Source organism: Streptomyces sp. NPDC031670 (assembly GCF_055580545.1).
The window spans coordinates 1-115,343 of record NZ_JBVILC010000011.1; the positions used below are offsets into that span (position 1 = coordinate 1).

Below are 115,343 nucleotides of genomic sequence, written 5' to 3' on the forward strand. Positions count from 1 at the left end.
TTTGGCACGCTGTTGAGTTCTCAAGGTACGGACGCTTCCTTCGTTCCCGTTTCCGGGCCCTCCGGGCGCTTCCTTCGTTTCCGACTCTATCAGACCGTTTCCGGCTCGATTTCCTCGGTGCTTTCCAGGTTTTCGCTTTCGCGTTTCCCTTTCCGGCGGTTCCGACTCTATCAGAAGCATTCCAGCCGAACTAATCGACTTCGTGATTCGAATCAATCGGAATGGCTCTTCGGAAATCGCATTTCCGGTGAGAGCGAGAGAGATGTTATCGAGTGCGCCCGAACTTGTCCAGTCCGTCGCAACCGTTTGAATCTACCTCCCCACGCCGACCGTGTCAACGGTTTTTGTGGGCGAAGAGGACAGTACCAGGTCAGAGGGGCCGTACGCACATCAGGCGGCGGTCGGTACGCCCGCGCTGCGGTCCGGTTCCTCGACGTCGCCCGTCTCGCCCGCACGTACGGCTCGGCCGCCCAGGACGAACACGTATAGGAGGAAGGTCAGCTCGGCGGCGACGCCGATGGCGATGCGGGCCCAGGTGGGGAGGCCGGACGGCGTGACGAAGGCTTCGAGCAGGCCGGAGACGAACAGGACCAGGGCCAGGCCCATGGCCATGCCGAGGGCCGCGCGGCCTTCTTCGGCGAGCGCGTCGCGGCGGGTGCGCGGCCCGGGGTCGATGACGGTCCATCCCAGGCGCAGCCCTGTGCCCGCGGCTACGAAGACGGCGGTCAGTTCGAGGAGGCCGTGCGGGAGGATCAGGCCGAGGAAGGTGTCCAGGCGGCCGGCCGAGGACATGAGGCCGATGCCCACGCCCAGGTTCAGCATGTTGGAGAAGAGGACCCACAGGACCGGCAGGCCCAGGAAGGCGCCCAGGACCAGGCACATCGCGGCTGCCTGCGCGTTGTTCGTCCAGACCTGCGCCGCGAAGGAGGCTGCGGGGTGGCTTGAGTAGTACGTCTCGTACTCGCCGCCCGGTCGCGTCATGTCCTTGAGCGTCTCCGGAGCGGCGATCGACGACTGGACCTCGGGGTGGGTGCCGATCCACCAGCCGATGACCGCGGCCAGTGCCGTCGAGATCAGCGCCGCCGGAATCCACCATCTACGCGCGCGATAGACGGCTGCCGGGAACCCAGCCGTCAGGAAGCGTGCGGCGTCCCGCCAGGACGCGCGACGGGTGCCGGTCACCGTGGCGCGGGCTCGGGCGACCAGCTGGGTGAGACGGGCCGTGAGCTGCGGGTCGGGCGTCGAGGACTGTATCTGCGACAGGTGCGTCGAGGTGCGCTGGTAGAGGGCGACGAGTTCATCGGCCTCCGCACCGGTCAGGCGGCGGCCACGGCGCAGCAGGCGTTCGAGTCGGTCCCACTCATGACGGTGGGCGGTGACGAAGACGTCGAGGTCCATGGTCGGCTGCTGCTCCAGGCACTGGGTGCGTACGGTCCGTCCTACTGCGGCGCGCTGCGGGCCAGCTTGGCAGACTGGGGTTTCCGAGGGTCGGGGAAGGTCGCCGCTTCGGCGGCCTGGGCGCAGGTCGTCGTCCCGAAACGACGACGATGAAGGGTGGGTACCGGTGAGTGCGCTGGTCACGGGGGACGCGGTTGTGCTGGGGCTGCGGCCCGCGCGGCTGCCCAGTCGCGCGCTCGCGCTTCTCATCGACATGGCCGTGGCCTGGACCGGGTACTTGATCGTCTCGTTCTCGCTGCTGCTGGCCACCGCTTCCCTCGACGACGCGGCACAGGCGGCGATAGCCGTCGCTCTGTTCGTCCTCGTCCTTGTAGGAGCGCCGATAGCCGTCGAGACGCTGTCGCACGGGCGCTCACTGGGGAAGCTCGCCTGCGGTCTGCGCGTGGTGCGCGACGACGGCGGGCCCATCCGCTTCCGGCACGCGCTCGTGCGCGGGGCCATGGGTGTCGTGGAAATTCTGCTGACCTTGGGGGTCGTCGCCTGCATCGCGTCCCTGGTCTCGGCTCGGGGACGGCGGATCGGGGATGTGTTCGCGGGGACCCTGGTCGTACGCGAGAGGGTGCCCGCCGGGCGGGCCGCCGCCGTACCGCCGCCTCCGCCGTGGTTGAGGGGACGTTTCTCCGGGCTCGATCTGTCGGGGGTGCCGGATGCTCTGTGGCTGGCGGTGCGGCAGTACCTGACGCGGATGGGGCAGCTGGACGCCCAGGTGAGCTGGGGGATGGCGGTCCGGCTGGCCGATGACCTGGTGGCGCGGACAGGGGCGCCGGCACCGGAAGGGGTGCCTCCGGCCGCCTATCTGGCGGCGGCCATGGCCGAGCGGCAGGCGCGGGACGCGAGGCGGGCATTCGGTGCGCCTCACGGCGCGACGCGTTTCCCGCCGCACACCATGACCGGCCTCCCTGTGGCGCCACACACCATGGCCACCCTCCCTGCGGCGCCGGGCGGGATGCCCGCGCCCCCGCGCACGCCGTCCACGACCGCGTCGCCCCCCTTCGTGTCGCCCGCTACCTCGCCGCTCGCGACCACGCCGCTCGCGAGCACGCCACCCGCGACCACGCCGCCAGTCCCCACGGCGCCAGACTCCGCCCCCTCGGCGCCTGTGCAGCGGCCCGGGGCCGAGTCGGGTGGCCGTTCGGGCACCGGCTTCGTACCGCCCGCCTGATCGACCTGCCCGTCTCGCGGGTCCCGGGGGCTCCCGTGTGGCGATCCGCCCGCGAGGACACGCGAGAACCCGAGACCGGCCCTACGGGCCCCAGGCCGACGGCGGGCTTTCGAGGGATTCGAGCTCGATTCCGGGCGCCGCGAGGACCACGTCACCGGCGATGTGGACGGTGTGCTGTTCCCCCGTGTCCAGGGCGCTGACCTGGTACTCGTCCACGGTCAGGGGGCCGTTGTCAGTGGCGTGCGCTTCACTGTTCACCAAGGCCCAGGACTGGTCGAGGGTGCGGGGCGCCAGGACGGGGTCGGTGAAGGCGACGAGGCGTACGCGGGTCGCGGGGGAACCGGGGGTGAGGCGGAGCAGGCGTGATGTGGCGATGAGGAATGCCGGGGACGTGCCGGTGAAGGCGTGGGCGGGGACATTGCCTTCGGTGGCGTGAGTGCCGGTGGGGTCGGTGCGGACCCAGGTGACGCCGTCGAGGGCGGCGCCGCGCACCTGCCAGGCGCCGGCGTGGAGTTCGAGGCGGATGGGGCGGCCGAGGTCGTCGAGGGCGAGGTCGACGGAGCCGGCGGGGTCGCCGGAGGGGGTGGTGATCTGCGAGACGTAACGCCAGCCGGAGGGGCCGGGCGCGCAGTGGAAGTGTTCATCGCCGAGGGGGGTGTGATCGTGCGGATCGTGAAGCGAATACCGGCCGCGGGGCATGGGGTCCTGTGGTCCTCGGGGGCGTAGGGGTGGACCGTTGTACGGAGCGGGGTACGGGGCAGGCCCCCGGCACGGGGGTCCGGGGGCCTGCCTGATACCGCTGCTCTCGGTGCTGCGTGCTGCGTACTACGTACCGCGTCGTCGGTACCGCTTCAGGTTCGCCGGTACCGCGCGGCCGGGTCCGTGGGTCACGGACCCGGCGGCGGGATCAGTAGCGGTAGTGGTCCGACTTGTACGGGCCGTCGACCTCGACACCGATGTACGCGGCCTGCTCGGGGCGGAGCGTCGTGAGCTTCACGCCGAGCGCGTCGAGGTGGAGGCGGGCGACCTTCTCGTCGAGATGCTTGGGCAGCACGTAGACGTCGGTCGGGTACTCCTCGGGCTTGGTGAACAGCTCGATCTGGGCCAGGGTCTGGTCCGCGAACGAGTTGGACATCACGAACGACGGGTGGCCGGTCGCGTTGCCCAGGTTCAGCAGGCGGCCCTCGGAGAGGACGATGAGGACCTTGCCGTCGGGGAACGTCCAGGTGTGGACCTGCGGCTTGACCTCGTCCTTGACGATGCCGGGGATCTTCGCGAGGCCGGCCATGTCGATCTCGTTGTCGAAGTGGCCGATGTTCCCGACGATGGCCTGGTGCTTCATCTTGGCCATGTCGGAGGCCATGATGATGTCCTTGTTGCCCGTCGTGGTGACGAAGATGTCGGCCTTGTCGACGACCTCGTCGAGCGTGGTGACCTGGTAGCCGTCCATCGCCGCCTGCAGGGCGCAGATCGGGTCGATCTCGGTGATGATCACTCGGGCGCCCTGGCCGCGCAGGGACTCCGCGCAGCCCTTGCCCACGTCGCCGTAGCCGCAGACGACGGCGGTCTTGCCGCCGATGAGGACGTCGGTGGCGCGGTTGATGCCGTCGATCAGGGAGTGGCGGCAGCCGTACTTGTTGTCGAACTTGGACTTGGTGACCGCGTCGTTGACGTTGATCGCCGGGAAGAGGAGGGTGCCGTCGCGGTGCATCTCGTAGAGACGGTGGACACCGGTCGTGGTCTCCTCGGTGACACCGCGGATCTCGGACGCCAGCTGGGTCCACTTCTGCGGGTTCTCGGTGAGGGTGCGGTTCAGCAGGGTGAGGATGTGGGCGTACTCCTCGCTGTCCGCGGTGGACGGGTCCGGGGCCGCGCCGGCCTTCTCGAACTCGACACCCTTGTGGACCAGGAGCGTGGCGTCACCGCCGTCGTCCAGGATCATGTTCGGGCCGCCGGTCGGGGAGTTCGGCCAGGTGAGGGCCTGCTCCGTGCACCACCAGTACTCCTCCAGCGTCTCGCCCTTCCAGGCGAAGACCGGGACGCCCTGGGGGTTCTCGGGGGTGCCCTCGGGGCCGACCGCGATGGCGGCGGCGGCGTGGTCCTGGGTGGAGAAGATGTTGCAGGAGGCCCAGCGGACCTCGGCGCCGAGGGCGACGAGGGTCTCGATCAGGACGGCGGTCTGCACCGTCATGTGCAGGGAGCCGGTGACCCGGGCGCCCGCGAGCGGCTGGCTGGCGGCGTACTCCTTGCGGATCGACATCAGGCCGGGCATCTCGTGCTCGGCGAGGGTGATCTCCTTGCGCCCGAAGGCGGCGAGGGAGAGGTCGGCGACCTTGAAGTCCTGGCCGGCGTCGACAGTCGTCATACGAGCTGCTCCTCATGAGTGGGTCGAGGGTGGGTACGGAAGGTCTGCGGGCGCACCTGGGCAGAGCGACGGCCGCGCGCACCGGCGGGTGCCCGGCGGACATCGCGATGTCCGGGTGGACACGGAAGTGTCCATGGGCACCCAGCGGTGCCCGTCGCGCTCACAGCGCAGTCCGTCGGAGGCCCTCTCTCCCTCGGCCGGTGCGCGTGGCGTACCGACCGACCGCCATCAGCAGCGACGTCTGGCTCTGGTCACGAATCTACACCGATCGGCCCAGCCACCCCCAGCCCGTCCCGGATGGCGAGGTGGCGAAATTCAGGGGTGGGAGCCCCCCGGGGGCATGCCTGCTGGCTTCGGGAAAGGGGCGTCGGGCCGGGAAACCGCTTCCCTCCCCGCCGCCCCCGATCGAGCTCGCCCCTTGGGTCTCGGCCGGTCCGCGCCGTGTGCGGCGCGGTGCCGCCCCCTCGGCTCAGTGCCCGGTGCCTCCGGGCGTGGCCGCCGGGTCCGGGCCGGCCGCGGCTTCCGCCGCGCTGTAGATGTCCGGTTCCAGGTAGATGACACGGGCGATCGGCACCGCCGCACGGATGCGGACCTCGGCCTCGTTGATGGCGCGCGCGACCTCGGCCGCCGTGTCGTCGTGCCGGACCGCGATCTTGGCGGCGATCAGCAGCTCCTCCGGGCCCAGGTGCAGGGTCCGCATGTGGATGACGGAGGTGACGGTGTCGCCGTCGACGATCGCGGTACGGATCTTCTGCACCTCCTCGATGCCGGCCGCCTCACCGAGCAGCAGGGACTTCGTCTCCACGGCCAGGATCAGGGCGATCAGGATCAGCAGTACGCCGATGCAGAGGGTGCCGATGCCGTCCCAGACGCCGTCTCCGGTGGCCAGCGCGAGACCGACACCGCCGAGTGCGAGGACGAGTCCGATGAGCGCGCCGAAGTCCTCCAGAAGGACCACCGGGAGCTCGGGGGCCTTCGCCCGGCGCACGAACTGCGACCAGGAGAGCGAGCCGCGCGTCTCGTTCGACTCCTTGATGGCCGTACGGAAGGAGTAGCCCTCGGCGATGATCGCGAAGAGGAGGACGCCTACGGGCCAGTACCAGGCTTCGATGTCGTGCGGGTGCTTGACCTTCTCGTAGCCCTCGTAGACGGCGAACATGCCACCCACCGAGAACAGGACGATGGAGACGAGGAAGGCGTAGATGTAGCGCTCGCGGCCGTAGCCGAAGGGGTGCTGCGGTGTCGCCTCACGCTGGGCCTTCTTGCCGCCGAGCAGCAGCAGGCCCTGGTTGCCGGAGTCGGCCAGCGAGTGGACGCTCTCCGCGAGCATCGACGACGAGCCGCTGAAGAGGAACGCCACGAACTTGGCTGCCGCGATCGCGAGGTTGGCGCCGAGCGCCGCCACGATCGCCTTGGTTCCGCCTGACGCACTCATACGTGCACGTGTTCCCTTCGTCGTTGACGCGGCTGCCCGGGTGCCGCCATACGGCCGCACATTGTTGCATCAGGCCACGACAGTGGCGCGAAAAGCGGTGCCCGCTCCGGACAGTCCGGCCTTTTCACCTGCCCGCACGAAGGCGGCCTGACCGGGGGTGAGGCGCAGGTCACCCAGGTCCACGGCACCGGCGGTGCACAGGACGATCTGCGCGCTCGTGGCCGTCAGGTCCGTCGGAACCGCGCCTTCCGGTCGTACGAAACGGGACAGCCGGAACTCGTCGATCGGGGTCTCGTACACCTCCTCGCCGGTCTCCGACGCCTCGGGCCGCAGCACGCCGGGGTCGCCGGCCTCGAAGCGGACGACCCGGAGGAGTTCGGGGACGTCCACGTGCTTGGGGGTCAGACCGCAGCGCAGCACGTTGTCCGAGTTGGCCATGATCTCCACGCCCATGCCGCTCACATACGCGTGCGGGACGCCGGCGCCGAGGAACAGGGCCTCGCCGGGCTGGAGCCGGACGTGGTTGAGGAGCATGGCCGCGATGACGCCGGGGTCGCCCGGGAAGTGGTGGGCAAGCGTGCCCCAGACCCGGTGGACGTCGTCGTCGAGGCGCTCGCAGGCCGCCGCGGCCTCGGCCACCGTCTCCGCCATCTCCTGCGGATCGGCGGTCAGTACGGCCGTGAGGACCTCGCGCAGCGCCGCCTCCTCGGGGTGGGCGCGCAGGAGATCTACGTACGGCTTGAGGGAATCCACGTCGAGCGCGGCGAGAAGGTCCGCGGATTCCTCCGGAGCCCGGAACCCGCACAGGCCTTCGAACGTTGTCAAGGCACAGATCAGTTCGGGCTTGTGGTTGGCGTCCTTGTAGTTGCGGTGCGGGGCGCCGAGCGGAACGCCCGAGCTCTCCTCGTCCGCGTAACCCCGCTGCGCCTGGGCGAGATCGGGATGCACCTGAAGCGAAAGGGGGGCGCCTGCCGCCAGCACTTTGAGAAGGAAGGGCAGACGGGGACCGAACTTGGCGACGGCCGCGTCACCGAGCTCCGCCGTCGGGTCCGCCGCGATGACGTCGGAGAGCGGAGCCTCGCCCGTACCCCGGTCGACTCGGGACGGGGCACCCGGATGCGCGCCCATCCACATCTCCGCCTGCGGTTCGCCGGTGGGGTCGGTGCCGAGCAGCTCCGGGAGCAGCGTCGTGGACCCCCAGGCGTAGGGGCGCACGGTGTTGGCGAGACGGTCCATGGTTCGCGTGGTCACTTTCGCGTGGTCGTGTACGGAATCGGTCGCCGCGTGCCGTCCGCGTGTCCCGGCAGCCGTCCAGCACCGGTCATCTCGGCGTCGTACCGCACGGCACTGCCCTACGCCGGGGGCGGTGTCGAGGCGAGAGCCAGGTAGGCGGTCGTGAAGTCCGCGAGGGCGAGGAGTTCCGCGAGGCACTCCAGCTCCGTGCCCTCCTCCGGCTCCAGTTCGCTGATCTGCGCCTCGTGGCCCAGGGCGAGTTCGCGTGCCGCCGGGGCGGCGGAGAGGCCGCCGGCCGGGCGGTCGCGCAGCAGGACGACGCGGGCGTGCAGCGTCGCGGGCTCCTCCACACGGTCGCGGAAGAAGTCGTCCGGGTCGGCGCCCTCGCCCAGCGAGCCCGCGAGCAGGATGGAGTGCGAAGCCAGTGCCTCCGGCAGTTCACCGGCGAGCGCGGGGCGGCCCGCGAGCTCGGCCAGTACGGTCGCGAAGCGGCGGCCCACCGGGGCGGCGCCCTCGCCCTCCGTCCAGACCAAGGGGAGGGAGTCGGCGAGCTCCGCCGCGAGGGTCTTCGCCGGATTGCTGTAGGTGGCGATGGCCGGACCGCAGCGTTCCGCGGCGCGGTCGAGCCGGTCGGCGACCTTCTCCAGCGTCTCCGGGGGCGCGGAGACCAGTCCCAGCCGGTCGAGCAGGGCCAGGATGGGGGTGAGCAGGGCCCACAGGGCGCTCGGCGAGGCGGCCGGGGTGCTCCCGTCCTCGTACAGCTCGTGCGGGGCCGTCGCCAGCGGCACCACCAGGCCGTGCACCCCGTCGACGGCCTCGGAGAGCGGGGAGCCCTCGGGGGCCACGGCCACGACCGTGCAGCCCCGGCGGTAGGCCTGCTCGGCGAGGAGCGCGAGGCCGGGCTCGCTGCCGTCCGTGGTGGTGATGAGCAGGAGGTCGACCGAGCCCGCCCAGCCCGGGAGGTTCCAGCGCAGCGCGCCCGCCGCGGCGGCCACCCCGGACGGGACGAGCCGGGCGACCGGTGCGGAGGCGCCGGCCAGCGCCGCGACCAGGTCGCCCACGCCCGCGGCGGCGGTGCCGGGGCCCGCGACGAGCACGGAGCGGGGGCGGCCCTCGGGCCGCAGCTGCGCGATGCCCGCCTCCGCGGCGTACCGGGCGGCGGTGCGGACGCGGGCGCCGGCGTCGGCCGCTCCGCGCAGCAGACCGCGGCGGTCCGCGCGGGCCAGGGCTTCCGGCGCGTCGAGCAGCGACTCATCGAGCATGTGCGGCGGCCTCCGGGGCGATCGGGGTTCCGGGTCACTCGGTCCGGCGGGGGCGCCGGTCGGGGTCCGCGGGACGGGGTCCACGCGGGGCGGGGTCACGCCGGGCGGCGGGCCTCGTCCACGAGAAGTACGGGGATGCCGTCACGGACCGGGTACGCGAGGCCGCAGTCCGCGCCGGTGCAGACCAGCTCGGGCGTCTCCTCGGCCGTGGCGTCCTTGAGCGGGGCGTGGCACGCGGGGCAGGCGAGGATGTCGAGGAGGCCGGCTTCGAGCGGCATGGGGGTCCTTCCGGAACGTCTTCGTCGTCTCGTGTACGGGGATCGGGTGCCCGGATTCAGTTGCCTGGACCGGGCCTTGTCACCCTACCGCCGGGGTGGGGTGCAAGCGCCCCGGGTGGCCGGTCCGCCCGGTGGTGGCGTGCGGCCGGCAACGGACCGCCGGAACCGGGTGGTCCGGCGGTCCGGGGCGGGGTTACGCCCGCACCAGCGCCAGGACCTCGTCCCGCACCTTCGCCATCGTCGGTTCGTCGCGCGCCTCCACGTTCAGCCGCAGGAGGGGCTCGGTGTTGGAGGGGCGCAGGTTGAACCACCAGTCGGCGGTGGAGACCGTCAGGCCGTCGAGCTCGTCCGTGGTGACGCCCTGACGGCCCGCGAAGGCCTCGCGGACGGCTTCCGTGCGGGCCGTCTGGTCGGTCACCGTGGAGTTGATCTCGCCCGAGCCCCTGTAGCGGTCGTACTCCGCCAGCAGCCGCGAGAGCGGGGCCTCCTGGGTGCCGAGGGCGGCCAGCACGTGCAGGGCCGCCAGCATGCCGGTGTCGGCGTTCCAGAAGTCCTTGAAGTAGTAGTGCGCGGAGTGCTCGCCGCCGAAGATCGCGCCCGTACGCGCCATCTCCTGCTTGATGAACGAGTGGCCGACGCGGGTGCGGACCGGGGTGCCGCCGTTCTCCCGGACGACCTCCGGGACGGACCAGGAGGTGATCAGGTTGTGGATGACCGTTCCGCCGGGGTGCTTGGCCAGTTCGCGGGCCGCCACCAGCGCGGTCACCGCGGACGGCGAGACGCCCTCGCCGCGCTCGTCCACCACGAAGCAGCGGTCGGCGTCCCCGTCGAAGGCGATGCCGAGATCGGCGCCCTCGGCGCGGACGCGCTCCTGGAGGTCGACGATGTTGGCGGGGTCGAGGGGGTTGGCCTCGTGGTTGGGGAAGGTGCCGTCGAGCTCGAAGTACATCGGCACCAGCGTCAGCGGCAGACCGGCGAAGACGGTGGGGACGGTGTGGCCGCCCATGCCGTTGCCCGCGTCCACGACGACCTTGAGCGGGCGGATGCCGGAGACGTCGACGAGGGACTTCAGGTGCGCGGCGTAGTCGGCGAGGGTGTCGCGCTCGTCGACCGTGCCGGTGGTCGCGGCCGGTTCCGGAGCGCCCGACTCCGACCAGCTCTCGACGAGGGCGCGGATGTCGGCGAGCCCCGTGTCCTGGCCGACCGGGGCGGCGCCCGCGCGGCAGAGCTTGATGCCGTTGTACTGGGCCGGGTTGTGGGACGCGGTGAACATGGCGCCCGGCAGGTTCAGCCGGCCCGACGCGTAGTACAGCTGGTCCGTGGAGCACAGGCCGATCAGGGTGACGTCCGCGCCCTGGCCGGCCGCGCCGCGCGCGAACGCCGCCGACAGCCCCGGCGACGAGGGGCGCATGTCATGTCCGACCACGATCGCGTCGGCGCCCACCACCCGGACGAAGGCCGCCCCGAACAGCTCGGCCAGGGACTCGTCCCACTGATCCGGCACCACCCCGCGGACGTCGTACGCCTTCACGATCTGCGACAGATCAACAGCCACGGCCCAACCCTTCTGAAAATCACCTGCGGAGACATGCGGCCCCCTGGACCGAGGCTACCGGCTGGGGGTGTCGCGGCTGCGGTGCCTGTGGAGAACTCCGCAGCGGTCGTTCTGCAAGGCGGATGCCCACGGGTGGGGCCGGTGCAACGCGCGCGGGGCGACATTCGCGCGCCGCGGTCCGTCGAGCGTGCCCGCGCCTCAGCGTTCGGGCGAGCGCAGCGCCTCAGTTTTCCGGTGAGCGCAGTACGCGGAGGTGGCCGCGGCGGGCGACCTCCATGGGGTCGGCCGCGCGGGCGCCGCCGGCCTCGGCGGCACGCTCGTGGGGGCGGGCCGCTTCCCGTACCGCGTTGGCAAGCGCTTCCAGGTCGTCGCCGCTGGGGCGGGCCGGGGAGGAGGCGTCGGTGAGGCGGACGACCTCCCAGCCGCGGGGCGCGGTGAGGCGCTCGCTGTGCTCGGCGCACAGGTCGTAGCAGTGGGGCTCGGCGTAGGTGGCGAGCGGTCCGAGGACTGCGGTCGAGTCCGCGTAGACGTACGTCAGTGTCGCGACGGCAGGGCGACCGCACGCGGTGCGCGAACAGCGACGTACAGGGCTCACGACGTTGGACGGTACCGCACTCTTGAGCGGGCCGCGACGACTCTCCACCGGGTCACTCCACCGTGTCGCGGTGTGAGCTCGGGCACAGCGGCCTGCCGAGCAACTGCGCTGACCTGCGCGGGAAGAGGGCCGCACGGTGCGTGACAGGGCCATTTACGTTCCGTACTTGGGAATCTTCCGGTCAAACGATGTGAAATCCACTGTCCCGTATGGGCCGGTAATCGCTCTCAAGCGAGAGGCAAACGGTCAACCCGCGACATGCCGTGGAAGGCACCGCCGCCGCGATCGCGCGGCGCCCCGGAGGGCTACGCTGCGTCAGTGATGGACACTTCCCGTTCCGGCACCGGCACCGGACCCGACTCCGTACCGCCCGGCCCGCGGCCCCGCCGCCGTGACCGGCACGGCAGGGGCATGCGCGGCCCGGTGGCCCCGCCGCAGGTGCCGCTCTCGGCGAGCCGCGCGGAGAGCTTCCGCGATCTGGTGCGGGACTCGGTGGAGCGGCTGGAGCGGCGCTGGCCGCAGCTGGCCGACGTCGACTTCCTGGTCTCCGATGTGCCGCTGCCCGAGTCCGAGGAGGACGGGTGGAGCGACGAGGCCGTGCCGCTGGGGCGCGCGCTGCCCGCCTCCAAGGGATCGCCCGCGCGGATCGTCGTCTACCGGCGGCCCGTCGAGATCCGCACCAAGAGCCGCGACGAGCGGGCCCTGCTCGTCCACGAGGTCGTGGTCGAGCAGGTCGCCGAACTCCTCGGCCTCGCACCGGAGTCGGTCGATCCGCGCTACGGACAGGACTGAACCGGACTGAACCAGACCGAACCGAACCGGATCGGACCGGACCGGACCGCATCGGTCTGCCCGCGCGCGGGACCGGCCCGGTTCAGTCGTCCAGGACCGCCAGATCCTGCTGCGCCGCCGGGACGGCCACCGTTCCCTTGTCGTCGGGGAGCGTCTGGACGGTGAACATCGGGATGCCGTCCTGCGGCAGCGCCAGGGTGCGGGAGGCGTAGACGGGGCCGCTGCCCGGCTGGGTCTCCACCGTGAGCGCGTACGAGCCCTTGAGCCCGGACGGGACGGGCGGCTCCACCGCCAGCGTGGTGCCGGGCTTCACGGTGTACGTCTTGGTCTGCGGCTCGCCGCCCTCGGTGCCGGGGGACGCGGTGACCTTGACCGTGGCCGCGGCGGTCGGCGCGGTGAGGGAGAGCGTGGAGCCCTTGCCCCGGTTGTCGGTGACCGTGGACCGGTCGCCGACCGGCGCGGTGGCCGGAATGTATGCGGTCTCCTGCTTGTCACCCGTGCCGCGCACGACCCGCAGCGCCGCCGCGATGGGCGTTTTCGCGCCATCCGAAGACGGGTTGAGGAACAGGGAACCCACCTCGCCCCTCGTCACGTTCTTCAAATCGAAGGACGCCGTCATCCCCGACTTCACGTGGACGGTGTCCAGACCAGCAGGGGAGAAGCTGCCGCTCGCACCGGCCAGCCGCACCTTGAGATCGGCGTCGTCGGCGCCCTTGGCGTACACCACCAGGCGTACGTCGGTGGCGTCGCCCGGGATGCCCGGGAGGACCTGGCTCGCCGCCGGGTCGGCCGACGCGGGCAGCCAGTCCGCGCCCGCCTTCGCGTCCGATGCCTGCACGACCGCGCCGACCCGCCCGGACCGGGTCGTCACATGCACGGTCAGGTCATCGGCCGCCGCCGAGGTCAATGTTGACAACAGAACAGGGACGCTGGATTTCGCGGGGACCGTGATCCCCTCCCCCACCTCCGACTTGATGGGTCCCTCCTTGCCGAACAGCTCGATGTCGACGACCGCCGCGCCGTCGTCCGGGTTGGTCAGATGGACGTAGTCCTGACGGGTCTTGGCGGTGGAGGCGCCGGGGAACCAGAAGTCGGTGTCGGGCTCGGTGCAGCGGGTGCCGAGCACCGCGCGCGTGTCGCCCGCCGAGACCACCGTGGTCTGCTGCGCCGCCCACCCCGGCGCGAGCGGGCCGTCGGCGGACCCGGCGAGCGCGGGGACGTCGGAGCCGTCCGCCGTGGCCGACGCGGGCCTGCCGGGCTCCTTGAGGGTGACGACCGCCTTGTCGGGGTCGGGCTTCTCGGGGGTCTTCCCCTTCTTGCCCTTCTTGTCCTTGTCCGCCTTGGCGGGGGGCTTGGCGGGCGTGCCGTCGGTGAGCGGGGTGACGGCGGGCTTCAGCACGGCGCCACCGGCCGTGCCCGCCCTGGCGCCCGCGTCGCCGCCCTTGGGGGTGTACGTGGTGTACGTGGTCTCCGCCAGGTCGGAGAGGCTGGGCGCCGGGCAGAGCAGGCTGGAGCGCTCGACGGGCAGCCGTGCCGGGCCCTTCGCGTCCGCCGCCGCCGAGTCGCCGCCCGGGGCGGTGACGGCCGCGAAGCCCGTGACGGCGGCGAGGGCGACGGCCGCCGCGATCAGGGAGAGGGTGCTGCGGTTCACTGGTGGCTCCCGTCGGGGCGGTGCGGCTGCTCGGTGTCGTGGCCCCGGCCGTCAGGGCCCCGGCCGGCGGTGTGGCCGCCGTCGCCCTGCTCCTGGCCCGGGGCCTGCTCCCCGCCGTAGCCATAGCCGTAGGGGTCGTACACGGGCTCCTGCGGCGGGTACTGCTGCTGCTGTTGGTACGGGTCGTACTGCTGGTACTGCTGCTGGTACGGGTCGTACTGCTGCTGCGGGTACTCGGCGTTGGTGTACGCCGGCTCGTCCCACTGCCCGTAGGACTGCTGCTGCGGCACCTCGGCGTACGGGGTGCCGGCGTAAGGGTCGGTCTCCGGGGCCGGGGGCGCGGAGGTGGGCGGCGGCGGGAAGTCCTGACCGGCCGGCCCGTCGGACTCCGCGGCCGGGTCGGCGGACGGGTCGCCGCCGGCCGCCTCGGCCTCCGCCTGGGCGCGCAGTCGGCGGGCGCGGCGGCCCTCCCCGTCGCGGGCGGGGGGCAGCACCGGCTGATCCTCCTCGGGCAGGTCGTCGTCGATCCGGCGGCGCCGGCCCGGCAGGGCCAGTACGACGAGCACCAGGGCGAGGAGGGACTGGGCCCAGATCCACGCGGTGTGGGTGAAGGGGGCGTCGTAGGTGATGTCCAGGCGGCCACCGGCCGCGGGCAGTTGGAAGCCCTGGGCCCAGCCGTCGACGGTGGTCTTCTTCAGCGGCTTGCCGTCGAGGGTCGCGGTCCAGCCGGGTGCGGCCCGGTCGGCGATGCGCAGGACGCGGCCGTCCGCTCCGGCCGGGATTTTGGTGTGGACGTCGACCGGGTCGGCGGCGACGGCCACCGGCTCGGCGGCGCCCGGCTGGGCCGAGCCCGTGCCCGCGGCGGAGGCGGCGGCGGGCGGCATGATGACCGCGCGGGCCACCTGCCGGTCGACCCGCCACAGGGCGCTGCCGTCGAGCTGGCTCAGCCGGCTCAGGCCGGGGGTGGTGTCCAGGACGCGCCCGAAGGCGCGGGGGGCTCCGTCGCGTACCAGCACATAGCGCACGGCGAAGCCGCTGAGCTGGGAGGACTGGTCGGCGCCGGAGCCGGCGACCAGGTTGGCGACGACCTTGTCCAGGCGCGGGTCGCTGCCGCCGGAGGCGGCGAGTTCGGCGTCGCCGAGGCGGCCTCCGGAGCCGCGGACCAGGGTGTAGGAGACCTTGGCGGGCGAGGTGCCGCCCAGGACGAGGGTGCGGGCCTGGTCGCGGGTGCCGCTCTCCTCGGCGACGAAGGCGGGCACCTGCACCGGGTCGCGGCGCTCCAGCGGGCCGTCGGCGCCGCGCAGCATCCAGCCGCCGGCCGCGATCAGCGGGGCGACCGCGGCGGCCAGGGCGATCAGCGCGGCGACCGGCTGACGCCAGCCGAAGCCGTGGGCGGCGACGCGCTCCTTGGCGCCCTCGGCGCCGAGCACGGTGGCGGCGATCAGGGCGAGACCGTAGACGAGGGTGGCGGGGCCCGCCCAGCCGTCGTTGTTGGAGAGGACGGCGAAGAGGAAGCCGGTGAGGGCGACGGCCCAGGCGGTGCGGACCGCGAACTCCCGCTCCCCGCGCAGCAGCGCGGCGAGCGCGGCCAGCACGAAGCCGACGAGGAGCAGTCCGCCGACCGTCTTGGGGCCGCCGGGGCTCGCGCCGAGCAGGTCGAGTGCGGAGGCCGCGCCCTTGCCGTACTCCAGACCGGCCTCGTGGAGGAAGCCGGACGGGCCGGTGAGCAGGGTCAGCGACCAGGGGGCGAGGATCAGCAGGGGGGTGCCGACGGCGGCGAGGAAGCGCGGGCCGTAGGCGGTGAGGTCGTCGCGGCGCAGCGCCAGGACGGCGAGGCCGAGCAGCACGGCGAGCGGCCAGACGACGGGGGTGAACGCCATGGCGGCGGTGAGCAGCAGCGCGTAGGTCCAGGTGGCGCGCCAGGAGCCGCGGCCGTCGCCGCGCAGGCCCGCGGCGGTGACGCCCGCGCGGGCGATGGGCGGCAGGAGGACGGCGAGGACGGCGGTGCCCAGACGGCCGGTGGCGAGGGCGCCGGTGGCGGCGGGCAGGAAGGCGTAGGCGACGGCCGCCCAGGCGCGCAGCAGGCGCGACTCGACGAGCGGGCGGGAGGCGAAGTAGGCGGTGAGACCGGCCAGCGGGACCGAGCAGACCAGCAGCAGGGTCAGGGCGAAGCCGGTGGAGCCGAAGCAGAGGGCGGCCAGCGCGGCGATGGCCGCGAGGTAGGGCGGGGCGGTCTGGGTGCCGCCGGTGCCGACGGGGTGCCAGGCGTCCGCGTAGCGGCCCCACAGGTCGCCGACGCCCGGGGGCGAGGGCAGCAGGGCGCCGCCGGAGAGGGCGCCGCCCCCGAGGAGTTCGCGGCAGGCGGCCAGGGAGATCAGCAGGAGCAGGGCGAACAGGACGGGCGCGGGTTTGCGGGCGATCTTCTTCAGCCGCGCGAACTGCTCGATCTCCAGGAAGTCGGCGTCGTCGCCGCCGGGGCCGGACTCCACGGCGCCGTGCCGGGAGCCGCCGGTGTCGTCGGTGTCCGCGCCGAAGCTGGAGGCGACCTGTTCGACGGTGGCGCGGACGGTGGCGCCGGGGGGCGGGAAGAGCGGGCGCAGTTCGCTCGCCTCCACCGCCGCCTTGCCGCGTCTCTTGCGTCCGGCGAGGATCCGGCCGGGCCGCAGCAGGGTCGCGGACAGGCCCATGATCTCGTCGACGGCCTGGCCCGGTGCCTTGCCCAGCAGATAGGCGAGGGTGCGCAGGACAGTGCCGACGAGGATGCGCAGGAAGACGTAGGGCAGCGCGGCGGGGCGGGAGTTGACGAGCATCGTGTAGACGGCGCCCGCCTTGTCGACGCGGTGCGGGTCGACGGCGGAGCGGCCCGCGCAGTCGACGGTGCGGCGCTCGCGGGCGGCGGCCTCGGCGTGCCGGACGACGGCTTCGGGGGCGACGAGGACGGAGTGGCCGGCGGCGTGGGCGCGCCAGCACAGGTCGACGTCGTCGCGCATCAGCGGCAGCCGGCGGTCGAAGCCGCCGAGCTCCTCCCACACGTCGCGGCGGATCAGCATGCCGGCGGAGGAGACGGACAGCACGGGGCGGACCTGGTCGTGCTGCCCCTGGTCCTGTTCGCGCCGGTCCAGGCCGGTCCAGCGGCGACCGCTGCGGGCGATGGAGACGCCCACTTCGAGCAGTTGCTTGCGGTCGTACCAGCCGCGGAGCTTGGGGCCGACGATCGCGGCGTGGGCGTCGGAGTCGGCGACGCGCAGCAGTTCGGCGAGGGCGTCGGGCGCGGGGGCGCAGTCGTCGTGCAGCAGCCAGAGCCACTGCACGGGCTCGCCGTGCGGCAGTTCGGGCAGGTCGTAGCTGTCGTCGCGCCAGCTGCGCGAGACGGGGTCCCAGCCGCTGGGCCGCTTCAGGTACGGGAGTTCCTCGGGGCCGAGCACCGGCGCGGTGCGGACGGCCTCGTCGACGGCGGCGCCGAAGCCGGTGCGGCGCGCGAGGTGCAGGACGCGCTCGTCGCCGAGGGCCTCGGTGACCAGGCGGGCGGAGTCGTCGGCGCTGCCGGTGTCGGCCGCGTAGGCGCTCTGTACGGGGCGTTCCTGGCCGAGCAGACCGGCGAGGGCGTCGGGGAGCCAGCGCGCGCCGTCGTGCGAGACGAGCACGGCGGTGACGACGTGTCGCGGGAACTCGGGTGCGTGGGCGGAAACGAGCGGTGATGCCGCGGCCTCGGAGTACGGGGCCGTCGACTGGCTGTGCACGGACATCGAGGTACGGGCCCCTCCGGCCGGGGTCCGGGGGTTGGGGGCCCCGGAGGCTGCTGTGCTGACTGGCAGCGCCCCACACTAATGGCTGAGGAACACGGCGGTCCGCCGCCTGCGGAGGCCGGGTGGAGCCGGAGGGGTCCCGGACGGGGACCTCAGGGGGCAAAGGCCCCGAAAAAACTAGACCGCCGCCTTCTTCAGGCGGCGGCGCTCCCGTTCGGACAGTCCGCCCCAGATGCCGAAACGTTCGTCGTTCGCGAGGGCGTATTCAAGGCACTCGGAGCGGACTTCGCAGGCGAGGCAGACCTTCTTGGCCTCTCTGGTGGAGCCGCCCTTCTCCGGAAAAAAGGACTCGGGGTCGGTCTGGGCGCACAGCGCGCGCTCCTGCCAGCCGAGTTCTTCGTCCACATCGTCGACCAGCAGCTCCTGGAACACCTCGGTCATGTGCACCCCTCGTCTGTCTTTGCTGCCCCGTGATGCTGCCGTTACCGATTTCGGCCGAACGACACGAGTGAAATTACAAGTGTGTGGATCCGGGCCAGTCAAGCTGAGATCTGCTATTGGGCCCCGTATTCACTCTGCGGAACCAAGCCTATACGGAAAGTGTTCAAATCGGCAAAAACCATGACACATGCCAATGGCCCAATCGCACCTCCCTCACCTGCCCAGAGAAGACGAATCCAAAATCGATCTTGTTGCGTTCCGACGGCGGAAGCGATTGGGATCACAGTCCGATCACGACGGTGCCGCGGTGTTTGCCGATGCGGTTGCAGCGCCACATCTCCGGCACCGGCCGTGCACAAACCTTTCTCCGGGCCCCGTAACCGGATGAGGTGAAACATTGCACCCAAATCGGGTATTGAGTTGACAGCTCAGCTCTTCTTGGTCACCTTTGAGTCCATGTCCGCCACCGCAGCGCTCTTCGCGACCCACGTCCGTGGGTTCCGCAGCGCTGTCCAGGCGCGCTGTTGCTGTTCCAGCTGTTGATGCCGTAGCGCTCCGGCTCTCCCCGTGTTCTGTCCGGCCCTCCGGGCCCTCGCGCATCCGCGCGCACACGCCTTCGCGACACCCCGCACTCGTCACCGAGTCCCTGCCGAGGAACCACCGCACCCATGAACAGCGACAGCGACCTGCAGATCGCCGGCGACCTCTTCGAGGTCCTGCACCTCCTCCAGCCCGCCCGTGAGCACCCCGCGACCGTCGCCGACTTCGTCGGTCTGGCCCGCTCCATCGCGGCCGACCGCGCGCAGTGGGCCCCGCTCGTCCAGTACGACGCCACCAGCCGCTGGTACCGCCGACTGCGCACCGGGCCCGGCTACGAGGTGTGGCTGCTGTCCTGGGTGCCCGGGCAGCGCAGCGGACTGCACGACCACGGCGCCTCCTCGGGGGTACTGACCGTGCTGGAGGGCGAGTTGAGCGAGCGCACCGAACGCGGCACCCGCGCGCTGGCCGCCGGCGCCCAGCGCGTCTTCGCCCCCGGCTATGTCCACGAGGTCGTCAACGACTCGCTGGAGCCGGCCGTCAGCCTGCACGTGTACTACCCGGGCCTGACCGACATGCCGATGCACGAGAGCCAGTCCGCTCTGTCCACAGCCGCCGCCCACGATGTCGTAACCGCCTGACAGACTGCTGTCCATGCGCATTGTGGTTCTGGCCGGCGGCATCGGCGGTGCCCGTTTCCTGCGCGGCCTCAAGCAGGCCGCGCCGGACGCGGACATCACGGTGGTCGGCAACACCGGTGACGACATCCATCTGTTCGGGCTGAAGGTCTGCCCCGACCTCGACACGGTGATGTACACCCTGGGCGGTGGCATCAACGAGGAGCAGGGCTGGGGCCGGACCGACGAGTCCTTCCACGTCAAGGAGGAGCTCGCGGCGTACGGGGTGGGACCCGAGTGGTTCGGCCTGGGCGACCGCGACTTCGCGACCCACATCGTCCGTACGCAGATGCTCGGCGCGGGTTATCCGCTGAGCGCGGTGACTGAGGCGCTCTGCGCCCGCTGGCAGCCGGGCGTCCGGCTGATCCCGATGTCCGACGACCGTGTCGAGACACATGTGGCCGTCGAGGCCGACGGGGAGCGGAAGGTCATCCACTTCCAGGAGTACTGGGTGAAGCTGCGGGCGTCGCTCGACGCCACCGCGGTGGTGCCGGTCGGCGCGGAGCAGGCCAAGCCCGCGCCGGGCGTCCTGGAGGCCATCGCCGCCGCCGACGTGATCCTCTTCCCGCCGTCCAACCCGGTCGTCAGCGTCGGCACCATCCTGGCGGTGCCCGGCATCCGCGAGGCCGTCGCGGAGGCGGGCGTTCCGGTGGTCGGGCTCTCCCCGATCGTCGGGGGCGCGCCGGTGCGGGGCATGGCGGACAAGGTGCTGGCCGCCGTCGGCGTGGAGTCGACGGCCGCGGCGGTCGCCGAGCACTACGGTTCGGGGCTGCTCGACGGGTGGCTGGTCGACACCGCCGACCGGGCCGCGGTGGAGCGGGTCGAGGCCGCGGGCATCCGCTGCCGCGCGGTGCCGCTGATGATGACGGACCTGGACGCGACGACCGCGATGGCGCGCGAGGCGCTGACGCTGGCGGAGGAGGTGCGCGCATGACGGCCGACGCCACCGCGGGCCCGGGCGCCCCGCCGTCGTACCGGGTCCGGGCCGTGCCCGGGATACCGGAAGTGCGGCCCGGGGACGATCTCGCCAAGCTCATCGCGACCGCCGCGCCCGACCTCGCGGACGGGGACGTCCTGCTGGTCACCTCGAAGATCGTCTCCAAGGCGGAGGGCCGGATCGTCGAGGCGGCGGACCGCGAGGCCGCGATCGACGCCGAGACGGTACGGGTGGTGGCCCGGCGCGGCGCCCTGCGCATCGTGGAGAACCGGCAGGGCCTCGTCATGGCCGCGGCCGGCGTGGACGCCTCCAACACCCCCGCCGGGACCGTGCTGCTGCTCCCCGAGGACCCCGACGCCTCGGCCGAGGCGATCCGGGCCGGGATACGGGCCGCGCTGGGGGTCGAGGTGGGCGTCCTGGTGACGGACACGTTCGGACGGCCGTGGCGCGCGGGGCTCACCGATGTGGCGATCGGCGCCGCGGGCGTGCGCGTCCTCGACGACCTGCGCGGGGGCACGGACACGTACGGCAACCAGCTGAGCGCGACCGTGGTGGCCAGCGCCGACGAGCTGGCCGGCGCGGGCGACCTGGTCAAGGGCAAGGCGGCCGGCTTCCCGGTCGCGGTGGTCAGCGGCCTCGCGCACCTGGTCGCGGCGGACGGGGCGGCCGGGGCGGGCGGTGCCCGGGCGCTGGTGCGGGACGCGGCCGACGACATGTTCCGCCTCGGCACCTCGGAGGCGATCCGGACGGCGGTGACCCAGCGGCGTACGGTCCGGACGTTCACCGACGAGCCCGTGGACCCCGGCGCGGTGCGCCGCGCGGTGGCCGCGGCCGTCACGGCGCCCGCGCCGCACCACACCACGCCCTGGCGGTTCGTGCTGCTGGAGTCCGAGCGGTCGCGCACCCGGCTGCTGGACGCGATGCGGGACGCGTGGATCGCCGATCTGCGGCGCGACGGCAAGTCGGAGGAGTTCATCGCCAAGCGGGTGCGCCGCGGCCAGGTCCTGCGCGACGCGCCGTACCTGGTGGTGCCGTGCCTGGTGATGGACGGCTCGCACACCTACGGCGACGCGCGCCGGGACGCGGCCGAGCGCGAGATGTTCGTGGTCGCCACGGGCGCGGGCGTACAGAACTTCCTGGTGGCGCTGGCGGCCGAGCAGCTCGGCTCGGCGTGGGTGTCGTCCACGATGTTCTGCCGCGAGGTCGTACGGGAGGTCCTGGAGCTGCCCGCGCACTGGGACCCGATGGGCGCGGTGGCGGTCGGACGGGCCGCGGAGGCACCGAGGGAGCGGGGGGAGCGGGGGGCGGAGGAATTTGTCGTGGTGCGGTGAGGGGCCGCTTGGAGCGGCTTCGTGTGGCGGGGGCCTTCGTGTGGCGGGGGCCTTCGGCTGACGGGGGCCTTTGTGTGACGGGGCCGTCGTTGTACCGGGGCCGTCGTTGTACCGGGGCCGTCGTTGTACCGAGGCCGACGTTGTACGAGGCCGACGTTGTACGAGGCCGACGGCGCGGACTTCGGGGCGTCGTGCAAGGTCGGGTTTGGTTGTGCCCGGTCGTACGGTCCTGCTTACAGTGCGCCGATGTTCCCGGGTGTCATCCGAGGCGCGCGGCGGGGCGGGGTCCGGCCGCTGAGGAGGATCAGGCGGGTGGCGCGGTGGCGCTGGCCGGCGTACGGGGCGAGGAGCTCCAGCATCGCGGCGTCGTCGGCGTCGCGGTCACCCGCCAGGGCGTAGCCGACGATGCTCGGCAGGTGGTAGTCCCCGACGCTGACCAGGTCGGTGGCGCCCATCGCGCGCTGCAGGGTCTCGGCGCTGGTCCAGGGGCCGATGCCGGGGACCAGGTGGAGCCTCGCCGCGGCGGCCTCCTGGTCCAGGGCGACGGCCTCCTCCAGCCGGCGGGCCACGCGTACCGCGCGCAGGACCGTCGACGAGCGTTTGGCGTCCACGCCCGCGCGGTGCCACTCCCAGGAGGGGATCAGGGCCCAGGTCCTGGCGTCGGGCATCACGTACATCCGGCCGGGGGCCGGGCCCGGGGCGGGCTCGCCGAACTTGCACACCAGCAGCCGCCAGGCGCGGTAGGCCTCGTCCGTGGTGACCTTCTGCTCCAGGATCGACGGGATCAGCGACTCCAGGACCAGACCGGTCCGGGTCAGGCGCAGGCCCGGGCGGCGGCGGGCGGACTCGGCGAGGAGGCGGTGGCGGGGGGCGAAACCGGTGGGGTCGTCGGCGTCCCCGAGGAGCGCCGGGAGGTGTTCGAGCAGCCACTCGGCGCCGGGGCCCCATGCCTCGGCCTCGGCGCGGCCGGCGCGGAGGGCCACACGGAGGGTGCCGGGGCCGTCCGGGGTGCGGGAGGTGCGCCAGACGGAGCCGTCGGGGGTGGTGCGGAACGTGGGGTCCGCGGGGCCCCTTCGCAGGGGGCCCAGGACCAGGGCCAGGTCGAGGGGGGCGGGTGGGGTGTAGTGGCGGTTGTGGTGGCGGGGGGTTGTGGGGGGCGGCGGGGTGGGGCTGGTGCGGGTGGGCAGGGGGATGTGGCCGCCTCGCACGGTGGTGCGGGTGGGGACGGGGGTGCGGGGGGTGAAGCGGCCTGCCACGCTTCTGAGAATACTGGGTTCCTTTCCCCGCCCCGCCCCTTCCCGTAAGCCCTGGGCGGGCGGCCGGGTGGGGGTGCCCCACGGCGAGGCCCCCGCCCTCCTTCGGGGCTCCGCCCCTGGGCCCCGTTCGTCTGCGGCTGCCGGGTGGCTGGTCGCGCAGTTCCCCGCGCCCCTGTCAGGCCCGGATCTCGTCTGCGGGCCGGAGGTCGGTTGCTCGCGCAGTTCCCCGCGCCCCTTCAGGGCGGACTTCGACTACCGGTCGGGGTCGGCTGCTCGCGCAGTTCCCCGCGCCCCTTCAGGGCCGGACTTCGACTGCCGGTCGGGGTCGGTTGCTCGCGCCGTTCCCCGCGCCCCTTTCAGGCAGCTCCGGGCGCCGCGTTTTTCGTTGCTCGGGGCAGGCCCCCTTAGGGGCGCGGGGAACTGCGCGACCAGCCCCCACCGGGCCGCAGGAAAACTGGATCGCGCCCCCGCCGTCCCCCGCTACTCGTCCGACGAGAACCGCAGTGCCGCCCCGGGGATCTTTGCGCCGCACCACACCCGTACCCCGTCCCGGAGTTCGTTGTCCGGGCCCACCTGCGCGCCGTCGCCGATCACCGCGCCCGACAGCACGCAGCGCTCCCCCACCACCGCTCCCGCCCCGACCAGGGAGTCCGTGAGCACCGCGCCGGGCTCGACCACCGCGTCCGCCAGGATCGTGCTTCCGGTGATCCGGGCGCCCGCGCCGATCACCGCGCGCTCACCGACCACCGTCCCGCCGGTGAGCTTCGCGTCCGGGGCGACCGAGGCGCCGGGCAGGACCAGGCGGTCGCCGCGGCGGCCCGGTACCGCGGGGGACGGGGCCCGGCCCAGGACCAGGTCGGCCGAGCCCCGGACGAAGGCCTGCGGGGTGCCCAGGTCCAGCCAGTAGGTGGAGTCGACCATGCCCTGGAGGTGCGCCCCCGCCGCCAGCAGCCCGGGGAACGTCTCGCGCTCCACCGAGACCGGCCGGTCCGCCGGGATCGAGTCGATCACCGAGCGGCGGAACACGTACGCCCCCGCGTTGATCTGGTCGGTGACGATCTCCTCCGGCGTCTGCGGCTTCTCCAGGAACGCCTGGACCCGCCCGTCCGCGTCCGTGGGGACGAGACCGAACGCCCGCGGGTCGGCCACCCGCGTCAGATGGAGGGAGACGTCCGCCCCGGACGAGGAGTGCGTCTCGACCAGCGCCCCGATGTCCAGCCCGGTGAGGATGTCGCCGTTGAAGATCAGCACCGGCTCGTCCGGGCCCGAGCGCAGCCGCGACGCCACGTTCCTGATGGCGCCGCCGGTGCCCAGTGGCTCCACCTCCGTCACGTACTCCAGGTGCAGCCCCAGCGCGGAGCCGTCGCCGAAGTACGGTTCGAAGACCTCGGCGAGATACGACGTCGCCAGCACGATGTGCTCCACGCCCGCCGCCCGCGCCCGGGCGAGCTGGTGGGTGAGGAACGGGACGCCCGCCGCCGGGATCATCGGCTTGGGCGTGTGCACCGTGAGCGGGCGCAGTCTGGTGCCCTTGCCGCCGACCAGGAGGATCGCTTCAGTCACCTGTCGTCTCTGCTTCCTGCTGGGGCCGGGCGGAATCGTGCGTTCGAACTACGGCCGGCCAGTTTATGCAGACGGATCGCGGCCGGGCGGTACGCCCCCGCCCGGCCGCGCCGTGGTCAGCGCCGGCCCTGGAGCCGGGCCGACGACGAACGGGCCTTGCCGAGCTTCTTGTACAGACGCGCCCCCGGGCACTCGGTGGCGAAGCCGTCCCGGTGCCCGGAGATGGCGTTGAGTCTGACGCTCCGCCCCTTGCGGTAGAGGTTCCCGCCGCCCGAGGTGAGATGCGTGGTGCCGGTCGGGTTCATCCCGTACAGACCGAGCTTCCAGGCCGTCAGACGGGCGATCGCGTCCACGGCCTCGGCGGTGGGGTTGGTGGAGGTGTACGTCCCGATGACCGCGACGCCCATGGAGTTGGTGTTGAAGCCGAGCGTGTGCGCCCCGAGGACCGGCTTGGCCACGCCCCCGGCACGGCCTTCGTAGATGTTCCCGCACTTGTCGACGGCGAAGTTGTAGCCGATGTCGCGCCAGCCGCTGCTGAGCACGTGGTAGCGGTAGATGCTGCGCAGTACGGACGGCGCCTGCGAGCAGCGGTAGTTGTTCCCGGAGGCCGTGTGGTGCACGAAGGCGGCCTTGACCTTGTCGGTGTAGACGTAGCCGCGTTCGCGCAGGCTCTCGTCGGCGCCCCAGCCCCGGCGCGTGATGATGCGCGGACGCGGTCCGATGTACGGGCGGGCCGCCGCGCCTGGCGCTCCCGCCCGCGGGGCCGTCGCCCGCTCGCGTCCCGGCCCGTCCTCCCGCTCCCCCTCCTCGGCCGTGCCCACCCCGTCCGGGTCCGCGCCCGGGTCGACCAGGTCGACGTGGAGGCCGCGGGGCAGCGTGCCCGGGGTGGTGCGGCCCGGCCCGCCCGGCTCCGGGCGTACGCGCACCTGGACACCGTCCGAATGGCCCACCCACAGCGGGGCGGTGGAGCCGTGGACGCGTGCGGCGTCGTCCTCGGGGCTGCCGGGGTCGGGGGCGTGCTCCTGGTTGTGGGTGTCGACGTCCTGCCAGCCCGACCAGGTACGGGAGCCCACGGCCCGGGTGCGTACCTGGACGGTGCCGTGGAGTTCGTCCCGGGCGTCGTCCCACACCACGCCGAGCAGCGAGAAGGGTTCGGTGCCGCGCTCGGGCAGCCCCTGGGCGCGGGCGGCGCCCAGCGTCCGGTCGGTCGCGCCCAGCGGGCCGAGCGGCAGCGACTGGGTGGAGCCTGCCGGTTCGGCGGCGGAGGACGAGGAGGACGTGAGCGGGGACGACGGTGAGGAAGCGGCGGGCGAGGACACGGCGGCGGACATCGGTCGGGGTGCCGCGTCGGCGGATGCGGCGAGCGGCAGGGCGAGCGCGGTGGCGCACGCGACCGAAATCGAGGATGCAAGGAGTGCACGCATGCTGACGATCGTGAACATAAGTGTACAAATCTGTCCAACCCAGAATCGGGCCGGAACTGACGGACCATCGGCCGAACCGGTGTACGCGGACGGCGCTCTGCGAGGCGCGCGCGCCGCTCCCACCCGTACGCTTGCCGCGTGAACGCCAGCGACCGCACCCCCGCCGACCTGCTGCGATCCGCGCTCGCCGCGGACCCGGCCCGCCCTCTGGTCACCTTCTACGACGACGCCACCGGCGAACGCGTGGAACTTTCGGTGGCCACCTTCGCCAATTGGGTGGCGAAGACCGCCAATCTGCTCCAGGGCGACCTGGCCGCCGCGCCCGGCGACCGGCTCGCGCTGCTGCTGCCCGCGCACTGGCAGAGCGCCGTCTGGCTGCTCGCCTGTCACTCGGTCGGCGTGGTCGCCGAGGTCGGTGGCGACCCGGCGGGCGCGGACCTCGTGGTGGCGGGGCCGGACGCGCTGGAGGAGGCCCGCGCCTGCTCCGGTGAGCGGGTGGCGCTCGCGCTGCGCCCGCTCGGCGGCCGTTTCCCGCAGGTGCCCGCCGGGTTCCAGGACTACGCGGTCGAGGTGCCGAGCCAGGGCGACCGGTTCGCGCCGTACGCGCCGGTCGACCCGGCGGGGCCCGCACTCACCGTGGACGGCGCCGACATGAGCGCGGCCGAGCTGGTGGAGCGTGCCCGCGCGGAGGCGGCGGCCCTGGGCCTGGCGCCCGGTTCGCGGCTGCTGTCGACGCTCCCGTACGACGGCTGGGAGGGGCTGGCGCGCGGACTGTACGCGCCGTTGGTCTCGGGCGCCTCGGTGGTCCTCTGCCGCAATGTGGCCCAACTGGCCGACGGCGTGCTGGAGAAGCGGATCGAGAGCGAGCGGGTCACGCACTGGGCGGTGTGACGGGCGCGCGGGCCGCCGGTACGACCGCCGGCGGCCCGTGTCGAGCGCCGGAACGGTACTCGGACATCTGTCGCACCTTCGTCGCGCGCACCCGGTACGACCATCGCCCCGGTGCCACCCTTGTGGCCCACAGCGGGCCGAGTCCCCGGGGTCCCGGACTCGACTCCGGTGGATGATCGGCGGTACGCCACACAACCAAGCGCGCGCGACGACCGTCTACCGGGGTGCCCCGGCGGTTTTTCCGTACGCCGCCGACCCGTGAAGGATGGACGCCGACGTGACCGACAGCCCGCCCCCCGAGCCCGACCACCGGGCCGGGGACGAGCCACGACCGGACACGCCGACGCACCCGGAGCCGGCGGGACCCACCGTGTCCCCGGACGCCCCGGCCGGGCCGCGGGAGCCGGACGCGGCCGGGCCCACCGCACCCACCGGGCCCGGTGAAACCGGCACCCCGGGCCCGCCCGACGACGCCCCCGTGGCCGCCGACGCGCCCGGCACGGCCGAAGCGCCCGCAGCGCCCGGGGCCGCTGAAGCACCCGAAGGACCGGGAGCACCCGAAGGACCGGGAGCACCCGAAGGACCGGGAGCACCCGAAGGACCGGAAGCATCCGAAGCACCCACAGCCCCCAACGCCCGCCACCACTGGCTGCGTTGGACCGCTCTCGGTGTCTCCTTCCTCGTCCTGGCCGCCGCCGGCACCGGCTGGTGGATCTACAAGAAGCTCGACGGCAACATCCGCACGGACACCACGGCCGCCGCCGAGCTGGAGCGCTACGAGAAGGAGCGCCCCCCGGCGGGCACCGGCAACGCGCAGAACCTGCTGCTCATCGGCTCGGACTCGCGCGCGGGCAACAACAGCGCGTACGGCCGTGACGACGGCGGGAGCCAGCGTTCGGACACCACGATCCTGCTGCACCTGGCGGCGGACCGGAAGTCCGCGACGGCCGTCTCGCTGCCGCGCGACCTGATGGCGGACGTGCCCGACTGCCTCAAGCAGGACGGCACCCGCTCCAAGGCCCAACTGGCCCAGTTCAACTGGGCGTTCGAGTTCGGCGGCGCCGCCTGCACCATCCGTACGGTGGAGAAGCTCACCGGGATCCGTATCGACCACCACATGATCGTCGACTTCAGCGGCTTCAAGGACATGGTGGACGCGGTCGACGGCGTCGAGGTCTGCCTCAAGGAGCCGGTGGACGACCGGCAGGCACATCTGCGGCTGCCTGCGGGCCGCCAGACGCTCCACGGTGAGCAGGCGCTGGGCTTCGTCCGCGCCCGGCACGGCTTCGGGGACGGCAGCGACACCGAGCGCATGGACCGCCAGCAGCAGTTCCTCGGCTCGCTGGTGCGCAAGGCGCAGAGCAATGGCGTGCTGCTCAATCCGACCCGGCTCTATCCGGTCCTGGACGCGATGACGAAGTCGCTGACCACCGACCCGGGGCTGAATTCGCTGAGGGACCTGTACGACCTGGTGCGCGGGATGCGCGGAATCCCGACCGACAAGGTGCAGTTCCTCACCGTGCCGCGCCGGCCGTACGTGAACGACAGCAACCGTGACGAGCTGGTCCAGCCGGCCGCACGGTTGCTGTTCCAGCAGCTCAGGGACGACCAGCCGCTCCATGTGACGCCCGCGGGCTCCGCGCAGAAGGAGAAGGGGGACGGGGACGGGCGGACGGGATCGCCCGAGCGGGCGGACGGCCCGGCCTCGGACGACAAGCCCGACGATCCGGCTTCCCCCACTCCGACCCCGACCTACTCGGGTTCGAATGCGGCGGTGGGCATGTGCGAGTAAAGCGTGTGCCAACGGATAAGAAGGCGCGATGCGGATTGGGTGGATTGCCCGGTTGTAAGGGGCGTGGAGTTTGTCACGGCCGTCGCTCTTGGCTCAACTGGACAGATAGTGTGACGCGACCCGGTGCTTGTGGCCCCCGGGGCCGGACACCGCAGGATCGAATGACTGAGCGCTTTGGGGGAAGTGACTCGAGTGGCACCGACGGAGGACTAAGGCAACCGTGGATGCGCAGAGCCGTGGGCGGGCAGAGGAAGTCGACCCGGCAGACCAGTGGGTGCTCAACCCGGAGACGGGCAATTACGAATTGCGACTGACTCCCTCCGGTCCGCAGTCGTCCCCCTCGGCAGGCACTCCTCCGCGCAGAGCCACCGCCCCCGGCAGAGGAGGCCCCCGCCGCCGCGAGGTCCCCGGCCAGCGCGACAACCGCCGCCCCTCGGGCGCCCAGGACGGGTCCTCGGCCGCGGCCGGCCGGCGCAAGCGCAAGCCCAGGGCCTCCCGCAAGAAGAAGGTGCTGATGTGGACGGGCGGTGTGCTGGGGTTCGTCCTCGTCGCAGGCTCGACCGGCGCGTACCTGCTCTACCAGCACTTCAACAACAACCTGAACACCGTGGACGTCGGTGACGCGGGCAGCAAGCACGCCACCTCCGACGGCCCGGTGAACATCCTGATCATCGGTACGGACAAGCGCACCGGCAAGGGCAACGAGGGGTACGGCGACAAGGGCAGCGAGGGCCACGCCGACACCAACATCCTCTTCCACGTCTCCAAGGACCGGACGAACGCGACCGCGCTGTCCATCCCGCGCGACCTGGTCACCAACATCCCCCAGTGCCCGACCAAGCAGAAGGACGGCTCCACCAAGACGGTCCGGGCCGAGTCGATGGTGCGTTTCAACACCAGCCTCGGCCAGGAGGGCCGCGACCCGGGCTGCACCATGCGGACGGTCAAGGAGCTCACGGGGCTGAGCGTCGACCACTTCATGATGGCCGACTTCAACGCGGTCAAGGAGCTGTCGACGGCGGTGGGCGGGGTGAAGGTGTGCCTGACGAAGCCGGTGAACGACCCCAAGTCGCATCTGAAGCTGCCGGCCGGTGTCTCCAAGATCAAGGGCGAGCAGGCCCTGGCGTTCGTCCGGACGCGGCACAGCTTCGGCAACGAGAGCGACCTCGACCGGATCAAGCAGCAGCAGCAGTTCCTCGGTTCGATGATGCGGCAGATGAAGTCCGACTCCACGCTGAGCAGCCCGACCAAGATGTACGGGCTGGCGAACGCGGCGACCAAGGCGCTCACGGTCGACTCCGGAATAGGCTCGATCAAGAAGCTGACCAGCCTTGCGCAGGACCTCAGCAAGGTCGATCTGAAGAACGTCACCTTCACGACCGTTCCAGTCATCGACAATCCGGCTGACGGCAAGGTGCACAAGACGGTGGTCATCGACCCCGTCAAGGCGCCGCAGGTGTTCAGCATGATGCGCTCGGACGTGTCCTTCACCGAGGTGAAGAAGAAGGAGAGCGAGGCCAAGGACGCCCAGGCGGCGCTGCTCAAGGGCGCCCGCGCCCAGCCGTCCGCGGTCCGTGTGCGGGTGCTCAACGGCGGCGCGGTGGCGGGCTCCGCCTCCCAGACGCTGGTGTGGCTCCAGAACAGCAAGGGCGTGCTGAAGTCGGACAACGGCGGCAACGCCCCGGCGAAGCTGGCGACCACCACGCTGACCTACGCGCCCAACCAGGCCGACCAGGCACGTAAGCTCGCTGATCTGATGGGTCTGCCCGCGACCGCGCTCAAGCCCGGGACCCAGGACGCGGTGGGGAAGACGCCGATGGTGCTCACCCTCGGCGCGGACTTCAAGGGCGCCGGCGTTCCGATCGCCGCTCCGGCCAAGGCGCCCGAGGGCATCCAGAAGGTCGAAGCGGACAAGTCAGTGTGCGCGAAGTGACACGTGCGTACGCAACTGATGCGTACGCGATTGACGTGTGTCAAGTAATGAGAGGTTTTCGGCCCCGATCGGGTGCGGAGACCACCTGAGACAGGGGGTATTGGGGTGGGGCAGAACAGCGTGCGCGGGGAGGGAACGCGACCGCGTCGTGTGCGGAACGCCGATCAGCTCGGCTGGGACGAGTCGCTGTACGGCGCGGAGGAGGGCGGCGACCGGCCTCCTGCCCCGCGCTCGTCCGGCGACGGCACGGGCGACGGCGAGGGCGACGGCACGGGCGCACCCGCGAAGGGGACGGCCGCCGACGGCTCCGGCCACCGGCGCGGCGGCCCGCGCAAACGGGTGAAGAAGAAGGGCAAGAGGCGCATACTCCGCTGGGTGGCCTCCACGCTCGCCCTGCTCATACTCGGCACGGCCGGCGCCGGTTACCTGTACTACGAGCACCTCAACGGCAACATCCGCAAGGGCGACCGCAGCGCGGGCGGCTCCAACGCCAAGAAGACCGAGGCCAACGCGGACGGCCAGACCCCGCTGAACGTCCTGCTGATCGGTTCCGACAGCCGCAAGGGCGCCGAGAACGTCAAGCTCGGCGGCGCCAAGGACACCGCCGACAACCCGCCGCTGGCCGATGTGCAGATGCTGATGCACGTCTCCGCGGACCGCAAGAGCGCCTCGGTGGTCTCCATTCCGCGTGACACCCGGGTCGACATCCCGTCGTGTGTGAACCCGGAGACCAAGAAGACGATGGCGGCCACCAACACCCTCATCAACGAGGCGCTGGCCCGGGGCGGCGCGGGCTGTGTCCTGGACACCTGGGAGAAGCTCACCGGTGTCTACATCGACCACTGGATGATGGTCGACTTCGCCGGCGTGGTGGCGATGGCCGACGCGGTCGGCGGCGCCGACGTGTGCGTCAAGCAGAACGTGTACGACGGGCCCAAGCCCAAGGTGCCCGGCGGCTCGCACCTGCGGCTCACCGCGGGCACCCACAAGGTCAAGGGCGAGCAGGCTCTCCAGTGGCTGCGCACCCGGCACGCCTTCGAGAGCGACCTGGGCCGCTCCAAGGCCCAGCACATGTACCTGAACTCGGTGATGCGCGAGCTGAAGAAGCAGAACGCGTTCACCGACACCGGGCGGATCATGAACCTGGCGGAGACGGCCACCAAGTCGCTCCAGGTCTCGCGTGAGCTCGGCACGGTCAAGAAGCTCTACGACCTCGGCATGGAGCTCAAGAGCGTGCCGATGGAGCGGATGAACATGCTGACCATGCCCCGCATCCAGGATCCCAAGAACAAGGAGCACGTGCTGCCGGCGCCCGGCGCGGCCGAGACGCTGTGGTCGATGCTCCGCGAGGACAAGCCGCTCGACAAGAAGGACGACGGCCCGGCCAAGCCGGAGACCAAGGGCCCGGCGGCCACCCCGGCCGGCTCGCTCGCGGTCTCGGTCGTCAACGGCACCGGTGTCAACGGCGCCCCGCCCACCCAGAAGCGGGCGTCCACCGTCGCCGACACCCTGAAGAACAAGGGCTTTTACAAGGCGAAGGCCTCCGACGTCCGCGGATCGGCCGCGACCACCACGCTGACCTACCCCAAGAGCGCGGGCGCCCAGGGCAAGGCCGACGCGCTGTCGGTGGCGACCGCGATGGAGCTGCCGTCCAGCGCGGTGAAGGTGGCCACCGACGTCTCCACGCTGACCCTCACGGTCGGCGCCGACTGGCGCACCGGCGCCACGTACCCGAAGAAGGCCGCCGGGGACAGCGACCCGCTGAAGGGCACCGAGAACGTCAACGGCGCCGACAAGTCGGACTGCATGGACATCTACTGGCCCTACCGCTGGTAGCCGCCGCGTACGCGAAAGGGGGCGCCCGGTGCTTCACGGCACCGGGCGCCCCCTTTTTTCGTACGACCCGTCTTTTCCGTACGGCCCGTCGTCAGACCCGGACCGCCGGGCGGCGGCTCGCGATGACCTTGCGGGCGAGCGCCTTCGGGCTGGTCAGGAAGCCGTAGCCCCAGGACATGTGCATGGTGGCGAGCGCGACGGGGATCTGCAGCCGGGCCTTGGGGGACAGCCCCCTGCCCGCCGGGAGGGAGCCCGCCGCTATCGCCAGGAGGTAGCCGGCCGGGATCACGAAGCCGACCGGGGTGAGCACCGCGCCCACCACGACACCGGCCGCGATCGCGCAGACGGCGGCCGGCGGGGCCAGGTAGCGCAGGTTGATGGAGCCCTCGTGGTAGCGGGCGACGACATGGCGCCAGCGGCCGTAGTCCTTGTACTGCTTGGCCAGGGCGCGCACGCTCGGGCGCGGACGGTACTGCACCTTCAGCTCGGGCGAGAACCAGATGAGGCCGCCCGCCTCGCGGATGCGGAAGTTCAGCTCCCAGTCCTGGGCGCGGATGAACTCCTCGTTGTAGCCGCCCTGCTGCTCAAGGGCCTCACGCCGGAAGACGCCCAGGTAGACCGTCTCGGCCGGGCCCGCGGCGCCACCGGTGTGGAAGGCCGCGTTGCCGACACCGATCTTCGAGGTCATGGCGGCGGCGACCGCGTCCTCCCAGGCGTTCTCGCCCTCGGCGTGCATGATGCCGCCGACGTTCTGCGCGCCGGTCTCCTCCAGGAGGCGGACGGCGGTGGCGATGTAGTTCGGCGAGAGCATGCCGTGGCCGTCGACGCGCACCACGATGGGGTGGCGGGAGGCCTTGATGGCGGCGTTCAGCGCCGCCGGGGTACGCCCGGTGGGGTTGGGGACGGTGTGGACGCGGGGGTCCTCCCGTACCAGCTCGGCGGCGATCTCGTCCGTACGGTCCGTGGACGGGCCGAGCGCGATCACCACCTCCATCTCGCCGTCGTATTCCTGTTCCAGGATGTGGCGGACCGAGTTGCGCAGATGCCGCTCCTCGTTGAGGACCGGCATGATCACGGAGACAGCGGGGTGCGTGGCGTTCATCGTGGTTCACGTTACCGCGAACGGGGGACAGCGTTGCGCGCGGCCGGGGCGGCGCGGGTTGTCGCAGATCGTATGGGCCTACCGTGCCACCTGTCCCCCTTTCGCCCGCGGAGGTCCCCGTGCCCACGCCGCCCCGCTCCCGCTCCCCCCGTACCGACCCGCCCCGCGCCAGACAGCAGGACGAGCGGCCCCGCTGGGGCATGCGGATGGCGACGACCCTCTCGGTCCTCGTGCTGGGCGCGGGCGGGGTGGGCCATGCCGTGGTGACCGGGCTCGACGGCGGGATCGGACGGGTCGACCCGTTCAAGGACATGAAGAACCGGCCGCAGGCGGGGCACGGCACCAACATCCTGCTGGTGGGCACGGACGGCCGGGACAAGGTCACGCCGGAGGAGAAGGAGAAGTACCGCCTCGGCGGGGCGCCCTGCCACTGCACCGACACCATGATGATCGTGCACGTCTCGTCGGACCGGAGCCGGGCGAGCGTGGTGAGCATCCCGCGCGACAGCTACGCGGAGGCCCCCGAGCACACCGACCAGAACACCGGCGAGCACCACGGCCAGCACCCCGTGAAGATCAACGCGGCGTACGCGGAGGGCGGGCCCGCGCTGACGGTGCGCACGGTGGAGCACATGACCGGTCTGAAGATGGACCACTATCTGGAGGTCGACTTCACCAGCTTCATGAAGACGGTGGACGTACTCGGCGGGGTGCGGATCTGCACGGCCCGGCCGATGAAGGACTCCTACTCCGGTCTCGACCTGCCCGCGGGCACGCACCACCTCGACGGCGGCCAGGCGCTCCAGTACGTACGCTCCCGGCACACCGACGGGTCGGCCGACCTGGGCCGGATGCAGCGCCAGCAGAAGTTCATGGCGGCGCTGATCCACGAGGCGACGGGGTCGGGCGTGCTGATGAACCCGGTGCGCTTCCGGGAGGTCGCCTCCACGCTGCTGTCCTCGGTCCGGGCGGACCAGGGCTTCGGCGCGGAGGAGATCCTGTCGCTGGGGCGGACGATGCGGGGCTTCTCCCCGGCGTCGTCGGAGTTCGCGACCGTGCCCATCGGGCAGATGAGCTTTCCCGTGAAGGGGATCGGCTCGACGGTGAAGTGGGACCCGGTGAAGTCCCGCAAGCTCTTCATGGAGCTGCGCGAGGACCGGCCGCTGGCGCGGCCCGCCGTACGCGGCCAGGACGCCAAGGGCCGGCCGCCCGGGGCGACGGTCGAGGTGGCGCCGGACCGGATCCGGGTCCAGGTCTACAACGGCACCCGCACGGACGGCCTCGGCCGCCGGGTGGACGACGCCCTGCGCGCGACGGGCTTCCGTACGACCGGGAAGCCGCTCGCGGGCGGTCCGGGCGACCTCCACCGCACGCTCGTCGAGTACGACCCGCGCTGGGACCGCTCGGCCCGGTCCCTGGCGGCGGCCCTGCCCGGCAGCGAACTGCGCCCGGTCAAGGGCCTGGGCCCCGTCATGAAGGTGACGGCGGGCACGGACTTCACGGCGGTCCGGCCGGTACGGGCGGAGGCGAGGGGCGCGGGAGAGTTCGACACGGTGACGGGCGACCAGGCGGTCTGCCCGTGACGGGGCACGCCCGCGGGGCGGGGGCCACCGCAGCCGGCACTCAGTCGTCCAGGCCCTCCGCGGCCCGCTTCTCCCGGAGCTCCAGGATCGCGCGGCGCCGCGCCAGCCGGTGCGTACGGCGGATCTGCGCCTCCTGGTAGCGGCGCTCGTCCCGCTCCGTCTCCGGCAGGACCGGCGGTACCGTCCGCGGCTTCCCGTCCGAGTCGACCGCGGCGAACACCAGATAGGCCGAGCCGACCTGCTGCGCCGGGGTGGACTCGTTCCACCGCTCGGCCAGCACCCGTACCCCGACCTCCATGGAGGACCGGCCGGTCCAGTTGACCTGGGCCTTCACATGGACCAGGTCCCCGACCCGCACCGGCAGCAGGAACGCCATCTCGTCCATGGACGCCGTGACCGCCGGACCCCCGGAGTGGCGACCGGCCACCGCGCCCGCCGCGTCGTCCACCAGTTTCATGATCACACCGCCGTGGACCGTGCCCAGGAGATTGGTGTCATGGGCGGTCATGATGTGGCTCAGGGTGGTACGGGACGCCGAGGTCGGCTTGCCCGGAAGATCAGTCATACCGCCCAGCTTATGCGCGCTCAGGTGTGCGCTCATCGCGCGGACATTGCATCAGCTGTGCAACAGCCCGGGCCCAGATCCCCACCCGCCCTGTCAGACACGCGGGGGACCCGTGCATGCTTGACGGCATGAACGACGGATGGTCCGACGACGACCGCGGCGAGCGCTACGGCCGCGGCAGCTCCGCCGCGCAGCCGGAGGGCCCGCGCGTGATGCGCCATGTGCAGCGCCCCGCGGGTTCCGCGCCCGCGCGCCCGCAGCGCCCGGTCCCGCCGCAGCAGCCCTCGTACGACGACGGCCAGGGCTACGGACAGCAGCGGTACGGCGACGGTGTGCCCGCACCCGCCTCGTACGACAGCGGCTACAGCGACGGCCAGGTCTACGGCGCCCCCTCCGGACGCGGCCCGGGCGGGCCCGTCGGCCGGGGTCCCGGCGGCCCGGGCGGCGGGCCGGGCGCCGCGAGCTCCCCCGCGCGCCCCCGGCCGAACTGGCGGCGGCGCATCATGATCGGCTCGCTGGTCCTGGTGGTGACCGTGGTCGGCGTCGGCGTCGGCACGTACTTCTGGGCCGACGGCAAGGTGCGCCGTGAGGTGGACCTCTCCAAGGTCATCGAGCGCCCGGGTGACGGCAAGGGCACCAACTACCTCATCGTCGGTTCGGACTCCCGCGACGGACTGTCCAAGGACGAGAAGAAGAAGCTGCACACCGGCTCCGCCGAGGGCAAGCGGACCGACTCGATGATGATCCTGCACACCGGTGACAACGGGAACACCATGATCTCGCTGCCCCGCGACTCCTGGGTGCAGATCCCCAGCTTCAAGGGCTCCCAGTCCGGCAAGCTCTTCCCGGCCAAGGGCCACAACAAGCTGAACGCTGCGTACGCGATGGACGGCCCCGAGCTGCTGGTGCGCACCATCGAGGCCAACACCGGACTGCACATCGACCACTACGCCGAGATCGGCTTCGCGGGCTTCGCGGACATCGTGGACGCGGTCGGCGGCGTGGAGATCGACATCCCGCAGGACATCAAGGACAGGGACTCGGGCGCCGACTTCAAGAAGGGCAAGCAGACCCTCGACGGCCAGCAGGCCCTGGCGTTCGTCCGCAACCGCCACGGCTACGCGGCGGGCGACCTGGAGCGCACCAAGAACCAGCAGCGCTTCCTGTCGGCCCTGGCCAGCCAGACGGCGACCCCCTCGACCGTGCTCAACCCCTTCAAGCTGTACCCGGTGATGGGCGCGGGCCTGGACACCCTGGTGGTCGACAAGGACATGAGCCTGTTCGACCTGGCCGACATGTTCTGGGCGATGAAGGGCGTCACCGGCGGCGGGGGCACGTCGATGAACATGCCGATATCCGGCAACGGCCCGCAGACGTCCCTGGTGTGGGACAGCGGGAAGGTCAAGCAGCTGGTGAACGAGCTGAACAACGACCAGAAGGTCACGGTGACCGCGTCGCGCTGACGTCCCATCAGGTCCCTCGGGAGCCGACGGCGCGACAAGACTCACAGAGAAATCACAGGGCACTGCACAACTGCCCGCCCTTGCCCCGCTTTGCCCGCCCAACTGGCGGGCCGGGCAGGGCTTTTGGCGTGAAGAAACCTCTACTGCGGCGCTTGTTCCGGTCATACGATCACCGGCGTTCGCGCTTTCGCGCGTTCTCCCGTACTCCGAAGGGCTGTAGTGAACATTCGCCGTGCTCTGGCGACGGCCGTCGCCGCCGCTGTGACCGCGCCCGTGGTGATCCTGTCGGCGGGCCCCGCGCTCGCCGACGCCGAGCCGGCCGCGCAGACCCAGCCGCAGCCGCAGCCGCAGAAGAAGCCGACGCTCGCGGAGCTGGAGAAGGCCGCCGCGGCGGCGAAGAAGGTGTACGAGGACGCGGTCGCCGCCGAGGAGGTCGCGCGCAAGGCCGTGGCCGCGGCGACCTCCGACACCGCGCCCCTCCATGTGAAGGCCAGGGCGGCCGAGAAGGAGGCGGGCGCCGCGACCGCCGCCAAGGCCGTCGCCGACAAGGCCGTCTCGGACGCCCAGTTCGTCCTGGACAAGCTCCCCGCCGACGCGACCGCCGGGGACCGGGCCGCCGCCGAGAAGGCGCTGGCGGACGCCAAGAAGGACGCCGAGAAGGCGGCCGGCGTCGAGGCGACCGCGGTGGAGAAGGCCCGGGCGGCGCTCAAGGAGGCGCAGGACGCCGAGGTCGCCGCGTTCCGGGAGCTCCACCGGGCCACCGAGGCCGTCAAGGCCGCGCTCGCGGCGAAGGAGGCGGCGGACAAGGCGCTGGCGGACGCGAAGAAGGAGGCCGAGAACCCGGTCTGCGTGCCCGACGCCCGGCTCACCTCGGTCCTCACCGGCCTGCCGGAGCGGCTCACCGCCGGAACCACCACCGACTTCTCGCTGCGGATCACCAACGGTACGCAGAAGAGCCTGGCCAGGCTGCGGCCGTTCACCTACGTCTGGGCGGCCGACAAGGACCACCACAAGGTCTCGGGCGACCTGCTGCGTCTGAAGTGGTCCACGGCCACGTCCGGCGGCTGGAAGGACGTGGACAGCCTGCACCGCGCGGGCACGGTCGAGAACCTGGCGGCCGGCGCGCACGCCGACCTCAGGCTCCGCCTCACGCTCGACGCCAGGACGCCGGCGGGCCAGGGCTACGCCTTCGCCGCGGCCATCGTCGGGGACGCGTCCTGCGACGGCTCCCAGCCGCCGATGGAGAAGTACCCGTTCGAGATCCTCGCGGCCGGCGCCAAGCCCGGCACGGCCAAGAGCACCTCGGACACCAAGCCGCTGGGCGGCACCTCCACCACCCCGCTGAACACGGCCACCACCGGCCAGCTCGCCGCCACCGGCTCCTCCTCCGCCACCCCGAAGCTCGCGCTCGCGGGCGGGGCGGCGGTGCTGGCCGGGGCGGGCGCGGTCATGGCCACGCGCCGCCGCCGCACCGAGGGCTGAGCACGCTCCTGCGGCACGCTTCGGGCCCGTATCCGTGGTTCATGGGTACGGGCCCGAGGTGCTTGCGGCAGCAGCAGGGCCGAACGGGAGGCTCCGGCACTGACGGTGACGGGAGTGGCGGGCACGGGACGAGTCAGGCGGTTTCCTGTTCCGGCAACCGTGATCGCTTGACCCGCGCACTTCGCCCTCGGGAGCATCGAGCCACACGCGGGGGTACCGGCAGCGGCACGCGAGAGGGGCACCAGGGCCATGAAGGTAACCAAGCTGGTCAGCACGTGCGACATCAAGGACTGCCCGACGATCTACGCGACGGATCGCGGAACCTTCCTGGTGCAGGGCGAGACGCCGACCGATCACGGCCTGCGGATTCCGGCTCACGAGAACGTGGTCGAGATCCCGGTGGAACTGATGCGGAAGGCTGTCCGTGACAACCTCCTCTAGGACCCTCGGCGACCTCTTCGAAGCGTTCGAGCGCGAGGCGTTCCGGCTGGAGACCCTGGACGACTACAGCAAGTCCGGCAATGTCGACGCCTATGGCGCGTTTCTCGCCGGGGAACCGCAGCCGGACGACTACAACGAGGACTGGGTCCAAGAGCTCCGCTCCCACACCAGGGAGGGGAAGCGGATCTACCGCGTGCACATTCTGCGCCGCCCGCTCACGGACTATCTCAGGTTCGAACTCGGGTGGGGGTACCGGAAGAACATGGCCGGAGGTGAGGAGTTCTTCATCCTGGACATCACCCAAGAGCCCGATCCCCTGGAGGATGTTCCTGACTTCTGGCTATTCGACTCCGAGTCCGTGGCTGTCATGAACTACGACGGAACGGGTCGGTACCTGGGGTCGGAAGTGCTTCCGGCAACGCGATCGACGGAATTCGTCCGGTACCGTGACGCGGCGCTCGCGCACGCTCAACCTTTCAGTGAATGGTGGGCCGAGCACTGGGCATGAACAGAGCACAGCTCGGGGCCGCGCTGCGGGCGCTGCGCCGGTCTGCTGCAGACTCCGGAGTACATCCGCGCCGTTCTGCGGCGGCACAACCTGCGTGAGGACGCTGTCACGCGGACGATCAGCGGGAGACTCGAACGCCAGACGGTCCTCTACGACAACGCGAAGCTGCTGCGGTTCATCATCACGGAGCCCGTCCTACGGTGGCGAATCGTCCCGCCGCAGATGAGGGTCAACTCCGCCGCCGAACGGCTCGGTTGGGGCGGGGACGTAGCGCACGGCTGCTACCTCGAACGCCCCTCGTTCCTCTCCCTGGCCCTGGTGACGTGCAGTCCCAACCGCGCCGCCCCGGACCTCGCCTGCCCCGGCCGGGCCCACGCGAACGGCCCCCGGCAATGGCCGGGGGCCGTTCGCGTTCTCGGCCACAGCCCGCGGTCCATGGCCGTCGGCCACTGATCCGCGAGCGCCGGACTACGGCAGGTTCCGCGCCATCACGATCCGCTGAACCTGGTTCGTGCCCTCATAAATCTGCGTGATCTTGGCGTCGCGCATCATGCGCTCCACCGGGTAGTCGCGGGTGTAGCCGTAGCCGCCGAGGAGCTGGACGGCGTCCGTGGTGGCCTCCATGGCGACGTCGGAGGCGAAGCACTTCGCCGCCGCGCCCAGGTACGTCAGATCCGCGTCGCCGCGCTCGGACGCCGCGGCGGCCTGGTAGGTCAGGGCGCGGGCGGCCGAGATCTTCATCGCCATGTCGGCGAGCATGAACTGGATGCCCTGGAACTCCGCGATCGGCTTGCCGAACTGCTTGCGCTCCTGGACGTAACCCTTGGCGTAGTCGAGGGCGCCCTGCGCGATGCCGAGGGCCTGGGCCGCGATGGTGATGCGGGTGTGGTCCAGGGTCTTCATGGCGGTGGCGAAGCCGGTGCCCTCCGCCCCGATTATGCGGTCGGCGGGGATACGGACGTTGTCGAGGTAGACCTCGCGCGTCGGGGAGCCCTTGATGCCGAGCTTCTTCTCCGGGGCGCCGAAGGAGACACCCGGGTCGGACTTCTCGACCACGAACGCGGAGATGCCCTTCGAGCGCTTCTCCGGGTCGGTGACGGCCATCACCGTGTAGTAGTCCGAGACGCCTGCGTTGGTGATCCAGCGCTTGACGCCGTTGAGCACCCAGAAGTCGCCGTCACGGACCGCGCGGGTCTTCATGCCCGCCGCGTCCGAGCCCGCGTCCGGCTCCGAGAGGCAGTACGAGAACATCGCGTCGCCCTTGGCCAGCGGGCCCAGGTACTTCTTCTTCAGCTCCTCGGAGCCGGAGAGGATCACCGGGAGCGAGCCGAGCTTGTTCACGGCCGGGATGAGGGAGGAGGAGGCGCAGACACGGGCCACCTCCTCGATCACGATGACGGTGGCGAGCGCGTCGGCGCCGGCGCCGCCGTACTCCTCGGGGACGTGCACGGCGTGCAGGTCGTTGGCGACCAGGGCGTCCAGCGCCTCCTGCGGGAAGCGGGCCTCCTCGTCGACCTCGGCCGCGAACGGCGCGATCTTCGCCTCGGAGAGCGAGCGGATCGCGTCACGGAGCATGTCGTGTTCTTCGGACGGGCGGTACAGGTCGAAATCAGCCGTTCCGGCCAAGGTGACTCACTCCCCAAGGGCGCTAACTACCGTTAAGTAACCTCAATTTTAGTGGGGTGTACGGCCCACGGCATACGTGAGTTTGACGACAGGCGGACGAAGTCCGTGATCAAGGGGGATCGCAGGCCGCGCAGGGGCCCGACTATGCTCGGGCAGCGCCCTCAAGCCCGTACCTTCCAGGAGTACCGCATGGCCCTCAAGATCACTGTGATCGGCACCGGATACCTCGGGGCCACCCACGCCGCGGCCATGGCGGAGCTGGGGTTCGAGGTGCTGGGCCTCGATGTGGTCCCCGAGAAGATCGAGCTGCTGGCGCAGGGGCGCGTGCCGATGTACGAGCCGGGCCTGGAGGAGCTGCTCGCCCGGCACGTCGCCGGGATCGAGGGCTCCAGCGGCCGGCTGCGCTTCACCACCTCCTGGGAGGAGGTCGGCGCCTTCGGCGATGTGCACTTCGTCTGCGTGAACACCCCGCAGAAGCACGGCGAGTACGCGTGCGACATGTCCTACGTCGACTCCGCCTTCGCCTCCCTCGCCCCGCATCTGCGCGCGGGCGCGCTGGTGGTGGGCAAGTCGACCGTGCCGGTCGGGTCCGCCGCCCGGCTCGCCGCCGCGCTGCCCGAGGGCGTGGAGCTGGCCTGGAACCCCGAGTTCCTGCGCGAGGGCTTCGCCGTGAACGACACCCTGCACCCCGACCGGATCGTGGTCGGGGTGGAGAGCGAGCGCGCGGAGAAGCTGCTGCGCGAGGTGTACGGGACGCCGGTCGCCGAGGGCTCCCCCTTCGTGGTGACCGACTTCCCCACGGCCGAACTGGTGAAGACCTCCGCGAACTCCTTCCTCGCCACCAAGATCTCCTTCATCAACGCCATGGCAGAGGTGTGCGAGGCCGCCGACGGCGACGTGGTGAAGCTGGCCGAGGCCATCGGACACGACGAGCGCATCGGCTCGAAGTTCCTGCGGGCCGGGATCGGCTTCGGCGGCGGCTGCCTGCCCAAGGACATCCGCGCGTTCATGGCCCGGGCCGGTGAGCTCGGCGCCGACCAGGCGCTCACCTTCCTGCGCGAGATCGACTCCATCAACATGCGCCGGCGCGGCCAGATGGTCGAGATGGCGCGCGAGGCGCTCGGCGGCGGGTCCTTCCTGGGCAAGCGGGTCGCCGTGCTGGGCGCGACCTTCAAGCCGGACTCCGACGACGTACGCGACTCGCCGGCCCTGAACGTGGCCGGGCAGATCCACCTCCAGGGCGGCCAGGTCACCGTCTACGACCCCAAGGGCATGGACAACGCCCGCCGCCTCTTCCCCACGCTCGGGTACGCGGACACGGCGCTGGATGCCGTCCGGGGCGCGGACGTGGTGCTCCACCTCACCGAGTGGCGCGAGTTCCGCGAGCTGGACCCCGCGGCACTGGGCGAGGTGGCCGACGCCCGGATCGTGCTGGACGGGCGGAACGCGCTGGACGCGGTGAAGTGGCGCGAGGCGGGCTGGACGTTCCGGGCGATGGGGCGCCCGCGGGCGTAGGGGTGCGAGGCTTGGGGGCGTGCGGGGCTTTGGGGCGTGCGGGCCTCTGGGCCCGCCGGCGCCGGTCCTGCCGGTATCGGTCCGGCCGGTATCGGTCCTGCCCCGCTTCGGCCCTGCCGCTAGCCCTGGCGCGGGGGGTCGAGCTCCTCGATCGTCGCGGTGGAGGGCCCGCGGCGGGGCTGGGCGGCGCGGGCCGCGAAGTCCACGTCGCGGATGACCCGTGCGAAGTTTCCCCAGGTCAGCGCGGCGAGTTCGGTGTCGTCCCAGCCGCGGTCGATCAGCTCGCCGAGTAGTACGGGGTAGCAGGAGGCGTCCTCCAGGCCGACCGTGCGCGGGGCGTCCTCCGGCAGGCCGTACCCGCCCGAGAGACCGATGTGCTCCTGCCCCAGGACCCCGCGCAGATGCTCGATGTGGTCGGCGACGTCCTGGACGGACGCGGGCCGTCCGGCGCGGGCGACCTGCGCCGGGGCGAAGCTCACCAGACACACCCCGCCGTTCTCGGGCAGCTCCGCCACGAGCTCGTCGGTGACGTTGAGCGGGTGGTCGGTGAGGGCGCGGGCGGCCGAACGGGTGAAGATCACCGGGGCCTTCGCCGCGCTGAAGGTGTGGTGGACGGTGTCGGGGGCGGCGCCGGACAGGTCGATGACCATACCGAGCCGGTTGAGCTCCCGTACGACCTCCTGCCCGAAGCGGGTCAGGCCCGCGCGGGCCCAGGCGGCCGTGGCGGTGAGGGTGACCGCGCGGACGCCGAGCGCGTGGTACGCCCGGACCGTGCCCAGCGAGTCCCCCAGCGCGTGGGCGGCCACCGGCCCGAAGACCGAGGCGATACGGCCGTGGTTGCGGGCGTCGGCCAGGTCGCCGACGGCCTGCGCCGTCCGCAGCCCCTCCGGGCAGGCGTCGACGAGCGTACGGATGCGGTCGACGCGCTCCAGGGTGGCGCTGACCGGGTCCGGGCAGTCGGCCGGGACCATCAGCGACCACAGCTGCGCCCCTACGCCGCCGTGCCGCAGCCGGGGGATGTCGGTGTCGAGCGAACTCTCTCCGAGCTCCACGTCGTGCCAGGGGGTGTGCACGAGCACCTGGGCGAGGGTGTTGTACCCGTCGGCCACGGGGTGGGCGCGCAGCAGGGCGTGGATGCGGGCGCGTACGTCCGGGTCGAGGGTGTCGCCGGGGGTCTCGGCCTCCGGGTCGTGTCCCGGGGGCGGGGGCGGGGGCGGGACGGGTTGGTCGGGTGCGCCTATCCCGGCGGTGGGGGTGGCGGCGTCGGTCTCGTCCTGCAGATCTGCCATGACGGCCTCCCGGTTCGACCTCGACGACGGCGGCGGTACGGCCACCCTCACATGGGTGGGGCTTGGGGTCGCGACGACTGTGGCGTTCGGGGGACGCGGGGGGGGTGGCCGGGGGTTCGTCTGCGGGTGAGGTGTGGCTGGTCGCGCAGTTCCCCGCGCCCCCTTTTGGCCGGGGGTTCGTCTGCGGGCCGGTGGTCAGTTGCTCGCGCAGTTCCCCGCGCCCCCAAAAAAACCAGCGGTCGTCTGCGGGCCGTCGTGGGCCGGTCGCGCCGTTCCCCGCGCCCCTAGAAGCCGGCGGTCGTCTGCGGGTCCTGGTGGGTTGCTCGCGCCGTTCCCCGCGCCCCTAGAAACCGGCGGTCGTCTGCGGGTCCTGGTGGGTTGCTCGCGCCGTTCCCCGCGCCCCCAAAAACCGGCGGTCGTCTGCGGGCCGTCGTGGGCCGGTCGCGCAGTTCCCCGCGCCCCTAGATGCCCGTGGCTGAGCTGGGTTCCCCGGCTGCGGCGCAGTACCTGAGGGGCGCGGGGAACTGCGCGACCAGCCCCCACCGGGCCGCAGACGAACCCCCGGCCCAAGAAGCCCGCCGCAGACGAACCCCCGGCCCAGGAACACCCCCCGAAGGGGGCCTACCCGTCCAGGGACTCCCGGGTCGCCAGGGACGGGCCTCTGCGGGTGCGTTCGTCGCGGGACACCGCCTCCGCGTCCCGCAGCACCCGCACCGCGTTCCCCCACGTCAGCTTCGCCACATCCGCCTCCGACCAGCCGCGGCCGAGCAGCTCGGCGATGAGGTTGGGGTAGCCGGCGACGTCGTCCAGGCCGGACGGGGTGAACGCCGTACCGTCGAAGTCCCCGCCGATCCCGACGTGGTCGATCCCGGCCACCGCCCGCATGTGGTCGAGGTGGTCCGCCACCGTCACGACGGTCGCGACCGGGCGCGGGTGCGCCGCCTCGAAGGCGGCGTGCAGCGCCATCGCCTCCGGTGAGGTGTCCAGCGCGTGCAGCCCGTGCGCCCGCAGGTTCTCGTCGGCCGCCGCCGTCCACTCCACCGCCGCCGGCAGGATGAACTTCGGTACGAAGGTCACCATCGCCACCCCGCCGTTGCCGGGGAGCATCCCGAGCACGTCGTCGGGCACGTTGCGCGGATGGTCGCAGACCGCCCGCGCCGAGGAGTGCGAGAAGATCACCGGCGCCGTCGACGTGGACAGCGCGTCCCGCATCGTCGTCGCCGCCACGTGCGAGAGGTCGACCAGCATGCCGAGCCGGTTCATCTCGCGGACCACCTCGTGGCCGAAGGGGGACAGCCCCCCGACCCCCGGCGTGTCCGTCGCCGAGTCCGCCCAGGCGGTGTTGTCGTTGTGCGTGAGCGTCATGTAGCGGACGCCCAGCGCGTACAACGCCCGTAGCGTGGCGAGGGAGTTGTTGATGGAGTGGCCGCCCTCCGCGCCCTTGAGCGAGGCGATACGGCCCGCCGCCCGCGCCTTCTCCATGTCGTCCGCCGTCAGCGCCCCCGCCAGCTCCCCGGGGTAGCGCGCGATGAGCCGGTCCACGCAGTCGATCTGCTCCAGGGTCGCGCTGACCGCCTCGTCGCCCGCCATGTCGGTGCGGACGTAGACCGACCAGAACTGCGCCCCGACACCGCCCGCCCGCAGCCGGGGGATGTCGGTGTGCAGATGCTCGCTCTGGTCCCGGCCCACGTCACGGCGGTCGAGGTCGTAGCGGACCTGGTTGCGCAGCGCCCAGGGCAGGTCGTTGTGGCCGTCGACGACGGGGTGCTGGGCCAGCAGCGTACGGGCCCGGGCGAGGTGGTCCACCGTGCTCACTTTCCGAAACCGAAGGACGCCGAGGTCTCCACCTTCGCGCGCAGGCGCCTGCCCTTCTCGGTCGCCTGGTCGTTCAGCTCCTGCTGGAACTCCCGCATCCGGGCGAGGAGTTCGGGGTCGTGGGCGGCCAGCATACGGGCGGCCAGCAGACCCGCGTTGCGGGCCCCGCCGACCGACACCGTGGCCACCGGCACCCCGGCCGGCATCTGCACGATGGACAGCAGCGAGTCCATGCCGTCCAGGTACTTCAGCGGCACCGGGACACCGATCACCGGGAGCGGGGTGACCGAGGCGAGCATGCCGGGCAGATGGGCGGCGCCGCCCGCGCCCGCGATGACCGCCTTCAGACCGCGGCCGGCCGCCTGCTCGCCGTACGCGATCATCTCGTGCGGCATCCGGTGCGCGGAGACCACGTCGACCTCGTACGGGATCTCGAACTCGTGCAGCGCCTGGGCGGCGGCCTCCATGACCGGCCAGTCGGAGTCGGAACCCATGACGATGCCGATGACGGGAGAGGTGGGGCTCATTCGGTGATCGTTCCTCTGAGGTAGTCCGCCGCGTGACGGGCGCGCTCGCGCACGTCCGCGAGGTCGTCGCCGTAGGTGTTGACGTGGCCGACCTTACGGCCGGGCTTCACGTCCTTGCCGTACATATGGATCTTGAGCTGGGGGTCGCGGGCCATGCAGTGCAGATACGCGTGGTACATGTCCGGGTAGTCGCCGCCGAGCACATTGCACATGACCGTCCACGTCGACCTCGGGCGCGGGTCGCCCAGCGGAAGGTCGAGGACGGCCCGGACGTGGTTGGCGAACTGCGAGGTGATCGCCCCGTCCTGGGTCCAGTGGCCGGAGTTGTGCGGGCGCATCGCCAGCTCGTTGACGAGGATGCGCCCGTCGCGGGTCTCGAAGAGCTCCACCGCGAGGTGGCCGACCACGCCCAGCTCGTCCGCGATGCGCAGGGCCAGCTGCTGGGCCTCGCCCGCCAGCTCCTCGCCGAGGTCCGGGGCGGGCGCGATCACGGTGTCGCAGACGCCGTCGACCTGCACCGACTCCACCACCGGGTAGGCGACGGCCTGGCCGTGCGGGGAGCGGACCACGTTGGCGGCGAGCTCGCGGGTGAAGTCGACCTTCTCCTCGGCGAGCACGTCCACGCCCGCCTTGAAGGCGTCGGCCGCGTCCTCCTCGGCGCGGACGAACCACACGCCCTTGCCGTCGTAGCCGCCGCGCACGGTCTTGAGGATGACGGGGTAGCCGTCGCCCTCCGCCGCGAACCGCGACACATCGGCCGGGTCCGCCACCAGCCGGTGGCGGGGGCAGGGCGCGCCCATCGCGTCGAGCCTGGCGCGCATCACCCCCTTGTCCTGGGCGTGCACCAACGCGTCGGGCCCCGGCCGGACGGGGATGCCGTCCGCCTCCAGGGCCCGCAGGTGCTCGGTGGGTACGTGCTCGTGATCGAAGGTGATCACGTCGCAGCCGCGCGCGAAGGCACGCAGCGTGTCCAGGTCGCGATAGTCGCCGACGACGACCTCGCTCACCACCTGGGCCGCCGAGTCCTGGGGGGTGTCACTGAGCAACTTGAATCTGATGCCGAGGGGGATGCCCGCCTCGTGGGTCATACGGGCGAGCTGACCGCCACCGACCATGCCGACTACCGGGAACGTCACACCCCCAGGGTATCCGCCGTCCCCGGGCGCCCCGGAAGGAGCCGGTCCGGGGGACGGGGAGCGTTCGCCGCGGGCCCGGTGTGGCCGGGATTCGCGGGCGTCCACGAGCAGGGGCCGGAGCCGCTGGTTAGCATGGCCGGGTCGGTGTGCGAGGCATGACACCGATTTCGAGAACCACAACCGATCCGAACGGGGCTGAGCGATCACCATGAGTGAACGGGGCGCATTGCGTACGCGGCTGCAGCTGCTCGCCCGGGAGATCGCGAAGTTCGGCGCGGTGGGCGCCATCGGGTTCGTCGTCAACGCGATCGTCTTCAACCTGTGCATGCACGTGGCCCACCTCGCGGTGGTGCGCTCCGGAGTGATCGCCACCGCCGTCGCCATCGGCACCAACTACGTGGGCAACCGCTACTGGACCTACCGGCACACCGAGGGCGGCCGGCGCAGCCGGGAGCTGATGCTGTTCCTGCTGTTCAGCGGCATCGGCCTGGTGATCGAGAACGGTGTCCTGGCGCTCTCGCACTACGGCTTCGGCTACACCTCGACGGTCGCCGACAACATCGCCAAGAACGTGGTGGGCCTGGGCCTGGGCACGGTCTTCCGGTTCTGGTCGTACCGCACCTGGGTGTTCCGGGCGCTGCCCGCCCGGGAGGCGGTGGAGACCGCCGAGTCCTTTCTCGGCGACGCCCCCCAGCCGTACGCCCGGCACCACTCGGGGTCGTAGACCGCTCATCTGACCGTCTGCTCCGCCTCCGGCTCGCGCGGGCCGCGCGCCACCCGGCTCAGGAACAGGGCGAACACCGCGGGCTGCTGCTGGAGCATCTCCAGGCGCCCGCCGTCCGCCTCGGCGAGGTCACGGGCGACGGCGAGGCCGATGCCGGTGGAGTTGCGGCCGCTGATGGTCCGCTCGAAGATCCGCGCCCCGAGATCGGGCGGCACCCCGGGCCCCTGGTCGGTGACCTCCACCACGGTCTGGTTGCCGGTGACCCGGGTGCGCACCGCGACGGTGCCGCCGCCGTGCATCAGCGAGTTCTCGATCAGCGCCGCGAGCACCTGGGCGACCGCCCCCGGGGTGCCCACCGCCCGCAGCCCCTGCTTGCCGGAGCGGACGATGGCCCGGCCCGCGCTGCGGTAGGCCGGGCGCCACTCCTCCAGCTGCTGCTTGACCACCTCGTCGAGGTCGAAGACGACGGCCGAGCCGGTGCGGGGGTCGCGGGAGTTGGTGAGCAGCCGCTCCACCACGTCGGTGAGCCGCTCGACCTGGGTGAGCGCGATCGTCGCCTCCTCCTTGACCGTGTCCAGGTCGTCGGTGAGCGCGATCTCCTCCAGCCGCATCGAGAGCGCGGTGAGCGGGGTGCGCAGCTGGTGGGAGGCGTCGGCGGCGAGCCGGCGCTCGGCGGTGAGCATGCGCCCGATGCGGTCGGCGGAGGAGTCCAGGACGTCGGCGACCCGGTCCAGCTCGTGCACCCCGTACCGCTTGTGGCGCGGGCGCGGGTCGCCGGAGCCGAGCCGCTCGGCGGTCTCGGCGAGGTCGGTGAGCGGGGAGGCCAGCTTGTTGGCCTGGCGTACGGCCAGGAGCACCGCCGAGACGATGGCGAGCAGCGCCACCGCGCCGATGATCAGCAGGGTGCGTCCGACCTCGCGGGTGACCGTGGAGCGGGACTCCTCGACCAGGACGTTCTCGCCGCGCGCGCCGGTGGCGCTGCCGCGGATGAGCGAGCCGCCGGGCCGGGTGCCGAGCTCGATGGGGGCGCGGCCGGGGATCTCGATCCGGGCGTAGCGGTCGGGGCCGACGCCCGCCAGCGACTGCGGGCTGACCGTCTCGTTGGCGAGCATCCGGCTGTCGATGACGCTGACCAGCCGCAGCGCCTCGGAGTCCACGCTCTCCTGGGCGCTGCTGCTGATCGTCCTGGTCTCGACGATGACGAGGGAGACGCCGAAGACGGCGATCACCACGAGCACCACGGCGAGCGTGGAGTTGATCAGTCGGCGGCGCATGCCTCAGTGTCCCAGGAGGTGACGGAGGGGGTCGGCGTACCCGGCCGTCAGCTCTTCTCGAAGCGGAAGCCGACGCCCCGGACGGTGGCGATGTAGCGCGGGTTGGCGGCGTCGTCGCCGAGCTTCTTGCGCAGCCAGGAGATGTGCATGTCGAGCGTCTTGGTCGAGGACCACCAGGTGGTGTCCCAGACCTCGCGCATCAGCTGGTCGCGGGTGACGACCCGGCCCGCGTCGCGCACCAGGACCCGCAGCAGGTCGAACTCCTTGGCGGTGAGCTGGAGCTCCTCGTCGCCCATCCAGGCGCGGTGCGACTCGACGTCGATCCGCACACCGTGGGTGGCGGGCTGGGGGGCGGGCTCGGTGGCGCCGCGCCGCAGCAGGGCCCGGACCCGGGCCAGCAGCTCGGCCAGCCGGAACGGCTTGGTGACGTAGTCGTCGGCGCCGGCGTCGAGGCCGACCACGGTGTCCACCTCGTCGGCGCGGGCGGTCAGCACCAGGATCGGGACGGTGTGGCCCTCGGAGCGGAGCCTGCGGGCCACCTCCAGCCCGTCCATGCCGGGCAGGCCGAGGTCGAGCACGACCAGGTCGGCGCCTCCCTGGAGTCCGGCGTCGAGGGCGGTCGGGCCGTCCTCGCGGACCTCGACCTCGTAACCCTCCCGACGCAGTGCGCGGGCCAGCGGCTCCGAGATGGACGCGTCGTCCTCGGCGAGCAGTACACGGGTCATGGGGGTGATGGTAGTCCGCGACCGGCAGGGGCTGTCCGTGGAACCCGTGAGGGGTTGCACGGGGTTCGGGGGCGCGCCCGTTCCTGATCGCCGCCCGATCGCTCCTTGATCGTCCGTTGGCCGTTCCTTGATCGTCTCCAGGCCGTCCGCCCCTGCGGCTCTGGGATGAGATCCTGGTATGCACCTTCGAAAGTGTGCTGATGGTTCCAGCGACGCCTGTGATCCATGTCTCAAGTCCTTCCATATGCGGCTGTGTGGTGTCGTATGGTGTCTCAACGCCTTTAGCACTAACTCGGGGACCTTTGGCCTGCTTGGCGCGCCAAAGGTCTCTTTTCTGCGAAGGAACCGGAATTACTGGTTCCGAATACAGTGAATGACCTATGGGCCGGGCCCCGGGCGCGAAGATGCGCCCCGGGCGTGGATCCCGGTGGGTCCGTCCTCTCGACTCCGTCACCACGGATGCGAACCCCTCGGGCGTAGGGGCGGGCGGTCTCCTGCCGGTGCCGGCCACCCCCCACCGGGCGCGATCACCGCTCACGAAGCGCGCGTCCCGAGCAAGCAAGGATCGACCATGGCGTCCAGCCTGACGAAGGACTCGGCCAGCACCACCGGTTCCGAGAAGACCTTCTTCGGCCACCCCCGCGGCCTGGCCACTCTCTTCATGACCGAGATGTGGGAGCGCTTCTCCTACTACGGCATGCGCGCCCTTCTCGTGTACTACCTGGTCTCCGGCGGTGCCGACGCGGCGACCGGCGCCCAGGGCGGCGGCCTCGCCATGCGGGCCACCACGGCCACGGCCATCTACTCCGTCTACGTCTCCATGGTCTACCTCATGGCGATGCCGGGCGGCTGGTTCGGCGACCGCGTCTGGGGTGCCCGCAAGACGGTCACCATCGCCGGTTCCGTGATCATGTGCGGTCACCTTGCCCTGGCCCTGCCCGGCCAGCCCCCGTTCTTCCTCGGCCTGATCCTGGTCGCCGTCGGCTCCGGCCTGCTCAAGGCCAACATCTCGACGATGGTCGGCCACCTGTACAACGGCGCCGACGACCCGCGCCGCGACGGTGGCTTCACCGTCTTCTACATGGGCATCAACCTCGGCGCCTTCGCGGCTCCGCTGGTGATCGGCACGGTCGGCAAGGAGCACAACTGGCACCTGGGCTTCGCCCTCGCCGCGCTCGGCATGGCCCTGGGCCTGGCTCAGTTCCTCCTCGGCACCAAGCACCTGGACCCCCGGAGCAGCCTGGTCCCGAACCCGCTGTCGGCCGCCGAGCGCAAGGGCGTCCTCGTCAAGGCCGCCGCGGCCGTCGTCGCCCTCGCCGTCTTCTACGGCGTCGTGGTGGCCGTGGGTGCCTACACGCTGAACTGGGCGCTGGTCCCGCTCACCCTGGCCGGTCTGATCATCCCGATCGCCGTCCTGGTCCGCATCAAGCGCGACAAGGACCTGTCGACGGCCGAGCAGTCGAAGATGAACGGCTACATCTGGCTCTTCGTCGCCGCCGCCGTCTTCTGGATGATCTACGACCAGGGCGGCTCGACCCTGTCGCTCTTCGCCGACGACAAGACCGTCGACAACGTGGCGGGCCTGCACTTCTCGGCCACCTGGTACCAGTCGCTGAACCCGCTCTTCGTGATGGCGCTGGCCCCGATCTTCGCCTGGCTGTGGCTGTGGCTGGCCCGTAAGAACCAGGAGCCGAACACCATCGTGAAGTTCGCGATGGGCCTGGTCATCATCGGTGCCTCGTTCTTCGTCTTCATCGTCCCGATGAACATGGCGGGTGACAGCGGCAAGGTCTCCCCGTTGTGGCTGGTCTCGATCTACATGATCCAGACCATCGGCGAGCTCTGCCTCTCCCCGGTCGGCCTCTCGGTCACCACGAAGATGGCCCCGCAGAAGTACGCCTCCCAGATGATGGGCGTCTGGTTCCTCGCGGTCACCGCGGGCGACTGCTTCACGGGTCTGCTCTCGCTGGCCGGTGTGAGCCTCGACGGGCTCGGGATCATCGCGATGGAGGCCTCGATGGCCGCCGTCGCGGGCCTCGCGATCTACATGTACCGCAGGAAGGTCCAGGAGCTCATGGGCGGCGTGCACTGAGCCGCCGCACCACCGCCTCATCGCCAAGGGCCGCCGCACCTCTCCGGTGCGGCGGCCCTCGGCCTTTCGTGCGGGCCTTACGGGCCTTCCTCGCGTACGGACGGGTCAGCGCGTGCCGCGCAGCCGCCGCCACGGGGTGAAGGTGAGGACCCCGCCGCCGAGCAGGACGGCCGTCCCGGCGATGAGGCCGAGGGCGCGCAGGGCGCCGTGGTCGTCCGCGCCGGTCTGGGCGAGGCCGCCGGCCGCCGAGGCGCCGCCGCCGGTGGCCCCGGCGGTGGTGGTGCCGGACGTGCCCGTACCGCCCGACGTACCGCCCTGCTGGGCCGTGGTGTCGAGTTCCAGGGAGACGGGTGCCGTGCCCTTGACCGTGCACGGGATGTTGATCTTGGAGCCGCCCAGGGTGACATCGATCGTCAGCGTGCCGGGGCTGAGCGTCGCCCTGCCGCTCGCGCCCGGTTTGTAGCTGCCGGTCATGTCGGAGAGGCTGACCGGGTCACCCGCGTTCAGGGGACCGGAGTTGGGCGCTCCCGTCACCGTCACCGCGCCCTTGTCGGCGCCGCCCACGGTGATCTGCATGGACGGTTTCAGCGCGCCCACCGGGAGCGGGGCCGGGCTGTTCATGACGCCCTTGGCGGTCTTGACCGTGAGGTCGTAACTCCCGCCGTTTTTCTTGGCGTTCACCGTCACCTTGGAGTTGATGCTCGCCGGGCCGGGGGACTTGCAGGCGAAGGTGACCGCGACTTCCTTTCCGGGGAAGTCGCTCTGCCCGCCGGTGCCACCGGTGGCGGTGCCGCCCGTGCTGCCGCCGGTACCGCCTCCTGTCGACGTGGTGGTGCCGCCGGAGGTGGTGGTGCCGCCCGAGGCGGTGGTGCCGCCCGAGGCGGTGGTGCCGCCGGAAGTGGTGGTCCCGCCGGAGGTGGTGGTACCGCCTGAGCCGGTGGTCCCGCCGGAAGCGGTGGTCCCGCCGGAGGCGGTCGTCCCGCCGGAAGTGGTGCCGCCGCTGCCCGTCGTCCCGCCGGAGGCCGTCGTGCCGCCCGTCGTCGTCCCCCCGCCGTCCGTCACCTTGATCGTCACCCCGGCGGTCACGGCCGCCTTCGGGGAGCACTTGGTGTCCGTCGACAGCGGCTTGCTCACGTTGATCGTGTACTTGTCCGGCGTCAGCGTGACCTCGCCCGCCTTGGTCAGCTTCAGCCTGCCTTTCATGTCCGGCAGGACCATCGGGCTGTTCTTGGGTATCGGCGGGTTCTGCCGCGGCCCCTCCACCGCCAGGTCCGCGCTCTGCGCCCCCGCCACCTCGACGGTGCCGGACGGCTTGACGGTGTCCTTCTCCAGGTCGAGCACATCGGGGTTCTTCGACGCGGCCTGGACGGTCTTCCAGACCACCTCGACCTCGTCGCCCACCTTCGCCTCGGCCGGCGCGGTGATCTGCACCTTGGTGGTGCCCTCCACGGGCGGCAGACCGGAGATGGGGGGCGGGATGCACTCGGTGGCGTAGGAGACCTCTGCCGCCCGGGCGGGCCCGGCGGCCAGGACGATCCCCGCGCCGCCGAGCATCAGCGCGACGCCAGCCGCGCTCATCCTCCGTTGCGTGGTCACGTATTTCCCTTCGTCGTGGGGGTGTTGGAACGGTTCTCGGTCGGTGCGGAGTCCGGGGTGAACCACGGCAGGGGCGTCGTCGCCGTACGCGTGGCCGGGGTGCCGTCGCCGGACGGCGGCGGGGACGGCGGGGGCGCTGCGGTGGCGGCCGTCCCCGGCCGCGCGTGCCCCGCCCCGCCCGGGCGGACCCTGTCCACCACCGCCATGCCGATACGGAACACCGCCGCCGGGACGACCAGGCACAGCAGAATCCAGAAGAGCGTCACGCCCCACGGGCGGCCCACGCCCCAGGGCTGGGTGGCGAGCACCTTCGGCCCGTACTTCACCAGGACCTGGTAGTCGCCGTGCGCGCCCGCGGGCAGCTCGAAGCCCAGACGCACCTCGGCCTTGCCGCCGGGCGCGATGGTGCCCTTCCACCGCTGGTCCTCCCACCGCGGCGCGAACACGCCGTGCGAGGTGCCCAGTTGGAAGACCGGGTCCTTGACCGGTGCCGGGCCGAGGTTGCCGACGGTGACGACGAGCGTGCGCGAGGGCGGCGCCCCGAACCAGGTGAGGATCCCGCCGCCGCCCCTGAGCTCCGGCGCGGTCAGGACGCTCAGGCGCCCGGTGCCGGACTGCTCGGGCAGCGGTGCCACCGGATGGCCCGTGATCCGCACCTCGGCATCCACCGCGGCCGGCTCCCCCGTCACCGTGGCCACATGCACCACGCAGGGGCAGGGCTTGGGCGGGGCGGCCACCGGCAGCGGCTTGCTGAAGGTTCCCTTGGCGTCGGTGGTCACCGCGCGCCCGTCGGCGTTGGCGCAGGAGTTGGTGCCGCCGATCACGCCCTGCCCGGGGGTGGACTGGCCGCAGACCAGCAGCATCAGCAGCGCGCCGGGCCGCCAGCCGGTGCCGCTCGCGGTGATCTCGCCGCCCTTGGCCGCCTCCTGTCCGGAGAGGGTCACGACGGGTTTCCCCCCGTCGGCGCGCGCGACCACCGGGGGCACCGCGGACAGGAGCGCCGCCAGCACGACCGCGACCAGCGCCGCCACTGCCGTACGCCCCCTCACGACGCCACTCCCGTCGTCGCCAACTCTCCTGCGGGCCAGCCATCTTGGGGGGCGCCGGCTCCCCGTCGGCGCCTTCGGCGTACCCACAGCGCGGCTCCCGCGCCCGCCGCCGCGCATCCGGCGCCCGCCACCGGCCCCCACGGCACGAACGCCGTCGAGGCCGTCGCCTCGCCGCGGGCGGCGCCGGGCGCCGTCACCGTCAGGCGCACCTCGACGCGGTCGAGGGTCGGCGGGTGCCACGGTTCGGTCAGCTCGGCGCGCCCACCGGGCGGCAGCGCCACCGGCAACGGCCGGGCCGGGCGCCGCAGCCGCCGCCCCCACAGCCCGTCCGCGCGCACGGCCAGGCTCGGGGCGAGCGTGGTGTTGCCCCGGTTGACCAGGGCGTACCGGATGAGGGAGCGGCCCCGGTCGACCCGTGCGTCCTCGACGGTCAGCGCGGCCAGGACCGGTCCCGCCACCCGCACCCGGACCGGGACCCGCGCCTGCCGGCCGCCGCCGGACGCGACCAGCGCCGCCGTGTGGCCGCCGGGCGGCGCGCCCACCGGGACGGTGACGGCGAACGGCACCTCGGCCCGGGTGCGCGGCGGGATCCGCACCTCGGCGGCGGCCGGCGTGATCCAGGCGCCGGTGGCGGTGCCGTCGGCAGCGGTCCCGCGCAGCCGCAGGGTCAGCGGGCGTTCGGTGGGGTTGGTGAGCGAGAGCCGGTCCTCCAGGACGGAGCCGGGCGCGCCCTCCAGGTAGAAGTACGGCCGGCCGTCCCCGGCCGAGACGGGCGCGGCGCTCCACTCCCCCTCGGCGGCGTGTGCGGCGGGAACGGTTGGGGCGGACAGGGCGGACAGGGCCAGGGCCGCGGCGAACACGGCCGGGCGGATCGGGCGCGGCGGCATCAGCGGCTCCCCGTCGGGCGTCGGTAGGGACGGATCAGCCGTGCGCGCGGGCCCCGCGCCGGGTCAGCCACAGCACCCCGGCCGCGCCGGTGAGCAGGACCGTGCCGCCGAGCGTGCCGAGGGCGAGCGCCGAGTCGAGCGGGCCGGTCCTGGGCAGCGACTCGGCGGCCCCGGGGGCGCCGGTGACGTCCAGGGCGAGGGAGGGGCCGGGGCTGTTGCCCGGGGTGCAGGTGGTGGTGGTGCCCAGCGCCTTGATGGTGAGGACCGAGGGGGTGAAGGTGACCTTGCCCGACGCCTTCGGTGTGTACGTACCGCTCAGATCGCTGATCTTGATGGGGCTGTTGGCGGGGATCTCGGCCGTGTTGGCGGGGCCGGACACCGAAACCGTGCCCTTGTCGGGGCCGCCGAGCCGTACGACGGCGCTCGGGTTCATCGCCCCGGGGCCCAGCGCCACGGGGCTGGAGGAGACGCCCTTCTGGAACGACATGGTCAGCTTGTAGGCGCTGCCGCTTCTGACGGCCTTGATGTCGATGGGCGACACCGCGCTCTTGGGCCCGATCGGTGTCTCGCACTTGTAGTTGACGTCCACGACGTCGGCGTGGGCGGCCGGGGCGGCGATCAGCACCACCGGGGCCGCCACCGCAGCCGCAAGGGCGAGTGCTGTCCGTTTCTGGTACGACACCTGCGACACCTCGAATTTCCCTCGGTCCCGAGGCCGTTCACGTTACTGACGGCACATCAGATTGGGCGTCAAGGTACGCCGGGGACCTTGTCGAGGGAAGACACACAACACAGTGGATGACGGGCGCGAGTGACGTGAGTGCCCTGGACGGGCACCACGTGAGGACGTGCGCGGGCGAGGAGGGCGCCCTACGCGGGCGCGGCGAGCTCCGCCCAGACCGTCTTGCCGGCCACTCCGGGGGCCCTCTGGACGCCCCAGTCCAGACAGAGCCGCTGGACGATGAACATGCCGTGGCCGCCGGGCCGTCCCGCGCGGTGCGGGGTGCGGGGCGCGGGCTGGCCGGAGCCGAGGTCGGTGACCTCCAGGCGCAGCACCTTGGAGTTGAGGGCGACGCGCAGCCGCTCGGGGCCCTCGGCGTGCAGACAGGCGTTGGTGACCAGCTCGGAGACCACCAGCAGGACGTCCTCGGCGGCGGCCCGCCGGTCGGCGGTGGCGGCCGGGAGCCAGCCCCACTCGTACAGCGCCTGACGGGTGAAGTCGCGCGCCAGGGGCACGACGCCGCTGGCCCCCTGAAGGGCGAGGACGCGCGAGGCCGTCGCCGGAGCTCCGTCCGGCTCGGGGCCGCGGTCGCCCGGCTGGTGCTGCCGGGTGGTGCTCATCAGCGCTTCACCTCACCGATTCACCGAACGCCTGGTTCGCCAACGTCTTGGGTCTGGTCTCCTGCCCCGCAACAGCGGGGTCAGTCGTCCAGTGCGGCTTCGAGCGAATCATGCACGCTGAAGACCGCTTCCGCTCCCGTGATCTCGAAGACGCGGGCCACCACGGGAAGCATCCCCGCCAGATGGACCCCGCCGCCGGCCGCCTCGGCCTTGAGCCGGGCGCCGAGCAGCACGTTCAGTCCGGTCGAGTCGCAGAACTCCAGCTGCGCGCAGTCGACGACCAGCCGGGTGCGGCCGGCCCCGACCGCACTCTCCAGCGGTTCGCTGAGCAGCTCCGCCGTGTGGTGGTCCAGCTCGCCCACGGGCGTGAAGATCTCACTGCGGCCGTGCGAGCGGACGCCGACCTTGAGACGGCCCCCGTTTGCGCTTCCGACCGTGCCGCGGTCCATGCCCGTCCCTCTTCGCTGTGATCGCCGTGGTTCGCCGTGCCACACCGTAAACGGTGCGGCGGTGGTTCGTGTCGTCCTTCCGAGTGCTTTCCCTGTGCTCCCCGTCACAAGTGACGCACCTCTCCGCATACGTGGCCGAACACGACCCCGTACACGCGGACTCCGCGAGAACACTACGCCTTCCCTACGGCCGCCGGAAGCCGAACACCGCCCCGAACCGGACATATAGTAACAACTCGACCTTGCGGCGGTAGGACCAAAGCGGGTAGGGGTAGGAGAGACAGTTTTTCACCACGACCGGCCATGGAGGCGCCGCAAACCGATCCGCCACGTATGGGCGTCGGCAGCCATATGCCGAGAACGATGGAGGAGACCCATGTCACCCCGGCTCGACGAATCCATGGATACGTCGGCAACGCACGTACCGCACACCATCCACACCACCCTCGAGGGACTTGGCGATCTCCCGGAGATCCCGCCCTACGAACACATCGCGCCGCTGGACGCGCGGGCCCTGTCGAAGACGCTCTTCGCCCGGCTCGACTCCCTCGAAGAGGGCACCCCCGCGTACGCCTACGTACGCAACACGCTCGTCGAACTCAACCTCGCGCTGGTCAAGTTCGCCGCCTCCCGCTTCCGCTCGCGCAGCGAGCCGATGGAGGACATCATCCAGGTCGGCACCATCGGCCTGATCAAGGCGATCGACCGCTTCGAGTACGACAGAGGCGTGGAGTTCCCCACCTTCGCCATGCCGACCATCGTCGGCGAGATCAAGCGCTTCTTCCGGGACACCTCCTGGTCGGTCCGGGTCCCCCGCCGCCTGCAGGAACTCCGTCTCGACCTGGCCAAGGCGGGCGACGAACTCGCCCAGCAGCTGGACCGCTCACCGACGGTGGGCGAGCTCGCCGAGCGCCTGGGCATCAGCAGGGACGAGGTCGTCGAGGGGATGGCGGCGAGCAACGCGTACACCGCCAGCTCGCTGGACGCCCAGCCCGAGGAGGACGACACCGAGGGCGCGCTCGCGGACCGGATCGGCTACGAGGACCACGACCTCGAAGGCGTCGAGTACATCGAGTCCCTCAAGCCGCTGATCGCCGGACTGCCGGCCCGGGACCGCAAGATCCTGTCGCTGCGGTTCGTCGCCAACATGACCCAGTCCGAGATCGGCGAGGAGCTCGGCATCTCCCAGATGCACGTCTCCCGGCTGCTCTCGCGCACCCTGACCCGGCTGCGCAAGGGGCTGACGGTGGAGGAGTGACCTCCGCCGCCCGCGCGAGGGCCCGTTCCCCCCGGGGGACGGGCCCTCGGCTATGGCGCCAGCGCGGCGGTGACCGCCGCCTCGGCGTGCAGCCGCGTGGTGGGGAACACCGGTACCGGGCTGTGCTCCTGACGGATCAGCAGCTCGATCTCGGTACAGCCGAGGACGACGCCCTCGGCGCCGTCGGCGACCAGCCGCGCGATCACGCCCCGGTAGGCGTCGCGGGACTCCTCCCGCACCACGCCGAGGCACAGCTCCTCGTAGATGACCCGGTGGACCAGGGCGCGGTCGTCGGCGCCCGGGGTGAGGACGTCCAGGCCGTGCGCGCGCAGCCGGTCCCGGTAGAAGTCCTGCTCCATGGTGAAGGCGGTGCCGAGCAGCCCGACGCGCCGCACACCCCGGGCCCGTACCGCCTCGGCGGTCGCGTCGCCCAGGTGCAGCAGCGGTACGGAGACGGCGGCGGCGACCTGGTCCGCCACCTTGTGCATGGTGTTGGTGCAGATCAGCACGAGGTCGGCGCCGGCCGCCTCCAGTCCCTTCGCCGCCGCCGCCAGCACCTCGCCCGCCCGCTCCCACTCCCCGGCGCGCTGGAACTCCTCGATCCCGGCGAAGTCGACGGAGTGCAGGACGCAGCGGGCCGAGTGCAGACCGCCGAGCCGTTCGCGTACGAGCTCGTTGAGGAGCCGGTAGTACTCCGCGCTGGACTCCCAGCTCATGCCGCCGATCAACCCGATGGTCCTCATCGCGCCACTCTAGGCTGTGATCATCACTGACAGCTGTGGACGAGGGGCGGGGCCATGGGGAAGCACGAGATGACCGAGGTCGCGGGGATCGCGATACCCGAGGGGCGGGCGGCGCGGGCCGCGCTGCTGGTCTGCGCGGAGTACGCGGACGAGGCGCTGTACCACCACTCGCTGCGGTCGTACTTCTTCGGCGCGGCCTGGGCCCGTGAGCGGGGCCTGGACTACGACCGTGAGCTGTTCTTCGTCTCCGCGCTCCTGCACGACCTGGCGCTCACCCCGCCCTTCGACAGCCACACCCTGCCCTTCGAGGAGGCGGGCGGCCATCTGGCCCGTGTCTTCACGGCCGGCCTGGGCTGGCCGGACGCGCGCCGCGACCGGGCGGCCGAACTGATCGTGCTGCACATGCGCGACGACGTGTCGCCGGAGGCGGACGCGGAGAGCCGGCTGCTCCAGGTGGGCACGAGCGCCGACGTGTCCGGAACGGGCCTGGAGGCCTTCGACGCGGCGTTCCGGGCGGAGCTGGTGGGGGCGTATCCCCGGCTGGGCTTCGCGGAGGCGTTCGTGGGCCTCTTCCACGACCAGGCCCGGCGCAAGCCGGGGTGCGCGGCGGCGGAGCTGGTGGCCGGGGGCTGGGAGAAGCGGGCGCTGGGGAACGGGCTGGATCGCGCGTAGCGGCCGGTTGTGGGCATGCTGGCCGACGAGGGCCGGTATGCGCAGGGCTCCGGCGCCGGGACCGTGGACGCCGGAAGCCCGGAAGCGGCGGGCCCGGGAGCCGCAGAGACCGCCAGGAGGCCCGTATGACCCCGGTGAACCCGGTGAACCCCGTCATCGCCGTGACGGGAGCCAGTGGCGCCATCGGCGGGCGGGTGGCCCGCCGGCTCGCCGAGCGGGGGGTGGCGACCCGGCTGGTGGGCCGCAGCCCGGAGCGGCTGCCGGAGCTGCCCGGCGCGGTGAGGGCGGCGCCCGCCGCGTTCGGGGACGCGACCGCGATGCGGGACGCGCTGGCCGGGGCCGGGACGATGCTGATGGTGTCGGCCCACGAGTCCCCGGACCGGGTGCGCGAGCACACCACCGCCGTGGACGCGGCCGTCGCGGCGGGCGTGCGGCGCGTCGTGTACGTGTCGTTCCTCGGGGCCGCCCCGGACGCCGCGTTCACCTTCGCGCGCGACCACTGGCACACCGAGCAGTACATCCGGGGCACGGGCCTGGCGTACACCTTCCTGCGCGACAGCCTCTATCTGTCCGGGCTGGCCGCGATGGCGGGCCCGGACGGGGTGATCCGGGGCCCCGCCGGGCACGGCCGGGTCTCGGGGGTCGCGCACGAGGACATCGCGGACGTGGCGACGGCCGTGCTCCTGGGCGAGGGCGGCGGCAGGCCCGGAGGCGGGGAGCACGACGGCGCCACCTATGACGTCACCGGCCCCGAGGCGCTGACGCTCACCGAGGTGGCGGCCGAACTGAGCCGGGTGTCGGGCCGGACCGTCACCTATGTGGAGGAGACCCGCGAGGAGGCCTACGCCTCACGCGCCGGGTACGGCGCCGAGGAGTGGGAGGTCACCGGCTGGGTGAGCTCGTACGAGGCGATCGCCGCCGGGGAGATGGCGGCGGTCGGCGACACCGTGCCCCGGCTGACCGGCCGTCGCGCCCAGTCGTTCGCCGAGTACCTGGACGCACATCCGCGCAGCTACCGGCACTTGACGCCCTGACGCCAGACGTCACCGACCAGCGGCACACCGGGCCGGTAGGCGAGGTGGACGTGGCTCGGGGCGTCGAGCAGCGCGAGGTCGGCGCGGGCGCCGGGCGCGATCCGCCCGACATCGGTGCGCCGCAGCGCGGCGGCGCCGCCGGCCGTGGCGGCCCAGACGGCCTCGTCCGGGGTCATCCCCATGTCCCGTACGGCGAGTGCGACGCAGAACGGCATCGAGGACGTGAACGAGGACCCCGGGTTGCAGTCCGTGGACAGCGCGACGGTCACCCCCGCGTCGAGCAGCCGCCTGGCGTCGGGCCACTGGGCGCGGGTGGAGAACTCGGCACCGGGCAGCAGGGTCGCGACCGTGGTGCCGTTCGCCAGCGCGTCGACATCGGCGTCGGTGAGGTGGGTGCAGTGGTCGGCGCTGGCCGCGTCGAGTTCGACGGCGAGCTGGACGCCGGGTCCGTGGGAGAGCTGGTTGGCGTGCACCCGGGGGGTGAGCCCCTTGGCCTTGCCCGCGAGGAGGATCGCCCGGGCCTGGTCGCCGTCGAACGCGCCCTTCTCGCAGAAGACGTCGACCCAGCGGGCGTACGGGGCGCAGGCGTCGAGCATCTCGCCGGTGACGAGCGCGACGTAGGCGGCCGGGTCGTCGGCGTACTCGGGAGCGACGATGTGCGCCCCGAGATACGTCACCTCGTCGGTGTGCTCGGCGGCGATGCGCAGGGCGCGGGCCTCGTCCTCGACGGTGAGGCCGTACCCGGACTTGGTCTCGAAGGTCGTCGTCCCCTGGCGCAGCGCCTCACCGAGGTAGCGGGCGACGTTCGCGCCCAGCTCGGCGTCGGTGGCGGCGCGGGTGGCGGCGACGGTGGTGCGGATACCGCCCGCCTTGTACGCCTGGCCCGACATCCGGGCGTTGAACTCCCGGGTGCGGTCGCCGGCGAAGACGAGGTGCGAGTGGGAGTCGACGAAGCCGGGGATGGCGGCGTGGCCGGTGGCGTCGTGGACCTCGTCGGCGGCCGGGGCGTCCTCGGCGCGGCCGACCCAGGCGATGGTGGCGCCGTCGATGACGACGGCGGCGTTCTCGACGAGGCCGAGGGGGGTGGGGCCGAGGGTGGGGTCGTTGGTGACGAGGGTGGGGATGTTGGTGATGAGGGTGGTGGTCATGGGTCCTCTCCGGTGGGGGCGGTTGTTCGTCTGCGGACCGGCGGGGCTTCTCGCGCAGTTCCCCGCGCCCCTTTTCGGGGCGGTTGGCCGTCTGCGGGCCGGTGGGGGCTTCTCGCGCAGTTCCCCGCGCCCCTGAGGTACTGCGCCGCGGTCGGGGAACTCAGTTCAGCCACAGACTTCCAGGGGCGCGGGGAACTGCGCGAGCAACCCACCACCGGCCCGCGGACGAAGCGCCACCTCTCAGTGGGCTCACTCCCGGAGGGACGCGATGGCCGACGCCAGCGCGGAACCCGCGTCCGGCACCGTCGCGTGCACGCCGTCGCGCACCACCCGGCGCCCCCCCACCACCACCTCCCGCACATCCGCCGCCGACGCCGCGAACACCGCCGTCTCCGCGCCGAGCCGCGGCACCGGGCCCGCCGTGCGGACCGTGTCCAGGGCGATCGTGGCGAAGTCCGCGAGGGCGCCCGGCGCCAGGCGGCCCGCCTCGGGCCAGCCCAGGGCCGCGTGGCCGTCCGGGGACGCCGCGCGCAGCAGCGCCGCCGCCGTCCAGTGCCCCCGGGTCCGCGTACGCAGCCGCTCGTCCAGCTCCATCGCCCGCGCCTCCTCCAGCAGGTCGATCACCGCATGGCTGTCGCTGCCGAGCGACAGCGGCGACCCGGCGCGCTGGAGGGCGACGGCGGGGCCGATGCCGTCGGCGAGGTCGCGCTCGGTCGTCGGGCACATGCACGTACCCGTGCCCGACCCGCCGAGCAGCGCGATGTCCTCATCGGTGAGGTGCGTGTTGTGGACGCCGGTCGTCCGCGGCCCCAGCACCCCGTGGTCCGCCAGCAGCCGCGTCGGTGTGCGCCCGTGCGCGGCCAGACACGCCTCGTTCTCCGCGACCTGCTCGGAGAGATGGACGTGCAGGGGCGCCTCCCGCTCCTCGGCCCACGCCGCCACCTCGCGCAACTGGTCCGCGGGCACCGCCCGTACGGAGTGGATGGCCGCCCCGATCCGTACGCCGTCGCGCGGCTTGAGCAGCGCCGCCCGCTCGGCCCACGCCCGCGCGGTGCCGTCACTGAACCGCAGCTGGTGGGCGTTGGGCGGCTCACCGAAGCCGGCCGAGAGGTACGCCGTGTCGAGCAGCGTGATGCGGATGCCGGCGTCGGCGGCGGCCTCGATCAGCGCCTCGCCCATCGCGTTCGGGTCGGCGTACGGCGTGCCGCCCGGCGCGTGGTGCAGATAGTGGAACTCGCCCACCGCGGTGATCCCGGCGAGCGCCATCTCTGCGTACACGGCCCGCGCCAGCGCGTGGTACGAGTCGGGCGTGAGCCGCGCGGCGACCGCGTACATCGTCTCGCGCCAGGTCCAGAACGTGCCCGAGCCGACCTGGACCGTACCGCGCAGGGCCCGGTGGAAGGCGTGGCTGTGGGCGTTGGCCAGTCCGGGCAGGGTGAGGCCGCGCAGGACGGCGGCGCCGGGCGGCGGCGCGTCGACTCCCTTGCGCAGGGCCGTGATACGCCCGTCCGCCACCTCTACCAGCACGCCCGGTTCGACCTCGGGGTCGAGCCAGGCGTGCTCCAGCCAGTACGACGTCACCTGCACGCCAGCCCCTCCAGAACGTCGGCGAGTGCGAGCACCCCGGCCACGCAGTCGTCCTCACCGGCGAACTCGGCCGGGGAGTGCGAGACGCCCGTGGGGTTGCGTACGAACAGCATGGCGGTCGGGACCGTCCCCGAGAGGATTCCGGCGTCGTGTCCGGCGCCGGTGCCGAGGACCGGGGTGTGCCCGCCGAGGATCTTCGCCAGTTCGTCGCGCAGGGCGTGCTCGAACTCGACGACGGGCGTGAACGACTCCCGGACGACGGTCAGGTCCACACCGTCCCGCTCGGCGCGCTCGCGCGCCGCCCGCTCGATCGCCGTGACCACCGTGTCCAGGGTCGTCTGGTCGGCGGCGCGCGAGTCCAGCCAGCCGCGCACCAGCGACGGGATGGCGTTGACGCCGTTGGGCTCGCAGGAGATCTTGCCGAAGGTGGCGACCGCGCCCGCGAGTTCGGCCTCGCGGCGGGCGGCGAGGACGGTCTCGGCGTACGTGAGCATCGGGTCGCGCCGGTCCACCAGGCGGGTGGTGCCCGCGTGGTTGGCCTCGCCCGCGAAGTCGAACCGCCAGCGGCCGTGCGGCCAGATGGCGGAGGCGATGCCGATGGCGTCGCCGCTGAGGTCCAGGGCGCGGCCCTGCTCCACGTGCAGCTCGACGAACGCGCCGATACGGGCGAGGCGCTCGGGGTCGGGGCCGATGGCGTCCGGGTCGTATCCGGCGCGCTCCATGGCCTGCGGCAGGGTGACCCCGTCGCCGTCGCGCAGCCGGTGCGCGGCCTCGACGGTCAGCTGCCCGGCGGCGAGCCGGGAGCCGACGCAGGCGAGGCCGAAGCGGGCGCCCTCCTCGTCGCCGAAGTTGACGAGGGCGAGCGGGCGGGTGGGCACGGCTCCGCGCCGCCGCAGCTCGTCGAGGGCGGCGAACGACGACACGACGCCGAGGGGGCCGTCGAAGGCGCCGCCGTCCGGGACGGAGTCCAGGTGCGACCCGGTGACGACGGCGTCCCCGGCGGTGGGGTCACCGGCCCAGGCCCACTGGTTGCCGTTGCGGTCGAGCTCGTAGGTGAGCCCGCGGGACTCGGCCTGCGACCGGAACCAGGCGCGGCAGTCGGCGTCGGCCCCGGTCCAGGCGAAGCGGCGGTAGCCGCGGGTGCCGGCGTCCCGCCCGATCGGGGCGAGATCACGCCACATCTCGTGGAACGAGGGGGTCTCCCCCACCCCACCCCTTCCCGAAACGCTCCGCGGGTGGGGGTGGGTGGAGGGGGAGGGATTCCCCGGGGGCTCCGCCCCCGGCCCCCCGAGCGGGGGCTGCGCCCCCTGCACCCCGCCAGGGGGTTGCGCCCCCCGCGGGGCCTGCCGCCCCTGCACCCCGCCGAGGGACGGCGCCCCGGCCCCCCGTGCGTCGCCGGCGGCCCGCACCCCCTCAGGGACGCGACCGCTGTCCGGGGCACCCGCACCCCCCTCAGGGGCGCGGGGAACTGCGCGACCAGCCCCCACCGACGCGGACCCGGCCGACGACCCCGGGGCCGCCCCGGGAACAGGGGCCGACGGGGTACCCCCCGTCACGCTTCACCCTCCCGCATCGGCACCCGCACACCCCGCTCGTCCGCCACCGACTCCGCGATGTCGTACCCGGCGTCGACATGCCGGATGACACCCATCCCGGGGTCGTTGGTCAGGACGCGGCGGATCTTCTCGCCCGCCAGCGCCGTCCCGTCCGCCACCGTCACCTGGCCCGCGTGGATGGAGCGGCCCATGCCGACGCCGCCGCCGTGGTGCAGCGAGACCCAGGACGCGCCGGAGGCGACGTTGACCATCGCGTTCAGGAGCGGCCAGTCCGCGATGGCGTCCGAGCCGTCGAGCATCGCCTCGGTCTCGCGGTACGGAGAGGCCACCGAGCCGCAGTCGAGGTGGTCGCGGCCGATCGCCAGCGGGGCCGCCAGCTCGCCCGACGCCACCATGTCGTTGAAGCGCTCGCCCGCCTTGTCCCGCTCGCCGTAACCGAGCCAGCAGATCCGCGCGGGCAGGCCCTGGAAGTGGACGCGCTCGCCGGCCATCTTGATCCAGCGGTGCAGCGACTCGTTCTCCGGGAACAGGTCCAGGATCGCCTTGTCCGTCTTGTGGATGTCGGACGCCTCGCCCGACAGCGCCGCCCAGCGGAAGGGGCCCTTGCCCTCGCAGAAGAGCGGGCGGATGTACGCGGGGACGAAGCCGGGGAAGGCGAACGCCCGGTCGTAACCCGCCAGTTGCGCCTCGCCGCGGATGGAGTTGCCGTAGTCGAAGACCTCGGCGCCCGCGTCCATGAAGCCGACCATCGCCTCGACGTGCCGGGCCATGGACTCCCGGGCGCGGGTGGTGAAGCCCGCCGGGTCCTTCGCCGCGTACGAGGCCATGTCGTCGAAGTCGACGCCGACCGGCAGATACGCCAGCGGGTCGTGCGCCGACGTCTGGTCGGTCACGATGTCGATGGGCGCGCCCTCGGCCAGCATCTGCGGCAGCAGCTCCGCCGCGTTGCCGAGCAGGCCGATGGAGAGCGGCCGGCGGGCGTCGCGCGCCTCGACGGCGAGCTCCAGCGCGTGCCGCAGGCTGTCGGCCTTCACATCGAGGTAGCGGTGCTCGATACGGCGCTCGATGGCCCGCGGGTCCACGTCGATACAGATCGCGACGCCGTCGTTCATCGTCACGGCGAGCGGCTGGGCGCCGCCCATGCCGCCGAGACCGGCGGTGAGCGTGATGGTCCCGGCCAGCGTGCCGTTGAACTTCTTCGCCGCGACGGCCGAGAACGTCTCGTACGTGCCCTGGAGGATGCCCTGGGTGCCGATGTAGATCCAGGAGCCCGCGGTCATCTGGCCGTACATGGTCAGACCGAGCTGCTCCAGACGGCGGAACTCCTCCCAGTTCGCCCAGTCGCCCACCAGGTTGGAGTTGGCGATCAGGACGCGCGGGGCCCACTCGTGGGTCTGCATCACGCCGACCGGGCGGCCGGACTGGACGAGCATCGTCTCGTCCTGCTTGAGCGTGCGCAGGGTGCGGACCATCGCGTCGAAGGAGCGCCAGTCGCGCGCGGCCTTGCCGGTGCCGCCGTAGACGACGAGCTTGTCGGGGTGCTCCGCGACCTCCGGGTCGAGGTTGTTCTGGAGCATCCTCAGGGCGGCTTCCTGCTGCCATCCCAGGGCGCTCAGTTCCGTACCGCGCGGTGCCCGTACGGGGCGGGGTCCTGACATGGCGAGGCCTCCTCACGACGTGACTCAGATATTCACATCCTGTCTGCCTGAATAGAACTAGTCAATACATCGGTAACGTCTGCGCGTCGGCGCACCCGGTGATTGGCTGGAAGCCATGACCGACACGGAAGCGGCGGCGCGCCGCGACCAGGCGGTGCGGGCCGCCGTGGAGCAGGGCCTCGTGGGCCCCGGGGTCCCGCTGGCCGCGCTGCTGGACGTCACCGGCATCCGGGCCGCCGCCAGGGCGCTGACCAGCGCCTTCGCGGCCGTCACCGACGCACCCGTCCTGCACGCCTTCGCCGTGAAGGCGTGCCCGCTGGTGCCGGTCCTGCGACTGCTCGCGGCCGAGGGGCTCGGCGCGGAGGTCGCCGGCCCGGGCGAACTGGCGCTGGCCCGCGCCGCCGGGGTCGCACCCGGCCGTACGGTCCTGGACTCCCCCGCCAAGACCCCCGCCGAGCTGCGCGAGGCCCTCGCCCTGGGCGTCGCCGTCAACGCGGACAACCCGCAGGAGCTGGCCCGGCTCGACGCGCTGCTCGCCTCCACCACGACCGCCTCACCGCTCGGCCTGCGGGTGAACCCGCAGGTGGGCGCGGGGTCCATCGACGCGCTCTCCACGGCGACGCGGACCTCGAAGTTCGGGGTGGGGCTGCGGGACGAGGGGGCGCGGGAGTGGGTCGTGGCGGCGTACGCGGCCCGCCCCTGGCTCACCCGGCTGCACACCCACACCGGCTCCCAGGGGGTGCCGCCGACGCTGATGGCCGAGGGGGTGCGGGCGGCGTACGAGCTGGCGGAGGAGATCAACGCGCGCGTGGGCCGGCGCCAGGTGGACACGATCGACCTCGGCGGGGGGCTGCCGGTGAACTTCGCCTCGGACGAGGAGAGCCCGACGTACGCGGAGTACGCGCGGCTGCTGCGCGCCGAGGTGCCCGGGCTCCTCGACGGGTCGTACGCGCTGGTGACCGAGTTCGGCCGGTCGCTGCTGGCCAAGCACGGGACGGTGCTGGCGCGGGTGGAGTACGCGAAGACGTCCGGGGGCCGGGCCATCGCGGTCACCCACGCGGGCGTGCAGATCGCGGTCCGTACGGTGTACGCGCCGGAGACCTGGCCGCTGCGGATCGCCGCGTACGGCCCTTCGGGCCGCCCCAAGCCCGGACCGCCCGTCCTCCAGGACGTGGCGGGGCCCGCGTGCTTCGCGGGGGATCTGCTGGCGCGGGGGCGTCCGCTGCCGCGGCTGGAGCAGGGGGACTACGTGGCGGTGCTGGACACCGGGGCGTACTGCTTCGCCCACCACTACGCGTACAACAGCCTTGCCAGGCCGGGCGTCCACGGCTTCACGACGTCCCCGTCGGGCGTCCGCTTCGCGGTGGTCCGGGAGCCGCAGACGGTGGCGTCGATCGTGGCGGAGGCGGGTGGCGCGACCCCGGACGCGCTGCTGTTCTGACGTGGACCAGGGGTTCGTCTGCGGGCCGGTGGGGGCTGGTCGCGCAGTTCCCCGCGCCCCTGAGGGGATCCCGCCCACCCGGCGAACATGGCCCAGCCACAGCCCCCAGGGGCGCGGGGAACTGCGCGAGCAACCCACCACCCACCCGCAGACGAACCCCGGGCCGAAAAGGGGCGCGGGGAACTGCGCGAGCCCGGCCAGAACCACCTACTCCACGAACAGGCCCCGCCCCGCGGCCCCCGCGTCGAACTCCTCCAGCCGCGCCTGCGCGTCCGGCAGCCCGTCGCACATCGCCTCCAGCAGCACCCGCCCCAGCAGCATCGGCGCGCACGCCGTGTCGAAGGCGAGGCCCGTGCCGACCGCGGCCGGGATCAGCAGGTCGCTGTGGCGCGCCACCGGCGCGAACGCGGAGTCGGCGACCGTGACGACCACGAGACCCCGCGTACGCGCGTACGCCAGCGCGTCCACCACCTCCCGCGGATGGCGCGGCAGCGCGAAGCACAGCAGCGCCGACGCCCCGGCCCGCGACGCCGCGTCGATACGGTCGACCAGCATCGACCCGCCCTCGTCGAGCAGCCGCACATCCGGGTGGACCTTCGCCGCGAAGTACGCGAAGCCGCGCGCCTGCGAGGAGGCCGCGCGCAGACCGAGCACGGGCAGGGGCCGCGACGCCGCCAGCAGCCGCCCCGCCTCCTCCACCGGCGCCGGATCCGCCAGCAGCCCGGCCAGATGGCGCAGGTTCTCGATCTCGGCCTGCACCGCCTGCTGGTACTCGTTGTACGCGTCCTCACCCGCCGGGGCCGCGTCCGCGGGCACCACCTCGCGCAGATGGCGCCGGAGCGCCGGGTACCCGTCGAAGCCCAGCGCGACCGCGAAACGCGTCACCGACGGCTGGCTCACCCCGGCCAGCTCCGCCAGCTCCACGCTCGACAGGAACGGCACATCGGCGGCCCTGCGCACCATGGAGTGGGCGATCCGCCGCTGGGTCGGCGTCAGCCGCCGCCCCTCGAAGAGCTGTTGCAGCCGCGCGGCAGGGCCGTCGCTCATGCCGTCCCCCTTCCTCACGCCCGTAACTCCACGATATTCAGTCGCCCAGCACTCTGCATGACCATATGCAGGGGGGCAAGTACGGGGGCTATCCCCACTGTGCCCGCGCCCCCCGCTCCGTACCGTGGTGAGCATGGAAGCCCGCGACGCCGATCTGCGCAAAGAACTGGACGCCACCCTGCAGGCCCGCAGGGAGCTCGGCGAGGAGTACGAGCCCGCGCTCGTCGACTCGTTCCTGGAGAAGGTGGAGCAGCGCCTCGACCCGGCGATCGACCGCCGGGTGCGGCGCCAGCTCGCGGAGCAGCAGATGGTGGTGGCGCGCGGCGGCCGTCCGCCGGGCCCCAACCCCGACCTGGGATTCGCCGAGCGCTTCGGGTTCGGCATGATCTCGCTGGTCCTCGCCATCCCGCTGTCCGCGATCGGCGCCGTGAACGCGGGGCTGAGCGGTCTCTTCGTCACCTGGGCGGGGATCTTCGGCGTCAACGCCGTGCACGCCGCCCGTCCGTGGCCGTGGCCGCGCCGCCGGGGCGACGGCGACACCGACTGAGCCGGGAAGCCCGGGAAGCCCGGGAAAAGCTGAGCGCGGGGACCGCCGCACCCCCGGTCGCCCGGGGGGCGGGACGACGGCGGTCCCCGCGAGGGACACGGTCCCGGGTCAGGGCCGGTCGCCGCGTCCTGGACGCCTGGGAGATCCGGGAGCCGCTCCGGAGGTCCTTGACGCCGCTGGTGGTGCCGGCCGGGTCTCCCCTTCCGACACCGTCCACTGTTCCGCACGTGTGTTAAGCGCGTGCTGCGCGGACATGTCGCGCCCGTACCGGTTCCGCGACGAATGCGACGGCGACGCACGTGACGGCGACGCACGTGACGGCCGCACACGTGACGGGCCGACACATCTCCTGCCCCGTAAGGGGCTCGGCGCCCCGGCGCTCAGGGATGGGCCGGGTGCGCCGGGTGCGCGGTGGACGGCTCGGTCGCGGTCAGCCGCCGCCGGCGCCGGTGCTTGAGCAGTGCCCAGGGCGCGCGGGCCCCGCTCACCTCGGTGCCGGGCTCCGCCGCCGCCTCCGCCGCCGCCTTGGCGACCGGCAGGATGTCCTCGTCGCGGTCCGCGTCGAGCCGGTCGGCGTCCGGCCACAGCCCGAGCGAGGCGCAGAGCGTGGGCAGGACGGCCATCGCGGCCGTCGCGTACCCCTCGGCCGAGGGGTGGTAGTTGTCCGGGCCGAACAGCTCGCGCGGATTCGCCTCGAACTCGGGGCCGAGCAGATGGCCGAGCGACACCGTCCGCCCGCCCTGCTCCACCACCACGATCGTCTGGGCCGCCGCCAGCTGCCGCGAGACGCGCCGGGCCAGGAAGCGCAGCGGCTGGTAGACCGGCTCGACCGAGCCGAGGTCGGGACAGGTGCCCACGACCACCTCGGCGCCCGCCGTACGCAGCCGCCGCACCGCGCCCGCCAGATGCCGCACCGACAGCGTCAGCGGCATCCGGTGGGTGACGTCGTTGGCGCCGATCATGATCACGCAGACGTCCGGGACCCGGGCCCGGTCCGCCAGCAGCAGCGAGACCTGGCGGTCCAGGTCGTCCGACTGGGCGCCCGGCTGCGCCACGTTGCGGAGCGTGACCATCCGTTCCGCCACCGCCGCGAGTCCCGAGGCGAGCAGCGCCCCCGGGGTCTGCCCGGCCCGCCGGACGCCCTGTCCGGCGGCCGTGGAGTCGCCCAGCATGCCGAGCCGCAGCGGGGGCGTGCCGTTGGCGAACGCCACCCCGTACAGCCCGTCGGCGCTCGGCGGGTGCGGGGCGGTGGCGCCGCCCACCGAGCGCCTGGCCAGCGCCGCCTCCGCGAGCAGCACCCCGACGGCGGCCGTGGCGAGCAGTCCGATGCCGCCCCCGCCGAACGCCGCGCCCGCCGCGATGCGGCGCGCCACCCTCGCCCGTGACCCCGCCGACACCCCGGCCGACACGGTCGACACACTCCCAGCCACCGCCACCTCCTTGGAGCCGTACACCACCTACCTGCCCGGTGACGGGTGTCGCTCAATCCCGCTGTGAGGTGAACGGGCGCTCGCTGTGCGCATACGCTGGCGGGACCAACACGGAGACCCCGGAGACAACGGTGCAATTCCACGACTCGATGATCAGCCTCGTCGGCAATACCCCGCTGGTGAAGCTCAACAGTGTGACCGCGGGCATCCAGGCGACCGTCCTGGCCAAGGTCGAGTACTTCAACCCGGGCGGCTCGGTCAAGGACCGGATCGCCGTGCGCATGATCGAAGCGGCCGAGCAGAGCGGCGCGCTCAAGCCGGGCGGCACGATCGTGGAGCCCACCTCGGGCAACACGGGTGTCGGTCTCGCGATCGTGGCCCAGCAGAAGGGCTACAAGTGCATCTTCGTCTGCCCGGACAAGGTGTCGCTCGACAAGATCAACGTCCTGCGGGCGTACGGGGCCGAGGTCGTCGTCTGCCCGACGGCGGTCGACCCGGAGCACCCGGACTCGTACTACAACGTCTCGGACCGCCTGGTCCGCGAGACGCCCGGCGCCTGGAAGCCGGACCAGTACAGCAACCCGAACAACCCGCGCTCGCACTACGAGACCACCGGTCCGGAGCTGTGGGAACAGACCGACGGGAAGATCACGCACTTCGTGGCGGGCGTCGGCACCGGCGGCACCATCACCGGTACCGGCAGGTACCTCAAGGAGGTCTCCGGCGGGGCCGTACGGGTGGTCGGCGCGGACCCCGAGGGCTCGGTCTACAGCGGTGGCTCCGGCCGTCCGTACCTGGTCGAGGGCGTGGGCGAGGACTTCTGGCCGACCGCCTACGACCGTGAGGTCACGGACGAGATCGTCGCGGTCTCCGACAAGGACTCCTTCCAGATGACCCGCCGCCTCGCCAAGGAGGAGGGCCTGCTCGTGGGCGGCTCCTGCGGCATGGCGGTCGTGGCGGCGCTGCGGGTGGCGGAGGGCCTGGGCCCGGACGACGTCGTCGTCGTCCTGCTCCCCGACTCCGGCCGCGGTTACCTCTCCAAGATCTTCTCGGACGAGTGGATGGCCGGGCACGGCTTCCTGGAGGAGGCGGGCCCGTCCGCCCGTATCGGGGACGTCCTCGCCGACAAGGAGGGCGCGATGCCCTCCCTCGTCCACATGCACCCCGAGGAGACGGTCGGGGAGGCGATCGAGGTACTGCGCGAGTACGGCGTGTCGCAGATGCCGATCGTGAAGCCGGGCGCGGGTCACCCGGACGTGATGGCGGCCGAGGTCATCGGCTCGGTGGTGGAGAAGGAGCTGCTCGCGGCCCTCTTCGCGCAGCGCGCCTCGCTCTCGGACCCGCTGGAGAAGCACATGAGCCCGCCGCTGCCGCAGGTCGGCTCGGGCGAGCCGGTGGCCGAGCTGATGTCTGTCCTCGGCGAGGCGGACGCGGCGATCGTCCTGGTCGAGGGCAAGCCCACGGGCGTGGTGAGCCGCCAGGACCTCCTGGCGTTCCTGGCGAAGTAGCCCGCGACGGGGGGCGCCGCACCTTCCGGGGTGGGGCGCCCCCTTTCCACGTCCGGGCTCCGCCCCGGGCCTCAGCGGGTCGCGACTCACCTGCGGGCCGGTGGGAGCTGGTCGCGCAGTTCCCCGCGCCCCTGAGGGGACCCCGCCCACCCGGCGAACATGGCCCAGCCACACCCCCCCAGGGGCGCGGGGAACTGCGCGAGCAACCGGGCGCAGCCCGGGAAGGCAGCCGCCACCCCCCACCCGCGCTGAGCGCCCGCTTAGAAAAGAGGCCCGTGTCACACGCGCCGACCGATGACCAACTCCGTACGTACGGGTAACTTCCGAGGGAGCCCGCCCGCTTAGCCTCTGGAGCCGTGATGCCCGAAGCCGTGATCGTCTCGACCGCTCGTTCCCCCATCGGCCGCGCCTTCAAGGGCTCGCTCAAGGATCTGCGGCCGGACGACCTCACCGCCACCATCATCCAGGCCGCGCTCGCCAAGATCCCCGAGCTCGACCCGCGCGACATCGACGACCTGATGCTCGGCTGCGGCCTGCCCGGCGGCGAGCAGGGCCACAACCTGGGCCGGATCGTGGCCGTGCAGATGGGCATGGACCACCTGCCGGGCTGCACCATCACCCGCTACTGCTCCTCCTCGCTCCAGACCTCCCGGATGGCGCTGCACGCCATCAAGGCGGGCGAGGGCGATGTCTTCATCTCGGCCGGTGTCGAGATGGTGTCGCGGTCGGTGAAGGGCTCCTCCGACGGGATGCCCGACACCCACAACCCGTTCTTCGCCGAGGCCGAGGCCCGTACCGCCGCCGTCGCCGAGTCGGCCGGCGCCTCCTGGCACGACCCCCGCGAGGACGGCCTGGTCCCGGACGCGTACATCGCGATGGGCCAGACCGCCGAGAACCTGGCGCGCGCCAAGGGCGTCACCCGCGCGGACATGGACGAGTTCGGCGTCCGGTCGCAGAACCTCGCCGAGGAAGCCATCAAGAACGGCTTCTGGGAGCGGGAGATCACCCCGGTCACCACCCCGGACGGCACCGTGGTCGGCAAGGACGACGGCCCGCGCGCCGGCGTCACCGTGGAGGGCGTCCAGGGGCTCAAGCCCGTCTTCCGCCCCGACGGCATGGTCACCGCCGGCAACTGCTGCCCGCTCAACGACGGCGCCGCGGCCCTCGTCATCATGAGCGACACCAAGGCCCGCGAGCTCGGCCTGACCCCGCTGGCGCGGATCGTCTCCACCGGCGTGACCGGCCTCTCGCCCGAGATCATGGGCCTCGGCCCGGTCGAGGCCTCCCGGCAGGCCCTCAAGCGCGCCGGCCTCACCGTCGGCGACATCGACCTCTTCGAGATCAACGAGGCCTTCGCCGCCCAGGTCATCCCGTCCTACCGCGACCTGGGCATCCCGCTCGACAAGCTGAACGTCAACGGCGGCGCCATCGCCGTCGGCCACCCCTTCGGCATGACCGGCGCCCGTATCACCGGCACGCTCATCAACTCCCTCCAGTTCCACGACAAGCAGTTCGGCCTGGAGACGATGTGCGTGGGCGGCGGCCAGGGCATGGCCATGGTCATCGAGCGGCTGAGCTGACCGGAAGCCGAAGCGGAACCGGACGCGGAAGCCGACGCGGGAGCGGAACGCGACCGAGTCGGCGCGCGGCCGGGCGGCGGAAGCCCTACGCTGCTGCCCGGGCATCACGGATGCCCGGGCGGCTGCGGCCCCGGGACCCGTTTCGCCCGCCACCGCGGCCGGTTCGTGACCGAATCTCCCCCAGGATGTGACGTACGTCCCGTGGGAGAGGTATTCCCGCAGGTCACCGGGGTCACGGGGGTAAACCCCAGGCACAAAGACCTGTCCAATTCGTGACGTAATGCACTGACACGGGGAGCGGGTACCCGACAAGCTGATGTAGGAAGTCGGGGAATCGTTTGAATCCGGGAGTAAGTCAGTGAGCGCCATGTCTCTTGCCCTGCTGCTGACCACGGCCGCCGCCACGGCCGTGGGCGCCGCTGCCCTGCACGCCGCCCACGGGCTGCGCAGACAGGTCGTGGCGCTGCGCGCCGACCTCGCGGCCACGAACGCCGGTCCGGCCGCCACCGTGCCCCACCAGGCGCGCGGCGGCGAGACCGCCGTCGCCGAGATACGCGCGGCCGTCGTCGAGGCGCTGGCCGAGGAGCGTGAGCGCGAGCTCGCCGAGGCGCGGGCGTTCTGGGCCGCGCAGGAGGCGCGCGACGCGGCGGACGCCCCGTCGCTCCTGGGCGGCCTCGCGGGCCTCGGGGAGGACGCCTCCCTGTTCCTCCCCCGGCAGTCCGACTTCGTCGGTCTGGAGGGCGTGGAGCTGTCCCCGGAGCCGTACGAGGAGTTCCCCGAGGACTCCCCGGAGCTGGCCGCGGCCCGCCGCCGCCACCCCTCGCACCCCGACTTCGTCCCGGTCCAGACGTCGGTCGTGGCCGACCACGAGTCCACGGTCGCGCGCCTGGAGGAGCTGGCGGAGGCCCGCACGGCACTGGCGGACGTGCGCCCGGGCCCGCTGGGCACCCTCGACGTCTACGTCTTCGCCGACGGCACCACGCTGTGCATGACCCCCGGCCACCGCGAGACCTCCGAACGCCTGGCCGAGGCCCTGCGCGAGGGCGAGGCCCCGGTGCTGCTGGGCGGCTCGGGGATCTCGGGGGCGTACGCGCTGACGTTCTCGTGCGGCGAGGAGAGCGTGTACATCCTGGCGGACCGGGTCATCGCGTCGCTGTAGGTCCGGCGCGGCCGGGCTACCCCTTCAGCGCTGCGACCTCGGCGACGCGGGGCGCGAGCTGCCGCACGGCCCGGGCCTTGCGGTACGGCCGCAGCCGCAGCCGCATCGTGTCGAAGTGCTCGTCGGCTTTCATGCTCCGACCGTCCTCCCACGGTACCGCTCTGCGTGCTCGTGCGGTTGCGCAGAGACAGGAGAGGCCGGTCGGGGAACGGAGCTGACGACCATGGCTGATGTCAGTGCGAGGCGCAACACGCCCTAGCCGAACGCCCTCCGCGCCGCCGCCTCCACCAGCCCCACCGCCTCCGCCAGCCCCTCGGCCGGGGCCGCGCCCGTGCGCAGGGCCTCGGCCATGTCGCGGCCCGCCACCGACACCTGGTCGGCGACCGTGAACGCCCCCGCGTCCGGCATCACCCGGGGCTCGGCGCCGGGGGTCTCGGCGCGCTGGGCGCGGGCCGACAACTCCCTGGCCAGGGCGAGTCCCTCGGCCGCGGCGCCACGGCGCAGACGGCTCTCGGGCGCGGCGCGCAGACGGTCGGCGAAGCGGTCCACGGCGGCGAGGAGCGGGGTCACATCAAGCACGCCGCGACCCTACGCGCCGTCCCGGGACTGTTGCCAATACGCCCACGCTCAGGCACGGTGACGGGAAGGACCATCCCCCGCGCTCCGGCCCCGCCCGGACAGGGGACCCCCAGGCAATGCGTCCGGAGGCGCCGATGTCCCAACTCTTCTCCGAAGAAACCCATCGCAACCTGCTCTCCCGCATCCCCCACTGCACCGGTCGTGAAGTCTCCGACTGGCTCCGCACCGTAGACGAAGGCCCCTCCCTCGTGAGGTTCGAGGAGAAGGTCAGCTGGCTCCGCAGCGAGCACGACCTCGCGTACGGACACGCCAAGGCGATCATCCACGAGTACGACCTGAGGCGGGCCGCGCGCCGCCTGACCTAGGAAGGAACCCCCTTGTGCTCCGCCCCGCCGCGACCCCCGGCGGGGCGCAGTGCCGTCCGGGCGCCGCGGGCGAACGCGCGGGGGCCCGCCCGGCTGCTGCCGGACGGGCCCCTGTTCGGTGCGGTGCGGGCGTCAGTCGTCGCCCTGGAGGATCGCCACCAGACGCAGCATCTCCAGGTAGATCCAGACGAGCGACATGGTCAGGCCGAAGGCGGCCAGCCACGACTCCTCGCGCGGGGCGCCGTAGGTGATGCCGTCCTCGATCTGCTTGAAGTCCAGCGTCAGGAAGAAGCAGCCGATCAGGATGGCGAGCACGCCGACCGCGAAGCCGAGCGGGCCGAAGCTGCGCAGGCCACCGCCGTCCGCCCCGCCGAAGGCCACCACCAGCAGGTTCACCATCGTCACGAGGACGAAGGCGATGGCGATGGTCATACCGATGCGCGCGTAGCGCGCGGTGACGCGCACCCAGCGCTGCTTGTACGCGAACAGGGTGGCGCCGGACACCGCGAGCGTGCCCAGGACCGCCTGGAAGGGCGCGCCGGACCAGCGCTCGTTGTACATCTCACTGATCACGCCGAGGAAGACGCCCTCGAACGCCGCGTAACCGATGATCAGCGCGGGGACGGGCTTCGCCTTGAACGACTGGATCATGGCGAGCACGAACGCCACCAGCGCCGAGCCGAACGCCAGGCCGTAGCTGGTCGACGAGACCGGCAGCAGCGTCCAGGCGAGCACCGCGGCGACGGCCACGGTGCCGAGCGTGATCGCGGTGCGCGAGACGACGTCGTCCATCGTCATCACGTTGCCGCGGGCCGGGGCCTGGGGGGCGCCGTACTGCGTGTCCTGCTGGGCGTAGGGATTCGTCGCGTACGGGTTGGTGCCGTGCGGGGTCGTCGGTGCCTGCGCGTACGGGTTGCCCCCGGCCTGCGGCGCGGTGTTGAAGCCGGCGTAGCCGTTGTCGCGGCTGAACCCCCGTCGCGAGAAGACCGGGTTGCTGCTCCTCATCTCACTCCTCCATGGCCGCCGTGTGCGACCTTGTTGTCAAGGGTAATGGGAAAGCAAAACAATCACCCTAGTGCTCTGGGAGGATCTTTCCTCGCCAGGCGGGACGTACACCAGGGGGTCCGCGGTCACAAGAGTGCCACGGGCGGCGCCCGGACGGCGGCGGCCGGACGGCGGGTGTCCCGGCAGCAGGGCGGCAGAAGCCGGGGCGGCGGAGGCGGGCTCGACGGGCCCGAGGGGTGGAGCCGGTGCGGGGGAGCCTGCGGGGTGGAGCCGTGGATCCGGAACTGTGGATCCGGGGCCGGGCGGGAACCGTTCACCCACGCGTCGCTCATTCGTCGGTAATCGGTCGCAGGGCCCGTTCCGCGGTCGTTCCGCCCACCGAATTATCGGTTCTTCACGCTCTTCCCCGAGGGGGCGAGAGGTGCCCGGAGCCGGACTTGAACCGGCACGGCCCTAGGGCCAGCGAGGTTTAAGCTCGCCGTGTCTGCTTTCCACCATCCGGGCTGGTCGCGCGGTTCCTACGTTCCCCCGAAGAGCCTATCGGGACGGCTCCCCCGCCCGGCGGATCGATGGCCGATGTTGTCTTATTTTATTGGCGCTTGAGGGGGCGTCAGTCCGACTGAGAACCCTTCCGGCACATGCCGGAGGCGGTTGGCAGGCATACCGGTCAGCCGGACTGTGCGTAACGGAATGACGCGAATTCGACTCCCGTCCGCGCGGCCCGCGGACGCCCGGCGCGGATACCGGTGCCTAGGGGGCGGTGTCATACCGCAGGAGGAGGCGGGCGGCGTCCGCGTAAGACTCAAGACGGCCCGCGAACGGGCACAGGGATGGACGATCCCGGGGCCTCGCGGCATCGAGGATGGAGGGGTCCCCGCACCACGTCCGACAGGAGCCCTCCGTTGACCACCATCCCCACCGCACACCGCGCCACCGCGGTGGCCGCCCGCGCCACCGAGCTGTCGAAGGTCTACGGCGCGGGCGAGACCCAGGTGGTCGCGCTCGACCGGGTGACGGTCGACTTCCACCAGGGCGAGTTCACCGCGATCATGGGCCCCTCGGGCTCCGGCAAGTCCACGCTGATGCACTGCGTGGCCGGGCTCGACTCGTTCAGCTCCGGGTCGGTCCGCATAGGCGAGACCGAGCTCGGCTCCCTCAAGGACAAGCAGCTAACCCAGCTGCGCCGCGACAAGATCGGCTTCATCTTCCAGGCGTTCAACCTGCTGCCGACGCTGACCGCGGCCGAGAACATCACGCTGCCGATGGACATCGCCGGCCGCAAGCCGGACAAGGAGTGGCTGGCCAAGGTCATCGACATGGTGGGCCTGTCCGGGCGGCTCTCCCACCGGCCCACCCAGCTCTCCGGCGGCCAGCAGCAGCGCGTGGCCGTGGCCCGCGCCCTGGCCTCCCAGCCCGAGATCATCTTCGGTGACGAGCCGACCGGAAACCTGGACTCCCGCGCGGGCGCCGAGGTCCTGGGCTTCCTGCGCAACTCGGTGCGCGAGCTCGGCCAGACCGTGGTCATGGTCACCCACGACCCGGTCGCCGCCTCCTACGCGGACCGCGTGATCTTCCTCGCCGACGGCCGGATCGTCGACGAGATGCTGCACCCGAGCGCCGACGGCGTGCTGGACCGCATGAAGGAGTTCGACGCGCTGGGCCGCACCAGCTGATCCCGGGGCACAGCCCCGCACCGTCCGTCCCTTCGCCCGGCCCCCCACCCCAGGACTGAGAAAAGCCCCATGTTCAAAACCGCCCTGCGCAACGTGCTCGCGCACAAGGCCAGGCTGCTGATGACCGTGCTCGCCGTGATGCTCGGCGTGGCCTTCGTCTCCGGCACCCTGGTCTTCACCGACACCCTCAAGAGTGCCTTCAAGAACCAGTCGGCCAAGAGCTACGACAACGTGGCCGTGGCCATCGAGTCGTACGGCAGCCGGGACGACGACAAGCAGGACCCGGGCGTCGGACGCCGGACCCTGGACAAGATCGCGGCCCTGGACGGAGTCACCTCGGTCAACGGGCGCGTGGACGGGTTCGCCGGGGTGGCCGACAAGAAGGGCAAGCTGATCGGCCAGGGCTGGGCCAACAAGGGCGGGAACTTCTCGCCCAGCCGCGACGGCAAGGACCCCGCCTACACCTTCACCGCCGGCAGCGGGCCGGTCCGGGACGGGCAGATCGCGCTCGACGAGGACACCGCCGACAAGGGCGGGTACAAGGTCGGGGACCGGGTCCGCGTCGCCACCAACGGGCCGGTGAAGACGTACACCCTCGCCGGTGTGTTCACCACCGAGGACGGCTCGGTCAACGCGGGCGGCAGCCTCGTCCTGTTCGACACCGAGGTCGCGCAGCAGCTCTACCTCAAGCCCGGCTTCTTCGAGAAGGTCAACGTCTCCGCGAAGCCCGGCGTCGACGCCCAGAAGCTCCTGGACCAGGTCCTGCCGACGCTGCCCGAGCACGCGACGGCCCGCACCGGACAGGCGCTCGCCGCGCAGGAGGCGGACGACATCGAGAAGGGGCTGAGCGCGCTCAGCCAGACGCTGCTGGCCTTCGCCGCCATCGCGCTCTTCGTCGGCATCTTCCTGATCTCCAACACCTTCACCATGCTGGTCGCCCAGCGCACCAGGGAGCTGGCCCTGATGCGCGCGGTGGGCGCCTCGCGCTCCCAGGTGCGGCGCTCGGTGCTCACCGAGGCGCTGGTCGTCGGCACGGTCGCCTCGGCGGTCGGCTTCGGGCTCGGTCTCGGCCTCGCGGTGGGGCTGCGTTCCGCGATGGACTCCTTCGGCGTGAAGCTGCCGGCCGGGTCACTGATCGTCTCCGCCACCCCGGTGATCGCCGCGCTGGCCGTCGGTGTGATCGTCACCCTGGTCGCCGCCCTGCTGCCCGCCTGGCGGGCCGCGAAGATCCCGCCGGTCGCCGCGATGAACAGCGTGCACGCCGCCGCGACCACCAAGTCGCTGGTCGTGCGGAACACCATCGGCGCGATCATCACCCTGGGCGGCTTCGCCGCGGTCCTGGCCGGCGCGGGCGCCGGGCGGGACGGCAAGACCATGATCGGCCTCGGCGCCTTCCTCTCCCTGGTCGGCATCATCGTGCTGATCCCGCTGCTGTCGCGGCCGGTGATCGCCGTGGTACGTCCGCCGCTGGCCCGGGTGTTCGGCGTCTCGGGCAAGCTGGCCAGCCAGAACGCGGTGCGCAACCCGCGCCGCACCGGCGCCACCGCCTCCGCGCTCGCCATCGGTCTCACCCTGGTCACCGCACTGTCGGTGCTCGGCATCACGGTCGGCAAGGCGATCGACAAGACGACCACGGACAACATCAAGGCCGACTACATGGTCGCGATGGCCAGTGGGGACCGGCTGGACAAGTCGGTCGTGCCGGAGCTGCGCAAGGCCCCGGGCGTCACCGCGGCCTCCCCGAAGCAGTCCTCCTACCTCCAGGTCGGCGGCGACTTCCGCTCGGTCTCCGGGGTGACCCCGGGCGACATCGAGAAGGTGCTGAAGGTCGAGACGGTCTCCGGCTCGCTCGCCACCCTCGGCCAGGGGCAGCTCGCCGTGGACGACGAGACCGCGCGGAAGCGGGACTGGAAGCCGGGCACGCGGCTGCCGGTCGAGTTCGACGACAAGAAGAAGACGACGCTCACCGTCGGCGCGGTCTTCAAGAAGCAGGAGTTCCTCGACCCGGTGCTCGCCGCGACGTCGGTCCTCGACCCGCACGAGACCCGGCCGCACATCGAGTCGGTCTTCGTGAAGATGTCCGGCGGCGCCACCAAGGCCAATGAGCAGGCGCTGGTCAACGCGCTCGGCGACAACCCGGCGATCAGCTTCATGGACCAGCAGGACATCCGCGACACCTTCGGCGGCATGATCAACACGCTGCTGAACATCATGTACGGGCTGCTCGCGATGGCGCTGCTCATCGCGGTCCTGGGTGTCGTCAACACGCTGGCCATGTCGGTCTTCGAGCGCCAGCAGGAGATCGGGATGCTGCGGGCGATCGGTCTGGACCGCGCCCGGGTCAAGCGCATGATCCGTCTGGAGGCCGTCGTCATCGCGGTCTTCGGCGCGCTGATCGGTGTGGGCCTCGGCACCTTCCTGGCCTGGGCCATCGGCGAGACCATCAAGGGCTCGATCCCGGCGTACGCGCTGGTGATCCCGTGGGACCGGATCGCGCTGTTCATGGCGCTCGCGGGTCTGGTGGGCGTGCTGGCCGCGATGTGGCCGGCCCGCAGCGCCGCCCGGCTGAACATGCTGACGGCGATCAAGACGGAGTAGGCACACACACCCGAAGGGCCCGGGACGGCATCCGCCGTCCCGGGCCCTTCGCCTTGTCCGCCTCCGTCAGCTGCCGGCGCAGTACGACATCAGCCGGTCGTGGTTGGCCTTGAACTGGTCGTAGACCGCGTCGTCGTTGATCTTCAGGATGGTCTCGTCGTTGGAGCGCAGCGCCTGCCACGAGTAGTTGTGGCTGCCGGTCCAGACGATCTTCTCGTTGGCGACGCCCTCGTACACGCCGTTCACCAGCAGGTACTTGGAGTGGATGCCGATGTTGGCGCTGTGGCCCGCGGGCGGGGTCTCCCAGCACTCCACCCGCTGGGTGAGCTGCCCGTAGAGGATCGACTCGACGGTCTTGCCCATGGACGGCACGCCCGTGCCACCGCCGTTGGGGTTGCCGTCGGCCGCCAGGTACACCTTGCAGCCCGCGTCCACCATCGAGGCGAGCTTGCTCGCGATCTGGTCGCGGTAGAAGAGGTTGGCCGCCATCCGCACCTCGGAGTGCTGGGTGGCGGAGCAGGTGACCTTGTCGAGGATCAGCTTGACCGTGTCGGTGGCCGGGTCCGTCGAGTAGGTGGTGCCGGACGTCTCCTTACGGGGGAAGAAGTACGTCTTGTAGTTCGGGTTGGTCGAACTGATCGGCGTGGAGTAGTAGTCGTTGTCGCTCGTGCCCGCCGATCCGTTGGCCACCTGGTCGTTGAAGTACGCCTGGTAGTTGGCGTAGAGACCGGCGTCGACCAGCGTCACGGCGTTGTTGAAGAGGTCGGTGCGCTGGGTGCCCGACATGTTGGCCGAGGTCTGCACCACGACGTTGTCCGCGCCTCCCGTGTAGGAGAAGAGGAAGAACTTGTTGTGGTTGATCGAGCCGTCGTCACCGGAGTTGAGCTTGCGGTTGGCGATGCAGGCGCGGCCCTGGGGGCAGGAGAGGATCCAGGAGGCCTTGGTGCGGTCGGTGCCGAGCGCCGCGGCCAGGTTCTCGTACTCGCCGCCCTTGGTCAGCTCGGTGCCGTCGGGCTTGAAGTTGTGCGACTTGTAGTCGACGACGAGCCGCACGGCGACGCCGCGGTCCTTGGCGGCGATCAGCGCGGTGCGCAGCACGTCGTCGGTGAAGGTGTACATCGACATCTGGACGGTGCTGCCCGCGGGGGCGTCGTTCACCAGCGAGACGACGTAGTCGCGGATCCGGTCCTGGTCGGCGGTGGTGCCCGACGGGTCGTTGAAGAGCGCCCCGTCGGTGACCGTGACGGTGTCGGCCGAGGCGGCGCCCGGCCCGGCGAAGACGGACATCACGGCAACGGCCAGGCCGAGGAGCCAGGTTCTGCGGTGGCGGTGCACACCGGCCTCCAGTGCATTGGGCTACGAATAGCACGTACATGACAAATCGGACGGCGAGATTCCGTCCGATCGGTCGAAGGTACCAACGCGGCCCGCCCGTTACCGGTCCGGGCTCCCCCAGCTACGCGCCCGCAGCGGCATCCCGGAGGCGCCCCCCGGCGGGGTCCGCACCGCCAGGACCTGGTTGACGCCGATCCGGTTGCGCTCGAAGGAGAGCGCGCAGGCGGCCATGTAGAGCCGCCAGACCCGGGCCCGGCCGGGGCCGGTCAGCCGTACCGCCCGCGCCCAGCCCGCCTCCAGGCTCGCCACCCAGCGGCGCAGGGTCAGCGCGTAGTGCTCGCGGAGCGCCTCCACGTCCCGCACCTCGAACCCGGCGTCCTCCAGGGTCGCCAGGGTCCGCCCGAGCGGGGCCAGCTCCCCGTCGGGGAAGACGTACGCGTCGATGAACTCGTCCACGCGGTAGCCCGCTTCGTCCCCCTCGGGGCGCCGCGCGATCTGGTGGTTGAGCAACCGGCCGCCGTCCTTCAGCAGGGCGTACAGGTCGTCCGCGTACTCCCGGTAGCGCACCGAGCCCACATGCTCGGCCATCCCGATCGAGGAGATCGCGTCGTACGGCCCGTCCGTCACGTCCCGGTAGTCCTGCACCCGGATCTCCACCCGGTCGGCCAGGCCCTCGTCGGCGACGCGCTTGCGGGCGTAGGCGGCCTGTTCGGCGCTGAGCGTGATGCCGACGGCCCGGGCGCCGTGGTGGCGGGCGGCGTGCAGGGCCATCGAGCCCCAGCCGCAGCCGACGTCGAGCAGCCGGTCGCCCTCGCCGAGGCCGAGCTTGCGGCAGACCAGCTCCAGCTTGTCGTGCTGGGCCTGCTCCAGGGTGGCGTCGGGGTGCTCCCAGTAGGCGCACGAGTACACCATCGAGGGACCGAGGACCAGCTCGTAGAAGGCGTTGCCGACGTCGTAGTGGTGGCTGACGGCCTGCCGGTCGCGGCCCCTGGTGTGCAGCGGGCCGGTGCGCCGGCGCAGCTCCTCGGCGGGCGGGGCGGGCGGCGGCAGGGGCCGGCCGAGCAGCAGGAGCTCCCGGACGGCGGCCCGCAGCCTCGGGTCGCGCAGGGGACGGACGGCGGGTCCGGAGCCCTTGCCGCGCTCCCAGAGCAGCCCGGCCACCAGGTCCAGGGTCCGGTAGAGGTCCCCCTCGATGTCGAGCTCGCCCGCCACCCAGGCGCGTGCCAGGCCCAGTTCGCCCGGCTTCCACAGCAGCCGGCGCAGGGCCCGGCGGTGGCGCAGTACGAGCACCGGGGCACCCGGCGGGCCGGCCTCGCTGCCGTCCCAGGCGCGGATACGGACCGGCAGGTCCTCGCCCAGGAGCTCACCCGCGAGAGCGGTCAGCCGCGTCGCGGCGTCGGCCATGGCGCACACCTTTCGTGAAGTCGGCCCCCACCCGGCACCCTGCCCCGGACAAGATTGCCCCGGGCGCCGGGCATCCCGCTACAGCGCCACGGGCGTACCCCGCGGGCGCGCGGTGGGGTGGCCGGGCCCGGCGCGCACGCCGAAGGGGCCGCCCGCACCACGGATGGCGGACGGCCCCTTCGGGCGTTGCTACGGGAGGCTGACCGAGGTCAGGAGGCCTTCGCCTTCTCCTCGACCTTCGCGGCGGCCGGCGCCGGGGCCGGCTTGGCGGCCTCGTAGAACTCCTCGCGCGGAGTCTCCATGGCGCCGAGCGAGACGACCTCGCGCTTCAGGAACATCGCGAGGGTCCAGTCGGCGAAGACACGGATCTTGCGGTTCCAGGTGGGCACGGCCAGACCGTGGTAGCCACGGTGCATGTACCAGGCGAGACGGCCCTTGAGCTTGATCTTCATCTTGCCCATGACGATCATCGCGACGCCCTTGTGGAGGCCGAGGCCCGCCACCGCGCCCTTGTTGGCGTGGGCGTACTCCTTCTGCGGGAAGCCCCGCATACCGGAGACCACGTTGTCGCCGAGGACCTTGGCCTGGCGCAGCGCGTGCTGGGCGTTCGGCGGGCACCAGGCGTTCTCCACGCCGGCCTTGCGGGCGGCGAGGTCCGGGACCTGGGCGTTGTCGCCCGCGGCCCAGATGTAGTCGGTGCCCTGGACCTGGAGGGTCGGGGCGGTGTCGACGTGGCCGCGCGGGCCGAGCGGCAGACCGAAGCGGGCCAGCGCCGGGTTGGGCTTGACGCCCGCGGTCCACACGATGGTGTTGGAGTCGACCTCCAGGCCGTTCTTCAGCACCACGTGGCCGTCGACGCAGGAGTCCATGGACGTCGAGAGGTAGATCTCGACACCGCGGCCCTCCAGGTGCTCCTTGCCCCACTTGCCGAGCTGCGGCCCGACCTCGGGGAGGATCTTGTCGGCGGCGTCGACCAGGATGAAGCGCATGTCCTCGCGCTTCACGTTGGTGTAGTACTTGGCCGCGTCGCGGGCCATGTCCTCGACCTCGCCGATCGTCTCGGCGCCGGCGAAGCCGCCACCGACGAAGACGAAGGTCAGGGCCTTGCGGCGGACGTCCTCGTCGGTCGTGGAGTCGGCCTTGTCCAGCTGCTCCAGGACGTGGTTGCGCAGCCCGATGGCCTCCTCGACACCCTTCATACCGATGCCCTGCTCGGCGAGGCCGGGGATCGGGAAGGTGCGGGAGACCGCGCCGAGGGCGACGACCAGGTAGTCGAAGGGCAGCTCGTAGGCCTCACCGACGAGCGGCGAGACCGTGGCGACCTTGCGGTCCTGGTCGATGCTGGTGACACGGCCGGTGAGCACCTCGGCTCCGCGCACGACGCGTCGCAGCGGGACGACGACGTGGCGCGGGGAGATGCTGCCTGCGGCGGCTTCGGGGAGGAAGGGCTGGTACGTCATGTACGACCGCGGGTCGACGACCGTGACGGTCGCCTCGGCGTAGCGCATCTTCTTGAGAATGCGCCGTGCCGCGTACAGGCCTACGTACCCACCGCCTACGACGAGGATTCGGGGACGCTCCGTGGTGCTCATGCCATCGAGTATCCACCCCCCTGTGGAGCCTCGCTCGTGCGCCCCTTCACAAGGTCCGACGGGGTCTCTGCTACACTTCGCGGCCCACGTGACCGAGGTCATGGTGGCGAGAGGGAACCACGGGGCCCGGGGGAACGTTGTTCACCCCTCCTGAACTGGCCCTCACAGGCTCACGGGGGCTGGACCACCGGGTCGGGAAACACGTCCGTAACACGGGGTCGACCCCCTGGATCGCGCCCTGTTGAGCCGCTCGGCCTACAGAAGAGAGGCCTACGGCCCCCAATCGGGGCCGACCGGCGGGTTTTCCTTGTGAAGAACTTCACGAACTTTCTCGCGGCGGGTGGTCCGGAGGGCCCCCAACGGGCCCTCCGGAGCCGTTTTCACGCGACCGACCAGGCGATTCCGTCGAGGATGTCGTGCTCGCTCACCACGACCTCCGAGGCTCCCGTGCGCTCCATGACCGCCAGCAGGACCAGCGCGCCCGCCGCGATCACGTCGATCCGGCCCGGGTGCAGTACCGGGATCGCCGTGCGCTCCTCGTGGGTGGAGGACAGGAGGCGCTCGGTGACCCGCCTGACGTCCTCGTAGGGGATACGGGAGTGGTGGATCGCCGCCGAGTCGTACGCGGGCAGGTCCAGCGCGACGGCGGCGACCGTGGTCACCGAGCCCGCGAGACCCACCAGGGTGCGCGGCTCGCGCAGCGGGACCGTCTGCCCGGCCAGGTCGAGCGCGGCCTCGATGTCCGCCCTCATGGCCGCGATCTGCTCGGGCGTGGCGGGGTCGCCGGGGTGGTGGCGCTCGGTCATCCGTACACAGCCCACGTCCACCGAGCGGGCCGCGCGCACCCGGCGCGAGCCGACCACGAACTCGGTGGAGCCGCCGCCGATGTCGACCACCAGGTAGTCGCCGTCGGCGTGCAGCTCCCTGGTGGCGCCGGTGAAGGAGAACTCGGCCTCCTGGTCGCCGGTGATCACCTCGGGCTCGACGCCCAGGATGTCCAGGACGCCCCGGACGAACTCGTCCCGGTTCTCGGCGTCGCGGGAGGCGGAGGTGGCCACGAAGCGCAGCCGCTCCGCGCCGAACTCCTTGATGACCGCCGCGTACTCGCGGCAGGCCGCGAAGGTGCGCTCCAGGGCCTCCGGGGCGAGACGGCCCGTACGGTCCACACCCTGGCCCAGGCGCACGATCGTCATCCTGCGGTCCAGGTCGACGAGTTCACCGGTGTCCGGGTCGGCGTCGCAGACCAGCAGACGGATCGAGTTCGTCCCGCAGTCGATGGCGGCGACCCGGGTCACTTCTCGCCCTCCCCGGGCACGCAGGGGGTGACGCAGGGGCCCTTCGCCCACCACTCGGGGAGCATCGCGATGGCCTCGTCGCCCAGCGGGTTGACCCCGGGGCCGGCCGCCAGCGAGTGACCGACCAGGACGTGCAGGCACTTCACCCGGTCCGGCATGCCGCCCGCGCTCGGGAAGCCCTCCAGGACCTCGATGGCGTCGCGACGGGCGATGTAGTCCTCGTGGGCGGCGCGGTACGCCGCGGCCAGCTCGGGGTCGGTCGCCAGACGCTCCGTCATCTCCTTCATGACGCCGTTGGCCTCAAGGGTGCCGATCGCGGACGCGGCCCGCGGGCAGCTCAGGTAGTACGTCGTCGGGAACGGCGTGCCGTCGGGCAGCCGGGGGGCCGTCTCGACCACGTCCGGGTTGCCGCACGGGCAGCGGTGCGCGATCGCGCGCAGTCCGCGCGGCGGGCGGCCCAGCTGCTCCTGGAAGGCGGCGATGTCCGCGTCGGTCGGCTCGGTGCGGGGCGTCTGGGGCGGGGGCGTTTCCATCGCGGTGTCTGTCTCAGTCTCTGTCTGTCTGGATCTGTCGCTGGCGGTTCACGTCGTCAGTCGCCGGGGCGGTCGGCCTTGTCCACACCGTCCCAGAGGTTCTGGTGCCAGGGGCGGCCGGTGGTCGCCTTGCCGTCGTGGCGGCCCTTGCCGGCCGACGGGTCGGTCACGGTGTAGCCGGTCTCGCCCGGGAACTGCATGTGCAGGTGCTCACGGGCCAGCCGCTTGATGTACGCGTCGTCCTGGAGCCGCGCCTTCTCGTCGCGCAGCCGCTCGACCTGCACCACCGCGTCGTGCTCCTTGCGGCGCTCCTCGGCGATGTCGCCGCGCTGCGACACGTACTGGCGCATCGGGTACGCGAGGGCCACCACCAGCGAGCACATCACCAGGGCGAGCAGCGCGGCCCGCCCGGTGAGCCGGGAGCGGCGTGCCTGGCGCTTCCTCTGCGACCGGTAGACACGGGCCGCGGTCTGCTCGCCGAGCACCTTGAGCCGGGCCGCGGTGGAGAACCGGTCCCGGTTGCCCTTGGCCATGTCGCCCCGCTCCCCTCACGTACGTACAACGTCCCCGGACACGGTACGGGACCGCGGCCGGGGACGTACGGACGACAGGGCGGTGGGCCCTGGCCGGGGCTACTGGTCCGCGGAGCGGAAGCGCGGGAAGGCGCTGCGGCCCGCGTACACCGCGGCGTCGTCGAGGATCTCCTCGATGCGCAGCAGCTGGTTGTACTTGGCGACGCGCTCGGAGCGGGCCGGGGCGCCGGTCTTGATCTGGCCGCAGTTGGTGGCGACGGCGAGGTCGGCGATGGTGACGTCCTCGGTCTCGCCGGAGCGGTGCGACATCATGCACTTGAAGCCGTTGCGCTGGGCGAGCTCGACGGCGTCGAGGGTCTCGGTCAGCGAGCCGATCTGGTTGACCTTGACCAGCAGGGCGTTGGCCGACTTCTCCTCGATGCCGCGGGCGAGGCGCTCGGGGTTGGTGACGAACAGGTCGTCACCAACGAGCTGGACCCGGTCGCCGAGCTTGGCGGTGATGGTGTTCCAGCCGGCCCAGTCGTCCTCGAAGAGCGGGTCCTCGATGGAGACCAGCGGGTACGCGTCGACGAGCTCCGCGTAGTACTCGGTCATCTCGGCGGCCGTGCGGGACTGGCCCTCGAACTCGTACTTGCCGTCCTTGTAGAACTCGGACGCGGCGACGTCGAGGGCGAGCGCGACGTCCTTGCCCGGGGTGTAACCGGCCTCCTTGATGGCCTCCAGGATCAGGTCCAGGGCGGCGCGGTTGGAGTCCAGGTTCGGGGCGAAGCCGCCCTCGTCGCCGAGGCCGGTGGACAGGCCCTTGCGCTTCAGGACGGCCTTGAGGGTGTGGTAGACCTCGGTGCCCCAGCGCAGCGCCTCGGAGAAGGACTCCGCGCCGATCGGCGCAATCATGAACTCCTGGATGTCGACGTTGGAGTCGGCGTGCGACCCACCGTTGAGGATGTTCATCATCGGGACGGGCAGCAGGTGCGCGTTCGGGCCGCCCAGGTAGCGGAAGAGCGGCAGGTCGCTGGCCTCGGAGGCGGCGTGGGCGACGGCGAGCGAGACGCCGAGGATGGCGTTGGCGCCGAGCGAGCCCTTGTTGTCCGTGGCGTCCAGGTCGAACATCGCCTGGTCGATCAGGCGCTGCTCGGTGGCGTCGTAGCCGACGAGCTCCGGGCCGATCTGCTCGATCACCGCGAGGACGGCCTTCTCGACGCCCTTGCCGTGGTAGCGGTTCGGGTCACCGTCGCGGAGCTCGATGGCCTCGAAGGCGCCGGTGGACGCGCCGGACGGAACGGCGGCACGACCCGTGCTGCCGTCGTCGAGGCCGACCTCGACCTCGACCGTGGGGTTGCCTCGGGAGTCCAGGATTTCCCGGGCTACGACGACGTCGATGGACGGCACGAGCATCTCCTTCTGGGATGTGACGCGGAAACGCCGGGCCGCTTGGTCCGGCACCCCTGAGCCTAACCGGCTCCGGGGCATCCACCAGCCGACCGACCGGCCCGTGGGACGAAACGGGGGGCAAAATGTTCCCGAACGAAACAAAGCCCCGCCCCGTGTGTGGTGCGGGGCGGGGTCCTTGCCCGGGGGTTCGCCCCCCCGGGGCCCCGGTTCAGCTGTCAGCTGAGTGGGGGGCCTGCGGGGCTCTGCGGGGTGCGGTGCGGGGCCCTGCGGGGTGCGGTGCGGATCCGTCTGCGGCCCGGTGGGGGCTGGTCGCGCAGTTCCCCGCGCCCCTTTGGGGGGCCGGGGGTGCGCCTTTGTCTGCCGACCGGCCTTGGCTTGGCGCGCAGTTCCCCGCGCCCCTGGGTACTCGGGGGCGCGGGGAACCGCTCGCTCAGCCACCTACGGGCCGCGGGTCGGGCTAGCTCAGGTGCAGCTGCTGGTTCACGTAGATCAGGTTCGCGTCCTTGACGACGTCCTTGTTCAGCTCGAACAGCTTCTCCCAGCCGCCCTTGACGCCGTGCGCCGAGGCGATGGAGCCCAGGGTGTCCCCAGCCTTCACCTTGTACTCGCCGTCGCCGGTCCTGACCGGCGCCGGACGGGACTCGCCGCGCGAGGCGGGGGCCGACTCGCGCTTCGGGGCGGGCGCCGCCTTGGGCGCGGCCTTCTTCGGCGCGGCCTTCGGCGTGGCCGAGGAGCCGGACGTGTCGACGTCGGCGGCCGACCCACCGGCGGTCAGGTTGCCCGCACCGGCGCAGGACCAGGCACCCGGCCCCTGCATGGCGAGCAGCTTCTCGGCCGTGGCGATCTGCTGGCCCTTGCTGGCCAGGTCGGCGCGGGAGGCGTACTGCGTGCCGCCCGCCGCGACCCAGGAGGACTGCGAGAACTGCAGACCGCCGTAGTAGCCGTTGCCGGTGTTGATGGACCAGTTGCCGCCGGACTCGCACTGGGCGACGGCGTCCCAGGTGGAGACGGAGGCGGCGGAGGCGGAGCCGGCGGCCATCAGCGGGGCGGCGACGGCGGCGCCGGTGACACCGGCCAGCGTGACGACTCGGACGGCCTTGGACGGGCGGCGGTGCTTGCCCTTGCCGGAAAGCAGCATGGAGTTCTCCTCACCGACGCCTGCGAGGTGAGCTGTCGGGTTCGGGCGAGTGAGTGGCCCGGCCGCGCCCAGTGGCGCGTCTTCACCCCAAGCCGTTCCCCGCCGCTTCGTACGTCTCGCCGTATGGCGTACGTCCCTCAACGGCCGGGCCCGGCGCTTACCTTGGGTCCCCCGCTCCTGCCTACGGCGCATCGAGCGTCGACTGTTCCCCGCGACCGGCGGCAGGATTCGGCGTTTCCGGTCGAAGGGGCCCGTGGTGACGAGCGCTTCGACCGTAAACACACCAACCCCTGATGTTCAAAGGGGCACATCAGGGAGAAATCGCCCCTCCCGGCTCTTCCGTAACCGCCGTTTCCGCAGGTCGGGGGCGTAACGCCCGTACCGGACGGACGGGACAGGGCAGTTGACGGAAAGAGACCCTTGTCTCACTTGCACAGAAGTGGACATAGGCCCCTGAACTACCCCTTGGCCGGGGCCGGGTTGTCCGTCTTCGCCGGGTTCAGATCAAGGTTCTGGCCAGGCAGGATGAGGTTCGGGTCGGCGCCGATCGTCTTCTCGTTCGCCTTGTAGAGCGCGGACCAGCCGCCCTCGACCTTGTGCGAGCGCGAGATGTCCCACAGGTTGTCGCCGGGGCGGACGGTGTAGTCGCCCTCGGCGGCCAGCACATCGCCCGACTCGCGTGACGCGGCGTCACCTCGCGAGGCGTGACGCCCCGCTTCATGCGTGTTGTCCGTATTGCCCGGCTCGGTGGTCGCGGGGGTGCCGGTCTCGGCCGGGTCCGGGGTGCCGCGGTGCTTGCCGCCAGAGGCGGAACCGGTGCCCGCGCCGGCGGTCCCGGCCGGGACGCCCGCGTCGGCGGAGCCGGGCCGGCCGCTCGCGCCCGTGGACGGCGCCGAGGACGCCGAGGGCGTCGTGGACCGCTTGGGAGCGGTGGAGGTCGACGGGGACGGCGTGGTGGACGCCGGCGGCTTCTTGGCGGGCGCCGACGGCGTGGCCGTGGTGTCCGGGGTCGCGGCCCCCTCCTCGGAGGGGACGTACGGCGAGGGCGAGGCGCCCGGGTCGACGGCCGGCGCGCCGCCGCCCGCGGTGAGCCCGGAGACCCCCGAGCAGCTGGTGAAGGCCTTCGGGCCCTTCGCCGCGAGCACCTTCTCGGCGACCGCTATCTGCTGCGCCCGGCTGGCCAGGTCGGCCCGCTCGGCGTACGCCGTGCCGCCGTAGTTCTGCCAGGTCTCCTGGGAGAACTGGAGCCCGCCGTACAGTCCGTTGCCGAAGTCGGCGCTCCACGCGCCGCCGCTCTCGCACTCCGCCACGCTGTCCCAGGTGGACGCGGTCGCGGCGCTCGCGCCGCTCGCCGCGAAGAGCGGAAGGGCGAGGGCCGAGCCGGTCACCCCCGCCGCGACGACGAGTGCGGGAGCCTGGCGGGGGCGGCGGTGCCGTCCGTTCCCGGAGCGCATGCTGTGGCCTTCCGTGTGACTACGTCTGTGACTGCCGGGCCGGGCGTTGCGCCTGGTTTGGCGAGTCGAGGGGTGAACGTAGCCGTACTCGAACGCTTGTCACAAGTCGATGCACCCGCGATAACGCCAAAGTCACAGTTTTGACGAACCGTCAGTTCTGGTGGGTGTGAACGCGACCGGAAGGGTGCGCAGTCCGCGCATGATCAGCCCGCCCCGCCAGCGCAAATCGGCAGGATCCGCCGCCAGCCGCAGGTCAGGAAGGCGCCGCAGCAAGGTGGCCAGCGCGGTCCTCGCCTCCAGTCTGGCCAGGGGCGCGCCCAGGCAGTAGTGGATGCCGTGGCCGTAGCCGAGGTGCTGGTTGTCGCGCCGGCCCAGGTCGAGCGTGTCCGGGTCGGGGAAGCGGTCGGGATCGCGGTCGGCGGCGGCGAGGACGACCAGCACCGGGTCGCCCGCGGCGATGTCCTGGCCCCCGATCGTCAGCGGCCGGGTGGCGAAGCGCCAGGTGGCCATCTCCACGGGCCCGTCGTAGCGCAGCAGTTCCTCGATGCCGGTGTCCAGCAGCTCCGACTCCCCGGCCGCGAGCGAGCTCTGCAGCCGTTCGCGCTGCCCGGGATCGCGCAGCAGGGCGTACATCCCGTTGCCGATGAGGTTGACGGTCGTCTCGAACCCGGCGAACAGCAGGATGAAGGCCATCGCCGCGGCCTCGTTCTCGGTGAGGTGCTCGCCGTGGTCGCTGGCGCGGATGAGGCCGGAGATGAGGTCCTCGCCCGGGTCCTCCCTCTTGCGGTGGATGAGTTCGAGGAGGTAGCCGCGCATCTTCTTCACCGAGCGGGCCACGCCCCCGCGCGGGCCCTTGCCGTGCCGGATCATCATCCCGGCCCAGTCCCGGAAGTCGTCCTGGTCCTCGCGCGGTACGCCCAGCAGGTCGCAGATGGCGTAGATGGGCAGCGGGAAGGCGAACTCGTGGATGAGGTCGGCCTCGCCGCCGGCCGCGAACCGGTCGATGAGGGTGTCCGTCAACTCCTGCACGCGGGGCGCGAATTCGGCGACCGTACGGGGAGTGAACGCCTTCGAGACCAGCCGCCGCAGCCGGGTGTGGTCCGGCGGGTCGATGTTGAGCAGATGCGTCATCAGCTCGGCCTTGCGCTCGCCCGGGATGCCCGTTCTGCCCCGGGCGTGCGCGGGCTCGTCGTGGTGCGCCGGGTTCTTGGAGAGCCGCTGGTCGGCGAGGGCCTGCCGGGCGTCCGCGTACCGCGTCACCAGCCATGCCTCGACCCCGCTGGGCAGCGTGGTGCGGTGCACGGGCGCGTGCTCCCGCAGCCAGCCGTAGGCGGGGTAGGGGTCGGTGGCGAACTCCCAGGTGAACATCTCGGGGGCGGGGGGTGCCCCCGGCGGGGGCGGGGCCTGGCCCGCGTCCCGGCCCGGTGGGGTCGAAGGGTGTGTCACCGTCAGTCCGTCTCGGCCGTGCGGATCGCGTCCCGGTACGCGCGCGCCGCCGCCCGCAGGGCCGCCTCCGGGTCCGTGCCGTCGGCCTCCGCCGCCACCGCCAGGGCGAGCAGCCGGTAGCCGATGTCCTCGCCGGTGGGCAGGGGGACCTCAAGGCCCGCCGTGCGGACCCGGGACGCCAGTTTCGCGGCGAGGGCGAGGCCGGGCTGACCGAGGGGGACGCCGTCGGTCACCGAGTCGCGCCCCTTCTCCGCGGCCTTCTGGCGCAGCCAGTGCTCCTTGACCTCCTCGGGCGTCTCCGCGTGCGCGTCGCCGAAGATGTGCGGATGGCGGTGGATCAGCTTCTCCACGATCGTGCCGGCCACGTCGTCGATGGAGAAGGGGTCCGACCCGTCCTCCGCGCGGCCCTCCTCCGCGATGCGCGCGTGGAAGACGACCTGGAGGAGCACGTCCCCCAGCTCCTCGCGCAGCTCGTCGCGGTCGCCCTCCTCCACCGCCTCGACCAGCTCGTACGCCTCTTCAAGGGCGTACTTCGCCAGCCCCTTGTGGGTCTGCTGGGACGACCACGGGCACTCGCGGCGGATACGGTCCATGACCTGCACGAGGTCGAGCAGCCGGGCGCCCGGCAGGTCGTACGAGCCGGGCAGCAGCTCCAGGTCGGGCATCGCGACCCGGCCGGAGCCCGCGAGCCGGGCCAGCCCGTCGGTGAGCCGGCGGTCGCCCTCACCGGAGGGGAGGACGACGACCGTACGGCCCCCGGCGCACGCCTCGACCAGCTCCTGGGCGTCCGGCTGCACGATCTCGGCCTCGACGCCCGCCTCTCGCAGATACGGCAGCTGCGGATGGCCGGGGTCGGCGCAGAGCACCCGGTCGGCGGCGCGCAGCGTCTGCCACGCGGGCCAGGACAGCAGTCCGGGCGCCACCCGGTGGCTGGCGGTGAGCAGGACGACGCGGCCGGGTTCTTCGAGAGTCACCTCTCGAACCTACCCCGGCCGCCCGCCGCGCCCGCCCCGGCCCGTCAGCCGGTGATGGGGCTCTCCTGCTCCGGGGCCTTCTTGGTCACCTGGGCGATCCACGGCGTCTTGGTGTCGGCGAGCTGGATCGCCTTGTCGTCCCAGGTCCCGTACCGCGGGTTCACGTCGATCTCCAGCTTCTTCGACGCCACGGTGAGCGTCTTGGTGACGGAGGCCTGCCCGGTGGGCGTCGAGAGGTCGGCGCCGGTCGCGGCGGCCAGCTTGGTGAGCTGCACCTGCTCGCGCACCGCGTCGTCGATCTGGCCGGGCGCCACCCCGCGCTGCTGGAGGAGCATGGCCGCGAACGCCTGCTCGCCGCCCGCCTGCTGGGCCATCGCGGCCCGGGCCTGCTGGAGCTCCTTGCGGCTGACGCTCACCCCGGCGTCGGCGGCGGCCCGGTCCAGCACCTTGTCGAAGATCAGCCCGTGCAGCTTGGCGCGGCTGAGCTGGCCGGTGTTCTTGATGAGCTGGGCGGACTGCGGCGAGGCCTGCTGCGCCGTACGGACGTCCTTGACCTGGGCCTGGAGCGCGGAGACCGGAATGCGGTCGCCCCCCACGACGGCGGCGGCGCCCGGATGGGCCTCGCTGCCGCAGGCGGTCAGGAGTGGCCCCGCGCCGAGGAGCGCGACACAGAGGGCGAGTGCGGTGCGACGGCGGCGGTGCAAAGGAGCCTCCCGGCGGATCGTGCGACAGTGCAGCGACCAGATGACCTATGACCTTGCGGTGATCGATGTTAGGCAGTCTCAGTGGCGCGGGCCACTGATTCGTCCAACGATTCGGGCGCCGCGCGAGTCTCGGGGCTCAGCATGATCGTCCGGGAGAGGACGAAGGTGACCGGGATCGCCGTCGCCGCGGCGATCAGCGGGGCCCAGGTGCTGCTGAGGCCGAGCAGGTCCACCAGCACGTACATCCCGGCCGTGGTGATGACGAAGTTCGCCGCGTTGGTGAGCGGGAAGAGCAGGAACTTCCGCCAGGTGGGCCGGGTGCGGTAGGTGAAGTACGAGGTGAGGAAGAAGGAGCCCACCATGGCGAGCAGGAACGCCATGACATGGGCGGCCACGTACGGCACCCGCGGCAGGAAGAGCAGGTACAGGCCGTAGTAGGTGCCGGTGTTGACCGCCCCCACCAGGGCGAACCGGACGATCTGGGCGGCGGTTCCCGGGCTCATCGGCGGGCGAACTCCCGGCCGGGACGCGGGTGCGGCAGCCGCCCGTCCGCAGCCGGCGCCCCGGTCGTCCCGTCCGTCCCCGTCGTCACGTCCGCCCCGGTCGTCACATTCGTCGCCTGCACCAGGAAGTGCGGACGGCGCTTGACCTCGTAATAGATACGGCCCACGTATTCACCGACCACGCCCACCATCACCATCTGCACGCCCGCGAGCGCGGTGACGACGACGAGCAGGGTCACATATCCGGGGGTGTCCACGCCGTTCACCATGGCGACACCGACGATCCACGCGGAATACGCCGTGGCGATCCCGAGCAGCAGCATGCCGAGATAGACGGCCGCCCGCAGCGGCTTGTTGTTGAACGAGATCATCCCGTCCAGGCCGTAGTTCAGGAGCTTTCCGAACGTCCACGCGGAGCGCCCCTGTTCCCGTACCGCATTCTCGTAACTGAACGTCGTGGTGCGGAATCCGACCCAGGCGAAGAGCCCCTTGGAGAAGCGGTTGTACTCGGTGAGTTCGAGCACCGCGTCGACCGTCCTGCGCGAGAGCATGCGGAAGTCTCCCACGCCGTCGACCAGTTCCACATCGACCAGGCGGTTGATCAGGCGGTAGTACAGGCGCGCGGTGAGCGTACGGGTCACGCGGTCGCCCTTGCGGGTGCGCTGGGCGATCACCTGGTCGTGGCCCTGGGCGTGCAGGTCGAGCATCCGGCCGATCAGCTCCGGGGGGTGCTGGAGGTCGGCGTCCATGATCACTACGGCGTCCCCGGCGGCGTGCCGCAGCCCGGCGAGCATCGCCGCCTCCTTGCCGAAGTTCCGGCTGAAGGAGACATAACGGGCGCGGGGATCGCGGGCGGCCAACTCCTGGAGCAGCGCGAACGTACGGTCCTTGCTGCCGTCGTCCACATAGAGGAGTTCGAATTCCGCGTCGAGCCGGGAGATTTCCCTGGTCACCTGGTCATGGAAGCGGCCGATGATCTCCTCTTCGTTGAAGCAGGGCACGACAATCGAGATGAGCACGGTTCTCCCCCGTCGATACGGAGTCGTGTGGGCAGTCAACGAAGAACAACCGGGTCAGACGTCCGGGGCGGATTCACCGAATGACGGCGGGGCGTCGATTACGTGAACTGAGCCCCCGGGGCGCTGATTTACCCGCACCGGTCCGGCATATTCGACGGCAGCGAACAGCAGAGGATCTCCTTATGCCGACTCTCGAAGCCGTCCGGCTTCCCCCCGCCGCCCCGGCCGCGCCCGCCGGATCCGGACGCCCGCGCGCACGGGCGTCCGCCCTCGCCGCGCTGCTCACCGTGGTCGCGGTGTGCGCGGCCGACGCCGTCGCCCGGACCTTCCCCTTCGGGCGGCACACCCGCGGCGTCAACGACCTGGGCAACCAGTTCGTCCCGTTCCACGCCCATCTGTGGGACCTGCTGCACGGCCGCGCCCACGGCGGCGCGCTGGTCAACTGGCAGTCCGGGTACGGCACGTCGTTCCTGCCCGACATCGGTACGTATCTGGGCAGCCCGTTCGCGCTGCTGGTCGGGGTGTTCCCGCGCGACCGGATCGACCTCGCGGTGTATGTGATCACGGTCCTGAAGATGGCCGCGGCGGCCGTCGCCATGACCGTCCTGCTGCTCGCCCTGCGCCCGGGCGTCGGCCGGCGCTGGATGGCCGGGGTGCTGGGGGCGGCGTACGCGCTGTGCGGCTGGTCGGTGATCGAGGCGACCTACAACACCATGTGGCTGGACGGTCTGATCGCGTTCCCCCTGCTCTGCCTGGTGGGCGAGTGGGCCCGGAAGCGGACGCGCCCGCTGGCCGGCCCGGTGGTGGTGGCGCTGGCCTGGACGGCGAACTTCTACACCGCGTACATGGCGACGATCGGGGCGGCCCTGGTGCTGCTGCTGCGGTTGTTCCTGGAGGAGACGCCCGAGGGGACGGGGGCACGGGTCCGGGTGTGGGCGCTGGCCCGCGCGGGGTGGACGACGGCGCTGGGCATCGCACTGTCCGCCCCCGTCCTCTTCACGGTCTTCCTCGGGACCAAGCACGCGTATCCGGGCTGGAGCAAGGAGTTCGAACCGGTCCCCTGGAGCGACTTCCTGGCGCGCTGGCTCCCGGCGACGTACAGCTTCTCCAGCCCGGCGCTGTTCCTGGGCACGGGGGCACTGCTGCTCGCGGGCGCGCTGGCGTTCAACCGCTTGGTGCCGGACCGCGAGCGGTACGCGTGGACGGGCCTCGCCCTCCTCGTCGCGCTCTCCTTCCAGTGGAAGCCGACGCATCTGGCCTGGCACGCCTTCCAGACGCCCAACGGCAGCCCGTACCGCCAGACGTTCGTCCTGAGCGGCATCCTGGTCATCGCCGCCTGGATCTGCGTGGCGGACGGCCTGCCGGACCGGCGCGCGCTGCTCGGCGGCGGCGGGGTGCTCGCAGTGATCGGCGTCGGAGCGGCCTTCAGCGAACTGGTCTCGCCCTGGTCCTATCCCTTGTACGCCGGTGGGCTCGCGGCGGTGCTCGGCGCGCTGGTGATCGCCCGCCGGACGCGGGGGCGGCGGGCGTTCGCGCTGGCGGCGGTGGCGCTCCTGGCCGGGGCGCAGACCGCGCAGGCGGCGGTGACGGTGGCGTACGGCGACCGGGAGCGGCTGCACCGGCTCGACAGCTACCCGGCGTGGGGCGCGGCGCACGACGCGCGCGAGGAGGCGGTGTCCGCGGCGGACGGCTGGCCCGCGTACCGCACCGAACCGGGCCGCCGCCAGCTGACGGGCAACGATCCGCTGCTGGTCGGCGGTGAGGGCGCGTCCTACTACAGCAGTCTGACGCCGGACGGCCTGACCAGGACCATGACGGCGCTGGGCGGCGGCTGGACCTCACGCGGCCGGTCCGTGCAGAGCCTGGACAACCCGGTGACGGACGCGGTGTTCGCGGTGGGGGCGCGGGTGCGCGCGGACAAGAGCGGCGCCACGACGGTCACCCGCACCCCGGTGCCGCCGCTGGTGACGGTGCGGGGCGGCGGGAGCCCGGCATACGGCGCCTCGCCCTTCCGGAACCAGGAGTCGCTGCTCGGGGCGCGGGTGTACACGCTGCCGCGTACGGTCGCCGAGGGGTGTGCGGCCGGGCAGGAGGCGTTCCTGTGGGCGCCGGAGTACACGGGGTGGGCGCGGCTGGGCACGGCCGGGAAGTGGACCGAGTTCCGGGGCGGCGCCCCGAAGCGGCGGGCGGCGCTGGCGCCGCTGGGCGTTTCGGCGGGCCCGTCGTCGCGGGTGGAGCTGCGCCCCGCGTACAAGAAGGCGCAGCTGGGCTGTCTGGACCGGGGTGCGCTGACGGCGGCGGTGGAGCGGTTGCGGACGACGGGGGCGAGCGAGGTCGAGGTCACCGACAGCGGGGTACGGGCGGTGCTGCCCGCCGGGGCGAAGGGGACGGCGGTGTTCGCGATGCCGCGCATCGCGGGGTGGAGGTGCGCGGTGAACGGGGCGGGGGCCGGGCCGGCGGGGTCGTATCTGGGCCTGGTGTCGGTGGAGTTGAGGGGGTCGGGGTCCCCCGCGGCCGTCTCCTGCACCTTCCGTCCGCCGGGCCTGAAGGCGGGTTCGGCGGTGGGGGTGGCGGGTCTGGTGGGACTGGCCGGTACGGGGGTGTGGGCGGCGGTACGCAAACGGCGGGCCGGGGCGCCGGTGCGCCCCTGACCCGCCGCGGGTGTACGTCCTACTTCGCCACGACGGCGACCGGGGCGTCCCAGGCGTCCCGGTCGATCGTGAGGGTGACGCCGCCGTACGTCTCCTTCTTGTTGATGGCGTACTGGTGGCCCCGGCGGTGGCCCGCCCACTTGGTCCCGAAGGGGTAGCCCGTGGTGGTCGACTCCACGTCGTCGTAGGCCGCGTACCAGATGGCGTCCGGCATGTCGGTGCCGGGCGTCGAGGCGGCGACGGCGACGGCGCTGGAGGAGGCGAAGCCGTAGAAGCCGGTGCGGTAGCCCTTGGCGTGGGTGGCCTTGTTCCAGGCGCGGGTGTAGGCGAGCACGGTGTCCTTGCAGGAGGTGTTCGTGGTGTCGAAGCCCTCCATGTCGAGGTAGACCGGGCTGCCGAGCCGCATCCCGAGGGCGTTGGCCTTGGCCCCGGCGTCGGCGCCGTCCGTGGCCCCCAGGGAGGCGGCGGTGGAGGCGGTCATCTTCTCCGGGTTGCTGCCGGACTTGCAGGGCGGCTGGGCGCCGACGTACAGGGGGATGAGCTTCCACCCGACGGCGCTGACCGCCTTCACCCAGTCCGGGGTGAGCTGGGGCTGGGCGCACCCGCGGTTCTTGCCCCCGATGTAGACGGCGGCGCCGCCGTACGGGGAGGCGGTCTTCCACGCCTTCATCTGGGCGAGGGTGGGGGCGGTGCAGGTGTCGAAGGCGCGGCCGGTGAAGGTGGCGGGCCGGGAGAGCGAGACGGGGCGGGCGGGGCTGCCGCCGGTGGCGGCGCTCCCGCTGCCGCTCCCGGAGGCAGCCTCAGCGGTGAGCGCACCACCCACGAGGAGGACGGCGCCGCCGAGGGTCATGGCTATGGTGCGGTGTTTTTTGGTGGTGCGGTGCTTGGACAACGGATCCCCGGTTCCTGTCTTGGATACGGCAATGCCCGGGCCCGTGCCGGAAGTTCCGGCTGGGGCCCGGGCATCAGGAGGCTACTGCCTCCGGTTCAGCGTCCGGGACGGGGAGGTCCGGAGCACCCTAGAAGGGCGCCCAATCCGAACCGTCCGCAGGTGCGCTTTGCGCTCGGTTCTCCTCCCGCTTTTCCACCGGCCAGCGTTGGTCGATGACGGCAGCGGCTTCCTTGCAAGCCTGACACGCATTCGCCCATGCCGGAGTCCAGGGGTATGGCGAGGGAGTCACGTCGTCCCGCTGAAGGCCACAGAGGGTCGTGCCGAAGTATCCGTACGCATGGGAGATGTCAGCGTCCAGTCCCTCGACGGTCGCCTTCTCCCAACGCAGGTCGACGGGCAGATAGGGCGGCCTCGACTCCTCCTGCGGGCCGGGCCCGAAGATCGTCACCGCATAGCACCAAGAGCACAACCACTTCTCTTTCTGCTGAGGGCCGGGCCCCGCCGGAAGCTGTCGCATCTGGTGTCCGCATACATCACAGGTCACAGTCGAGTCCTTTCACACAGTCGCTCGGGCCAACCTGCCACAGGCGTCACTGGCAGGAAGATCCTGCCAGCACGCAGGGGCAGCCTTCGGAGTCGGATGGGGTAGCTCACGTTCCGTCCCAGAAACGCATGTTGACTGCGGTACGCCATTCCGTGTATTTGGGCAACTCCTCGACCGTCTGGCCGACCTTGGTCTGCACCATTCCAGGGACACCCTTGACTGTTTCGAAACAACTGGGACACATGCGTGTCTTCGAGGCAATACCGAGAAGGTCATGTGTGCCTTCCTTAAGCGCACCCACGATCGTGGCCTCGGCGTGCCCGTCGCCGAATATGTACCGCGCGCCGTTCAGATTGTTCTTGATCGCGGCAGGCATGTCGGGCAGATGAGTCGCCACCCACTCCTCGGTCTCTTGCGTTTCCCGATTCCAGACCCGGGCCACGGCGACGGTGGCGTTTTCCTTGCCGTATGCATCGTGGAGGGAACCCGCCCTGCCAAGCAGGCCCTTTATATCCTGCGAGGAAACGGTCGGGCAATTGTTGTTGTGAACCAGGACCGGAGTCTCGCCGGCCTCCACGAAGTACGTGTGGAGGTCGCCGATCGTCAGGTCGTACGTGACCGTGTTCGCGTGGAACAGGCGGACGCCCGTGACCTCGGCCGTGCCGGTCGGGGTCTGGAGGACGTCGCCCTCGTGGAGGTCCTTCGCCTCCACGAACGCCGACTGCGTGGCGTCGTAGAACGGGTGGTGGAACGTGGTGGTGAGGTGGTCGCCCTTGGCGGTCACCTCCGCCGCCTGCGCCTTCTGCGGGGTCGCCGTCAGCGCGCCCAGGACCGCCGCCGAGGCCGCGAGGCCCAGCGCCGCCCTGCGGACCGCCTTCTTGACCTTCGCGCCGCGCTTCGTCGCCTTGATCGTGACGTCCACGAAGTCGCGGTCCGTCTTGGTGACGATCACCGCCGTGACCTTGTGCGACTCCGTACCCGAGGTTCCCGGGACGGCGTTGGCGATCGTGTCGCCGACCTTCACCTTGTCGATGGCCTTGGTCGAACCATTGGCCATCAGCACCTTGGTGTTGCCGGTGAAGCTGTGCGGAACGCCGACCTTGCAGCCACCGCCCATCTCGCTGCGCCCGCCGGCCCCTTCGGCCTGACCACGGGCCGCAGCCGCCTCGGTGGCATCCTTCGCCGCCGTCTCCTCCGCAGCCGCGCCCTTGCCGAACAGACCGCCCACGGCCTTCATCGCCTTGGGGGCCGCCTTCGCCAGCAGGGAGCCGCCGATCTTGCCGAGGACTCCGCCCAGCGCGCCGGACGCCGCGCCCTCGATCGCCGAGCCCGCGAACGCGCCGACGCTGCATTCGTCGCCGCCCTTCTGGGCGCAGGCGAAGCCCTGGGTGACCAGGGAACCGACCGCTCCGGCGACCGCCGCGCAGCCGATGGAGCCGACGCCCGCGGTGACCGCCTCGCAGCCCATGAACACGGCCGTGGAGACCACGAACGAGGTGATCGCCGCGGCGTGGTGCTTCACGAACGTGGCCGTGGTCTTCGCCGCCTGCACGGTGGCGTGGTAGGCCGTACGGGCCGCCTTGGCGACCGTGTGGACCGCTGCCTTGGCCACCTTCTTCGCGGCGTGGACCACGCGCTTCACCGTCTTGGTGACCTTGTGGTACGCGGTGTGCACCGCATGCACCGCCGCGTGATAGACGCGCCTCACCTTCCGTACCGCGTAGTGGTAGACGCGGCGCACCACCCGCACCGTGGCGCGGTAGACGTCACGGACCCGGTGGACGACCTTCTTCGCCACGTGCTTGGCGACCTGGACGACCTCGTGCACCACCTGGACGGCGGCGTGGTAGATCGGCGCCGCGACCTGGTGCACCACCGCGGCGGCCTTGTGGACCACCTTCTTGGCGCCGCAGACCACGTCGTACCAGGAGCAGTTGCCGGACTGGTCCGTGCCCGCGAGCGGGTTGTCGTTGACGTACGCGAACGGGTTCGCGGACACCGAGTTCGGGACCGGGTTCAGCGAGATGGAGTCCTTGTTGCGGAACTGGCCGGTCGCCGGGTTGTACCAGCGTGAGGCCGTGCCCACATCACCCGAGCCGGGCTCGGTCCAGCCGGACTGGAAGCCCAGGTGGCCCAGGACGGTGTTGGTGCCGACCGCCTTGCCCAGCGGGTCGTAACCCGCCGAGCCGGACAGCGCGCTCGCGCCGGCCGTGAAGGTGCCGATGACGTCGTCGTGCTGGTCGGTGAGGGCCAGCGCGCTGCCGGAGGAGCCGTTGCCGACGCCGACCAGCGAGCCCGACGGGTCGTAGGTGTAGGTGTAGTTGCCGTCGGAGGCGATGGTGTTGCTCGCGCCCGAGTACTGGAAGGTGCGGCTGCCCTGGGTCGCGGTGTCGGTGTCGGTGATGTTCCGCCCGGCCGCGTCCAGGTTGTACGCGTGGGTGCCCGCGGTGATCTGGGCGCCGAACGCGTCGGTGGTGAAGGCGACGGAGCCGTCCGACCCGGCCTGCTGGGTCATCGTGCCGCGCGCGGAGTAGGTGTAGCTGTGGTTGCCGTCACTGGTGAGCTGGTCGCGGGCGTCGTAGGTGTAGACGTCCGCGCCGACCCGGGTGCGGTTGCCGGAGGCGTCGTAGCCGTAGTTGGTCGTCGTGGAGCCGTTGTTCCACGAGGTGAGGCGGTTGGCCCAGTCGTAGGTGTAGGTGTGGCTCGCCGCGCCCGGCACCCCGGTCGTCGTCTTCGACGTCAGGTTGCCGTTCTTGTCGTAGCCGTACCCGAGGGAGGCGAGGCCGGTGGCGCCCTGCATCAGGGTGTCGCCGGTCAGGCGGTGGGAGGTGTCGTAGGTGAAGGTGCGGGTCTGGCCGGTGGCGCCGTACTTGATCTGGGTGAGCTCGTTGAGCTTGCCGTAGGAGTACGTCAGCCGGTTGTTCGTCGCCGCGTCGTCCAGGGTGGACAGCCGGCCGGCGGTGTCGTAGCCGTACGTCGTCGTGCCGGCCGCGTCGGTGCGGGTCAGCGGCGCCGAGTCGGCGTTGTAGGTGAAGCTGGAGGAGCCGGCCGAGCCGGACGCGGAGAGCAGGTCGCCGCGGTCGTCGTAGCCGAACGCCTCGTGGGTGGCCGACTGGTGGTCGGCGTTGCCGGTGATGCCCGCCTCGGCGGTGTCGGCCGAGGAGACCCGGCCCGCCTTGTCGTAGCTGAAGGAGCGGGTGGCGGTCGCCGCGTCCGCGCCCTGGCCGTCCATGGTCAGGACCTGGTCGTTCTTGTCGTACGTCAGGGACGTCGAGGTACCACCGGGCTTGACCGCCTTCACCATCCGGCCGTCGGCGTCATAGCTGAAGGTGGTGGTGGTGTCCGCCGCCGAGGTGTACTGCGCGGTGGACGGCTCGATCACCTTCTCCTGCTGGCCCCACGGGGTGTAGGTGTAGCGCCAGGAGTTGCCCCGCCCGTCGGTGAACCGGGTGCGGTGGCCCGCCTGGTCGTAGCCGAAGCTGGTGGTGATGGACTCGGTGGCGGAGACCGGCTGGATCTCCTGGGTGACCGTGCCCGCCGCGTCGTAGGTGAAGCGGGAGGTGTGGCCGAGGGCGTCGGTCGTGGTGACCGCGTTGCCCACCGCGTCGTAGCCGATGGAGGACTGGGCGAGCAGCGTGTCCGAGGCGTCGTACTGCTTGTTGTACGTCGCCTGACCGGCCGCGTTGTAGTCGGTCTGGGTCCAGGTGTTGTCCGGCAGGATCGTCTTCTGGGGGTTGCCCTGGAAGTCGTAGGTGTACCGGGTGGTGTTGCCCGCCGCGTCCGTGACGGACGTGGTCTCGCCCGCCCGGTCGTAGCCGTACGAGGTGGTCACCCCGCCCGGCGTCGTGGTGGACGACAGGTGCGTGCCGTAGGGGTTGCCCGAGGTCACCGCGTAGGAGTTGGTGCTGGTCAGCGTCCGGGTGGACGGGAACCGCTCCATCGTGGTGGAGGTGAGCTGACGGCCCAGGTAGTCATAGGTCGCCTGGGTGGTGGCCCCGGTGCCGTCGGTCACCGAGAGCGGCTCGCCGGCGTTGTCGTACGTGGTGTGCACGGTGGCGCCGTCGGGCCTGGTCACCTGGGCGACCCGGCCGAGCTGGTCGTAGAGGTAGCCGGTGGTGCGTCCGCCCGGGGTGGTCGACGACGTCTGGTTGCCCTCGCTGTCGTAGGTCCAGGTGGCGGGCGCGGTGACCGACGCGGAACCGTCGGCCGGGGTGTACTGCGGCAGGGTCTGGGAGACCTTGTTGCCGTTGGCGTCGTAGGCCGTGGTGGTCACGTCGCCGTTGGGGCCCTGCTCCTCGACGGCCTCACCGAAGGTGTTGAAGCCGCTGGTGGTGACGGGCCGTACGGTCAGCGGGTTGGTGCCGTCGCTCTCCGCCTGGACGGCCGGGGCGGTGGTGACCGCCAGGTTCCCGGCCTCGTCGTAGGCATAGGTGGTGGTGTTCTGGTTGGCGTCCGTCATGGACGTGCGCAGACCGCGCTTGTCGTACGTGTACGTGGTCTTCTGCTCGTCCGAGGAGGCGGCCGTACCGCCGGCGCGCCCCTTGCCGTAGAGCGAGGTGACGTCGGTCGAGGTGAACGCGCGCTGGTAGACCTGCACGTTCGCCACCCCGCCGGGCAGCGCGTCGACCACGGAGCCGCCGTACTTGGCGGCGCCGATCATCAGCGGACCGTGCGCGCTCCAGGGAGCGCTGTTGGTGGCGCTGCCCGACAGCGTGCCGTTGACGTACACCTGCACCGCGCCGTTGGTGGCGTTGTACACACCCACCACGTGCGTCCAGGCGCCCGCGACGGGCTTCGCCGTGGAGTAGGCGGCCGGGAAGGTGGGCGACGCCGCGTCCGAGCTGGTCTGCTCCATGGACCACAGCGGCGCACCGGTGTGGGCGTAGTTGTACTGGAGCATGAACGCGCTGTTGGTGGTGCCGGCCTGGGCCACGACGGTGGCGTTGTGGGTCGGCAGGGACGCCATGTTCACCCACGCGGAGACCGTGTAGGAGGCGGCGGTGTCGAGCACCGGGCCGTTGGTGGCGATCTGCTGGCCCGCGGTGCCCGCGAAGGTGGCCGAGGAGTCGTTCCAGGTCACGCCGGTGGCGGCGGCGGTGTTGCCGGAGCCGGAGGCGTCGGTGACGGTCGAGCCGGAGGTCTGGTCGAGCTTCCACCAGCCGCTCGGGTGCCCGGCGGCGTCACCGTAGAGCGTCTCGGCGATCTTGTTGCCCATCGGGTCGTACGCGTTGGTGACCGTCCGGTCCCAGCCCGAGGAGTCGTGGTCGTTCTCGGTGGCGATCTCGTCGTCCGGCGTGTACGACACGCTGGTCACCCGGGCGACCCCGCCCGGGTCGACGGTGGTGGAGGTGGCACGGGAGGCCGCGTCGACCGTGTGGGTGGTGACGGTCTCGCCGTTGTCGGTGGTGCTGGAGAGCAGGTTGCCGGCCGCGTCGTAGGAGTTGGACTCCAGGACGGTCGAGCTGGTGCCGTCGGCGCTCTTCTTGGTGACCGTCGACGTCAGACCGTTGTCGGTGTAGGTGTACGAGGTCGTCGAGCCCATGGCGTCGGTGACCGACGCGAGACGGCCCGAGGGGTCGTAGGCCCGGGAGGACTCGGTCAGCAGCGACGGCGACTGCGGGTTCACCGGGTCGCCGGCGTACATGACGCCCTGGGTCAGCAGCTGGCCGTTGTCGTCGTAGGTGTAGCGGATCTCGGTCCCGGAGGAGGAGACCTCCTTGGTCTTGTTGCCCTGGCTGTCGTAGGTGTAGGTGACCGTGTTGCCGTTGGCCGCGCCCGCGCTCGCGTTCGCGTCCTTCTTGGTGGCGACGTGGTCGTACGCGTCGTACGTCTGCGTCTCGGTGCGGGTGTAGTCGCCGCCGCTGCCGTCCGCCACCGACTGCGAGGTGATGTTGCCGTCGACGTCGAAGACGGTGGTGGAGACCGCCGCGTGGACCGCGCCGGTGACCCGGTCGGTGAGCTGCGGGTCCTTCTCCTGCACGACCTGGCCGTCCGCGTCGTACGTGTACGTCGTGGTGAGCCCGGCCGGGTAGGTGTCGGAGACGACCTTCTTGCTGAGGACCTGGCCGACACCGTCATAGGTGTACGAGGTGACCAGACCGCCGGCGTCCGTGGTCGAGGCCACGTCACCGCTCTTGAAGTACGAGACGGAGTTGACCGCCCCGCCGGGGCTGATGGTCTTCACCGGCAGGCCCTTGGGGACGCTGCCGCCGTCGGCCGCCGGGTAGGTGGCGGTGCCGTCGCTGAAGACGGTCGTGGTGGTGCGCCCGTTGGGGAACCCGGCCACGGCCGGACCGGTGATGGTGGTCTGGTTGCCCGCGCTGTCGTAGCCGAAGGACGTCAGATAGGTGTTGTCCGTCTCGGAGGCCGAACGGCCGTCGCGCCGGGTGAGCAGGATGTCGTTGCGCGGGTCGGCGGTGGTGAGCTGCGCGGTGGTGTCGTCCGGGAAGTAGCTGAAGTACTCCGTGGAACAGGCGTTGGCCGCCTGGTTCTGGCAGGAGGTCGTGGAGACCGTGTTGCCGCGGACGTCGTGGCCGGTGACCGTCATCGCCCCGTTGGGGTTGGTGACGGTGTGCTCGAAGCCTCCCGTGTCGTAGCCGAAGCTGGTGGTGTTGCCGAGGCCGTCGGTCTCGGTCAGCGTCCGGTTGTTGTGGGTGACGTCGTACTGGTACGTCAGGGTGGCGTTCGCCGGGGAGGTGACCTTCACCGTGGAGACCGGCAGCAGGCCCGTGGAGTTCTTCGCGGCCTGGAAGTGCGCCGCGGCGTCCTGGGCGGTCAGCGCCGTACGGTAGGTGGCGACCTCCGCCAGCGAGCCGTTGAAGTACACGGTCGCCGGGTAGGGCAGACCGGCCCAGCCGGAGCCGGTGGTGGCCGCGCCGATGTAGTCGGTGGTGCGCCCGCCGGTGGTCAGGGCCGCCGTGCCGGTCCTGGTGGCGGCCTGGCTGCCGTCCAGGTACAGCGTCTGGCCGCTGCCGGTGGCGGAGAGCAGCACATGGTGCCACTTGCCGTCGGTCACCGTGCCGGTGGTGCCCATCTGCACGGAGCCGGAGGTGGTGTAGAAGCCGCCGTAGAGCTTGTTGTCGGTGCCGATCCACAGCTGCGGGGTGGTCGAGCTGACCGTGCCGCCGATCGGCGCGCTCTGCGCGTTCATCAGGATCGCGCCGCCGTGCGTGGTGGAGAACCACAGCTCGGCGGAGGCGGAGGTGCTGCCCGTCAGGACGTCCGGCACCTTCACGAAGGAGCTGGTGCCGTTGAAGGCGGCCGTCTTCTGGTCGCCGAAGGGCCCCGCGGCCCCGAGCGTCACATTGCTGTACGTGCCGTCGCCGCCGCGCGTCTCGTCGACCGCGGCGGACGCGCCCGCCGCCTCACCGAGGCGGAAGTAGGTCGCGGGGGCGCCGCCGAGGACCGCGCCCCGGTAGGTCTGGCTGGAGCCGGTGACCGTGGGCGCGCCGATCTTCCAGACGCCGCCGTTCTCGTCGGTGAGCTGGGTGAGCGCCGCGGTGCCCGGGTCGTAGGTCATCGCCGCGTACGTCTTGCCGGACGGGCGGGTGACGGACGACAGCAGGCTGGAGGCGTGCGTGCCGTAGTTGTAGAGCGCGCTGACGTCGGCGGCGACCAGCGGGCGGTCGTACCACGCGGCGCCCGCGATGGAGCCGTTGAAGTAGGTGGCGTAGCCGGTCTTGCTGGTGCTGCTCTGGTGCGGCTGGTCGGGCCAGTTGCCGCCGAGGAAGCCGGTGCCGAGGTAGTTGAACGGCTGGTTCTTGCCGAAGGCGGTGCCGCTCTTGATGGAGACGGTGCCCGAGAGCGAGCCGACCTTGGCGTTGTCGAGGAAGAGCGACTGGGAGTTGCCGGCGGCCGAGAGCACCACGTGGTGCCACTTGCCGTCGGTGACCGAGGCGGAGGTGGTGAGCGGGGCGATGCCGCCGCTGTACCAGAACTCGGCGTTCAGCTTGCCGTCGCTGCCGACGTAGATCGACGGGGTGTAGTAGCCCGCCGCGTTGCCCGCGTCGATGGGCTGCGAGGCGTACGAGTACAGGACGCCGGGACCCGCCGAGGTCTTGAACCAGAGCGACAGGGCGCCCGAGTCGGTGTTGTTGCCGGTGTCGTTGGGCAGCGCCACGGCGGAGGTGGTGCCGTTGAAGCCGGCGGCGGTGCCACCGTTCGGCGGGCCCGCCTGGCCGAGCGTGACGTTCTTGTACGTGGCGTCGAGGGTGTGCTCGTTGCCGAGGACCGCGTCCTTGGCGACGGTGCCCGAGGCCTCGCCGAGCGGCCACATGGCGCGCGGGTCGAGGTCGAGCGACGCGTTCTGGTACTGCGAGCCCGCGGTGTAGGTGTACTTGGTGCAGGCGGTGGTGGTGGACGGCGGGCAGACCGAGACGAGCTGGTCGCCGGTGTAGCCGTAGGTCCAGGTCAGCGCGGTGGACGGGGTGCCGGCCACGACCGGGTCGGTGACCACGGTCGCCACATGGGCCGCGGTGGCGCCGGCCGGCGTCGACCAGGTGACGTTCAGGGCGCGCCCGGAGACGGCCGAGGTCATCTTGGTGACGTGGCCGCCGGACCAGGTGAAGGTCAGGGCGCGGCCGTTGGCGTCGGTCACCGAGGTGATGCCGTAGCCGCCGGAGCCGAGCGCCTGGGTGAAGGTGTAGACGGTGTCGTCCTTGTCGGTCAGCGAGTAGCCGCCGGTGACCGACTTGAAGGTGGAGTAGCGCCCGGAGCCGGAGGAGAAGGTGCCGTCGCCGTTCTTGCCGTACCCGACCTGCGAGCCGTTGGGGTAGGAGACGACCGCGCCGGTGACGGAGCCCGCGGTGTTGTACTGCTCGGTGGCGCGGGTGTCGAAGATCGCCGACCAGCCGGCGCCGAAGGAGCCGGTCCAGCGCGGGTCGCGGGAGTTGTAGTCGCGCACCACGTCGAGGCTGGGGCCGACGGTCGAGATCGAGGCGTCGGTGTCGGTGGTGGTGTAGTTGCCGCTGGAGGCGTCGAAGCCGTGGTCACCGCTGTTCTGCGACAGGCCCGAGGTGATCACCGGCTGGGGCACCTGGATCTGGAGCGCGTACCAGTCGGCGGCCGGGGTGTAGAGCGAGCCGTCGTAGCCCTGGACCGTCCAGTAGTAGGTCTGGCCCCACTTGAGCTTGCCCGCCGGGACCGTCCAGTCGCCGGTGGCGATCAGGCCCGAGTCGGCGATCTTGGTGTTGGTGTTGTCGTAGACCTGGAAGTCGTACTGGGGGGTGGTGGTGACGTCGTCACCGGCCCAGGCGGTCAGCTCGGGCGTGGTGGTGTTCGCGACGGCGTTGTTGTTCGGGTACTGCTGGTAGATCTGCGGGGCCGCGTTGCCGGTGTAGGTGACCGACATGTACGGGCCGAGCGCCGGGTCGTTGAACGAGCCGAACTGCTTCCAGTGCAGACCGTCGTTGGTGGCCGCGTAGACGGCGAGGCCGTTGTCGGCGGTGGTGCCGTTGAACCAGCCCTGGAGGGCGCTGGTGCTCAGCGGTACGTCCACCCAGTCGCCCACGGTCCGGTCGGCGCCGGTGTTGGCGCAGGCCTTGGGCACGCTCGGGGTGGCGTTGCCGATGGAGGAGCCGTAGGACGGGCCGGGGTAGCCGGTGACCGTCTCGGGCTTCCAGGCCTGGGTGACCAGGGCGACGTCGAAGCGCTCCGGGGTGCAGGTGGAGGCCCAGGTGTCGAAGAGGTGCAGGGTCGCCGAGGTGACCGTGGCCTTGGTGCCGTCCCAGGTGTTGTACCAGTGGTTGACGTAGGCGGTCGCCGAGTGCGGGCCGGAGTCGTAGGAGCCGACCTTGACGGTCTGCTCGGAGGAGTGGTCACCGGGGGCGCCGGACTCGGCGTAGGTGGTGGTCCAGCCGTCCGTGACGGTCGGGTCGACGGTGACCGGGAAGACGCGGGCGCTGTCGTGCAGCCAGCGCGGGTCCAGCGTGACCTTCAGAGCGGTCTTCGCGCCCTGACGGACCAGCTGGTAGGTCACGGAGTGGGTGGTGGCCGGGTCACCGGAGCGCGGGTCGACCTTCGCGTCGTAGGCGTACGCGGAGGGGATGCGCTCGACGGCCTTGCCGGCGGTGTCCACCAGGTCGATGGAGCCGTCCCGGGCCTGGCGGGCGGTCAGGCCCTTGAGGTCCAGGGGGAAGGTCCAGACGTTGCCGGCCTGCGCGGAGTGCAGGACGATCGCTTCCTTGAACCCGGTCGCGGTGGGCGCGAGCTCCAGGTCGGTGCCGGGGAGCACACCGGCGTAGGTGACGCGGGAGCCGTGCGCGGTGCCGGTGACGGGGGCCGCGCCCTGGAGGCCGTAGCTGAGGGCGTGCGAGCCGTCGGTGGCGAAGGAGGCGAGGGCGGAGTCCGCGGCCTTGGCGGCGAAGTCGACGTCGAGGGAGTTCGCCTTCTCGTGCCAGCGCTGGTCCGGTCCGGCTCGCACGTCGACGTCGATGGGCTGCCATCTGCCCTCGTCGTCCTTGTAGTTCACCGGCGTCATGGCGAGCTGCCGGGTCAGGGTGCCGTCCGCGTTGTCGAAGACGGTGGCGGTACGGGTGGACTTGACCGGATTGCGGCGGCTCGTCTTGGAGTTGAAGCCCTGCGCCGAGCGGCTCTTGCCGCCCTTGGTGGCCTTCGCGTACGGGTGGTACGCGTCGAGCTCCCCGTGGCCCTTGCCCGGCTTGTGCCCCTTGCCCTTGTTCGCCTTGGTGGCGGCGGCGTCGGTGTGGTGGCCGTGGCCGGCGGCGGTGCCGCCCTGCTGCTTGGGGAGGGAACCCCAGTGCGGGTCCTTGAACCAGGCGGTGACGGAGCTCAGACTGGGCAGCGATATCCGGCCCAGATGGGCGTCGTCGGCCATGGCCTGCTGGGTGGTCAGCATCAGCGCGAGGCTGGTGAGCAGCAGCAGTGCCACACGTCTGTGACGGCGGCGGTAGAGCGAGGGCCGCCGTATGGAACGGCGGAACGGGCGCGGGCGCACGAGGCGACTCCTCAGACAGGGGATCAGGGCGAACAGGGCACAACAAGGCCCTGAAGACAGAAACGCGCCGATCTTGTCCGTAAAGAGCACCTAAATGACAGTCAGCAGACTCCTTCTTGGCAGCCGCATGGGCAACCCATTGCCCATGCGGAAGGAGTTGTTCCGTCTGTCCGGTTCGACCTTTCCCGTACTTTTGCCAGAAGAAGGACAGCCCCATGCCTGGAGTGGGTAACGGGGGGCGAAGGTCAAGCGCGGTTGAACCTGGGCCCCACCGCGCCGCCGACGCGGGTGGAGCGGGCGCCCCTCACCCCGTGGGCAGCTTCTGCTGCGGGCACTCGGCGAGGACCTTCCTCATCGCCTGCTTCTCCGCGTCCGTCACCCACACCCCGTACTTCTTCTTGACGGCCACCTGGTCCGCCACGTACGTACAGCGGCCCGCCGCGAAGGTCGGCAGCCAGGTCGCCGCGTCGCCGTCGCTCTTGCGGCGGTTCGCGCTCGCGTCGACGGCCAGCAGGTTCAGCGGGTCGTTGGCGAAGGCCACCCGCTTCTTCTTGTCCCAACTCTGGGCGCCCTTCTGCCAGGCGTCCGAGAGGGCCACCACATGGTCGATGTCGACCTTGCTGCTGCCCCGGACGAACTGGATGGTCCGGCCGGTGTAGACGTCCTTGGTCAGGGTCCCCGAGGCGACATCGCACTTGTCCTTGAACTTCACGTCCCGCAGGTCCCGTTTGAGGATGTCCTCCCGGGTGGCGCAGCCGTTGGCGTCGGTGTCGGTCCAGCCGCGGCCGAACTGGTCCCGCGAGTACCCGGTCTTGGGCGCACGGCCCTTGACGGTGAGGCCGTCCACGGCGGCCAGGGCGCTGCCCCGCGCGGCGGGCGCGCCGGGCTTCGCGGTCTTGGTGCCGCTGTCGTCGGTGGAGCACCCGGCGAGGGCGAGCGCGGCCGAGAGCACGGCGGCGCCCAGGGCGGTTCGGTACGTACGCGTCACAACGGGCCGTCCTCTGAGGAAGTTGGCGGAACCCCGGAATCCTAGGGACTTGTACCCGGCAACCCGGCGGCCATAGGGGCTCGAAGGCGGAAAGTCACCGGCGGCCCGGACGCCCGCGCACGGCGGCGCCCGACCGCACCCCGCCCGTGCCCCCCTTCACGGACGGGCGGCGCCACCGGCCCGGCGGCGCCGCCCGTATGTCCCCCTACGGCCGTCCGGCCCCGCTCACGACCCCAGGATCGTGGTGAGGAACTCGCCCGTCCACGCCAGCAGTTCGCGGCCCACCACCGGCTTGCCGCCGATCCTGCCCGCCGTCGGGCGCGGCACCAGGATCTGCCGGGCGGGCGCCTTGATGACCGTACGCGGATGGAGCCGCTTCAGACGCAGCTCCTGGGACTCGCGCAGCTCCACCGGCGCGAAGCGGATGTTGGCGCCCTGGAGCACGATCTCGCCGACCCCGCAGGCCCGCGCCAGCATCCGCAGCCCGGCCACGAGCAGCAGGTTCTCCACCGGCTCGGGCAGCTTGCCGTACCGGTCGGTGAGCTCCTCGCGGACGGCCCGGATGTCCTCCTCGGAGTTGGCCGCGGCGATCGCCCGGTAGGCCTGGAGCCGCAGCCGCTCGCCCGGCGCGTAGTCGTGCGGGACGTGCGCGTCCACCGGCAGCTCGATCTTGACCTCCAGCGGAGCCTCCTCCTGCGCCCCGCCCTCCAGCTGCGCCCGGTAGTCCGCGACGGCCTCGCCCACCATCCGTACGTACAGGTCGAAGCCGACCCCCGCGATGTGCCCGGACTGCTCGCCGCCGAGCAGGTTGCCCGCGCCGCGGATCTCCAGGTCCTTCATCGCCACGTACATGCCCGCGCCCATCTCGGTGTGCTGGGCGATGGTCGCCAGGCGCTCGTGGGCGGTCTCGGTGAGCGGCTTCTCCGGCGGGTAGAGGAAGTAGGCGTACCCGCGGTCGCGGCCACGGCCGACCCGGCCGCGCAACTGGTGGAGCTGGGAGAGGCCGAAGTTGTCGCCGCGCTCGACGATGAGGGTGTTGGCGTTGGAGATGTCGATACCGGACTCGACGATCGTGGTCGAGACGAGCACGTCGAACTTCTTCTCCCAGAAGTCCACGACGACCTGCTCCAGCTCGGACTCGCCCATCTGCCCGTGCGCGGTGCGGATGCGCGCCTCCGGCACGATCTCGCGCAGCCGCGCCGCCGCCCGGTCGATGGACTCGACCCGGTTGTGGATGTAGAAGACCTGGCCCTCGCGCAGCAGTTCGCGCCGGACCGCGGCGCCGATCTGCTTCTCCTCGTACGGCCCCACGAAGGTCAGCACCGGGTGGCGCTCCTCCGGCGGGGTGGTGATCGTCGACATCTCGCGGATGCCGGTGACCGCCATCTCCAACGTACGGGGAATGGGGGTGGCGGACATGGTCAGCACGTCCACGTTGGCCCGCAGCTTCTTCAGCTGCTCCTTGTGCTCGACGCCGAAGCGCTGCTCCTCGTCGACGATGACCAGACCGAGGTCCTTGAACTTGGTCTCGGAGGAGAAGAGGCGGTGGGTGCCGATGACGATGTCGACGGCGCCGTCCCTGAGGCCCTCCAGGGTCGCCTTCGCCTCGGTGTCGCTCTGGAAGCGGCTCAGCGCCTTCACGTTCACCGGGAACTGGCCGTACCGCTCGGAGAAGGTGCCGTAGTGCTGCTGGACCAGGAGCGTGGTGGGGACCAGGACCGCGACCTGCTTGCCGTCCTGGACCGCCTTGAAGGCCGCGCGGACCGCGATCTCCGTCTTGCCGTAGCCGACGTCGCCGCAGATCAGCCGGTCCATCGGGACCGTCTTCTCCATGTCCTCCTTGACCTCGGCGATCGTGGAGAGCTGGTCGGGCGTCTCCACGTACGGGAAGGCGTCCTCCAGTTCGCGCTGCCAGGGGGTGTCGGGGCCGAAGGCGTGGCCGGGGGCGGCCATCCGCGCCGAGTACAGCTTGATGAGGTCGGCGGCGATCTCCTTGACCGCCTTCTTCGCCCGCTGCTTGGTCTTGGTCCAGTCGGCGCCGCCGAGCCGGTGCAGGGTCGGGGCC

General features: G+C 71.9%; 87 protein-coding genes, 1 tRNA gene, 1 pseudogene and 1 riboswitch (1 of these 90 running past the window's edge). Of the genes and pseudogenes, 31 read left to right on the forward strand and 58 right to left on the reverse strand.

Annotation, left to right across the window (positions count from 1 at the left end):
- Positions 1–390: 390 nt before the first annotated feature.
- Entirely contained in the window at positions 391–1,398 is a 1,008-nt protein-coding gene (locus tag ACZ5ID_RS21090; RefSeq protein ID WP_468900031.1) for a stage II sporulation protein M, read from the reverse strand.
- 166 nt (positions 1,399–1,564) lie between these two features.
- On the opposite strand from ACZ5ID_RS21090, the gene ACZ5ID_RS21095 reads away from it, so the two are divergent.
- Entirely contained in the window at positions 1,565–2,620 is a 1,056-nt protein-coding gene (locus ACZ5ID_RS21095; protein WP_468900033.1) for an RDD family protein, read from the forward strand.
- A gap of 81 nt (positions 2,621–2,701) precedes the next feature.
- Here the strand turns inward: ACZ5ID_RS21095 and ACZ5ID_RS21100 are convergent, their stop codons facing one another.
- The 8 genes from ACZ5ID_RS21100 to ACZ5ID_RS21135 all read right to left on the reverse strand — a co-directional run bounded on the left by ACZ5ID_RS21100 (position 2,702) and on the right by ACZ5ID_RS21135 (position 11,391).
- Complete coding sequence (locus ACZ5ID_RS21100; RefSeq protein ID WP_468900037.1) at positions 2,702–3,319, reverse strand: hypothetical protein; 618 nt, start codon at positions 3,317–3,319, stop codon at positions 2,702–2,704.
- 208 nt (positions 3,320–3,527) lie between these two features.
- A complete protein-coding gene (gene ahcY / locus ACZ5ID_RS21105) occupies positions 3,528–4,985 on the reverse strand; it encodes an adenosylhomocysteinase (protein WP_468900039.1) in 1,458 nt (485 codons plus the stop codon).
- A 469-nt stretch (positions 4,986–5,454) separates the two neighbouring features.
- A complete protein-coding gene (locus ACZ5ID_RS21110) occupies positions 5,455–6,420 on the reverse strand; it encodes a cation diffusion facilitator family transporter (RefSeq protein WP_468900041.1) in 966 nt (321 codons plus the stop codon).
- 69 nt (positions 6,421–6,489) lie between these two features.
- Positions 6,490–7,656 carry a mannose-6-phosphate isomerase, class I gene (gene manA, locus ACZ5ID_RS21115; protein WP_468900539.1) on the reverse strand — a complete coding sequence of 389 codons (1,167 nt, stop codon included), beginning with the start codon at positions 7,654–7,656 and terminating at the stop codon, positions 6,490–6,492.
- Between the two features lie 116 nt (positions 7,657–7,772).
- Positions 7,773–8,915, reverse strand: coding sequence for an SIS domain-containing protein (locus ACZ5ID_RS21120; protein WP_468900044.1), 1,143 nt, complete (start codon positions 8,913–8,915; stop codon positions 7,773–7,775).
- 95 nt (positions 8,916–9,010) lie between these two features.
- Positions 9,011–9,193: a Trm112 family protein gene (locus ACZ5ID_RS21125; RefSeq protein WP_067159781.1), complete on the reverse strand. Its 183-nt coding sequence runs from the start codon at positions 9,191–9,193 to the stop codon at positions 9,011–9,013.
- A gap of 193 nt (positions 9,194–9,386) precedes the next feature.
- Entirely contained in the window at positions 9,387–10,748 is a 1,362-nt protein-coding gene (locus ACZ5ID_RS21130; protein WP_468900047.1) for a phosphomannomutase/phosphoglucomutase, read from the reverse strand.
- Positions 10,749–10,971: 223 nt separating this feature from the next.
- Entirely contained in the window at positions 10,972–11,391 is a 420-nt protein-coding gene (locus ACZ5ID_RS21135; protein ID WP_468900049.1) for a DUF3499 domain-containing protein, read from the reverse strand.
- A gap of 273 nt (positions 11,392–11,664) precedes the next feature.
- Between ACZ5ID_RS21135 and ACZ5ID_RS21140 the strand changes: the two genes are divergently transcribed.
- Positions 11,665–12,135, forward strand: a complete 471-nt coding sequence (locus ACZ5ID_RS21140) for a metallopeptidase family protein (protein WP_468900052.1) — start codon at positions 11,665–11,667, stop codon at positions 12,133–12,135.
- 82 nt (positions 12,136–12,217) lie between these two features.
- Here the strand turns inward: ACZ5ID_RS21140 and ACZ5ID_RS21145 are convergent, their stop codons facing one another.
- The 3 genes from ACZ5ID_RS21145 to ACZ5ID_RS21155 all read right to left on the reverse strand — a co-directional run bounded on the left by ACZ5ID_RS21145 (position 12,218) and on the right by ACZ5ID_RS21155 (position 17,973).
- Positions 12,218–13,786 carry a DUF5719 family protein gene (locus tag ACZ5ID_RS21145; RefSeq protein ID WP_468900054.1) on the reverse strand — a complete coding sequence of 523 codons (1,569 nt, stop codon included), beginning with the start codon at positions 13,784–13,786 and terminating at the stop codon, positions 12,218–12,220.
- Complete coding sequence (locus ACZ5ID_RS21150) at positions 13,783–17,532, reverse strand: glycosyltransferase family 2 protein (RefSeq protein ID WP_468900057.1); 3,750 nt, start codon at positions 17,530–17,532, stop codon at positions 13,783–13,785. Before ACZ5ID_RS21150 ends, ACZ5ID_RS21145 begins: the two co-directional genes overlap by 4 nt.
- Positions 17,533–17,709: 177 nt before the next feature.
- Entirely contained in the window at positions 17,710–17,973 is a 264-nt protein-coding gene (locus tag ACZ5ID_RS21155) for a WhiB family transcriptional regulator (RefSeq protein ID WP_067159810.1), read from the reverse strand.
- 668 nt (positions 17,974–18,641) lie between these two features.
- Between ACZ5ID_RS21155 and ACZ5ID_RS21160 the strand changes: the two genes are divergently transcribed.
- The 3 genes from ACZ5ID_RS21160 to ACZ5ID_RS21170 are packed head-to-tail and all read left to right on the forward strand — an operon-like array spanning position 18,642 to position 21,455.
- Positions 18,642–19,151 carry a cysteine dioxygenase gene (locus ACZ5ID_RS21160; RefSeq protein WP_468900061.1) on the forward strand — a complete coding sequence of 170 codons (510 nt, stop codon included), beginning with the start codon at positions 18,642–18,644 and terminating at the stop codon, positions 19,149–19,151.
- A gap of 13 nt (positions 19,152–19,164) precedes the next feature.
- Positions 19,165–20,121: a 2-phospho-L-lactate transferase gene (gene cofD, locus ACZ5ID_RS21165; protein WP_468900064.1), complete on the forward strand. Its 957-nt coding sequence runs from the start codon at positions 19,165–19,167 to the stop codon at positions 20,119–20,121.
- Positions 20,118–21,455 (forward strand): coenzyme F420-0:L-glutamate ligase, encoded by a 1,338-nt coding sequence (locus tag ACZ5ID_RS21170; protein ID WP_468900067.1) that lies wholly within the window; start codon positions 20,118–20,120, stop codon positions 21,453–21,455. Before cofD ends, ACZ5ID_RS21170 begins: the two co-directional genes overlap by 4 nt.
- 233 nt (positions 21,456–21,688) lie before the next feature.
- Here ACZ5ID_RS21170 and ACZ5ID_RS21175 read toward each other — a convergent pair whose 3' ends face one another.
- The 3 genes from ACZ5ID_RS21175 to ACZ5ID_RS21185 form a co-directional block, all read right to left on the reverse strand.
- Positions 21,689–22,711, reverse strand: a complete 1,023-nt coding sequence (locus ACZ5ID_RS21175) for a DNA-3-methyladenine glycosylase family protein (protein ID WP_468900070.1) — start codon at positions 22,709–22,711, stop codon at positions 21,689–21,691.
- Positions 22,712–23,191: 480 nt separating this feature from the next.
- A complete protein-coding gene (manB, locus tag ACZ5ID_RS21180) occupies positions 23,192–24,274 on the reverse strand; it encodes a mannose-1-phosphate guanylyltransferase (protein ID WP_468900073.1) in 1,083 nt (360 codons plus the stop codon).
- Between the two features lie 116 nt (positions 24,275–24,390).
- Positions 24,391–25,698 (reverse strand): peptidoglycan recognition protein family protein, encoded by a 1,308-nt coding sequence (locus tag ACZ5ID_RS21185; protein ID WP_468900076.1) that lies wholly within the window; start codon positions 25,696–25,698, stop codon positions 24,391–24,393.
- A 138-nt stretch (positions 25,699–25,836) separates the two neighbouring features.
- Here ACZ5ID_RS21185 and ACZ5ID_RS21190 point away from each other — a divergent pair, with 138 nt between their 5' ends.
- The 4 genes from ACZ5ID_RS21190 to ACZ5ID_RS21205 all read left to right on the forward strand — a co-directional run bounded on the left by ACZ5ID_RS21190 (position 25,837) and on the right by ACZ5ID_RS21205 (position 32,150).
- Positions 25,837–26,589 (forward strand): TIGR03089 family protein, encoded by a 753-nt coding sequence (locus ACZ5ID_RS21190; RefSeq protein ID WP_468900079.1) that lies wholly within the window; start codon positions 25,837–25,839, stop codon positions 26,587–26,589.
- A gap of 265 nt (positions 26,590–26,854) precedes the next feature.
- Positions 26,855–28,381, forward strand: coding sequence for an LCP family protein (locus ACZ5ID_RS21195; protein ID WP_468900082.1), 1,527 nt, complete (start codon positions 26,855–26,857; stop codon positions 28,379–28,381).
- Between the two features lie 220 nt (positions 28,382–28,601).
- A complete protein-coding gene (locus tag ACZ5ID_RS21200) occupies positions 28,602–30,314 on the forward strand; it encodes an LCP family protein (RefSeq protein ID WP_468900085.1) in 1,713 nt (570 codons plus the stop codon).
- A 150-nt stretch (positions 30,315–30,464) separates the two neighbouring features.
- Positions 30,465–32,150, forward strand: a complete 1,686-nt coding sequence (locus ACZ5ID_RS21205) for an LCP family protein (RefSeq protein WP_468900088.1) — start codon at positions 30,465–30,467, stop codon at positions 32,148–32,150.
- Positions 32,151–32,241: 91 nt separating this feature from the next.
- Here ACZ5ID_RS21205 and ACZ5ID_RS21210 read toward each other — a convergent pair whose 3' ends face one another.
- Positions 32,242–33,252 (reverse strand): glycosyltransferase family 2 protein, encoded by a 1,011-nt coding sequence (locus ACZ5ID_RS21210; protein ID WP_468900091.1) that lies wholly within the window; start codon positions 33,250–33,252, stop codon positions 32,242–32,244.
- A gap of 119 nt (positions 33,253–33,371) precedes the next feature.
- Between ACZ5ID_RS21210 and ACZ5ID_RS21215 the strand changes: the two genes are divergently transcribed.
- Entirely contained in the window at positions 33,372–34,835 is a 1,464-nt protein-coding gene (locus ACZ5ID_RS21215) for an LCP family protein (protein ID WP_468900094.1), read from the forward strand.
- Positions 34,836–34,875: 40 nt separating this feature from the next.
- On the opposite strand, the gene ACZ5ID_RS21220 is transcribed toward ACZ5ID_RS21215, so the two are convergent.
- Positions 34,876–35,400, reverse strand: coding sequence for an acyl-CoA thioesterase (locus ACZ5ID_RS21220; RefSeq protein WP_406554400.1), 525 nt, complete (start codon positions 35,398–35,400; stop codon positions 34,876–34,878).
- Between the two features lie 128 nt (positions 35,401–35,528).
- Between ACZ5ID_RS21220 and ACZ5ID_RS21225 the strand changes: the two genes are divergently transcribed.
- From ACZ5ID_RS21225 to ACZ5ID_RS21250, 6 genes and pseudogenes are all read left to right on the forward strand, one after another.
- Positions 35,529–36,863 carry an LCP family protein gene (locus ACZ5ID_RS21225; RefSeq protein ID WP_468900097.1) on the forward strand — a complete coding sequence of 445 codons (1,335 nt, stop codon included), beginning with the start codon at positions 35,529–35,531 and terminating at the stop codon, positions 36,861–36,863.
- A gap of 219 nt (positions 36,864–37,082) precedes the next feature.
- A complete protein-coding gene (locus tag ACZ5ID_RS21230; protein WP_468900100.1) occupies positions 37,083–38,345 on the forward strand; it encodes an LAETG motif-containing sortase-dependent surface protein in 1,263 nt (420 codons plus the stop codon).
- 249 nt (positions 38,346–38,594) lie between these two features.
- Positions 38,595–38,786: a hypothetical protein gene (locus ACZ5ID_RS21235; RefSeq protein WP_468900103.1), complete on the forward strand. Its 192-nt coding sequence runs from the start codon at positions 38,595–38,597 to the stop codon at positions 38,784–38,786.
- Positions 38,770–39,294: a DUF6879 family protein gene (locus tag ACZ5ID_RS21240; RefSeq protein WP_468900106.1), complete on the forward strand. Its 525-nt coding sequence runs from the start codon at positions 38,770–38,772 to the stop codon at positions 39,292–39,294. Before ACZ5ID_RS21235 ends, ACZ5ID_RS21240 begins: the two co-directional genes overlap by 17 nt.
- A gap of 39 nt (positions 39,295–39,333) precedes the next feature.
- Positions 39,334–39,525: pseudogene (locus tag ACZ5ID_RS21245) on the forward strand (Scr1 family TA system antitoxin-like transcriptional regulator); the annotation flags it as partial.
- Positions 39,517–39,747, forward strand: coding sequence for a hypothetical protein (locus tag ACZ5ID_RS21250; protein WP_468900109.1), 231 nt, complete (start codon positions 39,517–39,519; stop codon positions 39,745–39,747). The pseudogene ACZ5ID_RS21245 and the gene ACZ5ID_RS21250, both read left to right, overlap by 9 nt.
- 15 nt (positions 39,748–39,762) lie before the next feature.
- Here the strand turns inward: ACZ5ID_RS21250 and ACZ5ID_RS21255 are convergent, their stop codons facing one another.
- Positions 39,763–40,920 carry an acyl-CoA dehydrogenase gene (locus ACZ5ID_RS21255; RefSeq protein ID WP_468900112.1) on the reverse strand — a complete coding sequence of 386 codons (1,158 nt, stop codon included), beginning with the start codon at positions 40,918–40,920 and terminating at the stop codon, positions 39,763–39,765.
- Positions 40,921–41,109: 189 nt separating this feature from the next.
- On the opposite strand from ACZ5ID_RS21255, the gene ACZ5ID_RS21260 reads away from it, so the two are divergent.
- A complete protein-coding gene (locus ACZ5ID_RS21260) occupies positions 41,110–42,435 on the forward strand; it encodes a UDP-glucose dehydrogenase family protein (protein ID WP_468900115.1) in 1,326 nt (441 codons plus the stop codon).
- 119 nt (positions 42,436–42,554) lie between these two features.
- Here ACZ5ID_RS21260 and ACZ5ID_RS21265 read toward each other — a convergent pair whose 3' ends face one another.
- The 4 genes from ACZ5ID_RS21265 to ACZ5ID_RS21280 all read right to left on the reverse strand — a co-directional run bounded on the left by ACZ5ID_RS21265 (position 42,555) and on the right by ACZ5ID_RS21280 (position 47,202).
- Positions 42,555–43,724 carry a dipeptidase gene (locus ACZ5ID_RS21265; RefSeq protein WP_468900118.1) on the reverse strand — a complete coding sequence of 390 codons (1,170 nt, stop codon included), beginning with the start codon at positions 43,722–43,724 and terminating at the stop codon, positions 42,555–42,557.
- A gap of 621 nt (positions 43,725–44,345) precedes the next feature.
- The gene (locus ACZ5ID_RS21270; RefSeq protein WP_468900543.1) at positions 44,346–45,530 is read right to left on the reverse strand and encodes a dipeptidase; all 1,185 of its coding nucleotides are present in this window, start codon (positions 45,528–45,530) and stop codon (positions 44,346–44,348) included.
- A gap of 5 nt (positions 45,531–45,535) precedes the next feature.
- Complete coding sequence (purE, locus tag ACZ5ID_RS21275) at positions 45,536–46,066, reverse strand: 5-(carboxyamino)imidazole ribonucleotide mutase (RefSeq protein WP_468900121.1); 531 nt, start codon at positions 46,064–46,066, stop codon at positions 45,536–45,538.
- Entirely contained in the window at positions 46,063–47,202 is a 1,140-nt protein-coding gene (locus ACZ5ID_RS21280; protein WP_468900124.1) for a 5-(carboxyamino)imidazole ribonucleotide synthase, read from the reverse strand. Before ACZ5ID_RS21280 ends, purE begins: the two co-directional genes overlap by 4 nt.
- Positions 47,203–47,410: 208 nt before the next feature.
- Here ACZ5ID_RS21280 and ACZ5ID_RS21285 point away from each other — a divergent pair, with 208 nt between their 5' ends.
- Entirely contained in the window at positions 47,411–47,926 is a 516-nt protein-coding gene (locus ACZ5ID_RS21285) for a GtrA family protein (protein WP_468900127.1), read from the forward strand.
- Between the two features lie 5 nt (positions 47,927–47,931).
- On the opposite strand, the gene ACZ5ID_RS21290 is transcribed toward ACZ5ID_RS21285, so the two are convergent.
- Positions 47,932–49,200, reverse strand: coding sequence for an ATP-binding protein (locus tag ACZ5ID_RS21290; protein ID WP_406554594.1), 1,269 nt, complete (start codon positions 49,198–49,200; stop codon positions 47,932–47,934).
- Between the two features lie 47 nt (positions 49,201–49,247).
- Positions 49,248–49,925 (reverse strand): response regulator transcription factor, encoded by a 678-nt coding sequence (locus ACZ5ID_RS21295; protein ID WP_100574199.1) that lies wholly within the window; start codon positions 49,923–49,925, stop codon positions 49,248–49,250.
- A gap of 571 nt (positions 49,926–50,496) precedes the next feature.
- On the opposite strand from ACZ5ID_RS21295, the gene ACZ5ID_RS21300 reads away from it, so the two are divergent.
- A complete protein-coding gene (locus ACZ5ID_RS21300; RefSeq protein ID WP_468900132.1) occupies positions 50,497–52,017 on the forward strand; it encodes a peptide MFS transporter in 1,521 nt (506 codons plus the stop codon).
- A gap of 105 nt (positions 52,018–52,122) precedes the next feature.
- Here the strand turns inward: ACZ5ID_RS21300 and ACZ5ID_RS21305 are convergent, their stop codons facing one another.
- The 6 genes from ACZ5ID_RS21305 to ACZ5ID_RS21330 all read right to left on the reverse strand — a co-directional run bounded on the left by ACZ5ID_RS21305 (position 52,123) and on the right by ACZ5ID_RS21330 (position 57,339).
- Complete coding sequence (locus tag ACZ5ID_RS21305; protein WP_468900135.1) at positions 52,123–53,595, reverse strand: hypothetical protein; 1,473 nt, start codon at positions 53,593–53,595, stop codon at positions 52,123–52,125.
- Between the two features lie 14 nt (positions 53,596–53,609).
- A complete protein-coding gene (locus ACZ5ID_RS21310; RefSeq protein ID WP_468900138.1) occupies positions 53,610–54,662 on the reverse strand; it encodes a hypothetical protein in 1,053 nt (350 codons plus the stop codon).
- Positions 54,659–55,549 carry a COG1470 family protein gene (locus ACZ5ID_RS21315; protein ID WP_468900141.1) on the reverse strand — a complete coding sequence of 297 codons (891 nt, stop codon included), beginning with the start codon at positions 55,547–55,549 and terminating at the stop codon, positions 54,659–54,661. Before ACZ5ID_RS21315 ends, ACZ5ID_RS21310 begins: the two co-directional genes overlap by 4 nt.
- Before the next feature lie 34 nt (positions 55,550–55,583).
- Positions 55,584–56,231, reverse strand: coding sequence for a peptidase (locus ACZ5ID_RS21320; protein WP_468900144.1), 648 nt, complete (start codon positions 56,229–56,231; stop codon positions 55,584–55,586).
- A 188-nt stretch (positions 56,232–56,419) separates the two neighbouring features.
- A complete protein-coding gene (locus tag ACZ5ID_RS21325; protein WP_468900147.1) occupies positions 56,420–56,890 on the reverse strand; it encodes an ATP-binding protein in 471 nt (156 codons plus the stop codon).
- Positions 56,891–56,970: 80 nt separating this feature from the next.
- Positions 56,971–57,339, reverse strand: coding sequence for an STAS domain-containing protein (locus tag ACZ5ID_RS21330; RefSeq protein ID WP_468900150.1), 369 nt, complete (start codon positions 57,337–57,339; stop codon positions 56,971–56,973).
- A 400-nt stretch (positions 57,340–57,739) separates the two neighbouring features.
- Here ACZ5ID_RS21330 and ACZ5ID_RS21335 point away from each other — a divergent pair, with 400 nt between their 5' ends.
- Positions 57,740–58,597: an RNA polymerase sigma factor SigF gene (locus ACZ5ID_RS21335; protein WP_468900545.1), complete on the forward strand. Its 858-nt coding sequence runs from the start codon at positions 57,740–57,742 to the stop codon at positions 58,595–58,597.
- A 50-nt stretch (positions 58,598–58,647) separates the two neighbouring features.
- Here the strand turns inward: ACZ5ID_RS21335 and ACZ5ID_RS21340 are convergent, their stop codons facing one another.
- Positions 58,648–59,340: an aspartate/glutamate racemase family protein gene (locus ACZ5ID_RS21340; RefSeq protein ID WP_468900153.1), complete on the reverse strand. Its 693-nt coding sequence runs from the start codon at positions 59,338–59,340 to the stop codon at positions 58,648–58,650.
- A gap of 54 nt (positions 59,341–59,394) precedes the next feature.
- Here ACZ5ID_RS21340 and ACZ5ID_RS21345 point away from each other — a divergent pair, with 54 nt between their 5' ends.
- Complete coding sequence (locus ACZ5ID_RS21345; RefSeq protein ID WP_468900156.1) at positions 59,395–60,012, forward strand: HD domain-containing protein; 618 nt, start codon at positions 59,395–59,397, stop codon at positions 60,010–60,012.
- Between the two features lie 125 nt (positions 60,013–60,137).
- Positions 60,138–61,046 carry an NAD(P)H-binding protein gene (locus ACZ5ID_RS21350; RefSeq protein WP_468900159.1) on the forward strand — a complete coding sequence of 303 codons (909 nt, stop codon included), beginning with the start codon at positions 60,138–60,140 and terminating at the stop codon, positions 61,044–61,046.
- Here the strand turns inward: ACZ5ID_RS21350 and hutI are convergent.
- The 4 genes from hutI to hutU form a co-directional block, all read right to left on the reverse strand.
- Positions 61,025–62,194 carry an imidazolonepropionase gene (gene hutI / locus ACZ5ID_RS21355; RefSeq protein WP_468900162.1) on the reverse strand — a complete coding sequence of 390 codons (1,170 nt, stop codon included), beginning with the start codon at positions 62,192–62,194 and terminating at the stop codon, positions 61,025–61,027. The two genes, ACZ5ID_RS21350 and hutI, sit on opposite strands and share 22 nt — an antisense overlap.
- Positions 62,195–62,443: 249 nt before the next feature.
- Positions 62,444–63,775 carry a formimidoylglutamate deiminase gene (locus ACZ5ID_RS21360; protein WP_468900547.1) on the reverse strand — a complete coding sequence of 444 codons (1,332 nt, stop codon included), beginning with the start codon at positions 63,773–63,775 and terminating at the stop codon, positions 62,444–62,446.
- Positions 63,772–64,962: an allantoate amidohydrolase gene (locus ACZ5ID_RS21365; RefSeq protein WP_468900550.1), complete on the reverse strand. Its 1,191-nt coding sequence runs from the start codon at positions 64,960–64,962 to the stop codon at positions 63,772–63,774. Before ACZ5ID_RS21365 ends, ACZ5ID_RS21360 begins: the two co-directional genes overlap by 4 nt.
- Positions 64,963–65,333: 371 nt before the next feature.
- Complete coding sequence (hutU, locus tag ACZ5ID_RS21370; protein ID WP_406555196.1) at positions 65,334–66,995, reverse strand: urocanate hydratase; 1,662 nt, start codon at positions 66,993–66,995, stop codon at positions 65,334–65,336.
- A gap of 115 nt (positions 66,996–67,110) precedes the next feature.
- On the opposite strand from hutU, the gene ACZ5ID_RS21375 reads away from it, so the two are divergent.
- Positions 67,111–68,436 carry a type III PLP-dependent enzyme domain-containing protein gene (locus ACZ5ID_RS21375; RefSeq protein WP_468900167.1) on the forward strand — a complete coding sequence of 442 codons (1,326 nt, stop codon included), beginning with the start codon at positions 67,111–67,113 and terminating at the stop codon, positions 68,434–68,436.
- 207 nt (positions 68,437–68,643) lie between these two features.
- Here the strand turns inward: ACZ5ID_RS21375 and ACZ5ID_RS21380 are convergent, their stop codons facing one another.
- Positions 68,644–69,483 carry a MurR/RpiR family transcriptional regulator gene (locus ACZ5ID_RS21380; RefSeq protein WP_406555198.1) on the reverse strand — a complete coding sequence of 280 codons (840 nt, stop codon included), beginning with the start codon at positions 69,481–69,483 and terminating at the stop codon, positions 68,644–68,646.
- A gap of 133 nt (positions 69,484–69,616) precedes the next feature.
- On the opposite strand from ACZ5ID_RS21380, the gene ACZ5ID_RS21385 reads away from it, so the two are divergent.
- Entirely contained in the window at positions 69,617–70,030 is a 414-nt protein-coding gene (locus ACZ5ID_RS21385; RefSeq protein WP_468900171.1) for a hypothetical protein, read from the forward strand.
- Positions 70,031–70,410: 380 nt separating this feature from the next.
- Here the strand turns inward: ACZ5ID_RS21385 and ACZ5ID_RS21390 are convergent, their stop codons facing one another.
- A complete protein-coding gene (locus ACZ5ID_RS21390; RefSeq protein ID WP_468900553.1) occupies positions 70,411–71,403 on the reverse strand; it encodes an SGNH/GDSL hydrolase family protein in 993 nt (330 codons plus the stop codon).
- Positions 71,404–71,591: 188 nt separating this feature from the next.
- On the opposite strand from ACZ5ID_RS21390, the gene ACZ5ID_RS21395 reads away from it, so the two are divergent.
- The 3 genes from ACZ5ID_RS21395 (at position 71,592) to ACZ5ID_RS21405 (ending at position 75,707) form a co-directional block, all read left to right on the forward strand.
- A complete protein-coding gene (locus ACZ5ID_RS21395; protein WP_365105764.1) occupies positions 71,592–72,968 on the forward strand; it encodes a cystathionine beta-synthase in 1,377 nt (458 codons plus the stop codon).
- Between the two features lie 359 nt (positions 72,969–73,327).
- Complete coding sequence (locus ACZ5ID_RS21400; protein ID WP_468900175.1) at positions 73,328–74,548, forward strand: acetyl-CoA C-acetyltransferase; 1,221 nt, start codon at positions 73,328–73,330, stop codon at positions 74,546–74,548.
- 367 nt (positions 74,549–74,915) lie between these two features.
- Positions 74,916–75,707, forward strand: a complete 792-nt coding sequence (locus ACZ5ID_RS21405; protein ID WP_468900178.1) for a hypothetical protein — start codon at positions 74,916–74,918, stop codon at positions 75,705–75,707.
- Between the two features lie 255 nt (positions 75,708–75,962).
- Here ACZ5ID_RS21405 and ACZ5ID_RS21410 read toward each other — a convergent pair whose 3' ends face one another.
- On the reverse strand, positions 75,963–76,286 hold the full coding sequence (locus ACZ5ID_RS21410) for a hypothetical protein (RefSeq protein WP_468900181.1): 324 nt from the start codon (positions 76,284–76,286) through the stop codon (positions 75,963–75,965).
- 134 nt (positions 76,287–76,420) lie between these two features.
- Between ACZ5ID_RS21410 and ACZ5ID_RS21415 the strand changes: the two genes are divergently transcribed.
- On the forward strand, positions 76,421–76,651 hold the full coding sequence (locus ACZ5ID_RS21415) for a DUF4287 domain-containing protein (RefSeq protein WP_406555765.1): 231 nt from the start codon (positions 76,421–76,423) through the stop codon (positions 76,649–76,651).
- A gap of 132 nt (positions 76,652–76,783) precedes the next feature.
- On the opposite strand, the gene ACZ5ID_RS21420 is transcribed toward ACZ5ID_RS21415, so the two are convergent.
- Together ACZ5ID_RS21420 and ACZ5ID_RS21425 are read right to left on the reverse strand one after the other, a co-directional pair.
- Positions 76,784–77,656, reverse strand: a complete 873-nt coding sequence (locus ACZ5ID_RS21420; RefSeq protein ID WP_468900185.1) for a Bax inhibitor-1/YccA family protein — start codon at positions 77,654–77,656, stop codon at positions 76,784–76,786.
- A gap of 422 nt (positions 77,657–78,078) precedes the next feature.
- A tRNA-Leu gene (locus tag ACZ5ID_RS21425) sits at positions 78,079–78,160 on the reverse strand.
- Between the two features lie 398 nt (positions 78,161–78,558).
- On the opposite strand from ACZ5ID_RS21425, the gene ACZ5ID_RS21430 reads away from it, so the two are divergent.
- Both ACZ5ID_RS21430 and ACZ5ID_RS21435 read left to right on the forward strand, forming a co-directional pair.
- On the forward strand, positions 78,559–79,329 hold the full coding sequence (locus ACZ5ID_RS21430) for an ABC transporter ATP-binding protein (RefSeq protein WP_468900188.1): 771 nt from the start codon (positions 78,559–78,561) through the stop codon (positions 79,327–79,329).
- A 69-nt stretch (positions 79,330–79,398) separates the two neighbouring features.
- Complete coding sequence (locus ACZ5ID_RS21435) at positions 79,399–81,927, forward strand: ABC transporter permease (protein WP_468900191.1); 2,529 nt, start codon at positions 79,399–79,401, stop codon at positions 81,925–81,927.
- Between the two features lie 66 nt (positions 81,928–81,993).
- On the opposite strand, the gene ACZ5ID_RS21440 is transcribed toward ACZ5ID_RS21435, so the two are convergent.
- The 14 genes from ACZ5ID_RS21440 to ACZ5ID_RS21505 all read right to left on the reverse strand — a co-directional run bounded on the left by ACZ5ID_RS21440 (position 81,994) and on the right by ACZ5ID_RS21505 (position 97,249).
- Positions 81,994–83,262: a phospholipase D-like domain-containing protein gene (locus tag ACZ5ID_RS21440; RefSeq protein ID WP_468900194.1), complete on the reverse strand. Its 1,269-nt coding sequence runs from the start codon at positions 83,260–83,262 to the stop codon at positions 81,994–81,996.
- A 99-nt stretch (positions 83,263–83,361) separates the two neighbouring features.
- Complete coding sequence (locus ACZ5ID_RS21445; protein ID WP_468900197.1) at positions 83,362–84,666, reverse strand: class I SAM-dependent methyltransferase; 1,305 nt, start codon at positions 84,664–84,666, stop codon at positions 83,362–83,364.
- A gap of 209 nt (positions 84,667–84,875) precedes the next feature.
- Entirely contained in the window at positions 84,876–86,258 is a 1,383-nt protein-coding gene (locus ACZ5ID_RS21450; protein ID WP_468900200.1) for an NAD(P)/FAD-dependent oxidoreductase, read from the reverse strand.
- Between the two features lie 380 nt (positions 86,259–86,638).
- Entirely contained in the window at positions 86,639–87,553 is a 915-nt protein-coding gene (locus tag ACZ5ID_RS21455) for a Ppx/GppA phosphatase family protein (protein ID WP_468900203.1), read from the reverse strand.
- On the reverse strand, positions 87,550–88,086 hold the full coding sequence (locus ACZ5ID_RS21460; protein WP_468900206.1) for a DUF501 domain-containing protein: 537 nt from the start codon (positions 88,084–88,086) through the stop codon (positions 87,550–87,552). Before ACZ5ID_RS21460 ends, ACZ5ID_RS21455 begins: the two co-directional genes overlap by 4 nt.
- 56 nt (positions 88,087–88,142) lie before the next feature.
- Positions 88,143–88,619, reverse strand: a complete 477-nt coding sequence (locus tag ACZ5ID_RS21465) for an FtsB family cell division protein (protein ID WP_468900209.1) — start codon at positions 88,617–88,619, stop codon at positions 88,143–88,145.
- Between the two features lie 99 nt (positions 88,620–88,718).
- Positions 88,719–90,008, reverse strand: a complete 1,290-nt coding sequence (gene eno, locus ACZ5ID_RS21470; protein ID WP_468900212.1) for a phosphopyruvate hydratase — start codon at positions 90,006–90,008, stop codon at positions 88,719–88,721.
- A gap of 460 nt (positions 90,009–90,468) precedes the next feature.
- Complete coding sequence (locus ACZ5ID_RS21475) at positions 90,469–91,149, reverse strand: transglycosylase family protein (RefSeq protein WP_468900215.1); 681 nt, start codon at positions 91,147–91,149, stop codon at positions 90,469–90,471.
- A 2-nt stretch (positions 91,150–91,151) separates the two neighbouring features.
- Positions 91,152–91,288: riboswitch (cyclic di-AMP (ydaO/yuaA leader) on the reverse strand.
- 319 nt (positions 91,289–91,607) lie between these two features.
- Positions 91,608–92,603: a transglycosylase family protein gene (locus ACZ5ID_RS21480; RefSeq protein ID WP_468900218.1), complete on the reverse strand. Its 996-nt coding sequence runs from the start codon at positions 92,601–92,603 to the stop codon at positions 91,608–91,610.
- A gap of 132 nt (positions 92,604–92,735) precedes the next feature.
- Positions 92,736–93,971, reverse strand: coding sequence for a cytochrome P450 family protein (locus ACZ5ID_RS21485; RefSeq protein WP_468900556.1), 1,236 nt, complete (start codon positions 93,969–93,971; stop codon positions 92,736–92,738).
- 80 nt (positions 93,972–94,051) lie between these two features.
- Positions 94,052–95,023, reverse strand: a complete 972-nt coding sequence (locus ACZ5ID_RS21490; protein ID WP_468900221.1) for a nucleoside triphosphate pyrophosphohydrolase — start codon at positions 95,021–95,023, stop codon at positions 94,052–94,054.
- A 44-nt stretch (positions 95,024–95,067) separates the two neighbouring features.
- Positions 95,068–95,727 (reverse strand): SurA N-terminal domain-containing protein, encoded by a 660-nt coding sequence (locus ACZ5ID_RS21495; RefSeq protein ID WP_468900224.1) that lies wholly within the window; start codon positions 95,725–95,727, stop codon positions 95,068–95,070.
- Positions 95,728–95,795: 68 nt separating this feature from the next.
- Positions 95,796–96,230, reverse strand: coding sequence for a GtrA family protein (locus ACZ5ID_RS21500; protein ID WP_468900227.1), 435 nt, complete (start codon positions 96,228–96,230; stop codon positions 95,796–95,798).
- Positions 96,227–97,249, reverse strand: a complete 1,023-nt coding sequence (locus ACZ5ID_RS21505; RefSeq protein WP_468900230.1) for a glycosyltransferase family 2 protein — start codon at positions 97,247–97,249, stop codon at positions 96,227–96,229. Before ACZ5ID_RS21505 ends, ACZ5ID_RS21500 begins: the two co-directional genes overlap by 4 nt.
- Before the next feature lie 182 nt (positions 97,250–97,431).
- On the opposite strand from ACZ5ID_RS21505, the gene ACZ5ID_RS21510 reads away from it, so the two are divergent.
- Positions 97,432–99,900 (forward strand): YfhO family protein, encoded by a 2,469-nt coding sequence (locus ACZ5ID_RS21510; RefSeq protein ID WP_468900233.1) that lies wholly within the window; start codon positions 97,432–97,434, stop codon positions 99,898–99,900.
- Between the two features lie 19 nt (positions 99,901–99,919).
- On the opposite strand, the gene ACZ5ID_RS21515 is transcribed toward ACZ5ID_RS21510, so the two are convergent.
- From ACZ5ID_RS21515 to mfd, 4 genes are all read right to left on the reverse strand, one after another.
- The gene (locus ACZ5ID_RS21515) at positions 99,920–100,792 is read right to left on the reverse strand and encodes a glycoside hydrolase domain-containing protein (protein WP_468900236.1); all 873 of its coding nucleotides are present in this window, start codon (positions 100,790–100,792) and stop codon (positions 99,920–99,922) included.
- A 650-nt stretch (positions 100,793–101,442) separates the two neighbouring features.
- Positions 101,443–112,290, reverse strand: coding sequence for a LamG-like jellyroll fold domain-containing protein (locus tag ACZ5ID_RS21520; protein WP_468900239.1), 10,848 nt, complete (start codon positions 112,288–112,290; stop codon positions 101,443–101,445).
- A 304-nt stretch (positions 112,291–112,594) separates the two neighbouring features.
- Positions 112,595–113,278, reverse strand: coding sequence for an HNH endonuclease family protein (locus ACZ5ID_RS21525; RefSeq protein WP_468900242.1), 684 nt, complete (start codon positions 113,276–113,278; stop codon positions 112,595–112,597).
- A 225-nt stretch (positions 113,279–113,503) separates the two neighbouring features.
- On the reverse strand, positions 113,504–115,343 hold the 3' portion of the coding sequence (gene mfd, locus ACZ5ID_RS21530; RefSeq protein WP_468900245.1) for a transcription-repair coupling factor. The gene runs 1,736 nt beyond the window's last position; only the last 1,840 of its 3,576 coding nucleotides appear in the window; the start codon falls outside the window, past its right edge — the gene reads right to left on this strand; it ends in the stop codon at positions 113,504–113,506.

Excerpts from the sequence above, each read along its gene's own strand:
- ACZ5ID_RS21295 (WP_100574199.1), bottom strand. The coding sequence starts at position 49,925 with ATGACCCGTGTACTGCTCGCCGAGGACGACGCGTCCATCTCGGAGCCG.
- ACZ5ID_RS21100 (WP_468900037.1), bottom strand. The coding sequence starts at position 3,319 with ATGCCCCGCGGCCGGTATTCGCTTCACGATCCGCACGATCACACCCCC.
- ACZ5ID_RS21435 (WP_468900191.1), top strand. The coding sequence starts at position 79,399 with ATGTTCAAAACCGCCCTGCGCAACGTGCTCGCGCACAAGGCCAGGCTG.
- ACZ5ID_RS21445 (WP_468900197.1), bottom strand. The coding sequence starts at position 84,666 with ATGGCCGACGCCGCGACGCGGCTGACCGCTCTCGCGGGTGAGCTCCTG.
- ACZ5ID_RS21365 (WP_468900550.1), bottom strand. The coding sequence starts at position 64,962 with ATGTGGCGTGATCTCGCCCCGATCGGGCGGGACGCCGGCACCCGCGGC.
- ACZ5ID_RS21235 (WP_468900103.1), top strand. The coding sequence starts at position 38,595 with ATGAAGGTAACCAAGCTGGTCAGCACGTGCGACATCAAGGACTGCCCG.
- manA (WP_468900539.1), bottom strand. The coding sequence starts at position 7,656 with ATGGACCGTCTCGCCAACACCGTGCGCCCCTACGCCTGGGGGTCCACG.
- ACZ5ID_RS21380 (WP_406555198.1), bottom strand. The coding sequence starts at position 69,483 with ATGAGCGACGGCCCTGCCGCGCGGCTGCAACAGCTCTTCGAGGGGCGG.
- ACZ5ID_RS21155 (WP_067159810.1), bottom strand. The coding sequence starts at position 17,973 with ATGACCGAGGTGTTCCAGGAGCTGCTGGTCGACGATGTGGACGAAGAA.
- ACZ5ID_RS21465 (WP_468900209.1), bottom strand. The coding sequence starts at position 88,619 with ATGGCCAAGGGCAACCGGGACCGGTTCTCCACCGCGGCCCGGCTCAAG.
- ACZ5ID_RS21385 (WP_468900171.1), top strand. The coding sequence starts at position 69,617 with ATGGAAGCCCGCGACGCCGATCTGCGCAAAGAACTGGACGCCACCCTG.
- ACZ5ID_RS21330 (WP_468900150.1), bottom strand. The coding sequence starts at position 57,339 with ATGGACCGCGGCACGGTCGGAAGCGCAAACGGGGGCCGTCTCAAGGTC.
- ACZ5ID_RS21300 (WP_468900132.1), top strand. The coding sequence starts at position 50,497 with ATGGCGTCCAGCCTGACGAAGGACTCGGCCAGCACCACCGGTTCCGAG.
- ACZ5ID_RS21285 (WP_468900127.1), top strand. The coding sequence starts at position 47,411 with ATGAGTGAACGGGGCGCATTGCGTACGCGGCTGCAGCTGCTCGCCCGG.
- ACZ5ID_RS21420 (WP_468900185.1), bottom strand. The coding sequence starts at position 77,656 with ATGAGGAGCAGCAACCCGGTCTTCTCGCGACGGGGGTTCAGCCGCGAC.
- ACZ5ID_RS21345 (WP_468900156.1), top strand. The coding sequence starts at position 59,395 with ATGGGGAAGCACGAGATGACCGAGGTCGCGGGGATCGCGATACCCGAG.
- ACZ5ID_RS21090 (WP_468900031.1), bottom strand. The coding sequence starts at position 1,398 with ATGGACCTCGACGTCTTCGTCACCGCCCACCGTCATGAGTGGGACCGA.
- ACZ5ID_RS21110 (WP_468900041.1), bottom strand. The coding sequence starts at position 6,420 with ATGAGTGCGTCAGGCGGAACCAAGGCGATCGTGGCGGCGCTCGGCGCC.
- ACZ5ID_RS21265 (WP_468900118.1), bottom strand. The coding sequence starts at position 43,724 with ATGGCAGATCTGCAGGACGAGACCGACGCCGCCACCCCCACCGCCGGG.
- ACZ5ID_RS21350 (WP_468900159.1), top strand. The coding sequence starts at position 60,138 with ATGACCCCGGTGAACCCGGTGAACCCCGTCATCGCCGTGACGGGAGCC.
- ACZ5ID_RS21475 (WP_468900215.1), bottom strand. The coding sequence starts at position 91,149 with ATGCTGCTTTCCGGCAAGGGCAAGCACCGCCGCCCGTCCAAGGCCGTC.
- ACZ5ID_RS21220 (WP_406554400.1), bottom strand. The coding sequence starts at position 35,400 with ATGACTGATCTTCCGGGCAAGCCGACCTCGGCGTCCCGTACCACCCTG.
- ACZ5ID_RS21250 (WP_468900109.1), top strand. The coding sequence starts at position 39,517 with ATGAGGGTCAACTCCGCCGCCGAACGGCTCGGTTGGGGCGGGGACGTA.
- ACZ5ID_RS21140 (WP_468900052.1), top strand. The coding sequence starts at position 11,665 with ATGGACACTTCCCGTTCCGGCACCGGCACCGGACCCGACTCCGTACCG.
- ahcY (WP_468900039.1), bottom strand. The coding sequence starts at position 4,985 with ATGACGACTGTCGACGCCGGCCAGGACTTCAAGGTCGCCGACCTCTCC.
- hutI (WP_468900162.1), bottom strand. The coding sequence starts at position 62,194 with ATGACCACCACCCTCATCACCAACATCCCCACCCTCGTCACCAACGAC.
- ACZ5ID_RS21305 (WP_468900135.1), bottom strand. The coding sequence starts at position 53,595 with ATGAGCGCGGCTGGCGTCGCGCTGATGCTCGGCGGCGCGGGGATCGTC.
- ACZ5ID_RS21260 (WP_468900115.1), top strand. The coding sequence starts at position 41,110 with ATGGCCCTCAAGATCACTGTGATCGGCACCGGATACCTCGGGGCCACC.
- ACZ5ID_RS21450 (WP_468900200.1), bottom strand. The coding sequence starts at position 86,258 with ATGAGCACCACGGAGCGTCCCCGAATCCTCGTCGTAGGCGGTGGGTAC.
- ACZ5ID_RS21375 (WP_468900167.1), top strand. The coding sequence starts at position 67,111 with ATGACCGACACGGAAGCGGCGGCGCGCCGCGACCAGGCGGTGCGGGCC.
- ACZ5ID_RS21160 (WP_468900061.1), top strand. The coding sequence starts at position 18,642 with ATGAACAGCGACAGCGACCTGCAGATCGCCGGCGACCTCTTCGAGGTC.
- ACZ5ID_RS21120 (WP_468900044.1), bottom strand. The coding sequence starts at position 8,915 with ATGCTCGATGAGTCGCTGCTCGACGCGCCGGAAGCCCTGGCCCGCGCG.
- ACZ5ID_RS21510 (WP_468900233.1), top strand. The coding sequence starts at position 97,432 with ATGCCGACTCTCGAAGCCGTCCGGCTTCCCCCCGCCGCCCCGGCCGCG.
- ACZ5ID_RS21150 (WP_468900057.1), bottom strand. The coding sequence starts at position 17,532 with ATGTCCGTGCACAGCCAGTCGACGGCCCCGTACTCCGAGGCCGCGGCA.
- cofD (WP_468900064.1), top strand. The coding sequence starts at position 19,165 with ATGCGCATTGTGGTTCTGGCCGGCGGCATCGGCGGTGCCCGTTTCCTG.
- ACZ5ID_RS21325 (WP_468900147.1), bottom strand. The coding sequence starts at position 56,890 with ATGAGCACCACCCGGCAGCACCAGCCGGGCGACCGCGGCCCCGAGCCG.
- ACZ5ID_RS21335 (WP_468900545.1), top strand. The coding sequence starts at position 57,740 with ATGGATACGTCGGCAACGCACGTACCGCACACCATCCACACCACCCTC.
- ACZ5ID_RS21225 (WP_468900097.1), top strand. The coding sequence starts at position 35,529 with ATGAACGACGGATGGTCCGACGACGACCGCGGCGAGCGCTACGGCCGC.
- ACZ5ID_RS21185 (WP_468900076.1), bottom strand. The coding sequence starts at position 25,698 with ATGCGTGCACTCCTTGCATCCTCGATTTCGGTCGCGTGCGCCACCGCG.
- ACZ5ID_RS21170 (WP_468900067.1), top strand. The coding sequence starts at position 20,118 with ATGACGGCCGACGCCACCGCGGGCCCGGGCGCCCCGCCGTCGTACCGG.
- hutU (WP_406555196.1), bottom strand. The coding sequence starts at position 66,995 with ATGTCAGGACCCCGCCCCGTACGGGCACCGCGCGGTACGGAACTGAGC.
- ACZ5ID_RS21460 (WP_468900206.1), bottom strand. The coding sequence starts at position 88,086 with ATGGAAACGCCCCCGCCCCAGACGCCCCGCACCGAGCCGACCGACGCG.
- ACZ5ID_RS21195 (WP_468900082.1), top strand. The coding sequence starts at position 26,855 with ATGGACGCCGACGTGACCGACAGCCCGCCCCCCGAGCCCGACCACCGG.
- purE (WP_468900121.1), bottom strand. The coding sequence starts at position 46,066 with ATGAGCCCCACCTCTCCCGTCATCGGCATCGTCATGGGTTCCGACTCC.
- ACZ5ID_RS21480 (WP_468900218.1), bottom strand. The coding sequence starts at position 92,603 with ATGCGCTCCGGGAACGGACGGCACCGCCGCCCCCGCCAGGCTCCCGCA.
- ACZ5ID_RS21210 (WP_468900091.1), bottom strand. The coding sequence starts at position 33,252 with ATGAACGCCACGCACCCCGCTGTCTCCGTGATCATGCCGGTCCTCAAC.
- ACZ5ID_RS21315 (WP_468900141.1), bottom strand. The coding sequence starts at position 55,549 with ATGCCGCCGCGCCCGATCCGCCCGGCCGTGTTCGCCGCGGCCCTGGCC.
- ACZ5ID_RS21405 (WP_468900178.1), top strand. The coding sequence starts at position 74,916 with ATGTCTCTTGCCCTGCTGCTGACCACGGCCGCCGCCACGGCCGTGGGC.
- ACZ5ID_RS21125 (WP_067159781.1), bottom strand. The coding sequence starts at position 9,193 with ATGCCGCTCGAAGCCGGCCTCCTCGACATCCTCGCCTGCCCCGCGTGC.
- ACZ5ID_RS21500 (WP_468900227.1), bottom strand. The coding sequence starts at position 96,230 with ATGAGCCCGGGAACCGCCGCCCAGATCGTCCGGTTCGCCCTGGTGGGG.
- ACZ5ID_RS21400 (WP_468900175.1), top strand. The coding sequence starts at position 73,328 with ATGCCCGAAGCCGTGATCGTCTCGACCGCTCGTTCCCCCATCGGCCGC.
- ACZ5ID_RS21485 (WP_468900556.1), bottom strand. The coding sequence starts at position 93,971 with ATGTTCACCTGGGAGTTCGCCACCGACCCCTACCCCGCCTACGGCTGG.
- ACZ5ID_RS21415 (WP_406555765.1), top strand. The coding sequence starts at position 76,421 with ATGTCCCAACTCTTCTCCGAAGAAACCCATCGCAACCTGCTCTCCCGC.
- ACZ5ID_RS21290 (WP_406554594.1), bottom strand. The coding sequence starts at position 49,200 with ATGCGCCGCCGACTGATCAACTCCACGCTCGCCGTGGTGCTCGTGGTG.
- ACZ5ID_RS21340 (WP_468900153.1), bottom strand. The coding sequence starts at position 59,340 with ATGAGGACCATCGGGTTGATCGGCGGCATGAGCTGGGAGTCCAGCGCG.